The sequence below is a fragment of the Streptomyces sp. NBC_00683 genome, assembly GCF_036226745.1.
Lineage (GTDB): Bacteria > Actinomycetota > Actinomycetes > Streptomycetales > Streptomycetaceae > Streptomyces.
In genome coordinates this window covers 7,790,216-7,905,187 of record NZ_CP109013.1, presented here as the reverse complement: position 1 = coordinate 7,905,187, position 114,972 = coordinate 7,790,216, and the positions used below count along the sequence as shown (strand labels likewise).

Below are 114,972 nucleotides of genomic sequence, written 5' to 3'. Positions count from 1 at the left end.
TGCGCCGCACCCGCGAGACCTGCCTCGACGCCTACGCCCACCAGGACCTGCCGTTCGCGCAGCTGGTCAGCGAGCTCAAGGTGTCCCGGGACGTGTCGCGGCCGCCCGTCTTCCAGGCCGTCCTGGCCGTACAGAACTACGCCACCCAGCGCGACGCCGCGTCGGACGGCCCCGTGACGGCCGAACCGTTCGGGGTGCGGGCCAGCGGTACCCGCTTCGATCTCGAACTCTTCCTCCAGGAGTGGCCCGACGGGCTGCACGGCTCCTTCAACTTCAACACCGACCTGTTCGACGTTGCCGACATCGCGCGCCTCGCCGACCACCTCGGCAGGCTCCTCCAGGCTGTCGCAGCCGCCCCGGAGACCCCGCTGTCCGGCCTCGCCGGACGCACCACGGACGAACACGACTTCGAGACGCGCCGGTTCAACGACACCGCGCTGGACCGTGCGCCCACCACCCTCACCGCCCTCGTCGCCGAGCAGATCGCCCGCACTCCCGACGCGGTCGCCGTGGCCGTCGAAGGCAGGGCGGCCCTCACCTACCGGCAGCTCGACGCGCAGGCCGACCGGATCGCCGCGCGGCTGGCCGCCGAGGGGATCGGCCCGGGGAGCCTCGTGGCCATCTGCTCCGAACGCTCACCCGAACTCGTCGCCGGTCTGCTCGGCATCCTGCGCACCGGTGCGGGCTACACCCCGCTGGAACCCGGCTACCCCGCCGAACGCCTCGCCTTCCTCCTCGCCGACAGCGACGCGCCCGTCCTGCTCACCCAGCGCGGACTGCCCACACCGCACGGCTGTACCGCGCAGGTCATGCTGCTGGACGATCCCGCGGAGCCGCCCAGATCACGCCGCGGACCGGCGGGACCGGGCCCCGACGACACCGCGTACCTCATCTACACCTCCGGCTCCACCGGCCGCCCCAAGGGCGTCCCGAACACCCACCGGGCGATCGCCAACCGCATCCAGTGGATGCAGGACACCTACCGCCTCGGGCCCGACGACGCCGTCCTGCAGAAGACCCCCGTCGGCTTCGACGTATCGGTCTGGGAGTTCTTCTGGCCCCTGGCCGCCGGTGCGCGCATCGTTCTCGCCAAGCCCGGCGGCCAGAAGGACAGCGGCTATCTGCGCGACCTCATAGCCTCCGCCGGCGTCACCGTCGCCCACTTCGTGCCCGCCATGCTGACGGTCTTCCTCGCCGAGGAGGGCATCGAGCGGTGTACGGCCCTGCGCCGCGTGATCAGCAGCGGAGAGGCGCTGCCGCCCGACGCCGCCCGCGAGCTGACCGGCCGGCTGCCGCACTGCTCCGTCGCCAATCTGTACGGACCCACGGAGGCCGCCGTCGACGTCTCTTCGTGGGAGTGCTCCGGCCCCCTGGAGACGGTGCCGATCGGGCTCCCGATCGACAACACGCGGCTGTACGTTCTGGACGCCGCTCTGCGCCCCGTACCGCCCGGCGCCCCCGGCGAGCTGCACATCGGCGGCACCGCCGTCGCCCTCGGCTACCACCGCCGGCCGGGCCTGACCGCGGCCCGGTTCGTGCCCGACCCGTACGGCCCGCCGGGCTCCCGCCTCTACCGCACCGGAGACCTGGCCCGCCGCCGCCCGGACGGCGCTCTGCAACACCTCGGCCGCATCGACCAGCAGATCAAGCTGCGCGGGCTGCGGATCGAGCCCGGCGAGACGGAGGCCGCGCTGCGCGCCCAGCCCGGTGTCGCCGACGCCGCCGTCGTCCTGCGCGAGGACCGTCCCGGAGACAAGCGCCTCGTCGGGTACGTCGTGCCCGCCACCGGTTCCGACGAGCCCGACCCCGCACGGCTCCGTACCGCGCTCAAGAGGCTGCTTCCCGACCATCAGGTCCCCGCCGTGGTGGCCGTCGTCCCCTCCCTGCCGCTCACCCCCAACGGGAAGCTCGACCGCCGCGCCCTGCCCGCTCCCCAGATGCGGCGCGCGACCGGCGCGACCCGGCCGGCCACCGCGACCGAGCTCCTGCTCGCCGAGATCTGGAACGAGGTGCTCGGCCTGACGGAAGTCGGCACGGACGAGGACTTCTTCGACCTCGGCGGCCACTCGCTCCTCGCCACGCAGGTCGTCGCCAGGGCCCGCGGCCGGCTCACCGAGGCGGGCGCGCAGCCCGTCAGCGTCATGGACCTCTTCACCCACCGCACGATCCGCGACCTGGCCGCCGTCGCCGCGAGGGACGAGCACGACGACACTCCGCGGCCGCTGCTGCACCGGCTCACCCCGCCGGTGTCCGCCGCCCGCCGTACCCGCACCTTCGTCTGCGTTCCGTACGGCGGCGGCAGCCCTGTCGTCTACCAGCCCGTCGCCGACGCGCTGCCCTCCGACGTCGAACTGTGGGCCGTCGCCGTGCCGGGCCACGACGTCGGCGTCACCGAGGAGTCCGTCCCGTTCGACGAACTCGCCGAGCGCATCGCGGGCGAGGTGCGGGAACGGACGGAGGGACCCGTCGTCGTCTACGGCCACTGCGCCGTCGGTACGGCGCTGGCGATCGCCGTGTCCCGGCTGCTGGAGGCGACCGGCCATCCCCTGGAGGCCGTCTACGCCGGGGCCCAGTTCCCGTTCGCCCGGCCGCGCAGCCGTGTCCTCAACGCGCTCAGCCGCGTCGCCTCCCTCGAACCCCTGCTCGGCGACCGGGTGTACGCGAACTGGCTCATCGGGCTCGGCGTGAACACCTCCGACCTCGACAAGGAACAGGCCGCGTTCATCATCGGCAACATGCGCCGTGACACACAGGCCGCCGAGGACTACTTCACCCGCGCCATCGCCGACGTCGCCGCGGGCGCACCGCGGCTGCGCGCCCCGCTCGTCTGCCTGATCGGCGACCAGGACCCGGCCGCCGACTTCTACCAGGAGCGCTACCGCGAGTGGCTGCTGCTGGCCGAACGCTCCGCCGTGGCCGTTCTCGACCAGGGCGGTCACTTCTTCCTCAAGTACCGGGCCGTCGAGGTCGCCGACGCGGTCACCACGGTGCACCTCGCGGTCCGTGACGGGCTGACCGACGAGCTCCCCGCCCACGATCCGCTCCACTCGTGGTGGTTCCACGGGGACACCGGCCCGGTCGCGGAGGCCAATGGCACAGAGGCGGACGAACAGCCCTCGGCCCCGCCCCACGAGGGCACGGAGTCCGCCGCCGGGCCCGAACCCAGCATGCGCCGGTTCCTCCTGGTCGCGGTCGGGCAGCTCTTCTCGATCACCGGCTCGGCACTGACCGAGTTCGCCCTCCCGATCTGGATCCTCCTGAACACCGGCTCCCTCACCCGGTACGCGCTGTACGCGGTCGTCGCCATGGTTCCCGGCATCCTCGTCGGCCCGCTCGCGGGAGCCCTCGTCGACCGGATGAACCGGCGCACGGTGCTCCTCGCCGGCGATATCGCCGCGTGTACCACCCAGGCCGGTCTCCTCGCTCTGCTCGTCACCGGAAACCTGCACTCCTGGGAGGTGTACGTGCTGCTCGGCGTACTCTCCGTCGCCCTGACGTTCCAACGGCTCGCCTACGCTTCCGCGGTCCCGCAGCTCGTGCCCAAGCAGTACCTCGGTCATGCCAACGGGATCGTTCAACTCGCTTTCGGAACAGCCCAGTTCGTCGTCCCGCTGGTGGCTGTGGCGCTCATGGCCGCGATCGGTCTCGGCGGCATCCTCGTCATCGACGTGGTCAGTTACGTGCTGGCCATCGGCGTGCTGCTTGCGGTGAAGTTCCCCCGGACCCTGCCGTGGACGCGGCGCGAGTCCCTCGTGTCCGAGATCCGGCACGGCTTCACGCATTCATGGCGCAACCGGGGTTTCCGGGCCATGCTCCTGTGGTTCGCGGGGCTCAACATCTTCCTCTCGCCCCTCTTCCTGCTCATCACCCCGCTGGTCCTCGCCTTCGACGATCTCCAGGGCGCGGCGCGGGTCGCCGTCGCGGGTGGCGCCGGGGCGATCCTGGGAGGGATCGTCATGGGCTTCTGGGGCGGCCCGCGCCGGCACCGGCTGCGGGGCATGCTCGGCCTCGCGGCGCTCCTGGCCCTGGCCGGAGCCGTCACCGGGCTGCACGCCAGTCTCTGGGTGATCGCCGCCGGGGCGTTCGGCATGTCCTTCGCGCTGTCCCTCGTCAACGGCGTCTACTCCACGATCGTCCAGGTCAAGGTGCCCCAGCGTTTCCACGGCCGGGTCTTCGCCCTGAACACCCTGGTCGCCTGGTCCACCCTGCCGTTGGGCCACGGGGTCATCGCACCGCTGGGCTCCTCGCTGCTGGGGCCGCTGATGGAGTCCGGAGGGGCGCTCGCCCCCGTCTTCGGGCCCCTGATCGGCACCGGCCCGGGGCGCGGCATCGCCCTGATGTACGTCCTGTTCGGGTGCGCCATGCTCGGGATGGTCGCGCTCGGCCTGCGCCTTCCCGTGCTGGCCCGCTTCGACCGGGACGTCCCCGAGGCCGAACCCGACGACCTGGTCGGCCTGCGCGAGCGTGCCCGCATCGCCGCCGCCCGCCGTGCGAAGGAGAGCCGGACGTGACGGACCCGGTCGCCACCCTGCCCGCCCTGCTCGCCCACCGTGCCGCCGCGCACGGCGACCGCACGGCCCTCGTCACCGGTCGCGAGCGGCTCGACTTCGCGTCCTGGCAGGCCCGTTCGGGGGCGTACGCCTCCGCGTTGCGCTCCGCCGGGTTGCGGCCTGGGGACCGTGTCGTGCTGCACCACGGCACGAGCCGGTGGACGGAGTTCGCTGTCGCGTTCCTCGCGGTGCTGCGCGCCGGCGGGGTGGCGGTCCCGCTGTCCGACCGGTCGGCGCCCGCCGCCACGGAGTACGTACTCGCCGATGCGGAGGCCCGCTTCGTGCTGCACGGCGGGCCGGACCTCCCGGCCGGAATCCCGCCCGGGACGACCGTGTTGACCGAATCCGACGCCGAAGGCCATCCCTCGGTGCCGGACCTGCCCGACGGCCTTGGGGGTCCCGGCGACCTCGCCCAGATCCTCTACACCTCCGGTACCACGGGGACCCCCAAGGCCGTCGGCGCGCGCCACGCCAACCTGGCCCACGGATGCACACTGGACGAGCGCCGCCGGCCGCTGCGCCACTCCTCCGCCTTCCTGCACGCCTTCCCCGTCGGCACGAACGCCGGACAGACCATGCTGGTCAACGCGCTCAACGCGCACGCCACGTGTGTCACCGCTCCTCAGTTCACCCCGGCCCGCTTCCTCCGCCTCCTGTCCGAACACGACGCCGGGAGCGTCTTCCTCGTCCCCGCCATGGCGATCGAGCTGCTGGCGTCACCGGCCCTCGCGGACGCCACCGCCTCGGGCGCGCTCGACTCCGTGCGCCTCGTCGGATCCACGGCCGCAGCTCTGCCCCAGCCGGTCGCGCTCGGGCTCGGCCTGGCCTTCCCGAAAGCTCAGATCGTGAACTACTACACCTCCACCGAGGCCGCGCCCGCGCAGATCACCCTGCTGTTCGATCCGGCCCGTCCCACCTCGCCCGGCCGGCCCGCCTCCCTGGCCGATCTGCGCGTGACCACGCCCGAGGGCCTCCCGGTCCCGGCGGGCCGGCCGGGCGAGCTGTGGCTGCGTTCTCCCGCGGCTCCGCGGGCGTACATGGGGGAGACGGACGGCGAGGTCTTCCAGGGGCGCTGGGTACGCATGGGCGACCTCGGCCGCATCGACGAGGACGGCTTCCTCCACCTGCTCGACCGGGAGCGCGACGTCGTCAAGTCGGGTGCCCACAAGGTCTCCACCCTCCAGGTCGAGAACGCCCTGCACTCCCATCCGCAGGTGCGCGACGCCGCCGCCGTGGGAGTTCCGCATCCCGTGCTCGGCAGCGTCGTCGCCGCAGTGGTCGTGTCCGACGCCGGTCTGACGGCGGCCGCCCTGCGGATCTTCCTGCTCGATCACCTGGCCGTCCACGAACTGCCCGCCACCGTGCTGTTCCGCGACGCGCTGCCCCGTAACGAGGCCGGCAAGGTCCTCAAGCGCGATCTGCGCCGGCTCCTCGCCCAAGACCACCCCGAGGCCACCCTGTGAACGCGACCCTCAGCCCCGCCCAGCACGGCGTCTGGCTCACCGAGCGCACCCTGGACACCGCCGCCGCCTATCACCTGACACTGACCGTGGACCTCGACGGCCCCGTCGACGCCGACACCATGGTCCGGGCCTGCTCCGCCGTCGCGGCCCAGCACCCGGCCCTCACCACGGTGTTCGGTGCAGACGGAGCGCCCCGAGCCGGAACGGAACAGCCCCGTCCGCGCGTCGTCGACTGCTCCCCCGGTGAACTGGACACCCTCCTCGCCCGGGAGCGGGCCCTTCCCTTCGACCTCGCCCGGGGGCCGCTGTACCGCTTCGTCCTGTTCCGGCTGTCCCCGGTGCGGCACGCCCTGGTCCTGACCGTCCATCACCTCGCCTTCGACGGCGAGTCCAAGGACCGGCTGATCAGCGACCTGACCGACGCCTACCGGAGAGCTCCGCTCACTCCGGCCGCCCCGTGCCCTGCGGTGGAACCCTCCCGCGATGCCCTCGCGGGCGCGGAGGCGTACTGGGCCGCCCGTTGGCGCGAGCCGGCCGCGCCCACGCTGCCGGGCCTCGTGCCCTCCCGCACCCCCGGCACCGCTCCCGCGCCGGGCGCCGAGATCTCGCTGAGCCTCGGCCCCGGGAGGACCGCCCTCCTGGACACGACGGCGCGCCGGCTCGGTCTGACCCGCTTCGAACTCCTCACCGCGTCGTGGCACGCGCTGCTCGCCCGTTACGGCGACCCCGCCCCGGTCACGGCCGTCGAACTGTCGCTGCGCCCGCGGGGCGAGGCGGTCGGTGTGGGGCTGGCCGTCAACGAGCTGCCCCTCTTCAGCACCGCGGTCCCCGAAGTGCCGTTCGCCACCTGGTCCCAGACGGTCCGCGCCGAGCTGCGCGCCCTGTACCGGCACCGGGCCGTCCCGCTGGGCCGCTCCGTGCGCGGCCTGACCCCGCGCACCGCGCTCACCCCCCTCTCCCTCAGCTATCGGCGCCGTCCGGCCGGGGAGCTGCCCGCCTTCGGCGACGGGGTGCGCGCCGAGTTCCACTGGACCGGCTTCTGCGGCACCGCGCGCAACCTGCTCCACCTCCAGCTCGTCGACTCCGGGTCCGAGATCGACGCGAGCCTGCAGTACCGGTCCGACGCCCTCACCGCCGATGCGGCGCGGAGCATCGCCGGACACTGGACGACGCTCCTCGACGGTGTACTGGCCGATCCCGGCACACCGGTCGGCGACCTGCCCCTGCTGACGTCCCGTGAACGGTCGGACCAGCTCGCCGCACCGGCCCCCCGGCCCGAACTCGCCCTGTGCACCGTGCCCGCGCTGTTCGCCCGGGCGGTGGCGGCCCGCCCCGACGCGGTCGCCGTCGTCTGCGGCGAGGAAGCCCTGACCTACCGCGAGCTCTCCGGTCTCGTCGCGCACGCGGCCACCGCGCTGCGCCGCCACGGCGCGGGCCCGGGCACCCTCATCGGCATCGGCCTGCCCCGCGGGCGCGACCAGCTGGTCGCCGTCCTCGCCACCCTTGCCTGCGGGGCCGCCTATCTGCCCCTCGACCCCGACTACCCGGCCGAGCGGCTGGCCTTCATCCGGTCCGACTCCCGTCTCGCGCTCCGGATCACCGCGCGCCCGGACGGCCCGGGCGATCTCGTACCGGCCGATCTCGCGCCCGAAGGTACGGACACCCCGGCTCTGCCCCCCGGGCCGACGCACTCCCATCCCGCCTATGTGCTCTACACCTCCGGGTCCACCGGGCGTCCCAAGGGCGTGGAGGTGCCCCACTCCGCGCTCGCCAACGTCCTGGGCGCACTGCGCGACCATCTGGGCTCCGGCCCCGAGGACCGCTGGCTCGGTCTCACCTCGTTGTCCTTCGACATCTCCGCCGTCGAACTGCTTCTGCCCCTCGTCACCGGAGGACGCGTCGTCCTCGTACCTGAGGGCGGTCACCGCGACGGCCCCGCGCTCCTCGGCCTCATCCGCGGCGAGGAGATCACCCACGTCCAGGCCACTCCCAGCGGATGGCGCCTGCTCCTCGACGCCGGCCTCACCGGCGCGGCTGCCGGACTCACGGCGCTCACGGGCGGCGAGGCGCTGCCCCCGTCCCTCGCCGCGGACCTGGCCGCGGCGAGCAAGCGGCTCGTGAACGTCTACGGCCCGACCGAGACGACCATCTGGTCCTCCCTCGCGGAACCCGCCGTGGCCGACGACGGACAGGTCCTCATCGGCGAACCGCTCGCCAACACCCGCGCCTACGTCCTCGACGAGCGGCTGCGCCCCGTCCCGTACGGACTGCCGGGTGAACTCTGTCTCGGTGGCGCGGGGCTGGCCCACGGATACCGGCACCGCCCGGGCCTGACGGCCTCCCGATTCCTCCCCGACCCGTACGGCCCGCCGGGGTCACGCCTCTACCGCACCGGCGACCTCGTCCGGCGCCTGCCCGACGGTGGTCTCGTCTACCTCGGCCGCTCCGACACCCAGGTCAAACTGCGCGGCCACCGGATCGAGCTGGGCGAGATCGAGGCGCGGCTGGCCTCGCATCCCTCGGTGGCCCAGGCCGCCGCCGCTGTGCACGGCACGGACGGCGACCGCCGGCTGAGCGCCTATGTCGTCCCCGCCGGCCCGGCGCCCACCGCGCAGGAGCTGCACGCCCACCTGTCCGCCACGCTCCCGGCGGCTGCGGTGCCCGGCACGTACACCGTTCTGGACGCCTTCCCGCTCACGCCCAACGGAAAGCTTGACCGGGCCGCGCTCCCGGAGCCGGTCACCGACCGGAGCAGGCCCGCGGCCGCCGCCACGGACGGCGAACTCGACTCCACCACCGGCGCGGTGCTGGCCATCTGGCGCGAGGTCCTGGCCCTGGACGACCTCGGGCCGGACGAGGACCTCTTCGACCTCGGCGGCCATTCACTGACCATCACCGCCATCGCCGCCCGCATCCACCAGAACCTCGGCGTGGACGTCCCTCTCGACGTCTTCTTCGACACCCCTACCGTGCACGGCGTCACCGCCGCCGTCACCGCACTGTGCAAGGAGTAGCCCCCATGAGCGATCCGACCCGCTACCTCGTGGCCGTCAACGACGAGGAGCAGCACGCCCTCTGGCAGGACGGCACTCCACTGCCCGCAGGCTGGCGGGCCGAGGGTTTCAGCGGCACCGAGGAGGAGTGCGTCGCGCACGTCGACCAGGTGTGGCCGGACATCCGGCCGCTCAGCCTGCGCCGCCGCCTCGCCGACGAGGCCGCCCGGCAGGCGGGCGGCGCCCGGTGAACGCGCCCGCCCCGACCCGCGACCGCCTTGCCCAGCTCGTCGAACGGGCCACGGACGGCCAGGTCGCCGCCGCCGAGATCGTCGACTCCGCAGAGCCGCTCGCCGCGCTCGGCGTCAGTTCGCTGTCCCTGCTGCGGCTGGCCGACAGCCTGGAGACCGAGTACGGCGTGCTCCTGGACCTCGGCGACCGGGCGCTGTACACCGAGGGGCTCGCCGGGCTCACCGCCCGCGTACGGGCTCTGGCCGCGGAGGGCACCCCGTGACGGCGACGGCCCCGGACGCGTTGGTCCCCGTCACGGGGGCCTCGGACGCCGGCACGGCCGCGGTGACGGCACCGGATCCCCGCCGGGACCCGGCGGGCACGACGACGACGGTCACCTTCACGGGCGGCCGTTCCGGTGACGCCCCGCTCACCTGGGGCCAGCGCGCGATATGGCACGCGATCGGCCGCACCGCGCCCAACGATCACTACTTCAACATCGGCCGAGTCCTGCCTCTCGCCGACCGGGGCGCGCCCGTCGACCTGCCTCGGCTGGCCGGCGCGCTCACCGCGCTCCTCGTCCGCCACGAAGCGCTGCGCACCCGGATCGTGGCCGGTGACGACGGAGAACCCCGCCAACACCTGTGTGCCGAGGGGCTGGTGGAGGTCAGCGTCCACGACGAGCCCGACCCGGCCGGCTGCGGGGCCGCCGCCGAGAACCTGCTGTCGTCCCTCTCCTCGCGCCGTTTCGACTACGCGCGGGAGTGGCCCGTACGGTTCGGCGCCGTCCGCCACGAAGGCCGGGTCACCCACGTCGTACTGGCGCTGTGCCATCTGGCCACCGACGGGCACGGCGCCGAGGTCCTCGTCCGCGATCTGCGGCTGCTGGCCCGCCGCGGGTCGGCCGGTCCCGGCTGCGCCGAGACCCCGCTGGACCTGGCACGCCGTCAGGCCTCCCCGGCCGGCCGGCGCTCCGGCGGGGCCGCGCTCGCCCATTGGGAGAACGGCCTGCGGCAGGCCCCGCCGACGATGTTCCCCACTCCGGTCGCGACGCCGTGCACCCCCCGTTTCTGGACGGGCCGTCTGGTCTCCGCCGCACTCCCCCGGGCCGTCGAGGCGCTGGCCGCCGCCCATCGGGTCAGCGGCTCGACCGTGCTCCTCACCGCTTCGGCCGCTCTGGTCGCCGCCGACCAGGGGCACGCCGTGGCGGCGGTCATGCCGATCGCGGGCAATCGCGCGGCGCAGGGCCACCGCACCCTGGTCAGCACGCTGTCGCAGGACGCGCTGTTCGTTCTGCGCATGGATGATGTCCCGGGTCCGGACGCCGATTTCACCGGTCTGCTGGCGGGTGCCTGGCCGGCCGCGCTCGCCGGGTACCGTGCGGCCGCCTACGATCCCGCCGACTGGGACGCCCTGCTGGACCGGGCAGCCCACGAGCGGGGTGCCGAGGTGCACCCGTACTGCTGCTTCAACGACATGCGGCTGGCGGAGCGGCCCGCAGCACCCCGTCCGGCACCGCACGCCGACGAACTTGCCGCGCTCCGCGGCCGGAGCGTGCTCGACTTCCCCGCGACGCAGGACCGTGTCGCCTGCCGCTACTGCCTGCACGTGAGCGGGGACGACAGCGCGCTCACCGTCACCCTCACCGCCGACACGGCCTATCTGCCTCCGGCCGCCATCCACGCCCACCTTCGCGCCATCGAGGAGGTCGTCGTGTCCTCGTCGGCCGGAGACCCGCCCCGGCTGGCGGCGCTGCCCGGACTCCTAGCGGCGGAAGGCTCCGGCCGATGAGCGCGGGCCTCGTCGCGCGGCCGTCGGCCCGTTCGGAGAAGACCTCGTGCGTCCAGGGCGGGAGCATGCGCTTCGGCGTGAGCGCCGGCGACGGCGGCCCGCTGACCGGTCACGTCGTCGTCACCGACATCGTCGCCGAGCGGGCGATGACGCGCGTACCCGTTCACGGGACGGGGTGGACCCTCGACGTCCCGCCCGACTGGCCCAGTTCCCTCTACGTGGCCCGCTTCCACGACGACCGCCCCGAGACACCGGAGCCGGAGCGCGACGCCGAACACGAAGTGTGGTTCGTCGTCCGCGCCGCACGGCCCGCGGCGACCTCCTCCGTGCTCGTCTCCGTTCCCTTCGCCACCTGGCGCGCCTACCACCGTGCGGGGCAGCCGGGCCGCAGCATCTACTACGCGGAGGAGCCGGGCCGCGCCGCACGGGTGTCCCTCACCGAACCCGGGGGCGGGCCGCCGCCCGAGCGCTGGGAGGAGCCTCTGCTGCGCTGGCTCCCGCAAGCCGGGTACCCGGTCGAGTTCTGCTCCGGCTTCGACCTGCACGACGGCGACGAACTCCTGTCCTCCTACCGGCTGCTGGTCATCAACGGGCACGACGAGTACTGGTCGGCCGGGATGCGCGACAGCGTCGAGACCTTCGTCCGCAAGGGCGGCAATCTGGCGGTCTTCGCGGGCAACACCGCGTGGTGGCAGATGCGCCTGGAGGACGAGGGCCGCACGATGGTCTGTCACCGCGATGCCGCCGCCGACCCCGTCACCGCCGTGGACCCGCGCCTCGCCACCGTCGAGTGGTCCAGTTCGCCCGTCGACCGTCCCGAGAACTCCATGACGGGGGTCAGCTTCCGCAACGGCGCCGGCGCGTGGGGCGAGGGCATGGCCGTGATAGGCCGCGACTCGTATACGGTCCGGTTCGCCGGCCACTGGGTCTTCGAGGGAACCGGCCTCACCGACGGCGACGCGTTCGCCCGGGGCGCGCTCGGGTACGAGACGGACGCCGCCGAACTCGACTGGTCGGCCGGCGTGCCCCGGGCCACCGGGCGTGACGGCACCCCGCGCTCCTTCGCCGTCCTCGCCACCGCGGACCTGCGGCACTGGCGTGCGTACGGGCAGGGCGGCTGGGCCACCATGGGCGTCTTCCGCATGGGCGCCGGCACCGTCTTCAACACGGCCACGATCAACTGGGGCCGGGCTCTGTCCGATCCGGTCGTGGACCGGATCACCCGCAACGTCCTCGACCGTCTCGGCGGTACCTCTCCCCGTCCCTCCTGGCACACCGTCGGGCCGGCGCCGCGTCTGCGGGCGCTCGCCGCCTGCGAGGGCCTGCTCTTCGCCGTGGCCGAGGACGGCAGGACCCTGCTCCACCGCGAGCCGTCCGACCAGAACCTGCCGTGGGTCCCCTGTCCGCCCGCACCGGGGCCGACGCCGGAGATCCGGTGTCTGACGGCCCCGCGCGAGGCGTGCCGGCCCGTGCCGCTGGCCCTGCTCGCTGTCGGAACGGACGACCGACTGCTCGTGCGCGCCCCGGTGCCCGGGCCGGCTCCCTGGACCCCGGCGGGAAAGGTCCCTGCCGGGACGACCGCGCTGGCGATGTGCGACAACACGCTCTTCGCGGTGACCCCGCACGACGACACCCTGCACCATCGTCCTGCCCTGCACCCCGAGGCGCCGTGGACGGCGGTGGGACCGGCGGGCAAGGCAGTCCTGCTCACCGTGCTCAACGCCCGTCTGTACGGCGTCGGTCCGGACGGACTGCTCTCGCGTCCGCCGGTCACCACCGACGTTCCCTTCACCCTCGGCAGCCCCTTCCCCGCGGCCAGGGCTCTCGCCTCGTACGCGGGCCGGCTGCTGGCGGCGACCTCCGACGATCTCCTCGTCAGCCATCCGCCGGTGTGAACGGGGCCGCCGGTACTCAGGGGCACCGGCGGCCCGGGCGGGGCTGATGTGACGGTGCCGGCCGGGCACCGTCACCTGGGAAGTGAGTCGGAATGCGCGTTCCGCGCGGTCCGCTCCGAGGGAGCCTGAGCCCCTCGGGCGACGTGTGATTGACTGATCCGCATGGCCCTGTCTCCGCATCCGCCCGTTCGGCCGTGAGCGCCGATCCGGCCGCGGCCACTCGGCCCCGCAACCGCAAGCAGCTCATCGTCGAGGCAGCCGGCCGAGTCTTCAGCGAGCGCGGCTACCACGCGGCGTCCATGGAGCAGATCGCCGCCGGCGTCGGTATCAGCGCGGCCGCCCTGTACCGGCATTTCCCCAACAAGTACGCGCTGTTCGCGGAGTGCGCCGACCTCATGGCGGACCGGCTCGTCGCCTCGCTCGACGAGGTGCCGTCCGGGGCGGGCCTGGCGGATGTGCTCACCGCCGTCACCCGGGTCACCGTCGCCCATCGCGCATCGGGCGGCGTGTACCGATGGGAGGCCCGCTACCTCAACAGCGAGGACCGCTGCCGTCTCAGGGCGAAGTTCGGGCACGTCGTGGGGCGGGTCGACGAGGCGGTGCAGCGCGAGTACCCACTGCCCGACGAGCGCCTGCGGGCCGCGGCGGCCCTCGGTGCGATCGGGTCCATCGCGATGCATCACACCTCGATCGCTCAACGGCGGGCCGATGAACTGCTGCTGGCGTCCGCGCTGCGCGTGGCCGCGACCGATCCCGCAGCATCCCGGGGCGGCGCGCCCGCCGTCGAGCTGCCCGCCCGGCCGGTGCCGCGCACGCGACGCGCGGAGATCCTCGCGGCCGCCGTCCCGCTGTTCGCACGGGACGGGTTCCCCAGCGTCACGAACGGACAGATCGCCGAGGCGGTGGGGCTGGCCCCTTCGGCGCTCTACCGCCACTACCCCGGCAAGGTCGACATCCTGGCGGCGGCGTGCCTCCAGGCGGCGGGGCTTCTGGCCCAGGGCGTGGACCGGAGTCTTCACGAGGTGTCCGGGCCGCACGAAGCCATCGTCGCGCTGGCTGCGACGTACGTGGCCTACAGCTTCGAGTACACGGCGCTCAACAGCGTCGCCGAAGCCGAGGTCGCAGGCCTGCCGGCCGACCTGCGGCGGCCTGTGGTCCTCGCACAGCGGGAACACATCGCCGTCTGGGAGGAGCAGCTGCGGCTGGCCCGTCCGGAGCTGGACCCGCGCCAGGCCCGGGCGTTGGTGCACGCGGGGTTCGGTGTGGCGGTCGAGGCAGGACGCGCACTGCGGTGGCAGGACAGCCACGACCACCGTGAGGCCGTGACCGCTCTGGTCGTGGGCGCGCTGGGCCTGTGAACCTGCATCGCGACCAGGTACGCGACGGGGCGCCGCGCCGTCAGTCGGCTCTGCCGAGGTCGCCCGGGTGCCCGCCCCTCGGCGCGACGGCCGCGGGGCGGGCACCTGTGGGTTCGGGCCGGCGGCTCAGCCGGCCGGCCTGTTCCCGGTCGGGATCGTGATCGGGGTGGTGGTCCCGGAGCTGCCCTTGTTGAGGAACAGCATGGCTACGCCGCGAAGGAACTGGTCGAACATGTAGAAGGCGCCGGGCGCGACGGGCGACAGCCCCTCCCGGAAGAGGATGAAGGCCGGCCACACCGTGCGGATCAGAGCCGCCGCCGCGTAGTCGCGCGGCAGCCCCAGCCAGTCGCCGACCTCGTTGCTGAGGGCGTAGCGCACGAACTCGTTCAGGAACCCGCGCGTGACACCGAGATCGATCTCCGCGGTCAGACCGAGCAGCACCTCGGCCAGGTCGAGGCCCTCGGGCGTCGGGGCCAGGATCGGGGTGAGCACCTGCGCCGACTGGGCCTCCGCGGCCGCCCAGGTCTTCGGAATGAACTCGTCCGGCACGCCGAGCAGGTGAATGGCGACCTGCCACGAGTGCAGGAACGCCTCCTGGTCCGCGGCCGACATCGGGATCCTCCAGTCGAGCATCTTCCGGTGCACGAAGGTTCCCAGGCTGTGGAAGGTGACCAGGATGTCGGCGGCACTGATCGGGATGGCCTGGTCGGCGCCCGCCTTCCAGTGCGGCGACTGCGGCAGCAGGTGACGTACCGCGCCGTGCACCAGTCGCGTCTTGTTGGCGGTGACGACGAACTGCCCCGTCGGCTTGAAGGCGTCAAGCTGGGCCAGGTCGTAGCCGAACGTGAACGTCTTGGCCGCGCGGTCCTTCATGTCGGCGCCGCCGACGGACCAGTAGACGCTTCTGGCCTCCCGCGGGATCACGGTACTCATGATCCCGCTGCCGAGGCCGTAGAGCATGAACAGGTAGGTGTCCTTGCGCCGGTTGAAGTCGGCGGCGCGGGCCAGCTTGACGGGGTCGGCCCAGGACGGCAGCTTGTTGGCCGCCTCGAGATGCGCCCTGAGCTCGGCCGGCAGGCCGCCGGGCAGCGCGTCACCGTTGTCCACCCACCCCGCCATCGCGGTGTTGACCGACGGAACCTGGCCATTCGTGAGCAGCGAAACCATCAGAGGATCCACCGCACTGTCCCAGACGTACTCCGGGTCCGCGCCCGTGCCGGTTCCGGCCACCGAGTCCGCCGACGCCCATGCCTTGGCGGGGGCGGCCACGCCCACGAGACCGAGTGCGACACCGAGGGACAGGAATCGTCGCCTGTCGGGATTGTGCATTAACTTACCCACTTCCCTGCTCGACCAGATGGCGCTACATGTCCTTTCTCCATTGCCAGTTGCGTCACGACCATGTTTCAGATCATGCTGAGCAATGTGATTATCAATTAACATAGCGAGGTGTGCTGCCGTCGGCAATGGCCATGACGGAGGCGGTGCACACGACCATCCGGGCAAGGGCGACGAGGCCCCGGGCCCTTGCCGTACAGCAGGGCGGCGGCCGGGCGTTCCCCCGTTGCGGGGGACCGCCCGGCCGGACCGTGGTTACCGCACGTCGTAGGCGCGGGTGACGGTCTGCGTGACCGCGTTGCCGTGGGAGTCGGTGAGACCGACCCACAGCATGACCTGCTTGCCTGCGGCACCGGTGTGGTCGAGGACCGCCGACCACGTGCCGTTCCGCTGCGCGGTCGGCGCCTTCGTCCAGGTGGCGCCGCCGTCGTAGGAGTAGGACAGGGAGGCCGCCTCGATCGTGCCCGGGGTGTATCCGGCGTGCCCCTCGGCCGACAGTCCGACCTTGATGCCGCTGTCCGCGGGCAGGGTGTTCGTGCCGTCCACCGGCAGGTCGTACGCCGGGAAGAGGATCGGCAGGCCGCGGGAGTAGACGTCCGGCTCCAGGTGGGAGCGGAAGCTCCAGGTGGTGGAGACCGCGGTGGAGCGCAGCCAGTTCCGGTCCGAGGTGGGAATCTTCTCCAGATTCTGGGTGAGCTCGTACGCGGAGTCCTCGGCCGGCACCCTGAACGCGTCGTAGGGATAGGTGCTGGTGGCGATCTGCTCACCGTTGCGCTTCAGCACCAGGTTGCCGAGGTCGCCGAACGATCCGCCGTAGGACCAGTGGTCACCGGAGGCGTCGAGCCAGAGCGCGCTCTGGAAGCCGATGAGCTCGCCCTGCCGCTCGGCAGCGAGTGCCGGCTCTCCCGCGGTGTCGCGCGCCGCGGCCGGCCGCAGGAGCCCCCCGTACCACTCCTCCGAACGCCGGTCTCCGGGCCGGTAGGTGCGGTCCTTGTCGCCCATGAACGCGGCGAACGGGAAGCTGGTCATCGCGCCGTGCAGCCAGGCGTCGTCGCCGGTCGTGTAGTAGGCGGTACGGGTACCCGGCACATGGACCGTGCCGAACGGGCTGACCGGAATGGCGGTGTTGCGGTTCCAGGACGGGAGGAGGAACAGGGAGTCGATGTAGTCGGCCTCCTTGCCGAGGGCGTTCCACTTCTCCGTGACCTGGGCCAGCCTGTGGTCCCGCAGCTGGTAGGTCCGGTCGGACCGCAGCGGACCCTGGGTCGGGAACGAGAGGTTGTAGACGTAGGAGGAACCGCCCTGGGAACCTGTCGCCCGCCAGGTCGGCCGGAACTCGAAGAAGCCCTTCTCGGCGCGCCCGTCAACAGAGGCGTAGAACTTCTGCACGATGCTGCCGGCCATGAGCGACCCGCTCAGCTGCCAGGTGTCGTCCCACGTGCGGCCGTAGCTGAACGTGGTGTTGCTCACCGTCGAGGGGCGGTCGGTGCGCACGCTCAGCCGGTTGGCCTTGCGAGCGTCCAGAACGACGGTGGTGTCCCGGGTGACCCGAAGCTGCGGTCGCCCGAGGTAGCCGATGGACTCCGCCACGTTGTCCGCGCCGTAGGTGGCCGCGAACGCGGAGAGGGAGTAGTCGCCCGGGCGCACGCTGAACCTCTGCTCGGCCTCTCCCGCGTTGACGCGGCGCTCGCCCGTGTCGGTGTCGAGGCTGACCAGGTCCAGCGAGGAGGAGCCGGCCGCGGGCTTGCCGTTGCGGTCGATGACCTTGACCCGGAGGACGACCGTTTCCGGCTGGACATGGAGAGTGACGGGCACGGAGACGTGCGTCGTGCCGCCGGAGGCCATGATCCTGCCCGTCACGGCACCGTACTGGGCCGCCTTGAGGCGGGCCGCGGGGTCGATCCGGACCGGCACCTGGACCGTCGCCCCCGCGGGAACGGTCACCTTGCCCTGCTCCAGCCTGATGACATCGGAGTTGACGTCGCTGCCGTCGTTGCCGTGCACACCGCTGACCTTGAGACGCAGGTCGAGGTCGTCGGCGCCGGTGTTGGTGAAGGGCACCTGCACGGTGGTGCGGTCCGAGGTGTCCTGCGGCCAGTTGTAGTCACCGCCCTGGACAGCGGGCGCGGAGAGCACCTTCTGCTGCACGGCTGCGGACACGTCGAGCACGCCCGCCCCGGTCTGGTCGGCTCCGGCGACCTTTCCGCCGGTGCGGGCGGACGAGACCAGGGAGGACTTGATCTGCTGCGCGGTCCAGTCCGGGTGGGCCTGACGGACGATGGCCGCTGCGCCCGCGACGTGCGGGGTCGCCATGGAGGTGCCCGACATCTCCCGGTAGGCGTAGACGCCGCGGCCACCGGCCGCCGCTGCCGAGATGGCGACGCCGGGAGCGGCGATCTCGGGCTTGAGGGTGTGGGTGACGGCCACCGGACCGCGGCTGGAGAACCACGCGGTGGTGTCGTCGCGGTCGACAGCGCCGACGGTCAGCACGCCGGGCGCGCAGCCGGGCGAGGAGACGGTCTCGACGGCCGATCCGGCGTTGCCGGCGGCGACGACGAACAGGGTGTGGGTGCTCTGCGACAGTTGCTTCGCGGCCTCGGCCAGTGGATCGGAGCAGTCGCCGATCACCGGGTTGCCGAGGCTCATGGACACGACGTCGGCCTTCTGGTCGACGGCCCACTGCATACCCGCGATGATCCAGGAACTCGCTCCGGAACCCCAGTCGTTGAGGACCTTGCCGATGAGCAGGGACGTCCCGGGGGCAACGCCCTTCCTGCTGCCGTCACCGGCCGCTCCGGAGCCGCCGACCGTGGAGGCGGTGTGGGTTCCGTGGCCCTGCCGGTCGTCGGTGCTGCTGGAGTCCGTGAAGTTCTCGGACGCGGCGATCCGGTCCTTCAGGTCCGGGTGCTCGGCGTCCGCACCCGTGTCCAGTACGGCGACCTTGGTGCCCTTGCCGTCGTAGCCGGCCGCCCAGGCCTCCGGGGCGTGCACCTGCTTGGTGGACCGGTCGAGCGTGGCCTCGACCTTGCCGTCCAGCCACAGCTTCTTCAGCGTGGAGGTGGATCGTGAGCGGGCGTCGGTGACGTCCTGCCAGAAGGTGGTGACGGTGTCCTTGCGGGCCTTGAGGGCGACGCCGTTGACCGCGGGGAGGCTCAGCCCCCGCTCGGCCCCGCGGGGGGCGGCGAGCGCACTGGCGGCAACGTCCGCGCCCTTCTCGTAGGTGGCGATCAGCGGGAGCGTGTCGGAATCCGCGTCGTCGTATCCCTGGCGGATGAGCCCGGTGACGTTGAACAGCTGCTCGTCGACCTTGCCTTCGGCGATCGCCCGGGAAGCGTGCTCCGGGTAGACGTAGAGGTCCTTGCCCATCTGACGGGTCTGCACGAGCGGCTGCGTGCCGTCCTCGCGGGGCAGCACCGCAGCCGAACTGCGGCCCGACGGGTCCGTGGCCACGAGCACCTTGTCGCCGGTGACGAGCGTGACGGTGGTCTGCTTGCCGCCGGTCGCCGGTGCCTCGCTGCCGATGACGGGTCTCTTCCCCGAGGCGCCTTCGGACGACATATCCGCCGCCCCCGAAGGCGTGACCGCGGTGACTGCCAGGACGGCGGCGGTCGCCGCGCCCAAGGCCATGCGCGATATGGGATGCATGAGTCTCCCTCGTTGAAGCCGTGAACATGCCAGGTAGCGGCTGAATCCTGGCAGACACGTGGATCACTCAGGGGCACCGGAACGTGGCGGATATCCCACTTGGCGGTGTTCCGTCACTCGGGCACACCCATCGGTTCCAGCAGGTCCCGGGGTGGCTCGGACTCACTCCGTGACGCCGATTCCTACCGGTCCGGACGATGGGGAGGGGCTTCGGCTCCGGAGCCGAAGGAAGGTCAGAGCCAGCCCGACCGCGCGGCGTGCCATCCCAGCTGCAGGCGTGACTCCGCTCCGGCAAGGTCCATCAGGCGCCGGATCCGCCGCTCCACCGTGCGTATGGAGAGGCCGAGCTGGGATGCCACCCGCCGGTCGGAGACCCCCGCCAGCAACAGGGCCAGGACCTCCCGTTCCTCTCCGGTCGGCTGCTGATCGGCTGCCGTCCCCTCGCGCACGCCCGAGGCCGTGGTGTACATCGGCCGGGCCTGGTCCCATTCCCTCTCGAAGAGATGGACCAGGGCCGCCAGCAGGCCACTTCGGTGCACCACGATCGCGCTCGGCTCACCTCCGGAGTCCGATATGTCCAGTGGCACCATCGCGCGCTCCCGGTCCGCCACGACCATCTTCAGCGGCAGCGAGTCGACCACGCGGAGCCCGACACCCGCCATGACGGCGGCCCGCACGTCCTGGACGACATCGTGGCCGTCGAGATAGCCCTTGTCGGCCACGATCCGGAAGTCGACTCCACGCTCGATCGCGGAACTCTCCGACGAGTCGGTGTCCTCGCGGGGCACTGCGATGGGCGCGCCGACGAGGAAGACGAGCAGCTCGCGCTGGGCGCCGGACTGCAGTTGGTGAAACCGGTGAGCGACCTGCTCCACTCCGACGACCACCTCCACCACACCGCCCGCGGTGTGTGCGGCGGTACTGCGGTACTGCTCGGTCAGCATCGAGAACGCGGCCTCGGCCTTGTGCAGTGCGTTGCGCTGCTCGACGAGGAGCGGGGCCAGGGCCACCGAGGGCGGTGTGAGCCGGTAGCGCGCGGGCGGGCGTCCCGTCTCCCCGCCGGCCCGTCCCGGTGCCCCGCCTTCGGGCTCCACGGCCGCCAGGCCGCGCGCCGCCAGATCGGCCAGGATCCGGACACTGTCCGCGTGCTCGAGTCCGGTCCGCCGGGCGAGGTCCTGCGCGGACGCCGGCTGACGGGCCATCAGCGCCGTGTAGACGGCCTCCTCGGCCGGGCCCAGCCCGAGCGCCTCCAGCATCCGGCCCCCCTCGCGCGGCCCCGTGTCCGGCCCGGCACACCTCGTACGCGCCGAGCGGATCTTCCCCGCCGAAGCCTATCCCTCGGCCCTGCTGGCGCTACGGGCTGCCCGTTACGGGCAGGACGCCTCCGGCCGGGCCTCGTTCGGCGACCGCATCGTTTGAGCCACACGGCGCGGAAGTGGCGCAATCGAATGTTGCCCGCGCCGCCTCTCCGCGCGCAGTCTGGGGTCGCGGGAGCGCTCCCACGCGCCGAACGCCCTCGCCGGGAACCCTGTATCCCCCACCGGAAAGAAGACGACCATGAAGACGACCATGGATTGTCATGCGCATGGCATTTTGGGCGCCCCGGTCGACACCTCCGGGGGCAGCGACTTCCCGCAACCGGCCATGACACCGCAGGACCCGATGTGCCGGCAGGCGCGGCACCGGGTGCGAACCACTTGTGTGCGCATGCCACCGCCGTGCAAGCGTCCTCGACTCTGGAGCCGACATGTTAAGACGCCGCTGGACCGGGCAGCTCCTGCTGGCCCTTCTGCTGACCACCCTTGCTCCGTTGCCCGCCGCCGCGACCCAGTCCTTCGCGGCGGCCCGGAACGCGACGGCGGACACAGGGCCGACCGGCGCGGAGGCTGACCCCTCGTCGATCCCCCTGCCGTCGCTCCACGCGACCACGACCCAGGTCGCCTCCGGGCTGAGACGGCCCACCGCCCTTGCCGCCCCCGACGACGGCACGGACCGGTTGTTCATCACCGAGAAGTCCGGCACCGTACGCGTGTACCACCCTGATACCGGCCTGGCCCCGGCCCCGCTCCTCGACATCAAGTCGGCCGTGGACGAATCGGGCAACGAGCGCGGTCTGCTCGGCATCGCCGTCCCGCCCGACTTCGCTGACAGCCACTACCTGTACGTGGCGTACACGGCACTGCCCGACGGCGCGGTCACTCTCGCCCGCTACCAGCTCGACGAGTCCCGCCTGGAGGTCCTGCTCTCCCAGCCGCACGCCGAGTACAGCAACCACAACGGCGGCCAGCTCGCGTTCGGCCCCGACGGCCACCTGTACTGGAGCATCGGTGACGGCGGCGGCTCCGCGGACCCCTTCCGCTCCGGGCAGCGACTGGACACCTTGCTGGGCAAGGTCATGCGCATCGACGTGAGCCGTGGCTGCGGCCTGCTCCCTTACTGCATTCCGGGCGACAACCCCTTCGTGGGCACCCCCGGCGCCCGCGGGGAGATCTGGCTGTACGGTCTGCGCAACCCGTGGCGGTTCTCATTCGACCGCGCCGACGGCTCGATGTGGATCGGCGACGTCGGCCAGGGCCGGTGGGAGGAGGTCGACCACCTCACGCCCGGAGAGGGAGGGCTGAACCTCGGCTGGTCCTGTTACGAGGGCCTGGAGAAGTTCGACGGCGGCGACTGCGTGCCCGGCGAGAAGTACACCGAGCCGGTTTTCACCTACTCCCCCTACACAGGCGGCTGCTCGGTCATCGGCGGTCACGTCTACAGGGGCCAGAAGTACGCCGACCTCGTCGGCGGCACGTACATCGCCACCGACTACTGCTCGTCCACGGTCTGGGCGCTGCGCCCCGACGGCGAAGGCGGCTACGAGCAGGCCGAGATCGGGGAGATGCCCACCCAGGTGACGTCCATCGGGACCACCGTCGACGGCGAGTTCTACGTGGTCAACGACCTGCCCGGCGGCTTGCACCGTGTGTCCTTCGCACGGGAGGAACCCGCCTGCCGAGTGGACCTCACCGTGCAGACCTGGGGCACCGGCACGACGGTCGATCTCACCGTCACCAACACCGGCAGCACCCCGGTGAACGGCTGGAAGCTCGAGTTCCCGCTGGCCCTCGGGCAGACCGTCACCTCCGACTGGAACACGGACCTCACCCAGGGAGGTAACACTGTCACGGCCACCAACGCCTCGCACAACGCCACGATCGCTCCCGGCGCGAACATCACCCTCGGGTACCTCGCCACGCACACCGGTGATGCGTCGTCGCCGCCACGGTTCACCCTCAACGGGGACGCCTGCGCCGTCGGCCGCTGAGACGTCTGCACTGACGCCCTCCAGGCCACCGCGCCGGACCATTGCCGGCCGCTCGCCGTTCGGCGGAGAACCGCCCGTGCGCACTTCGGACGTGCGCACGGGCGGTTCCGTCCGCGGGGCGCTCCACTCACAGGCCCCGAGGGCCGTCACCCGCCACTGTGGACTCGGCAAGCTTCTGGAACTCGCCCAGGTCGTAGTTGGTGAGGGCCGAATCGAGGTTGGTCAGGGCACCCAGGTGCTCCACGAATCCGCTGGGGTCGTACTCGATCTGCAGGGCGACCCGGCTGGAGGTGTCGTCGAGCCGGTGGAAGGTGACCACGCCTGCGTGATGCACGCCCTCGATCGTCTTCCAGGCGATCCGGTCCTGCGGGACGACCTCGGTGAGCTCCGCGACGAAGCTCTTGTCTGCGCCCGGCAGGGACAACTGCCAGGAGAACCGGCGCTCGTCCATCGGATCGACCCGTCGCACATGGCTCAGGAACTTCGGCCACTGCGACACATCGCTCCACAGAGCCCAGGTGACGCTGACGGGCGCCTTGATGTCGACGGTCTCGACGAGGGAGGAGGACATGAGCAACAACCTTTCTTTCGCTCGGTTACGCCTTGCGCTGCCGACTACCCGACAGACGCCGGCGCACGCATGCCTCTCCGCCACCCGGTCGCGGCGGCAGGCGCCCGGCGGTAGTCACGGCCGGGAGCCCTCCCCCGGTCGACCCCCGCTTCCGCTCCGGCTTCGGGAGGTCGGCCGGGCCGCGCGCCGGGGCTGCCCTGGTGGGCCTCGAATGCGGGGGTAGACGAGAGGGGAGAGCCGAGCGAGGAGGGGCCGATGACGAAGGACATGTCCCTGCGTGCGGTGGGATGGGCTCAGTCGTTTCCCGTATCGCACGGGGTACGGGCCGGCCGCCGCTGGACGCGGGACCACCTGGCGTCCCTGGAATGGGCGAAAGACGCTCCCGAAACCGTGGACGCGATACTGCTCAGTGTTTCCGAACTGATCACCAACGCGCACGTGCACGCGCACAGCGACGCCCAGCTGGTCCTCACCTGGGACAGCCGCTGCCTGCATGTGAGCGTCCACGACTCCGATCCTGTGCCCCCCGCCCAGCAGCCCGAAGACCACACGACGACCAGTGGGCGCGGACTCGCCATCGTCGACGCGCTCGCCGACGGATGGGCCACGCACCCCCAGGCCTCGGGTAAGACGATCACCGCCTGCTTCGTTCCTCCCGGCGCGCCGAAGCCCCCGCACGGCGAGACCATCGACTGATCCCGTGCACTACCTCACTGCCGTGCGGGCGGGCTGGGGGGGGCTGCTCGCGGGTGTGCTCACCGGCGTCACGGCATCGGTGGGACGGCGGCACCGGGGGCACGCCCGACACCCCGCAGCCGGTCACGGCAGCCTCGCGCACACCTGGGCGAACCTCCGCGTGAACACCGACCACCCCGAGACCGCCGCGCCCTCGTCGGCCAGGGCCTCGGTGTGCAGCCGGTCCCTGTCGAAGCCCTGCCGGGCCAGCCGCTCCCGGTCCCAACCGCCGATCCGCCGGGCCTCGACCTCCGGGTGGAACTGCACACCCCAGGCCCGCGCCCCGACCCGGAACGCCTGGTGGGGGCATGCCGAGCTGGACGCCAACCAGGAAGCACCGGGCGGGAGTTCGGTGATCGCGTCGACGTGCCGCTCGATCGCGGGAACCGTCGCGCCGAGCCCGTACAGCAGCGGGTCGTCGGCGGCTTCGGGGCGCAGCCGGATCTGTGTGCTGCCGATTTCGGGCTGCCCGTGACGGGCCCGTACGCTGCCGCCCGCCACCTGCGCGAGCATCTGGCCACCGAGGCAGATGCCGAGGAAGGGCGTGCCGTCGTCCAGCGCCTGCGCGACGAGGCGGCGGGTGGCCGGGAGCCAGGGCGCGCGCTCGTCGTCGTCCGGCAGGAAGTCGCCGCCGAGCACGAGGAGCGGCCTGCTGCCGAGCGACCGGGGCAGGGCCTCACCCTCGTAGGGACGCAGTACTTCGAGGCCGAGGCCCGCCTCGCGCAGCCAGGCCCCGACCCGGCCGGGACCGCCGTTCCTGGTGTTCTGTACGACCACGGCGGTCGGTGGGTCCTGTGCGTGCGAGGGCGTCATCGCCTGGGCTCCCCTGCTCGGCATCTGCGTTCGCTGCGGTGGTCTCTTGCTGCTCCTCGTACCGTCCGTCCGTCCACATTCTCACCTGTTCGCTGCCGGAAGCGGCGCGTGTTCACGAAGGCCGAAGTGCGGGGATCAAGGGCCGACCGGGGCCGGCTGCCGCCGGCGCCTCACCTGAACCAGCGATACCGCCGCATCTGTTGTAGCGTCGACGAAACCGGCACTGAGCTGCACAAAGAGCCGCCGGCTCGCCTCGCATCTCCGTTCCTGTCCGAGCGGTTCGGCCGTCGTGCTGCTGGACGGCCGTGATGTCCGAACGGCGCGGGGCGGGCAGAATTGTCCTGACAGCCCCGTCCACCAGCGACTGAGTGCACACGGTCGGTCCGTGCGCGCCTGAAAAGAGGGCCCGGTGTCATCCGACCGGCCGGGGGAAGAACGTGCTCCTGGTCCGCTGTGGTCGGAGCCGGGCACCCTGCTGGAGCATGTGTCCGTGGCCGTGCTGGGCATCGACGACCACGACCGGATCTGCTACTGGGGGCCGGGCGCGCAGCAGCTCTTCGGCTACGCGGCCGCGGACGTCCTGTCCAGGCCTGCCGCCGCCCTCTTCCTCGAACCCCCGCAGGACGGTACGCGCGCGGCCGAGCGACTCACGGAGCGCGGCCGGGCCCTGGGCTACTGGCGGACGAGGATGCCGGCCCTGCACCGGGACGGAACCCTGTTCGACTGTGGCTTCCGGGTCTTTCCCGTGACGGGCGAGCACGGCCGTTCCGTCATCGTGGGCCTGGCCAGCAGGAGCGATGAACTCGACCGGGTGAAGACCAACCTCGCCTTCCTCGACGCACTCTTCGAGACGTGCCCCATCGGCCTCGTCATGCTCGACGAGGACCTGCGTTACGTCCACCTCAACCAGGCCCTCGCCGACATGGACGGCATCCCGATCCAGGACCACATCGGGCGGCCCATGACCGACATCATGATCACCTCGGACGGCGGTGAGTACCGGCGGCTGCTGCGCGCCGTCGCCGACGAGGGCCGGCCTGTCGTGAGCGCGCTGGTCGGTTTCCGCACGCCCGGACACCCCGACCGTGACCAGGTACGTTCCGTGAGCTTCTTCCCCCTGAGCCAGGCCGTAGGCACGCGGCCAGGACTGGGCGGCCTGCTCGTGGACGTCACCGACCGCGAGCGGGCGATCGTGGAGGCGACCGCCGCGCGGCAACGCCTGGCTCTCCTCGACCGGGCCTCCACGCGGATCGGCACCACCCTGGACGTGAACGTAACCGCCCGTGAGCTGGTCGATGCGGCTGTCCCGGACTTCTCCGACGCGTCGGTCATCGAGGTCGTGGAGTGGGCGGACGAGCGTGAGGTGTTCGACCCGGCTGCTCCGCTGAACACCCGCCGGATCGCCTCCGGAACCAGCCTGCCCCCTCCCGCCACCGAGCTCGTGAGCGGACTGGCGAGGGTCACGTACCCGCCGGGCTCCACGATCCACGAGATGATCCGCACCGGCGGCCCCGTGTGCGTCCCGGTCAACGACGAGTTCATGACGCGCAACGTCATCCACCAGGCCCGCATCCGACTGCTTCTCGACAGCGGCCTGACCAGCCTGCTCATCGCTCCCCTCATCGCGCGGGGCACGGTGCAGGGCATCGCCATGTTCGGCCGCTCCGCCGCCCGCCCCGCCTTCACCGAGCAGGACCTCAGCCTGGCCGGCGAGCTCGCCTCCCGCGCCGCGCTCTGTCTGGACAACGCCCGCCTCTACAGCCGCGTCCAGGACATCGCGCTCACACTCCAGCGCGCCCTGCTCCCCTCCGCCCTCACGGCCGGCCCGTATGTACGGACCGCACACAGGTACCTGCCCGGCAGCCACATCAGCGAGGTCGGAGGCGACTGGTACGACGCGATCGAGCTGCCGGGCGGCCAGGTGGCGCTCGTCGTGGGTGACGTGGTGGGACACGGGGTACCGGCGGCCGCGGCGATGGGCAGACTGCGCATCACCGCCAAGACTCTGGCCCGCCAGAACCTGGAACCGGACGCCGTTCTCAGAGAACTCGACGTGTGCGCGCAGGAAGCCGGGATCGAGCTGGCGACCTGCCTCTACATCCGCTACGACCCCACGACCGGCGAAGCCCGCATCGCGAACGCGGGCCACCCCCCACCGCTGGTCCGGCAGCCCGACGGCACGGTCGACATCATCGACGACGTCCTCGGGGTTCCCCTCGGCGTCGGCGGCTTCCCGTTCCGCACGACCGGGATCGAACTCCAGGAGGGCGCCACCCTGGCCCTGTACACCGACGGTCTCGTCGAGGCGGGTGGGGACATCGGCGAGGGCATCGAGGCGCTCCGGTCCCAACTCGCCTGTGCCGCAGGGGGACTGGAAGCGACGGCGGAGAGCATCCTCGCGAGCATGCTGCCGTCCGCGCCCACCGACGACACGGTGATCGTCCTCGCGCAGGTGAGCCGGTCATCGCCTCACCCGGCCGGAGCGAGCCCGGATCACGGTTAGAGTGCGCGATCGGCCGCTGGCCGTTGCAACGGCCAGCGGCCGCGTATTGACCCGGCATCAGGTTCGGGTGTCGACCGGATGCTTCACAGCCGCCGGACGCGCAGCACGCCGGTCAGCATCGGGAGGGTGAACTCGCCGCAGGCGGTCTCCGGCCGACCCGCGAGGAATGCGCGGATCCGTCCCAGCACGGCCTCTCGTTCCTGTTCCGGCATGACCAGGACCCCCGCGCGCGTCGCGATGGTCGCGACGAGGGAGTCGGCGGTGCGGCGCTGCCCGTGCGGGAACTCCGCCTGTTCCGGTGCGCCGAACCGGGCAGCCACTCCGGTCTTCGGGAGGTGCATGTCTGCCGTCTCGACGCGCCAGTTGGCGGGCGTGTCCCGCGGACCTGCGGCCGCGCTCCCGCTGACCTGCGCGAGCCCGGCAACCCACTCGATCCCGTCGTCCATGACGTTCCACAGACCGGCCAGAAAGCCGCCGGGCGCAAGAACCCTGGCGATCTCGGGTCCCGCGACGGCCATGTCGAACCAGTGCATGGCGTTGCCTGCCAGCACCGCGTCGACGGACGCGTCCGGCAGCGGTATCGCCTCGGCACCACCCGCCAGGGCACGGACAGCCGGCAGCGAACGGCGCAACTCGCCCAGCATCGCCCGGTCGGGCTCGACCGCAATGACTTCGGCCCCCAGCGCAACCAGCGTGGCGGTCAACTTGCCTGTCCCGGCGCCGAGGTCGAGCACACGCGGGCCGGGGGCGAGGCCGAGCGCCCAGCGCACCGCGGCCTGCGCGTAGTCGGGACGGTGCTCGGCGTACGTGGCCGCCGCCGCGCCGAACGACGAGGAATGAAGCAGCCGTTCGCCCTGATCCATCCGGCCACCCTATTGACGCTGCGGGCGGTGGGCCACAGCGCCACCACCCGGCGACCCGTGCACCGTACAGACACACACGCGCCGCCGTGTACATGCTCGATAGGTTGTATCCGTGCGCGAGCCGGGAGGATGGACCGGGCGGACCGTAAGGGGTCTGCTCTGCGCTTCGGCATGCCTGTTTCTGGGCGTGGTCAGCCATGCCTCGGCCGGTGGGCGGCTGCCTGGCGCAGGTCCGCTGGTCCTCATCCTCGCCACGCTGACCGTGCTCGGCTCGGTGTTCTTCGGTGACCGCCGGCGCCGCTTCGATGTCACGGTGCTGGCGCTGGCCGGAACACAGTTCGCCCTCCACCTCGGTTTCCACCGTCTCTCGATGCCCGAAGCCGGCCGTGCGGCCCATCAGATGACGGGCCGGCACATGGTGATGGGCCCGGCAGACATGGCCGAGCGCGGCATCGGGCACTCTCTGTCCTCCACCATGACCTCGGCCCATGCGGTCGCCACGGTCGGGACCGCGCTGTGCGTCATCTACGGAGAACGCGTCCTGCGGGGGCTGGCCGCCCTGGTTGTCCCGGCCTTCTCCTTTCGCGAGCCCCCGGTCCTCCCGGTCACCCCACGACTTCGGCCCGTACCCCTGTCGTCGGCGCATCCCCGATTCGGGGTACTGCTCGCCCGTTCCCGGACCCGGCGGGGTCCTCCCTCGGCGGCCCCGGCCTGACGGTCCCCCCTTCTGTGTTCCTGCGCACCGGCTGTTCGCCGGTGCGACGCATGCGTATGGGCGGAGCCGGGCCGGGGCGATCGCGCCGCACCGTCGCCCCAGGCGGAAACACCTCACCGACTTCGCGGCGTCCCCGGCTCGTCCGGCGGACCCGCCAACTTGAGGAATACGCATGTCTTTCGGAACCGAAGAACCACCACAAAACGACCGCCGCCGGACCGAGGCCCCGTCTGCAGCGACCGCAACGGTCGCCGTCGCCGAGCCCGCCGCCACCCCTGCCGACGTGCCCGGGCCCGGCCGCTCCTGGCAGGCCGTACGGGGCCTGCTCGTCCGGCTGCACTTCTTCGCCGGCATATTCGTCGCCCCTTTCCTGATGGTGGCCGCCCTGACCGGGCTGGCCTACACCTTCACGCCTCAGCTCGACCAACTCGTGTACGGCGACCAGTTGCGCGTCGAGACGGTCGGCGAGGCGCCGCGTCCGCTGGCGGAGCAGATAGCCGCCGCCAGGGCCGCCCACCCGGAGGGCAGCCTGGCCTCCGTCGTCACCCCGCCCGGACCGGAGGACACCACACGGGTGGTGCTGTCCCTGCCGGAGCTCGGTGACAAGCAGCGCACCGTGTTCGTCAATCCCTACACCGCCGAGGTGCAGGGCGACCTGACCACGTGGTTCGGCTCGACGCCGCTCACCACCTGGCTCGACGACCTCCACCGCAATCTGCACCTGGGCGAGACCGGCCGCGTCTACTCGGAAGTCGCCGCGAGCTGGCTCTGGGTGATCGTCGCGGGCGGTCTCGTCCTCTGGCTCGGACGCAGCCGTGGACAGCGGGCCAAGTCCGCACGGGGCGTTCTGCTGCCCGACCGTTCGGCCCGGGGCGTGCGCCGCACCCGCAGCTGGCACGCGGCCACGGGGGTGTGGCTGGCACTCGGCCTGTTCTTCCTGAGTGCCACCGGCCTGACGTGGTCGCACTATGCGGGCGATCGGTTCGGTCAGCTGCTGGACGCGGCCAGGGGCCATGCTCCCGAGTTGGACACCACGCTTCCCGGCGCTCAGCCGCCCGCAAAGGACGAGGGCGGGGAGCACGCCGGGCACGGCGCCGCGGAGGAGTCCGCCACGGCGGATCCGGCCGACTTCGACGCGGCCCTGGCCGCGGCCCGGGACGCCGGGCTGGGCGGCACGGTGGAGGTGACGCCTCCCGCCGACAGTTCGGGCGCGTGGGTCGTGGCCCAGGGCGACAACGTCTGGCCGGTGCACTACGACCAGGTCGCTGTCGACACCGAGAAGGGCGAGGTCACCTCCCACAGCCGGTGGGCGGACTATCCGCTCCTCGCCAAGCTCAGCAAGCTCGGGGTGCAGGGGCACATGGGCGTGCTGTTCGGCATCGTCAACCAGATCGTGCTGGCCGCGATCGCGCTCGGCCTCACCGCCGTGACCATCTGGGGCTACCGCATGTGGTGGCAGCGCCGCCCGACCCGCGACGATCGCAAGGCGGTACTCGGCACGGCGCCTGCCCGCGGAGCCTGGCGCCGGCTGCCGCTGCCCGTGCTCGTCCTGGGCATTCCCGCCGTCGCCGCTCTCGGCTGGGCTCTGCCGGTCCTGGGGGTGACCCTGGCCGCGTTCCTCGTCCTGGACGTGGTGACAGGACTGGTCCGGCACGCGCGGGCCGCGTAGGGGGCAGAGGGCCCGGAGGACGGGGCAACAGCCCCTGCCCTCCGGGCCCGGTGTCATCGGCCCGGGGTCAGCGCACCAGTTGATCCGTGAAGCCGTTGCCGAAGACCCGGTGCGGATCGAGCCGATCCAGGATGGAGACGGCTTCGGACCACTGTCCGGCGCCGTACGAAGCGGGCACCGCGGACTCGATGATCTGCTCGTCGGCCCAGGCCGCCGTATCCGTATAGCCCCAGCCTTTGGACCACTCGACGCGCGCGAGCGCGTAATCGCCGTCGAACGTGCTCATCAGGAAGCGTTCCAGTTCCCGGTAGAACGCGTGGGCTCCGGGTGAGGTCGGCTGGGTCAGTACGTCCACCCACACCACGCAGTCGTACTCCGGGTGGTCCGGGTGCGGGCGGACGACGGAGAGCAGCGGCGGGCGTGCGCCCGGCGCGGCGGAGTCATCGGGCTGGTCGAGGCCGCTGACCCTGATCTCCACCTGCCCGTTGATCGGGAATCTGCCCGCCGCGGCCCAGGCCGCCAGCCTTTGCCTGTAGTAACCGGCGAACTCGGAGACGACGCGCTGGACGTCGGCGCGGCGGGTGAGGATCCCGTACCCGTTGGCGGTCTCGCGGAGTGTCGTGGGGCGCAAGTAGAACTGGAGGGTGTGCGAGGGGCCCCACAGGTCCTTCGCGAGGGTGGCGGTCAGTCCGGTGGCCGCCACCGTGTACTGCGCGGCGCCGAGCAGCGGCGCGAGATGCCAGGAGCCTCCGACGAGGAGTCCGGCCAGCCGGGCGACCGGGGTCGGGACGACGTCGCTGAACGGGTAGTTGTACGGACTGTGCACCGGCCTGGAAGTGACCGGGCGCTCAGGGCTGAGGCTCCATACCTTGAGCCAGGGCCGGTCGGTGAAGGCGAACCAGATCGTCTCCACCCGCCCCGACTCGGCCATGAAGTCCGCGAAGGTGTTTCCCCGGGCGGCGAGGGCGCTGCCCGGGGCGGCGAACAGTTCGTCGGCGGTGAGGTCGACGCGGCTCCGGCAGCGCAGCGGTACGTCCTCGCCCGCCTGGATCTCGGCCTCCACGATGAGGCCGCGCCCGAGGTGGGTGGCCAGCGCCTCGCATTCCTCGTCGGTTCCCCGGTGGAAGGTCTTCACAGCGTAGGAACCTCGGTCCGAGTCCCAGACGACGGCGGTGAGGGACAGGACGAGGTTGCTGAGGCTGCCGTAGGTGTGGCCGGGGCGGGCGGACTCGCCGTCCGCGGGGACACTGGTGCCGTGGGCGTCGATGGCCAGCGTGCCGCCAAGGGTCAACTCCCCCGGTGCGGGTGTGTTGGTGACGCCCAGTCCGTGGTCGGCGAGGAAGGCCATCAGCGTTTCGAGGGTCACTCCGGCCTGCGCACGCACCGCGCCGGGGGCGCCGGCGGGCGGGGTCGTGAGTTCCATGTGCGTGAGATGCGCGGTGGTGTCCAGCAGGAGGACCTGCGCGTCGCGCTCGGTGGACGAGGTGATGGTCAGGGGCGACCAGTTGTGCGCCTTGCCCCGGGCACGCAGCCGCCAGCCGTTGGCATGGGCCCAGTTGGCGAGATCGGCGAGGTCCTGCCCGGTGCGTGGAGCGCACGCCCACAGCCCGCCGTGGGTGATCTCGCCGGCCCAGTTGATGTAGGGGGAGAGGTAAGGCACGAGACCGGCGGGCAGTTCCGGTGCGGCCGTCGGAACGATGACCGGCGCCGCCGCGGCCGGGGAGGCCCCGGCTATGGCGGCGCCGAGCGGGATACCCAACGCTCCGGCAGCCGCCGCGGCCCGCAGAACACCACGGCGGGAGAGGCCGGAGGGCTCGGAGGGACGGGAGGAGGCGACAGGACGCGAGGAGGACTCCGAGTGATCAGACATGAACTGAATGTAAGGGCTTCCAGTACGTCACCGACGCTCCATGCCAAAACTGCCGAGAACCCGCTCCGAAAGGTCGAACAACAGGCGGTCGAACCGCCTGCGAACAGTTCGCGGCTGCTCGGCCCTTCCAGTGCAGTTACCGAAAGTCCGCGCCCATCGATCGCTGACACCCTCCACTACTCGGTGATACGGTATAGCAGTACTCGGTAGCACGCAGTACCGAGAGCGCTGAGGAGGATTCGCAATGGACGACCTGACGGAGATGCTGAAGGGCACGCTCGAAGGGTGCGTGCTCGAAATCATCGGCAGCGAGGAAACCTACGGGTACGCCATCACCCGTCAGTTGAACGAGCTCGGCTTCGCCGATGTCATCGAGGGCACGGTGTACACCATCCTGCTGCGGCTGGAGAGGAACGGACTCGTCCAGGTGACGAAACGGCCTTCCGGGGTCGGTCCGCCGCGCAAGTTCTACGCACTCAACGACGCCGGACGCGAGGAACTCGCGAAGTTCTGGGCGAAATGGCAGTACGTCTCATCACGCATCGACAAGCTCAAGGAGGGCGGAAGATGAACTTCTGGGAGACCATCACAGGCAGCGATCTCACCAGGGAATGGAAGGCGTTCGAAGCCCGGGCCGAGGCCCTGCCGGACGACTACCGGGCGGCCTGGGAACAGATCAAGGTCCACCTCTTCCCCCACGGGGACTTCACCGGCCGCAACCTGATGCCGATCCTCGACGCCGCCCTGGCTCTGCTCGAAGAGACAGCGGCCGACGGGCAGAGCGTCCACGAGGTACTCGGCGACGACATCCGAGGCTTCTGCACGGCGCTGGCCGGCGGAGAAGGGTCTCGGACCTATCGCGACCGATGGCGCGAGCAGTTGAACAGGAACGTCGCGAGGAAACTGAGCCGGCTGGGAGGCTGACGTGAGCATCCAGGACATCATCGAGGGCAAGAAGCAGTGGCGGGCGCACATGGCTCGGGTCAAGGCGCTCCCGCCGGACTACCAGATCGTCTACAAGGAGATGCAGAGGTACCTGTTCAAGGTCGGACCGATCGACCTGCCCGACGGTCCCCTGCTCCCCGGGATCGTCGACTTCTTCGAGGAGGGCGCCGCCGCGGGCAAGGGAGTCCTGCAGGTCGTCGGCACCGATGTCGCCGCGTTCTGTGACGACTTGGTCAAGGACTCACGCACCTACGCGGACGTCTACCAGGAGTCCATCGGCGGGGAACCCGGCACGGCCGAGAAGTAGCACACCCCTTCGCCCATGCCGGTGGGCGCAGCACACGCGCACGCGCGGTTCGCCCGCCTCGGCGCAGCGCGAACATGCGCAAGCAGACCCGCCGCCGGAGACCTGTCCGCCGAGGTGGTCGAGCAGGCCGACGAGATCCGGCCCTGCCCTGCCGACGCCCCCGGCAAGCAGGTCTCCGGCGGCGGGCCGCTCGACACCATTCCCCAAAACAACACGACTGACGTCCAGTCACGGTCAGCCCCCCGATCCGGGTTGCGAAACAGCTGCCACTCCCCCAGCGTCTCAGCCTTCATAAGGAAGTCACCATGCCTCTATCTGTCATGCCCACATCCAGGCACCGGGACGGTCACCCGTCGCCGATCGCCGTCTCCGCAGTCGGGCTACGCAAGTCGTACGGCGACAAGCTCGTCCTCGACGGCATCGATCTGCACATCCCGGCCGGCTCCGTGTTCGCGCTGCTCGGCCCGAACGGCGCCGGCAAGACCACCGCCGTGAAGATCCTCTCCACTCTCATCACCGCGGACGCCGGTGAACTGCACGTCGGTGGCCACGACTTGGCCGCCGGCCCGCAGGCGGTACGTGCCGCGATCGGCGTCACCGGGCAGTTCTCCGCCGTCGACGGGCTGATCACCGGTGAGGAGAACATGCTCCTCATGGCGGACCTGCACCACCTGCCCAGGAGCGAGGGGCGGCGGGTCGCCGTCGAACTCCTGGAGCGCTTCGACCTGACGGAGGCCGCCAGGAAGCCCGCCTCGACCTATTCCGGCGGCATGAAGCGCCGCCTCGACCTGGCGATGACGCTGGTCGGAAGCCCGCGGATCATCTTCCTCGACGAGCCGACGACAGGGCTCGACCCGCGCTCCCGCCACAACATGTGGGGCATCATCCGCGGCCTCGTCACGGACGGCGTCACCGTCCTCCTCACCACCCAGTACCTGGAGGAGGCCGACGAACTCGCCGACCGCATCGCCGTGCTCAACGACGGCAGGATCGCGGCCGAGGGCACCGCCGAGGAGCTCAAGCGACTCGTCCCGGGCGGGCACGTCCGGCTCCGCTTCACCGACCCGGTCGCGTACCGGTCCGCCGCTGACGCCCTGCGCGAGGTCACCAGGGACGACGAGGCGCTGTCGCTGTCCATCCCCGGCGACGGCAGCCAACGCGAACTGCGCTCCATCCTCGACCGGCTCGACTCCGCCGGCATCGAGGCGGACGAGCTGACCGTCCATACCCCCGACCTCGACGACGTGTTCTTCGCCCTGACCAGCGGCACCGACGTACCCGACCAGCCCAAGGAGACCGTACGATGAGCGCCCTCTCCCTCGCCGTACGCGACTCGAACACGATGCTGCGCCGCAACCTGCTGCACGCCCGGCGCTACCCGTCAGGGACCCTGAACCTGCTGCTCACGCCGATCATGATGCTGCTGCTCTTCGTCTACATCTTCGGCGACGTGATGAGCGCGGGCATCGGTGGAGGCGGCGCGGACCGCTCCGACTACGTCGCCTACATCGTGCCGGGCCTGCTGCTCATGACTATCGGCAGCACCGTGATCGGAGCCGCGGTGTACGTCTCCATGGATATGACCGAAGGCCTCATCGCCCGCTTCCGCACGATGGCGGTCTACCGCCCCTCGGTACTCATCGGGCACGTCGTCGGCAGCGTGCTGCAATCCGTCATGAGTGTGGTCCTCGTCGGCGCCGTCGGCGTGGCCATCGGCTTCCGCTCCACGGACGCGACCGCCCTGGAGTGGCTGGCGGCATTCGGGCTCGTCGTGCTCTTCGCCCTTGCACTGACCTGGATCGCGGTCGGCATGGGCCTGGCGAGCCCCAACCCCGAGGCGGCCAGCAACATGGCCATGCCGCTGATCCTCCTCCCCCTCGTCTCCAGCGCCTTCATCCCTGCTGACACCATGCCCGGCTGGTTCCGGCCCATCGCCGAGTACCAGCCGTTCACCCCAGCCATCGAAACCCTCCGCGGCCTTCTCCTCGGCACGGAGATCGGCAACAACGGCTGGATCGCGATCGCCTGGTGCGTCGCCCTGATCGCCCTCGGATTCCGCTGGTCGACGACGCAGTTCAACCGCGACCCGAAGTAGCTGACGCACGCGGCAGTCGGCGCCCCCTCAACGGCATCTGCCCTCTCGAACTTGCGAGGGCGAGGGGGTCAGCGGGTGGGTGGGACGAACTCGGGCTGGTCGAGCAGGCGCAGCCAACTTCCGTCGGACTGGAGCCTGACGACCTGCGCCCGCGCGCCGGCACCGTCCTTCGGCGGGGTCGAGGTGAGGGCGATGTCGCCGCTGATCAACGTCGGAAGTGGCTGTTCCAGCTCGAAGCGGGGACCGTTGGCCAGCACCTTCTCCCACAGCGCGCGGATCGCATCCCGCCCCACCGTCAGCTCGCCGGGCGGGTAGGCCATCACCGCATCCTTTTCGTAGAGCGCGGCGACCCCGGCCGCGTCACCGGCGTTGGACCGCTCGACGAACAAGCGGGTGATGTCCTCGGGCCGCATGGCCTTCTCGTACTCCTGCATGGGTTCCTCCTATGTAAGGCTCCGGCGTTTCTCAGCCTGGTCGCCCGCTGACCAGAAGTCCAACAGATGGATCTTCTGCAAACTAGAATCTGTGGTCATGGAGCTGAGGCAGCTGGAATACCTCGTCGCAGTCGCCGAGGAGCGGAACTTCACCCGTGCGGCCGAGCGTGTGCACATCAGTCAGTCGGGCATCAGTGCCCAGATCCGCCAGCTCGAACGGGAACTCGGTGCCGAGCTGTTCGACCGTTCGGCCCGAACCGTCACGCTCACCGTCGCAGGGGAGGCCGCGCTCGGACACGCCCGTGCCGCACTCGCCGCGGCTGGGGCAGTCGGCCAGGCAGTGGGCGAGGTGACCGAGCTGATCCGGGGTCGCCTCACCGTCGGAATGGTCATCGGCTGCACCGTCACCCCGTTGTTCGACGCTCTCGCCGCATTCCACGAGGCGCACCCCGGTGTGGAGATCTCGCTGCTGGAGGACAGCTCCGACCGGCTCGCCGACGGGGTGCGCACCGGCGCCGTCGACCTGGCACTCATCGGGGCCGCAACAGCCACCCCCGACGGGCTGGAGGCGCTGACAATCATCAGCGAACGGCTCGTCGCGGCGGTCCCGGCCGGGCACCCCTTGGCGAAACAGCGGCGGGTCACTCTGCGCGACCTGATTGCCCACCCCATCGTGTGCATGCCACCGGGCACCGGCCTGCGCACAGTTTTCGACCAGGCTTGCGCCGCACAGAGCCTCCAACCGTCGATCGCCCTGCAAGCCAGCGCTGCGGATGCCATCGCCGGCCTCGCCGCCCGCGGTCTCGGCGTCGCCGTCCTCAGCAACTCGATGGCCGCGAGCTACCGCGACCGGCTCACCGCCCGCACCATCGACGACGTCGACACACCGGCATTGCTCGCCCTGATCTGGAAGAGCGCACACAACCCCTCGGTACGCGAACTGCTCGTGCACAGCCGACAAGCATTCACGGACCTTCTCGGGCTGCACCGGTAGGGGTTGGCCAGCGGCTTCCCTACGAACCCACGGGGCCGTCCCCCAGCCGCCCGAAGTGGCGATCACTCTGCCGTTCCGGGGAGGATGCGGTCCAGGACCTCCGCCGACAGGGGCGCCGTCCGGGCCTCGCCGTCGTCCTCGGACTTCCTCGTCGTTGATCACCGCCCCGCATCTGCTTCTCGGCGCGGGTGAGCCGCCGTGATCCGTTCATCGCCCTGGTTCCCGCGTTATGTACGGCACGGACCATGTCCTGCGACGTACCGATGCGAGTTCGGCTTCGAGCGGGTTCGGGGGAACCGCGAGCACGGGGCACGGTGCATGTGCCAGGCAATGCCGGGCCACCGGCGCCCGTAGCCCTGGGAGCCACCTGCCGCGTGGGCCCGTGCCGACGACCAAGAGGTCGTCGGCGGACCGGACGGCATCGACGAGTACCGCCCCGGGCTCGCCGCGCACGGTCAACCCGGTCAGTGTGACTCCCGGCCTTCCGGCGGCGAACGCTGCGTCCAGAACCGTGCGCAGGTCTTCCACGGCCGCTTCCCGGCACTCCCTCAGCACAGCGGCGCCGTACGTGGCACGGCTGCCCAGCCCTCCGCCGGGCAGCTGCCAGGCCAGGACCGCGCACAGTTCCGCGTTGCGCTCCTGGGCCTCGGCGGTGGCCCGGTGCAGGGCCGCGAGGCTCCCCAGGGAACCGCTCACACCGACCACAATCCTCCGTCGCACCGCATGTCCTCCTGTTCGTCCTGTCCCGGAGTTCCATTGAAGGGCGGTACGAGGGCTCCGGGCGTCAGTGATCCGTATGAACCGGACGACAGCCGTCAAAGTTGCGTCAGGTGATGGACCACTGCGGACGGGGGCGGGCATAGCTTCGACGTCACGCGCCGGGCAACAGCCTCGCGCAGATCCTTCGGAGAAAACCATGTGCCTCTTCCAGTACGACGATGACCCCGACCCCGAAGAACAGGCCCCGGCCGGGCTCCTGTTCGTGCCCGTCCGGCCCGGAACAGCGGGGCCCGCGCTGCGGATGTTCCGCACTCCCCTGGGGGAGCGGACCGCGGTCGGCTTCACCCGCCAGGACCTGCTGACCGCGACCCTCGGAGCCGGTCAGTCCTCGATCAGGCTCTCCGAGCCCGCACTTCGCTCGCTCGCTGCTCCTCTCGGCATCGAACGGCTCATCCTCGACCCCGTCCTTTCGGCTCCTGCTGTCACGGCGGAGCCGGTACGCGCAGCCGACGAGCCCGTCCGCGCACTGTGACCCACGTTTCGATACCCGTCTCCCGAGGAGATGCCACCATGTCCGCTCCCGTTCTCACCGAGCTCCCGACCGGACTGGACGACCTGTCCGTGTGGCCGGCCTCCACCGCCCGTCTCCCGGACGGAGATCTGAGTGTCGGCGGGGTCTCGCTCGCCGATATGGCCGACCGGTTCGACACCCCCACGTATGTGTTGGACGAGGACGAGGTGCGGGCACGGTGCCGGACGTACCGGGCCACCTTCCCCGACGCCGATGTGCTGTACGCCGCCAAGGCGTTCTTGTCCCGGGCGATGGTTCGGTGGATCGACGAGGAGGGTCTGGGGCTCGACGTCTGCTCCGCCGGTGAACTCGAACTCGCCGTCCTGGCCGGGTTTCCGGCGGAGCGGATGGTGCTGCACGGAAACGCGAAGAGCCCGCGCGACATCGAGACCGCGCTGCGGCTCGGGGTCGGGCGGATCATCCTCGACAGCCCCTCGGAGATCGCTCGAATCGCCGCGCTGGTCGGCTCCGACGGTCGGCAGAAGGTCATGGTGCGGGTGGTGCCGGGGGTCTCCGCCGGCGGGCACGAGAAGATCCGTACCGGTACGGACGGGCAGAAGTTCGGCCTCTCCCTCACCGACGGGTCCGCCCAGCACGCCGTCGCCCGGGTCCTCGGCCAGCCGCAACTCGAACTCAGCGGCCTGCACTGCCACATAGGCTCCCAGATCACCGACGTCAGGCCCTACCTGGTGGCCGTGCGCCGGATGGTCGGGCTGATGGCCCGGGTCAAGGAAAGCCATGGCGTGACGTTCCCGGAACTCGACATGGGCGGCGGGCACGGCGTGGCCTACCGGCCGGGGGAAACCGCCCTGGACCTGACCTCGCTCGCACGCCGCCTGAGCAGGGAGCTCTCCTCGAGCTGCGCGGCAGCGGGCCTGCCCGTGCCCAGACTCGCCATCGAACCCGGGCGGGCGATCGCGGCCCCGGCCGGAGTGGCGCTGTACCGCGTACTTGCCGTCAAGCACACCGGGTCGGCGGTGTTCGTTGCCGTCGACGGCGGCATGAGCGACAACCCCCGGCCGGCACTGTACGGGGCACGCTACGCGCCACGCCTGATCGGCCGCTCCTCGACTGCCGAGCCGGTCGCGGCCACGGTCGTGGGCCGGCACTGCGAGGCGGGCGACGTCCTCGCGGCCGATGTCCTGCTGCCCGGCGACGTCCGCCCCGGCGATCTGCTCGCGGTGCCGGTGTCCGGCGCGTACCAGCTGTCCATGGCTTCCGCCTACAACCTGGTCGGCCGGCCTCCGGTCGTCGCGGTGCACGACGGTTCGGCGCGCCTGCTGGTACGACGCGAGACCCAGGAAGACTTCCGACGGCGCGATATCGGCGCCTGATCGCGAGGGTTCGCGCGGCCCGCCGAGCCGTAGGGGGCTCGACACGGAGATGACCGCGGTGGTCGGGGGGGAGCAGCTCCCCCTGACCCAGGGCAGGCGCGACGTGGGTCCGCGCCGAGGCGATCGAGCGGAACGCCCCTGGTGGAGCCCTGATGGACGCGGAACGTCGTGCGGCCGGTCATCGGCCCGCACCCGCTCGGCCGTCTGGTGGCGGCCTTGATCAAGTGGGACGGGTTCGGACCGGTGCTGTCGGCATCGATGCGGTCCGAGAGCGCGGCCGGCCACCTGACGTGGCTGCTTTCCGCGGTCGGGGTTCTGGTACGACCCGGAGCACAGCCGGTTTCCCGCCGCGCAACGGAGGACAACGCTCCGTAGCCGGTGGGGTCGACCGCATCAGGTTGGCGTCAAGGGAGCCCCCGTCCTCGTATGGACCCCGTCAAGGCGGCTTATCACCGGTCTTGAGCCGAGGTTTCCTCATCTTGGCCGCACGGCCGATTCCATTCCTCACGTCAATCAGGAGCTCACGATGGCCGACCTGGCCTTCGTCGTCACCACAGTCGCGGTGTTCGCGCTGGTGGCTCTCATCGCCCGGGGGGTGACCAAGCTGTGACCGCCGAGAACATCGTCGGCCTCGTCGTGGCCGTCTCCCTGCTGGGCTACCTCGTGCTCGCCCTTCTTTACCCGGAGAGGTTCTGAGCGCCGCCATGAGTCCCCAGACCGCTGGTGTGCTCCAGCTGCTCGCCCTGATCGCCGCCCTCGCGCTCGCGTACCGTCCGCTGGGCGACTACATGGCCAGGGTCTACTCCTCCGAGAAGCACTACAGGCCGGAGAAGTGGATATACAAGGCCATCGGCGCCAACCCTGCCGCCGAAATGAGGTGGCCCGCCTACCTGCGGGGCGTGCTCGCCTTCTCGGCGGTGAGTGTTCTCTTCCTGTACCTCATGCAACGGGTACAGAGCTCGCTGCCCGGCTCGCTCGGCTTCTCCTCCATCGACCCGGACCAGGCGTTCAACACGGCCGCTTCGTTCGTGGCCAACACCAACTGGCAGTCGTACTACGGCGAGCAGGCCATGGGCCACGTCGTGCAGACCGGCGGCCTCGCGGTGCAGAACTTCCTCTCCGCCGCCGTCGGCATGGCCGTCGCGGTGGCACTCGTCCGGGGCTTCGCACGGGCACGTACGGGTGAGCTCGGCAACTTCTGGGCCGACCTGGTGCGCGGCACCGTCCGCATCCTGGTGCCGATCTCGGTGATCGGTGCGCTCGTCCTGGTCGCCTGCGGTGCCATCCAGAACTTCTCCGGCATCCACGAGGTGGGCCAGTTCATGGGCGGCACGCAGGAGTGGAACGGTGGCGCGGTCGCGTCCCAGGAGGCCATCAAGGAACTGGGCACCAACGGCGGCGGCTACTTCAACGCCAACTCCTCCCACCCCTTCGAGAACCCCGACCCGCTCTCCAACCTGTTCGAGATCTTCCTCATCCTGCTGATCCCGTTCGCGCTGACCCGCACCTTCGGCCGCATGGTCGGCTCGCTCAGGCAGGGGTACGCGATCCTCGGCACGATGGCCACCATCTGGCTCGGCTTCACCGCGCTGATGATGTGGACCGAATTTGCCCACCACGGACCTGCGTTCGACATCGCGGGCGGGGCGATGGAGGGCAAGGAGACCCGCTTCGGGATCGCCGGCTCGTCGATCTTCGCGGTCGCCACCACGCTGACCTCGACCGGTGCCGTGAACTCGTTCCACTCCTCGTACACCGGCTTCGGCGGTGGCATCACGATGCTGGGCATGCAGTTGGGCGAGATCGCACCCGGTGGTGTCGGATCCGGCCTGTACGGCATGCTGATCATGGCGGTCATCGCGGTGTTCATCGCGGGGCTCATGGTCGGGCGGACCCCGGAGTACCTGGGCAAGAAGATCGGCACGCGCCAGATCAAGCTCGCGGCCTGCTACATCCTCATCACCCCGGCACTCGTGCTCGGTTTCACCGCCGTGGCGATGGCTCTGCCCACTCCGGGCAACTCGATGACGAACTCCGGCGCGCACGGCTTCTCCGAGATCCTGTACGCCTACACCTCCGGGGCGAACAACAACGGCTCAGCCTTCGCAGGACTGAACGCGGACACCCAGTGGTTCAACAGCACCATCGGCATCGCGATGCTGCTCGGCCGCTTCCTCCCGATCGTCTTCGTCCTGGCCCTCGCAGGGTCGCTGGCCGAACAGAAGCCGGTGCCCGAGACCGCGGGCACACTGCGCACCGACAAACCCCTCTACGCGGGTCTTCTCGTCGGCACCATCCTGATCATCACCGGTCTGACCTACTTCCCCGCCCTTGCGCTGGGTCCGCTCGCCGAAGGGCTCGCCTCATGAGCACCGTCATCCCCACTCACGCTCCGCACGGAGACCCGCCGCCCTCCGGCAACCATGCGGTCACCGACCGCGTCGGCAGCGGCCTCTTCGACCCGAAGCAACTGCTGAAGTCCTTCCCGGACGCGGTTCGCAAGCTCGACCCGCGCGTGATGATCAAGTCGCCCATCATGTTCGTCGTCCTGGTCGGCTCGGTGGTCACCACCGTGCTCGCGGTGCTGGACCCGACCGACTGGTTCGGCTGGGCCATCGCCGGCTGGCTCTGGCTGACCACCGTCTTCGCGAACCTCGCGGAAGCGGTCGCCGAGGGCCGGGGCAAGGCCCAGGCCGACACCTTGCGCAAGGCCAAGACCGGAACCGTCGCCCGCCGAGTGGTCGGTTCCGACGAGGAGCGGGTCGCAGGGACGGAGCTGCGCATCGGGGACCTGGTGGTCTGCGAGGCCGGCGACACCGTTCCCGGTGACGGCGATGTCGTGGAAGGTGTCGCCTCCGTCGATGAATCCGCGATCACCGGAGAATCGGCCCCGGTCATCCGTGAATCGGGCGGCGACCGCAGCGCGGTGACCGGCGGTACGAAGGTGCTGTCCGACCGCATCGTCATCAGGATCACGACGAAGCCGGGCGAGACATTCATCGACCGGATGATCAGCCTGGTGGAGGGCGCGGCCCGGCAGAAGACCCCCAATGAGATCGCCCTGAACATCCTTCTGGCGTCCCTCACCATCGTCTTCCTGCTGGCCGTGGTCACTTTGAAGCCGTTCGCCATCTACGCGGGCGCCGACGACCAGACCTCGATGATCGTGCTCGCCGCGCTCCTGGTCTGCCTGATCCCGACCACCATCGGCGCGCTGCTCTCCGCGATCGGCATCGCCGGTATGGACCGCCTGGTCCAGCGCAACGTCCTGGCCATGTCGGGGCGCGCTGTGGAAGCGGCGGGCGACGTGTCGACCCTGCTCCTCGACAAGACGGGGACCATCACCCTGGGCAACCGGCAGGCGGCCGAATTCCTGGCGGTCGAAGGCGTGACGGAGGGTGAACTCGCGGATGCCGCGCAGCTGTCCTCGCTCGCCGACGAGACCCCCGAAGGCCGGTCGATCGTCGTCCTGGCCAAGGAGACGTACGGGCTGCGGGAACGGGACCAGGGCGAGCTGGCCGATGCCGAATGGGTCGCGTTCACCGCGCAGACCCGCATGTCGGGCGTCGACCTGGAGGGGCGCAAGGTCCGCAAGGGGGCGACCGGCTCCGTCGTCGCCTGGGTGAAGGAGCGGGGCGGGGTTGTCGCCGAGGACGCACAAGTACTCACGGACGGGATCTCCCAGGCCGGTGGCACGCCGCTGCTGGTGGCTGTGGAAGACGCTCATGGTCCGCTGATCCTCGGAGTCATCCATCTCAAGGACGTGGTGAAGGAGGGCATGCGCGAGCGGTTCGACGAACTGCGCCGCATGGGCATCCGTACGGTCATGATCACCGGCGACAACCCGCTGACCGCGAAGGCGATCGCCGAGGAGGCGGGGGTCGACGACTTCCTGGCCGAGGCGACGCCCGAGGACAAGATGGCCCTCATCAAGCGGGAGCAGGCCGGCGGCAAGCTCGTCGCCATGACGGGTGACGGCACCAACGACGCCCCGGCCCTCGCCCAGGCGGACGTCGGTGTCGCGATGAACACCGGTACCTCGGCCGCCAAGGAGGCCGGGAACATGGTGGACCTGGACTCGAACCCCACCAAGCTCATCGAGATCGTCGGGATCGGCAAACAGCTCCTCATCACCCGCGGCGCCCTCACCACGTTCTCCATCGCCAACGACGTCGCGAAGTACTTCGCGATCATCCCCGCCATGTTCGCCGTGGCGTACCCGTCGCTGGACAAGCTGAACGTCATGGGCCTGGCCTCGCCGGAGTCGGCGATCCTGTCCGCGGTCATCTTCAACGCTCTGATCATCGTCGCCCTGGTACCGCTGGCCCTCAAGGGAGTGCGCTACCGGCCCGCCAGTGCTGACCGGATGCTGCGCCGCAACCTCGGCATCTACGGCCTCGGCGGCCTGGTCGCCCCGTTCATCGGCATCAAGATCATCGACCTGCTCATCTCCCTCATCCCCGGAATCGGCTGATCCGCCATGACCAACACCTCCGTCAGCAACACCGTTCGCCTGTTCGGGGCCGGGCTGAGGGCCCTGCTCGTCCTCACTCTGGTGTGCGGGGTGATCTACCCGCTCGCCGTCACCGCCGTCGCCCAGGCCCTGTTCCACGACCGGGCCAACGGCTCCGAGATCAAGGACAGGAGCGGCAGCGTGGTCGGCTCCTCCCTCATCGGCCAGACGTACAACCTGCCGAAGCGGAACCCCGACGATGCCGAGGAGGCCGCACGACCGGACCTGAAGTGGTTCCAGCCGCGCCCCTCCAACGGCCTGGGCAGCAACAGCGTCAACACGAAGTACTCCCTGATCCTCTCCGGCGCCACCAACCGCTCCGGCGACAACGAGGACCTGATCACGTGGGTGACGGACGCCAAGGCGGCCGTGGTCAAGGACAACTCCACGGCCTCGTACAAGGTGAAGCCCGCTGACGTACCGGCAGACGCCGTCACCTCCTCCGGCTCCGGTCTGGACCCGGACGTCTCTCCCGCGTACGCGAAACTCCAGGTCCACCGGGTCGCGGAGAAGAACGACCTTCCCGTCAAGGAGGTCGAGGGCCTCGTCGCCGATCACACGACGGGCCGGCTCCTGGGCTTCATGGGCGAGCCCCGGGTGAACGTACTCGAACTGAACACCGCGCTCCGGGACCTGATCCAGGGCTGACGGACCTGAGGCGGGGACCGATGACCGGTGGGGTGCGAAGGCTCCGCACCCCACCGGTCAACACTCCCAGCGACACCTGGCACGACAGACCCGCCACCTGACAGGCCCTCGAGCACCTCCAAGGAACACCTTCGGGAGCGCTCCCAAAAGGGACCTTCCGAGGGGTCCGCCGCTTCTGTCAGCCGTCCCCGACCTGCCTCTTCAGAATCCGTGCGAAGCATTTTGTTCCGATGGGTTGCCAGGGACACGCGACGCTCCTACATTCCTACACACCAGCGGGTGGGAGCGCTCCCATTCTTGGTGCTCGTGCGCTCCCGGTTCCCTGATCGCCCATCCGGTCATTCCTCCCAGAGAGGCCCCGCATGCGAGCGTTGCCGCATGGCCCCGAGTACCGCGCGCAGTTCGCCGCTCCCGCCACCGTAGGGGCCGCGACCCCTGACGCGTGGAGGGCACCCTCAGGCCATCTCCGGCGCCGTGACGGCGACCGGCCCCGGACCCGACGGCACCGGATGCGCCGGAACTGATCCGCACACGCTCCGACGCACGGCCGAGTCCGTCCGGTCCGCCTCCGGCGAGGCCGACGCCTACAGCCGTACAACAACTGCGGCCCACAACCACGTGCCGTGGACGCCCCCACCCAACTCCCCGCCGAGCTCGCCCGGGCACCCCGTCCGTCTGATCCCCGCACTCCCCCAGACCCCTCGCCCGTCAGGAAAGCGCCTCACCCGGACGGCGAGGGTTCCACCACCGGACGGTGACCGCACGGGACAAGCCCAACCGGAAGAAATTCCCCACACAGGCACAGGAGACACCATGACTCGACGCAGGAAACAACTTGCCTCCCTGGCAACGGTGCTCGCGACGCTGCTCAGCGGGTTAGCCCTGACGCTCCTCGGCCAGGGCGACGCGCAGGCGCACGGCGTGACGATGACGCCGGGGTCGCGTACCTACCTCTGCATGCTGGACGCCAAGACCAGCACCGGCGCCCTGGACCCGACCAACCCGGCGTGCAGGGCCGCGCTCAACGAGAGCGGTGCGACCGCGCTGTACAACTGGTTCGCCGTGCTCGACTCCAACGCCGGTGGGCGAGGAGCGGGTTACGTCCCGGACGGAAAGCTGTGCAGCGCCGGCGACCGGTCGCCGTACAACTTCACCGGATACAACGCCCCCCGCGGCGACTGGCCTCGGACGCACCTGACGTCCGGGAACACGATCCAGGTCAAGCACAGCAACTGGGCAGCGCACCCGGGCTCGTTCCGGGTGTACCTGTCCAAGCCCGGCTACTCACCCACCACCGAACTGGGCTGGGACGACCTGGAGCTGATCGATGCCGTCACCAACCCGCCGCAGACCGGCTCGCCGGGCGCGGACGGCGGCCACTACTACTGGGACCTGAACCTGCCCTCGGGCCGCTCGGGCGACGCGGTGATGTTCATCCAGTGGGTTCGCTCGGACAGCCAGGAGAACTTCTTCTCCTGCTCCGACATCGTCTTCGACGGTGGCAACGGCGAAGTCACCGGCATCCGCGGCTCAGGCACCACGCCGACGCCTACTCCGACTCCGACTCCGACTCCGACGCCGACGCCGACACCGACTCCGGACCCCACGCCCACACCTACGCCTACTCCTACACCCACCGACCCGCACTCCGGCTGCATGGCCGTCTACAGCGTGACCAACTCGTGGAGCGGCGGATTCCAGGGTTCCGTCGAGGTCATGAACCACGGCACGACGCCGCGTGAGGGCTGGGCGGTGAAGTGGACACCGGGCGCGGGCGCCAAGGTCAGCAGCGTGTGGAACGGTGCGCTGACCACGGGGTCCGATGGTTCGCTCACGGTCAAGAATCTCGACTACAACCGGACCATCCCGCCGGACGGCAGCGTCACCTTCGGGTTCACGGCGACATCGACCGGCAACGACTTCCCGATCGGCTCGATCGTCTGCGTCAACCCGTAGCCGCTGAGTGAAGCAGTGCCGGTTCCCGCACCGTGCGGGAACCGGCACCACCGTCCCTCCGTGCTCAGGACGGCACAGGACCTCGACGCACCGCGCCGACCCGCGAGTCCACGAACGTCGCACCCCCGTTCCCCTGATCACGGAGAGAAGCGTCCTGCCGCCGCGGCGGCGCCCGCCCGCCCGTCCGGTCGTACGGCCTGCCCGGCACCCGCCGGCCAGGCCGTGTCGACGGCACCCCAGGAAGGACCCCCCATGGCCTTACCGCAGAGACCCGTCGGGCCGGCCCGCGCCGGTCGCCCCCGTCACCTCGCACGCACCGCCGCCGCTCTGGCGGCCACGCTCGCCCTGCTGTCCCCGTTCGGCGCCGCCGGTGCCGCGTCCGCCACCGAGCAGGATGCGCCGACCGCGGACGTCGATGTCCGGGTCAACACGCAGGCGTCGCTCGGCCGGCTGTCCGACACCGCCCGTGGCGTCAACGCCGCTGTCTGGGACTCGCACATGAACGACCCGGAAGTGGCCGCCCTCATGAAGACGGCCGACGTCGGGGCGATGCGCTACCCGGGAGGTTCGTACTCCGACATCTACCACTGGGAGACGCACACCGCGCCCGGCGGGTACGTCGCCCCCGGCACCGGCTTCGACGCCTTCATGGGCACGGTCCGGGCCACCGGGGCGCAGCCGATCCTGACCGCCAACTACGGCTCCGGCACGCCCGAGGAGGCGGCCGGCTGGGTCCGGTACGCGAACGTCACCAAGGACTACGACGCGAAGTACTGGGAGATCGGCAACGAGATCTACGGCAACGGCCACTACGGCAGCGGCTGGGAGCACGACGATCACGCGGACAAGAGCCCCCGGGAGTACGCCCGTCAGGTCCGCGCCTACGCCACCGCCATGAAGGCCGTCGACCCGACCATCAAGATCGGCGCCGTCCTCACCACCCCGGGCAACTGGCCTGACGGCGTCGTCGGCGACGGCGATCCGGGCGACTGGAACCGCACCGTGCTCTCCGAAGTCACCGACGTCATCGACTTCGTGAGCGTCCACTGGTACGCGGGTGGTTCCGACACCACCGCCGACGCCGCCCTGACGCGGCTGACCCGGCTGCCCGGCGAACTGCGGGAGGTGCGCAACCAGATCGACCGGTACGCGGGCGCCGACTCCCCGAGCATCGGCATCGCCCTCACCGAGGTCAACACCAACACCGGCGGAGCCAGGCTCACCGCCCGTCCCAACGGTCTGTTCGCCGCCGATGCCTTCATGACGGCTCTGGAGAACGGCGTGTTCAACGTCGACTGGTGGAACACCCACAACGGCCCGGGCGAGATCACCACCGTCGACGGCGAAACCGACTACGGCGACATGGGCATGCTGTCCGGCGGTTCCTGCACGGGTGACGTCTGCCAACCGGCGGCGAACACGCCGTTCCACCCCTACTACGGCATGAAGATGACCAGCGAACTGGGCACCGCCGGCGACGCCATGGTCGCCGCCTCGTCCTCCGCGCAGGAAGTCTCCGCGCACGCCGTGCGCCGTCGCGACGGGCGCCTGAGCGTCCTGCTCATCAACAAGAACCCCGACGCAGCACGGACGGTGGACCTCGAATACGCGGGCTTCATCCCGTCCGCCGCCACACCCGAGGTCAGCCGCTACGCCCGTGGCGACAGCGACATCACCGATGTCACCGGCAGTGGGGCGTCCGCCTCCCAGGTCACCGTGCCGCCGTACGCGATGCTCACCGTCACCGTCACCCCGCAGCCGGGCACCGGGCCCGGGGCCTCGGCCGCCGGTGCTCCGGGCACCCCGAAGCTGGAGGCGGTGACCGACTCCACCGCGCGCCTGTCGTGGGAGGGGGCGGCCGGTGCGACCCGCTACCTGGTCCAGGAGCGGGACGGCGCGCACACCCGGCTGGTCGGGGAGACCACCGGCACGTCCGTGACCCTGCGGAATCTGCCGCCGGGCAGCACCCACACGGTCAACGTGCTGGCGGCCGACGCCGCGGGACGGATATCCGCCCCGTCCGATCCGCTGACCTTCACCACCGGCACCCCACCGGACGCCGCCTGCGCGCTGACCTTCCACCGCGACACGAGCTGGGGCAACGGCTTCGTGACCACGGTCAGCGTTCAGAACCTCTCGGACACCCCGATCACCGGCTGGACCGTGGACTGGGACTGGCCGACCGACGGCCAGTCGGTGTCCTCCGGCTGGAGCGCCACGTTCCAGCAGACCGGTCGGCACGTACGTGTGACCGCGCCCGAGGGCGCCGGGCCGCTGGCCCCGGACGGCGCGTCGACTGCCTCCTTCGGCTTCGTCGGCGCCAACGACGGCCCCAACCCCGATCCGACGAGCTTCCGGCTCAACGGCACTGTCTGCTCAGGCGGTTGAGATCCGGTCCGCCCGGGAGCAGCGGCAGGACGACCTGCCCCGGGCGGACCGGTCACCGATCCGGCTCAAGAACGTGCTGATCGCAACTGGTCGAGCATACGAGCCAGGCCGTCCCACGGCTGTGACGCCACAGCCCTCCTTGTACGCAAGGCGCCACTCCACAGCGCAAGCGGACCGCGACGTCCCCCGCCCAGCACCGGCGCAGCCCCGCCGCCGACCGGCCGTAGCTCGCGCTCAGGGGCGGAGCCGGACCGGCGGGTGCCTGCGCTCAGGAGGCCAGGAAGGCGCGCACGCCCTGCGAGACACCGTCGTCGCCGAGCAGTTCGTTGTGGTCCAGACAGCCGGCCGCGTTGTTGGTCGCGCCGCTGAGGAGCACGCTGCTGTCCGGGTTGATGACCTCGTCGCAGTTCGACCACCAAGTCGCGTAGTCGACCGAGCCGGGCGTCTCGTCACCGTCGGCGAGTTCGTCCTGTACGTACGATCCCGGGCTCATGTCACGGCATGCCTGGTCCCAGATCACACAGGCCCAGGAGATGTACGTGCCGTGGTTCGGACCGCCGAGCGAGACCCAGTCGTCGACCGTCGAGGTGCCGCCGCGGAACTTCACGTACCAGCGGGTGACCAGGCTGCCGAAGGAGTGGGCGACCACGTCGACCTTCGTGGCACCCGACTGCGCGAGGACCTCGTCGACGTACGAGTCGAACTCGCCGGCGAGGACCTCGTTCACCGAGTTGCTGCTGTCGTAACCCCAGGAGAACAGCTCGGCATCGGTGTATCCGTCGGCCTTGAATTCGTCGCGCAGGCCGCCCCACACGCCAGGGTCGGCGTTGTAGCCGTGGACGAAGATCACCGGGTTCCGGGCGGCTGCGGCATGCTCCGGTGGCGCTGCCGAGGCGGTGGGCGGGATGAGGAGCGCGGCCGCCAGGGCGAGCAGTACGGCGGAAATGAGCGGAGCGATTCTGGTGCGGACCGTCGGCACGGATTCCCCTCACTCTTGTTACCCACGAGTGTTCAACACGAGCAGTGAGAAGAATGGTGAGCCCTTGAGGTACAGATGAACAGCCTTGCGCAGCAGAGTTGTTACCCGCGGTCACGCCGGCCCGGGAGCTGACGACGGCCGCTGATCGCTGCGGCCCGCCACGGCGGTTCGTGTACCGGGCCGCGGCCCCAATCGGGATCAGGGCGACCGCCTCCGAGGCTTGGCCGCGGGCCAGGTGCACCGAGACCATCGTCGCCTGGAAGTCGGCCATCGGAAGCTGACCGGTCACTCCGAATCCACCGCGTGCGTTCACTCTCTGGACAGCGCCGATCACCAGCGCCAAGGTAACGGTCTTGGTCCGAGGCCCAGTTGGGTCGCGGACCGGGCCCATCGCCACGACCCCCATGGAGGCGCTCGTGCCCATATCTCTGCCCGGACACCGCCGTCGTACCCTCATGGTGTCCGCCATCGCGGTCGCACTGCTCGCAGCATCCACCCAGCTTTCCGCCCCCGCCATGGCAGCGGCGAGCCCCGACAAAGTCCTTGTCATCGGGCTCGACGGAGTCAATCTCGACCGGGTGAAGGCGGCCGACGCGCCCCACCTGAAGCGGCTGATGGCCGAGGGCCTGACGGCGGAGAGCAAGCTCTACGCCCCTCCGATGGCCGCCACCTCTTCGGGACCCGGCTGGTCGACGATCGCCACGGGTGTCTGGCCCGACAAGCACGGAGTGAAGGACAACTCCTTCACGGGCAAGCAGTTCGGCACGTACCCCGACTTCCTGACGCGCATGGAGAACGCCGACCCGGCGCTCAACACCTATGCGGCCGCTGACTGGGAGCCCATCACCTCCACCGACCAGAACGGCCCGATCTTCTCCGCCAAGGTCGACAAGCGGCTGAGCCTCAAGGGCGACGCCAACGGGTACCGCAACGAGGACCCGAAGATCGCCTCCGCAGCAGCCGCGGAGCTGAAGAACGGCAACCCGGACGCGGCGTTCGTCTACCTGGGCGAGATCGACGCGACCGGCCACGGCTCCGGCGCCGCGAGCCAGGCGTACTTGGACACCATCGCCAGGGTCGACGCGCTCGTCGGTCAGGTGCTCACCGGAGTCACATCCCGGCCGACGTACTCCCAGGAGAACTGGAAGATCCTGGTCACCACTGACCACGGCCACACCGACGGCGGCGGCCACGGCGGCTCCAGCATCAAGGAGCGCGGCACCTTCGTCATCGCCAAGGGCGCGGGCATCGCGCCCGGTTCTGTTCGCCATGACGTACGACTGGTGGATGTTGCCGCCACCGCCCTGAAGCAGCTCGGGGTCTCCACGAGCGCGGTGGACGGCACCCCTCTGGACGCCCCGGACAACGACGCCTTCGACGCGCTGCGGCCGCAGCTCCAGGCGCGTGTCGACGAGACCGGCAGCCCGGCCGGCGTGAAGGGCTTCACGCACACCGCGCCGAGCGGCTGGTCGGTCGACAACTCGAAGATGGGCACCGGCGGGGTCACCGAGTGGCGCGGCTGGGCATTCGCCACCGACGAGTTCTGGAGCCAGGCCGAGCGCGACCAGTGGCGTGAGCTGGGCGTCCGCTCGCGTGACGTCTTCGCGGTGGCCGACTCCGACGAGTGGGCCGACAAGTCCTTCACCGGCTCGTACGACTCGACGCTCGTCAGCCCCAAGTGGACAGTCGGGGGCGGCACTTCACGGTCCCTGCGATTCCAGACGCACTACCGCCAGGAGACGGGCCAGAAGGCCGAGGTGCTTGTCTCCTACAACGGCGGAACGCCCACCGTGGTGAAGAGCTTCAGCGCCGACAGCGTCGCCCAGTGGCAGAACATCCCGCTGCAGGTCCCGGCGGGTGCCACCGACGTCCAGATCCGCTTTCGCTATTCGGGCAGCAACAACTGGTACTGGACCGTCGACAACGTCTGGGTCGCCTGACAGTCCGCTCCGTCCGCCCACTCGGACCGGGGCGTGCCGCGCAGGCCCGCCCCGGTCGGTGTCACGCGCCAGGAGTGGCGGATCGAGACTCAGTGGTCGAGTCGCCGTGCGGCCAGGGCGGCCACCTAGAGCCGGCCACCGCGGGCAACCAACCACAAGCCATCTGCCCTCGGCTTAATCAGCGGTCAGCGGATCCTCAAGGGGACCTTAAGGAACCCGGATGGGCGTCTGACCAGCCTCTTTTCCCTGGTCCTGCGCCTTTAGTCTCGCCGGGTGACGATCGAGGCTACTGACAATCCCCGGCTTGCTGAATCCCCGGCACTGGCGGCGTATCTGGCGACGCAGCAACCGAAGGGACGGGTTCAAGCGCGCACCCGTGTACCGGAACCCGCGCCGCCCCCGCGTGTGTCGCCACACGGTCTGAAGGCGGCGCTCGGCGGCGGTGCCGCAGGCGTCGTCGCTCTCTGGGCCGCCCAAGTAGAGCCCTCGGCGCGGCTCGACGCGCTCTTGGCGACCGCCGCCCATCTGACCGGTCTGCTCGCCGGTTACGGCGTGCTCGTCATGCTGCTGCTCATGGCGCGCGTGCCCGCGATCGAACACGGCGTCGGAGCCGACCGGCTCGCGCGGTACCACGGGCGCGGCGGACGGCATGTCCTCACACTGTGCCTGGCGCACATGGTCCTCGCGCTGTGCGGATACGCCGCCCACACCGGCACCGACCTCTTCTCCGCCGTGAGGGACCTGCTCGGATACGACGGGATCGCTGCCGCCGCTCTCGGCACCGCGCTCCTGGCCGTCATCGGCGTCACCTCCGCGCGTGCCGTACGCGGGCGCATCTCGCACGAGACCTGGCGGGCCGTGCATCTGCTCACCTATCTGGTGGCCGCTCTTGCCTTCGCCCATCAGCTCGTGGGGCCCGACATCGCGGGCAGTGTCCTTGCTGTCTGGGTGTGGTCGATGCTGCACGCCACCGTCGCGGTGCTGCTGCTCTGGTACCGGGGCGTCGTGCCCGCGCTCCAGGCGCTGCGCCACAGCCTGCGCGTCCTCGAGGTTCGCCGTGAGGGCCCGGATGTCGTCTCCGTCGTCATGCAGGGCATCGGCCTGGACGAACTCCAGGCCGAATCCGGCCAGTTCTTCCGCTGGCGCTTCCTCCAGCGCAGGCTCTGGCGCACCGCGCTGCCCTTCTCACTCTCCGCGCCCGTCCGCGACGACACCCTGCGGATCACAGTCAAGGCGATCGGCGACCACACCCGGCGGATACGGCGGCTGAAGCCGGGCACCCGGGTGCTGGCCACCGGTCCGTTCGGGGCGATGACCGCCCACCGCCGTACGCGGCACAAGGTGCTGCTCATCGCGGGCGGTGTAGGCATCACGCCGATGCGGGCACTGTTCGAGACGCTGCCGGGCGGCCCCGGCGACATCACGCTCCTCTACCGTGCGAACAACGCAGCCCAACTGGTCCTGCGCGAGGAGCTGGAGGCCATCGCCCGCACCCGGCAGGCCGGGCTCCACTATCTGCTCGGGCCCTCCGACGCCTCCTTCGACCCGCTCGCGCCGCAGGCGCTGCGCACTCTGTTCCCCGACCTCGCCGAATACGACGTGTATGTGTGCGGGCCGCCGGGCATGGCGGACGCCGCGACCGCCGCGCTCACCAGGGCGGGCGTTCCCGCCGAGCGCATCCACTCCGAGAACTTCATCTACTAGGGGCAGGGAACCTCATGGCACGTCACCGCAGACCCCGCAAGGCCGGCCCCGGCGCCACCCGCCGATCCCGCCGGCAGCTCGCCGCCGGGCTGGTCGGAGCGAGCGCGCTCGCCGCAACGCTGCTGACCCTCACCGTCAACCCGTCCGCCCCACCCGCCCCGGACCGCTCACCCGCCGCAGGAACCTCAGACGTCGCTCAGTAATCCCGCAATTGATGGCGGACCTCTACGCCTGACGAAGCTATACGGAATGGCCCCGCCAGTAGTGGTCGGAACGCCTTGGCAAGCCGCACTGAGGCTCGTACTGGATGCCGGCGTCGGGACGCAGGCCGCATTCGACCCAGCGTCACATTCCCACGTGCGGACGGGTAGCGGAGGCATGATGGAGCGTGATTCTCCTCCATTCCTGTGAGAACTCGATGTCCGTGAGAGCAAGCAGTCGTTTGTTCTGGTCCGACAGCCGGCGGCGGACGGCCACGGTCAGCGCTTGGCGCTCGGGTTCGTGCGGTTCAGGCCGTGTGAAGGTGATCGACTCGTTGACCGCCACGGCGAGACCCGCCTCCTCCATCCAGTGACGGAGCAGCCTGAGGTCGGGGTTGGCGACAGGTATGCGCGAAACATAGCGGGCCAGTTGAGGGACCTCCGCAACTGTCGCTGGAGTGAAGTAGGTGGTGGTGTCCCATCCACGATCTCCGCAGCCGCTCGTGGACAGGGACCGGTAGACGAGCACCGGGCTTCTGGGCTCCAGCCCGAGGACTGGAACCACGGACTGCGGAATCGGGACGACGTGGAGCAACCCCCGGGCCAGTTCGACTCCAGGGAACGCAGCCTCAACCAATTCGGGCTCCATCGACTCTCCGCCGGTGGCAGATCCGTGCTGCTCCCGAGCTGCCACACGGGTGCCGCGGGAGTCGGTCACGACCAGGCGCTGCTGACGCAGATGATGCAGCGCGGCGCGTACTGTTCCGCGGTTGACTCCATACTGCCCGGCCAGGGCACGCTCTGGACCGATCTTCTCTCCTTGCGGCAATCGACCGGCCCCTATCTCTTGGGCGAGGTGGGACGCGATGCGTAAGTAGGCGGGCAACGCCTGCACGGCGGGAGCATGGGACTGGGACACAACTGACCTCACATCACGGAATGTGTATACGTCACGCGGGACACGCGATGAAAAGTATCAGTGGTCTAGACCTCGCGAAAGCGCTTGCTCAACACTTCCCCGGATAGGCATATGACGCCCGCCCTGTCCGGCTGCCGCACTTCGGAGCGCGCCCGAATCGCGCTTCATGACGGGGAGAGGCTCCACGGCCACCCGTAGGCGCCGAACAGTGCAACCCGGACAGCCCTCTCCCGCCGACCCCGCAACGCGGAGAAGTGGTCCGCAGCACCTCCCCGTAGCGGCAGCCCGCACACCGCCCACCCGAACTATGGTGTCCCGCCACATACGCCCCTGACCTGCCCCTTCCTACGGTATGGCGACACGGAAACGTCCCCGCCAACCGTCCGGAAGTGGTATCCATGGCCGCCCCAGCAACCGCTCCCCCACCCCCCTCGAACCTCCGCCGCGTCGTCGCGGCGAGCCTCGTCGGGACCACTGTGGAGTGGTACGACAACTCATCCGGACGGGGCTAGGACCTGCGGTTTTGCCTCATCAGCAGTCCGGAAGTCAGCACGGAACCAGCACCGGAACTGAACGGTGCGGTTGACCAGGCAGACAAGACCTCGACACGAAACAAGAAGGACGATGCAATGGCAAGCAGAAGTCACAGACCGTAGTCAATCTCCGGACTTCGCAGGCAACCTCGCGCGCCTACATCTACCTCGGCACCGTCACACTCGCAGCCCTTGTCATCTGGCTCAGAACGTGATCCGAGAAACAGTGCCTAGGTTAGTCATCTCTCAACCGTCTCGGCCTATCTGGTCCTGCCGACGGCGGAGCGGGAGCAAGCGTTCCGCCAGATCATGCGGGTCCTGCCGGACAGGTTCGAGATGGCCGCCGACATCACCGTCCACCTGGCGCGACGAGGATTGACCAGGACACCTGGCCATGTCGGCCCGTCGGGCGCCGCGGTCGGTTCGAGGGCCGGGGCCGGTTCGAAGCCGCGGCGACGCCTGACCGCCGGCGCAGGTGAGGGCGACGTACACACCGCCCTCCTCCGCTCGGACCGCCCGCTCTCTCAGTCGCCCGGCCGGTACCTGCGTTCGGCGTGTCCCCTCAGCTCGTCGGGATAGAAGTAGACCCGCCGCAGGTCACCGCTCGCGTAGCGCCCGACCTGGTCGGCGAAGTGCGGCGAGTCGGGGTGGCCGCTGACGCCACCCGCCGTCACCGCCCAGGCGCGCACACGCGGCCCGAACTCCACCACAGCGACGAAGCTGTTACCGCTGGTGCCGTAGTACCGCTTCGTACCCGGGTAGCTCTTGGCCCCGAACGAAGCCAGCGAGCCCCAGCGCGACGAGGCGAAGGGGACCGGGACGCTCGGTTTGTCGTCGCTGAACTCCTGGACGATGGCGCCGTCGTTGCGCTGGTAGCGGTTGATGTCGCCCCAGGGCACCTCCTGGCTGCCGAAGTCCCGCTCAAGTCGGGCCACTGCCGTGCCCAGGGCATCGAGGCGCTGGGTGTCCGAGGCGCGGTCGGCCATGTAGTCCCAGCCGGAGAGCCCGGCGTCCGCCGCCGCCTGGGCCGTCATGGCCCACAGGTCCTCGCCCCAGAACACGGCCACCGACATGGCGGTCGACTTGGCGGACCAACGGGTGTCCCAGCCACGCAGCAGGGCGATCGGGGCGGACAGCCGCTTCCTGCGCCCGCTACTCCGGGGCAGGGCGCCCCAGGCGGCGACGAGGCCGGGGATCAGCCGGGCGAACGCGGTGAGGTACGGGTCGAAGGCGGCGTCGATCAGCGTCCGGGGGGTGAAGTCCTTGCGCGCGCTCAGCACACGGATCGCCTGCGGCCCGCGAGGGTTCTCGCCGAACCGGTCGAAGTAGCGCGGGTAGTCGGCCGCGTCGGGGCTGTCGTCCCCCGCAGCGGTCCAGGGCCAGTTGTTGGTGTTGAACGCCCAGCCCGTCTTCGGGTTCACGGCCTGGGGCATGCTCGCCAGGCTGTGCAGGCCGTTCCAATCGGTCGCCGGGTCACTGCCGTCAACGGCCTTCAGGTAGTCGAAGCGCCCGTCACGCTTCGGCATGAACTGCGGCATCAGGAAGGCGATGTCGCCCTTGGAATCGGCGAAGAGAGTGTTGTTGGAGCTGTTCGCCTTCAGCTCCGCGACACCCATGTACTCGTCGTAGTCCCTCGTCTTGGTGCGCAGATAGCTCTGCTTCAGCGCGTCGACCGGTTTGTTCATGAGCGCGCACGCGATCCACTTGCCGTCCTCCTCGCGGACGATTGGGCCGTGGTGCGTGGCGTAGGTAGTGAACCGGCGCTCCTCCTGGCCGCCGTCCTCGGTGCGTACCGAGAGGATGACCTGCTTCGTCGTCACGGGGCGCAGCTCGTCGCCGTACCGGTAGGAGTACTTGCCGTCGTCGCCGGTCACGATCGTCTCGGCGAAGTTGTCGATGTTGTCGACGCCGCTGGAGGTATGCATCCAGCCGGTGTCGGCGTTGAAGCCCTGGTAGATGAAGAACTGGCCCCAGGTGGCGGCGCCGTAGGCGTTGAGGCCTTGCTTGCTCGTCACATGCTGCTCGGCGCGGAAGAAGAAGCTGGTGTGCGGGTTTATGAGGAGCAGCGCGTGACCGTCACGGGTGTGGCTCGGTGCGATCGCCATGCCGTTCGAGCCGGTGGGTTCCCGGAACGTCAGACCGAGTTCCTCTTCGGTCATCGGCAGGGTCCGCCTGCTGTAGAAGGCTTCGAACTGGCTGAGAGGGATGGACTCGATGTCGCCGCCGATACTGCCCTCGGAGAAGCTCAGCGGCATCCAGGGTTCGAAATGGCGGATGACCCGCGGGCGCACCTCGGGATGAGTGGCGAGGTAGTAGTTCAGTCCGTCCGCCCACGCCTGCGTCAGCGCCCGCAACCAGGCCGGGCAGCGCGCGTGTGCCTTCTGCAGCTCCTCGTGGTCGAGATAGAGCCGCTGGCGCAGGTCCTTCCATATCGCGCTTTCCCCCTCGGCTTCGGCGAGGCGGCCAAGAGCGACCAGGTAGTTGGTCTCGACTCGGTTGAAGTCGTCCTCGGCCTGGGTGTACATCATTCCGAAGACGGCGTCGGCGTCGCTCTCGCCCATCACGTGCGCGACGCCCCAGTCGTCCCGGGTGATCGTCACGCGTCCCACGTGTCTGCGCCAACGGGCGGCGGTAGGAGCGGAGTCCGCCGCGACCGCCGTCGTGGTAGGCAGGACCGCCGCGCCGACGGCCAGCCCGGCCGCCGTGCCGAGGACGCGACGTCGGCCCACCCCGGTGAACTGCGCGTCATGCATGAGTTGCCCCATTTCCCTACAAGCCTCAACGGTCCGTGACCCGAGGGAAGACGTCGACCTGAGGCACCGCGTATCCGGCGGCCGTGACGCCATGGCATCGGCCGACCTCACGGCACCGCCCTCTCCGCGCACACGGCATCGCCGAGCAGGCGACATGTACAGGTGTCACCGCCCGATGATCAGTTACAAGAACAGTCCTATCTGGTTGACCGCCCACAGACAAGACCTCGCTCTTCACCCGACGCGCCCCGCTCCCGACACGTCACCACTCTCAGAGCAGACGCAGGACGGGCGACGGGGCTGGCTGCCGAAGAGCGGCGGTGATTGAGGCCGCAGAGCAGTTCGCATCACCAGCAGTACCAGCAGTTCCCAGTCCCCCACTGGTAGACAGTTGGTCACCGTGCAAAGACCGGAGGAACCGAGCGCCATCAGGATCGCCCAGACGGACGCCTGAGTCCGGGTTCCGCAGGACATCGATAGTGAGGTGGTCTCCGGTCAAGCAACCGCGATCCCCGCACCCCCGACCCAGCTCAGGTCGGGACGGCGGACACAGAAGGTCGGCGCAGTACCAGGGCCGGCAGATGGTGTAGCAGTTCCTTCGGGCCCTGGTGCCATAGGCACCAGGGCCCCTCACGTGTACCAGAAAGAGGTGCGATGACCGCAGACGACCCGTTCGGCCGTCTCGACGACGACTACCCCGCCCACACCATGGGCCGGGCCGCCGACATGCTCGGCACCACCCAGAGCTTCCTCCGCGCCATCGGCGAAGCCCGCCTCATCACCCCGCTCCGCTCCGCCGGCGGACACCGCCGCTACTCCCGCTACCAGCTGCGCATCGCCACCCGCGCCCGCGAACTCGTCGACCACGGCACTCCCATCGAGGCCGCCTGCCGCATCGTCATCCTCGAAGAAGCACAGCGCATCAACGCCGAACACCACCGCATGGCCGAATCGGGGAACCCACCGACCGCAGTCTGAGACGGCCAGGGCCTCTCGCCAGAGCTCTGCCGCCACCGCCCAGCGTGTGGCCTCAGGACCAAGAGCGGTCGCCCACTGCTCGAATCGGGGCCCTGACTTCGGCCAGTCCGCGTAGGCGGCGGGGCCTGCCGCCACAGGCGCGCTCAGTCCGTGAGGAAGGTGCCCTCGGAGCAGGGGCGGCAGACGAAGACGTAGCCCAACTGGCCGCCGAGCTTCATCGCGGTCTGCTGGTCGATCCCTTCCTCCAAGTGTGCAGCGAATTCCGTCGTGCCGGAGCAGGAGGGGCACCCGGGCAACCGGTCGTCGTCCAGGTAGGAGGGGCTGCCGCCGAGCGATCCGAGCACCTCGCGTTGCTTCCCGAACCTCTCGCCGGGTTCCCGCTTCCACCCTGAACGGGCGAGGTCGTATGTGCCGCGCGGGAGATCGTCGCCGTCATCCTCCTCGGGTTCGAGCGTCACAACTCGGGTCGTGATCGCCGACACTGCGGGCAGCAGTGTCACACCCTTCTCGGGTACGGCCACCGGTACCAGTCCCGTGGGCGGGAAAAGAAGGACCCGATTCGCCCCGGAGGTCGCGTCCCACATCTCGCAGGCGCCCGGATCGTTCTGGCACACGAACACGGACAGGACGCCGTACTCGACCGGCAGATGCGCGAAGAACTGCATCGGGCCTCCGCAGTGGTCGCCGCACACCGGCCAGGTGAACCCCTCGGGGGCCAGCGGCACACCCCCGGTACGTGGCACGTCTGCATCGGGCGCGGCCGTGCCGTCGTAGATCATCAAAGTTGCCTGCATGGAGGAAGGCTACGGGCAGTCGGCGGCTCTGGATCCATCATGCACTGGGCGCCGTCGCGGATCATCCCGATGTATCCCGAGGAGGAAGCACTCCACGAGCCTTCGGTCGGAATCGACATGACGATGACCGCGGGCATCGTGGACGCCCCGCCGCTGCTCATCCTCCGTACGGTCATGACGCCGCCCACCAACGCCGACCCCCACGAAGCCGAGCCGCGCAACCTCTTCATACAGACCGTGCTGCAGAACGGCTTCCGCCTGGTCACGGCCGAACTCGACGACGCCGGACCGCTGCAGGAATGGACAGCTGTCGCGGTGTTCCAGCCCCTTGAAGGCCGTCTGCTGCAGCCTCGTCTGCTGCTCGAGGTGCTGACCCGGCCGTGGAGTTGTTCTACCGCGGCACACTCCCGCGGCCGCCCGCCGGCTGAGTCAAGGCCGTACTCAAGCACCGCCAGGTCCTGCTGCTCGCCGGGGACATCCCAGGCCGCCAGAAAGACAAGGCAGACCAACTGCGTGAGACGCTGGCCCTGGCCGCCACCACCGGCCAGCTGACCGGTGCCCAAATCGCATACGGCCACCCCGACGACTTCGGTTACGGCACCGCCAACGCGTCATAACTGTTCAACACCGAGATAACGACCTGATGGTTGGTCGAATACCAGTAGTTCTTCGGCTTGAAGTCATCGCCGGGTTTGTTCGCCCTCTACGGGCAGAAATAGGAAACGGAGCAGACGTCGTGAGTGATACAACCGGGTCGGTGCGCATGTACTGCCTCTTTCACGGCAAGCGGCTCGCGATGGAACTCAAGGGCGAACCGGGGGTGCTCGTAAGCACCTCAACCCCGCCGCCGCTGCCAGGGGAAGCACCGGTCACGCATCCGTTCGCCACCGCAACGTTCCACGTGGCCAAATGCGAGGGCGAGCTCGGAGCGCTCCTGCGCGAGGCATCCGATCTCCATGCATTCCTCGACGCTGCCGAGCGTTCCGGCTACGCGGTCGAGACGGTCGAGGACCGCACGGCACCACTGCCAACTCCCGCAGGCGGAAGCGACGCGGCATCCGAGGGCGTCGACCGGCTCATAGTGGTGGGCAGAGCGCACTTCGCTCAGCTCAGGACCGACCCGGTACTGAACGTCATCGAGCTGCCGGACGGGCTCGGCGTCTGCCTCGTGCACGCCGTACGCGGCGGAGGCAAGATCTACGTTGCACCCGACGAATCGACGCTGTTCGCGGGGTCCGCGGTCGACTTCGAGACGGGCCTCGACGCGTTCCGCGACGGCGCCCGCACGCCGCTCGAAACGTTCGACATCGACCACGGCGGAGCGAACGCCTGACGGCCGCCCCGGCTCGAAGAGCTGCTCCTGCGCCAAACCATCACGCGGCCGGGCAGACGTTGTCGGGCGGCCAGGGTGCGTCGCCGGACCAGTCCCAGCGACGCCTGCGGTGGTCCCTGATGCCCGGCACGTGACACGCCTGACACCAGGCACGACACCTGACGGCGTTCCGCCAACGAACCCGCCGGACATCACGCAACCACCTGGAGTACTACTTGTCCCGCTCGGGCACCGCGAAGCCAGCGGCGGTAAACGGGCCAAGGACCGCGCGATACTGATCCTCGGTCAGTTCTCCGCGCCTGTGCCGGCCCGTGAGGCGATGGCGCAGGCGGCCTTGCTCTGCGTGAGAAGACCTGAATGAAGCAGGCGGTCGTGGGATCCACGGAACGTACCTCCTGTGTCGTGCGGACAGCGGTCAGGCTACGGTCCGGGTCGGACAGCGCTCGGCGGCTGGGGCAGCCCGCGCGACACGGACGTCACGGTGCCGTTGGACTGCACTCCCCCGAACCGGGCCCGTCCTCCTCGATCAGGAATCCGGGTGGTGGCGGCGGAGGCAACCGCGGTCCCCGCTCCAGAACTCGGCGGATGTGCGGTGGCACCGGAGCTTTGACAGACGGGCTTGCCGGACCACGCTCCGGAAAACAGGCCGTCATACCGCTGCTGACGTGCACCAACCCTATCTCCGGTGAGCCCCCGATGCCGGGCTGGCGTTCATACTCCGTCTCTTGTCCACAGTTGACGCAACGCATTTCTCACTCCTGCTCCTGGGCCGGCCACCGCAAAAATCGTGGCACCTTGGTCCACCAGCGGCTCTTGATGTTCCTGGGGCTCGCGCAGCCCCACTACTTGGTCGTCGACGTTCCCCGCGCGGTTCCACGGGCGGCGTCGCCGCCACCAGTGAACTGCACGCTGACGCCCCCGGTGGCGGCGTCCTCCCAGCGTTCAGCCCTCGTCGACGTACTCCCAGAAGACCGGCCAGTTCGGTGCCCAGCCGCCCTGCTTGCGCAGCTTCCGGTGCGCTTGGCGCGCTTGTGCCACGCCGTGACGAGTGTCCGCGGCGGGCGGAGTGGCCGTCGAGCCGCACGCCTCCGGCTTCGAGAGGACCGCCTCCTCCACGAGGCCGAGGCCACCGATGGCGGCCCCCGCCGCATCTGCGACCTGTTCGGACTGGCCGTAGGGGCGGCTCTGCGCTACGCCGGCACCACCGACCAACCCGCCTCGTCGAACACAGCCTCCGCAGCGCGGGAGACGCACTGAGCCTCCGTCAGCCTGAAGTCGCAGGTCAAAGGGCTGGTGTGACCGATGCTCTGTGAGCTCGTGCCGGTCCTGGGCGAGAGTCCGCTGAGAAGATCGTCTGTCAACGGTTGACTTCGAGGTTTGTCAGAACGAGCAGGGCGCGCAGAAGCTCGGTGGCGCGGGCGGGGTCGGTGCGGAGTTTGGTGAGGGTCCGCCAGTTCTTGAGGTGCGCGAAGCCGTGCTCGACCGGTGCGCGTCCGTTGGCGAGGACGCGGTTGGCGGTCTTCTGGCCCGGAGTGAGCTTGTGGGTGCGGCTGGCGGTGTAGCCGGTGACGACCACGGGGTCGAGGATGTCGTTGTCCAGGCCGCGGAAGCCGAGGTCGGCCACTGCCCCGAGGCCGGCGGCGCGCAGGTGGGCCAAGATGCGGTCGCGGCGGGCGGCGGTGTTGTCGTGGGTGCAGCCGGGCCGGGCGGCGGATATCCAGATCAGGCGGCCGCTTTCGTCGGTGAGGGCGAGGAAGTGCAGGCCGTGGCAGTGGTGCTTGCCGGAGTAGTTCCGCCAGTCGGCCTTCCCGGTGCGGCGCTGGGTGCGGATGAGGGTGCCGTCGATCAGGACCGCCTCCCCGCCCTGCTTAACGACCCTTCTCAGGGCGCGGCCCAGGCGCGGCGCTTGGGCGGCGAGCAGTCCGATCAGCTCGTCTCGCCAGCGGCGGACGGTGGACTCGGACACGTTGTTGCCGCCGGCCAAGTCGGCCAGGCGCTGGTCGTGGCGCAGTACTGCCAGGACGATCACTGCGATCTTCCCCGGCGGCAGGATCCGCCATCGGGACCAAATCACCTTCAGATGGCGCCGCAGCAGACCGGCGAGGTGGTTGACGGTGCGCGTGGACAGCGACAGACGGCACTGATAGGTAAGCGGGCAGGTGTCCTCGGCGCGCTCTTTAGTATTCGTCACACAATTCCAACGGCTGGCGAGGGCAACCTGGTTACGACTGCGCAGCACCGCCTTGTGTCGGCCTTCCTGATCACAGGCGGGTGGTGAACCGGCCGTCGGGCAGTTTCCGCAGCCAGCCGCGATCGACGAGTCGGACCAGCTTCCCGCGCAGCGGTTCCAGCTTGGCACGCACGCTGACGTCGAGCATGGGCCCGACGCACTCCTGGTCGAGGGCGCCCAGAGCCTACGGGCGGCAACGGCCACCGTGCGGGGTCCGCCGGAGGAAACCTTCACCGTACGGAGTCAACCGACCAGTTCCCCCTCGGCGGCCCGCTGCGCGTACTCCCGGGCGATCGCCCCGTTCGGGGCGATCACCTCCGCCGCCCGGTACGCCTCCGCGGCCTCGCGGGTGCGACCGAGGCGGTGCAGCGCGTCCGCGCGGACAGCGGGCACGGCGTGGTTCCCGGCCAGCGCCTTGGGTGAGCCGAGGGCGTCGACAGCGTTCAACTGCGCCTGAGGTCCGTCGCGCATCCCGAGGGCGACGGCGCGGTTGAGCGCCACGACCGGGTTCGCGCGCAGGGCGAGGAGACGATCGTACAACGCCACGATCGCCGCCCAGTCGGTCGCTGCCGCGACCGGGGCGAGGGCGTGCTGCGCGGCGATCGCCGCCTGGAGCGCGTACGGGCCGTCCGCCGCGACGGCCTCGCGGCCCAGGGCCACGCCCTCGGCGATGAGCGTCCGGTCCCACCGGGTCCGGTCCTGGCTTTCCAGCGTGACCGGCCCGCCGTCGGCATCGAGCCGGGCGGCGCGTCTTGAGTGCTGGAGCAGCAGCAGCGCGAGGAGCCCCCGCGTCTCCGGCTCGTCGGGTGCCTCGGCCGCGACGAGCCGGGCGAGCCGGACGGCCTCCTCGGCGAGGTTGTCGCGGACGGTGCTGCCGTCGCTCGGTGCGTAGCCCTCGGTGAACACGAGGTAGATGACGGCGAGTACCCCGTCCAGCCGTTCAGCGCGCGCCCCGGGTGGTGGCACTCTGTACGGGATTCCGGCCGCCGCGATCTTGCGTTTCGCCCGCAGGATCCGCTGCGACACGGTGTCCTCGCCGACCAGGAAGGCGCGGGCGATCTCGCGCGTGGTCAGGCCGCTGACCGCCCGCAGCGTCAGCGCGACCCGGGATTCGAGGGGGAGCGCCGGGTGGCAGCAGGTGAACACCAGCCGCAGCCGCTCGTCCCCGGGCGGCCGCGGTTCGCGGACCGCCTCGTGCGCAGCGACCTCGGAGAGCTTGCCGCGCTCGGTCGCCCGGCGACGCAGCACGTCAAGAGCGCGGTGCCGCGCGGCGGTCACCAGCCATGCCCCCGGCCTGCGCGGCACCCCCTCCTGTTCCCAGGCCGGCAGGGCGCGGGCGAACGCCTCCTGCGCGCAGTCCTCGGCGAGCTCCCAGTCGCCGGTCATGCGCACGATCGTGCCGAACACGACGCCCCACTCGCCGCGGTATGCCTCGGCGAGCGCCGCCCGCACCTGTGCCGGCCCGGCCCTCACGAGAGGTCCGTGCAGAACTCGCGCAGCTCGAGGATCCCGGACCGCGCCATGGGGCAGCGGGAAAGGTAGTCGATCGCCTCCTGCCAGTCGCCGTCGACGAACACGATCCCGGACACCCATTCCGGCACGTCTGTGTACGCGCCGTGGGTGACCAGCAGTTCCCCTCCCCGTCGGCGCACGAGCGTGGCGTCCTCCACGGGACGCAGGTGCTCGCCGCCGAGACAGCGGCCGGAGGCGAGACCGTCGCGGACCCAGTCGGCCACCGCGGCGGGCTCGGGAGTGAAGGGCGGTGCGCCCGGGTCCGTCCGGAAGATCCCGAGGAAGCGGGAGGCGGGCGCGTCACCCTCGTGCGAGACGTTCCCGGTGCCCGGTCCGAGGTCGATCGGTTCGACCGGCCGGATCTCGATGCGTCCGCCGCTCGCCATCGGGTGCGACGCGGCCACCTCGATCGCCTCGTCGAGGTCGGCGGCCTCGATGAGGTCGTATCCGGCGATCCACTCGGTCGTCTCGGCGAACGGGCCGTCGGTGACCAGCACCCGGTCGCCGCGGACGCGCACCGTCCTGGTCTCGGCGGCCGGCCTGAGCGGCATTCCCTCGACCCGGACGCCGCGGTCGTTCCACTTATCGACCCATGCTTGTGGGTTCTCGTCGGTCGGTTCCCCGGCGGGGTCGGTGGCAACGAACAACACGTACTTCATGACCGTTCTCCTTTCGAGTGTTTCATGAAGACGACGAAGAGCCTTCGCGGAATCCGACAACTCGGCGAAGATTCCGACGACCGTATCCGCGTCGGACGACGAGAGCGCGGCCGAGGCGGTCCGGGTCACGCGTGGCCGCGGGCGACGGCCCCTTCCTGCCCCGGCGACCGGGGCGAAGTGCACCCCTTCGCCGCCCGGTTGCTGGCACACCGCGGGGACGGTGCCCTGGAGAGCTCGGGACGAGCCCGCGCCTGGAGGCCGGATCACGCGGGTAGACCTCGCCGTGACCCGGGGCGCTAGGGCCGGTGCGCGGCGAACGGCACGTGGAACGCGTTCTACGGTGCGTATCCCTCCAGCCGGGCGGCCAGTTCCTGAGGACGGCTGAGGAGAACGTAGTGACCGCCGTCGATCTCGTCGGCGGTGATCCCCAGACGCTCTTGTACCACCCGGCGCATGAACGGGGCCGGGAAGAACCGGTCCTCCCGGCACAGCAGGAACGTCGTGGGTACGTCGGGCCACGACGTCAGAGGCCACGGCTCCTCGAAGGGCGTGCCCGACTGGCGGCGCTGTCGACCGAGCGCCGCCGCCGCGAGAACGGCTGGTACGTCCCCGTAGAACAGACCGGTCTCGTCTGGTGCGCGGCCCTCGTCGTGCGCGTCCCGCTCGCGCCGGGCCTGCTCGTAACCGGTGTTGGTCCACCAGTCCGCAGGTGTCTCACCGGTTGCCGGGACCATCGCCGTTACCAGCACCAGCCGGTCGACCCGCACCCGCTCGCACACCAGCGGTGCCGTGAATCCCGCGAAGGAGTGCGCCACCAGCACTACACCGCCGCCATCACGGCCCCGAGCGCCGACGGCGTCGACGACCGCGTCGGCGTACTCCAACAGTCCAGCTGAGTCGTCGTCGTTCGGCAGATCAACCACAATCACGTGGTGGCCCCGGTCCCGCAGCGCGGCCTCCACCAGGTGCCAGTGCCACGGGGTGCCGGCGGCGCCGGGGATCAGGACGTAGGTCGCCATCGTCAGCAGTCCTCCTCGTGTCCTCTGCGTCCGGCGTGGGGTGCGGGATGAGCATCACCGCTCGTCCGCCCACCTGTCCGGGCGTCGGCGCCGCCGCGGCGCGTTCATCAGCGAGCTGTTCGCTCATCCGCTCAAGGACCCGTTCGGTGACGGCGAGTTCATCCCGCTCGGCTCGTACCTCCGTCAGCTGCTTGGCCAGCTGTTCCTCGAGTTCGTCCAGCTCCGCCGGCCACGCGATGATCCGTTCCAGCAGCTCGGGATCCATGTACCGGATCGTAGAAGGCCGCCCGGCCCCAGCGAGCAGGAATCAACGAACCGTCCGGCTCCGTCAGACGATCTACTCCTCAGACAGCAGCCCCAAGCCGCGCTGTTCTCTAACGTCAAAGTCGGGGTCACTGCGGGCAAATGATCTCTACCGAAGGCAGCCCACGACCAGCACAAGCACCTGGAACAGTGTCACTGGGCCGGGATCGGCTGGGTCAGATTCACCGGGTTACCGTCGGGGTCCTGAATGTGGGCAACGCGCTGTCCCCACGGCATGTCCTTGGGGCCGCTGCGGACCGAGCCGCCCAGAGCAACCACGCGGCCGAGCGTCTCATCGACGTCGTCGACACCGATACTGAGCAGCATCCGCGGTGCCGCCGCCCCGGCCCCGAGGTCCGGCTTGGCCACCAGCCCGAGATCGGTGTCGCCGATGCGCAAGCCGCGGTAGAAGGCCGGACCTTCCTCCGGTACCCGGAAGATCTCCTCGGCGCCGAACAGCTTCGTATAGAAGCCGAGTAGGACGTCCTGCTCGGCTGTAAGGATCACTGGCTGAATGGTGGACATGGCACTCCTATCGAGAACGGTCGTGTCACTGGGTAGACCGTTCACGGACGCTGAACTCATCGGCAAAGCCGCCCTGCCAGACGATCTACGCCCCAGACTGCCGCCCACGACCAGCGTGAGCACCCCGAGAACCGGTCACACCAGCCCCTTGACCTGGGGTTTCAAGTTGGCGGAGGCTCACTGCTCCCCGCGCACGCGGGGATGGTCGATCGTGCAGTCGTCGCGGATGTCCTGGTGCAGGCCGCCCTCGGCTTCCTCGCCCGACAGCAGGCCGCCAGCCTGAGCTGCCAAAGGTCTCAGCGCGAAGTCCTTGGCGACCCCAATCGCACCGGCCGCGCCCAGGACGACATGCTCGGCGTTGACCAGGCCCACCCCGCCTCCGCGGCACCCACTCCACAACAACGCTGACTCGGCAAGCAATCAAAGCTCCATCGACCGCTTCTGCTCCAGCCGCTCCGAGCAGCGCCGGCGTCCGATTCGCTCGCGCGTTGTGCCGCCCCTCTTGCCAGCCCTTCTTCAGCCGCCGCAAACCGGCCTTCGCAGTCTCCATTCCGAGGACGCCACCCGCCCGCCACCGGGATGGGTCCATACCTGCGGCAGCGTCGGCCCCGCCGTCCTCACAGCCCCCTTCGAGACTGAGACACGCGCCTCACGGGTCTGCAGAACGGACGCGCCCAAACAGAACCTCCAGCCGTCCGCTCCGCACCGAATTGCCCGACTCCAACGCAGCGTAGTCAGCACCAAGTCAGCACGGGAGAGGTGAAGACGGGTGATGACGTGGGCTTTTAGTCAGCACCGAACCAGCACGGGAGTCAGCACCGCCCTCGCAAAACATGCCGAACAGTGCAACTTGAACAGCCGCCTCCCGCCCACCCCCACAAGGCAAAACCAGGTCCGCAGCACCTCCCCGTAGCGGCAGCCCGCACACTGCCCACCCGAACTATGGTGTCCCGCCACATACGCCCCTGACCTGCCCCTTCCTACGGTATGGCGACACGGAAACGTCCCCGCCAACCGTCCGGAAGTGGTATCCATGGCCGCCCCAGCAACCGCTCCCCCACCCCCCTCGAACCTCCGCCGCGTCGTCGCGGCGAGCCTCGTCGGGACCACTGTGGAGTGGTACGACTTCTTCCTCTACGGATCGGCTGCCGCGCTGGTCTTCAACAAGCTGTTCTTCCCCGGGTCCGAACCGCTCGTCGGAACCCTCCTCGCCTTCCTCACCTACGCGGTCGGCTTCGCCGCCCGGCCCCTCGGGGCCCTGGTGTTCGGGCACTACGGTGACCGGCTCGGCCGCAAGAAGCTGCTGGTGCTGAGCCTCCTGCTGATGGGCGGCGCGACCTTCGCCATCGGGCTCCTGCCGACACACGCCACCATCGGGCTGGCCGCCCCTGTCCTGCTCACCGTTCTGCGGCTGGTGCAGGGCTTCGCCCTGGGCGGCGAATGGGGCGGGGCCGTACTGCTCGTCTCGGAGCACGGTGATGCCAAGAGGCGTGGGTTCTGGGCGTCATGGCCCCAGACCGGAGCACCCGCGGGGCAGTTGCTGGCGACCGGGGTGCTCTCCGCGCTCACCGCGCTGATGTCCGACTCCGCCTTCGAGGCGTGGGGCTGGCGCATCCCCTTCCTGCTCTCCGGGGTCCTCGTGATTCTCGGCTTGTGGATTCGTCTCTCTGTCGATGAATCACCCGTGTTCAAGGCCGCCCTGGCCCAGGCCGAGCAGCGCAGGACCGCGGCTGCGACGGCCGAGAAGATGCCTCTCGTCGCCGTGCTCCGTGATCACTGGCGGGATGTGCTGATCGCCATGGGCGCCCGGATGGCCGAGAACATCAGCTACTACGTGATCACCGCGTTCATCCTCGTGTACGCGACCACGTCCGCGGACCTGAGCAAGCAGACGGCGCTCAACGCCGTGCTCATCGCGTCCGCCGTGCACTTCGCCGTGATCCCGGCCTGGGGCGCGCTGTCCGACCGCATCGGGCGCAGGCCGGTCTATCTGGTCGGCGCGATCGGCGTGGGGCTGTGGATGTTCCCGTTCTTCGCGCTGATCGACAGCAGGAGCTTCGGGAGCCTGCTGCTCGCCGTCACCGTGGGGCTGGTCTTCCACGGCGCGATGTACGCACCCCAGGCGGCGTTCTTCTCGGAGATGTTCTCGACGCGCATGCGCTACTCGGGTGCGTCGATCGGAGCCCAGTTCTCGTCGGTCGCCGCGGGCGCCCCGGCACCGCTCATCGCCACGGCCCTGCTCGCGGACTTCGGCACGTCGACGCCCATCTCCCTGTACGTCATCGCGGCCGCGCTGATCACGGTGCTGGCGATCGTCTGCGCCAAGGAGACGCGGAACAGGGACCTCAGCGACATCGACGCGGATGCCGGAAAGGGTGCCGGAGACGTCCCGGGTGCCCGGACCGCACTGCCCGCCGACTCCCGCACCTCCTGAGCCGTTCACGCCGAGGGGCCGGCCACCACCTGTCGGGTGGTGGCCGGCCCCTCGGCGTCGTGCCGCGTCAGAGGCCGGGCTCGGGCGTGGGTTCGAACCAGGTGGGGCCGTCGGTGAGGGCCTGCTTGATACGGAACAGGGAGAACTCGTTCAACGGCGGCAGGGAGTCGACGGGGAACCACGCCACTTCCAGCGACTCGTCGTCGTTCACCCGTGCCTCGCCGCCGGTGGCCCGGCAGCGGAAGGTGATGTCGAGGTACTGGCACCGGTCGCCGTTGTCGTACTGCACGGGCTGCAGCGCCTGGGTGAGCACCACCCGCTCCGCGACGCAGTGCACGGCGGTCTCCTCGTACACCTCCCGCTCCGCGGTCGCCGCGGGCTCCTCACCGGGCTCGGAGATGCCGCCGATGACGGCCCACTTACCGGTGTCGGACCGCCGGCCGAGCAGCACTCGGCCCTCGTCGTCGAAGACGATCGCCGTGATGCCGGGCAGCAGCAGCAACTGGTGCCCGGCGGTGGCGCGGATCTCGCGGATGAAGTCGGGAGTAGCCATGCGGCGAGCCTACGTGGCCGCGGGGGCGTTCCCGGGGCGTGCCCTCCGGTCGTTCCTGGCACGCGCGGACCGGATCGCCACCCAGCCGAGGCCGGCCACCGCGAGCAGCGCCAGGATGCCTTCGGGAAGGGGACCCATCCGCGTGGCGGGCGTGAGCGAGGACCGCAGCGGCACCTCGTCGACCAGGGCGTCCGCGGTGAACATCCCGGTCTTCTGCACGATGGTGCCGTCCGGCCGGATCACCGCGCTGACGCCGCTGGTGACGGGCACGACGACCGCCCGGCCGTGTTCGACCGCACGCACCTGGGACATCGCCAGCTGCTGGTAGGTCATCTCGCTGCGCCCGAAGGTCGCGTTGTTGCTCGGCACGGCGATCAGCTGGCCGCCGTTCTTGACGGTGTCACGCACGGCGTCGTCGAAGGCCGCCTCGTAGCAGGTGACGAGCCCCACCTTGGTGCCCGCCAGATCGAATACGCCGACCTTGCTGCCGGATCCGAAGTCGCGCTGGACCCGGTCGACGTCCTTGCTGAAGATCCGCACGAAGGACCGCATGGGCATGTACTCGCCGAACGGCTGGATGTGCCGCTTGTCGTAGGTGTCCACGGGGCCGCTGTCCGGGTCCCACTCGATCAGGGTGTTGCGGAGGTTTCCCGTGTCGGGCGCAAGCACGGCACCGATGACGGTGGGGACACCGATGGCCTTGACCGCCTTGTCGATCACGTCGCGGGCGTCGGCGTTGCGGTACGGGTCGAGGTCGGAGGAGTTCTCCGGCCACAGGACGAAGTCCGGCTGGGGCACCTTCCCCGCCTTCACGTCCTGGGCCAGCTGTTCCGTGCGCTTCGCGTGGTTGTCCAGGACCTGCCGGCGCTGGGAGTTGAAGTCGAGGCCCAGGCGCGGCACGTTGCCCTGGACGGCGGCGACCGTCGCGGTGCCGTCCTCGGCGGAGTCGTCGACGAGCGGCAGGGCCGCGAGGGCGGCGACGACGGGGACCGCGACGGCTGCGGCCGCCGCCGCGACGGCGATACGGGGTACCGCGCCGGTGGCGCGGTACCTGCGGAACTGTCGCAGGGCCTCGAAGAGTCCGAAGCCGCACAGCACCACGGCGAAGGAGAGAAGCGGGGTTCCGCCCAGCGCGGCGAGCGGCAGGAACACACTGTCCGCCTGGCCGAAGGCGATCCTCCCCCAGGGGAAGCCGCCGAACGGCACGCGGGCGCGGACCGCTTCGTCGAGTGCCCAGACCGCGGCAGCCCAGAAGGGCCAGTACGCGAGCCGGGAGACCGCGGCGATCCCGACGCAGCCCACCGCGATGAACACCGCTTCGGCGAGCGCCAGGGCGAGCCACGGGACGGGGCCGACCTCTTCGCCCGTCCAGTGCAGCAGCGGGAGCATGAAGCCGAGACCGGCCAGGAGGCCGAGGCCCAGCGCGGCGCGCAGCCTGCGCGCGAACAGGACCCATCCCAGCAGCGCGAACCCTGGCAGGACCAGCCACCACAGGGGCCGGGGCGGGAAGCTCGCATAGAGCAGTGCACCGGACAGGACGGCTGCGGCAGGCCGGACGAGCCGCGGCCACAGCTTCCTGCTGCGGGACACGGGTGCGGACGGCGGTTCGACTGTGGTGATGGTGGCGCTCACCTGGCGGAGTCTACGGTGGGCGGCTGTGGGAGCGGCATCCCGCTCCGGCCGTCACGACTCCGCGGACTTCCCGGTGGTGCTCAGGTGCAGCCGGTCGCGGATGAACCGTACCGCCGCTTCGGCGTTGTCCACCGTGACGGTGAAGGTCCTGCCGTCGCCGAGTCTCAGCACCAGCCCCTCGCCCCGGCGCACCACCACGGCGGTTCCCTGCTCGGGGCGCCAGCGGTAGCCCCAGCCACCCCACTGGCGCGGGGTGACCTGGGGGGCGAAGTCCGCGCCGACCACATGGGTGAGCAGGATCCGGCGCCTGGGCAGTCCGACGTGGCCGCAGCGCACCTCGAGGGCGTCACCGTCGACCTTGACGGCCACGTGGACGAAGGCGAGGGTCCCGAACAGGATCAGCAGTCCGGCGGCGAGGCAGCCGATGACGGACATGAGCAGGGGAGCGATTCCGGCACTCCAGGCCGAATCGACAGCGAGTTCGATGCCGAGCGCCAGGCATCCGGCTCCGGCGGCCGCGAGCAGCCACTGGAAGCGGTTGCGGGCCCTTCCCGTCCAGATGGTGGCCGGGGCCTGGCTCGAACCGTGCCTCGCACTGCCGGGGTGGTCCGTCATGCCAAGCAGCGTACCCACGTTCCGCGTCCCGAGGAGGGGGTCCGCGGGCCAGGCATGCCGCGCTGGACGGTCAGATCGCGGGGCTGACGGCCTTGAGGAGCAGGCCCTCCGCGTAGGCCAGAGCGGGTTCCGGCAGGTCGGCGGAGTGTCCGCCGAGGAGGACCGTGAGGGTGCCGACCGGTTCGGCCGACGGAGCGGGTTCGGAGCCGATACGGCGCAGCGCCTGTGTGGCGACGGCCTCGGCGGAGCCGTGCAGGACGACCCGCGGCAGGCCGGGCTGCTGCACGGCGGCGCGGATGCGCTCGGCCACCAGCTCGTAATGGGTACAGCCGAGGACCACGTCCGTCACGCCGGGCGGGGTGAGGGCGGCGGCAGCGGCCACCGCACGGTCGATCCCCGCCTCGTCCGCGTGCTGGACGGCGTCGGCGAGTCCGGGGCAGGGGACTTCGGTCACGTCCACCGATCGGGCGAAGTCGCGGATCAGCCCGCGCTGGTAGGGGCTCCCGGTGGTGGCCGGGGTGGCCCAGATGGCGACGTGGCCGCCGCCCGCCGCGGCGGGCTTGATCGCGGGGACCGTGCCGATGACCGGCAGTCCGGGTTCCAGTTCGGCCCGCAGGGCAGGCAGCGCATGGACGGAGGCGGTGTTGCAGGCGACGATCAGAGCGTCCGGCCGGTGCGCCGCGGCTGCGCGTGCCACAGCGAGCGCGCAGGCGGTCACGTCCTCGGGAGTACGGGGGCCCCAGGGCATCGAGCCGGGGTCCGAGGACAGCACCAGATCGGCGTCGGGCCGTATCCGGCGCACCACGGCAGCGGCGGCGAGCAGGCCGATTCCCGAGTCCATCAGTGCGATCTTCACCCGGTCACCATAGTCGACAGCCCTTGCGGCACCGCCGATGTGGGGCAGACTTCGGCGGATGAGCGCCGTTGCCTGGATCGCCGTGGGTTCGCTGGTCGTGTGGGTGTGGCTGCTGCTGGGGCAGGGGTTCTTCTGGCGGACCGACCAGCGGCTCCCCAGGCGTGCCGACCCGGTGCGCTGGCCGTCGGTCGCCGTGGTCGTGCCCGCCAGGGACGAGGCCGAGATGCTGCCGGTCAGCCTCCCCTCGCTGCTCGCCCAGGACTATCCGGGGGACGCGGAGATCTTCCTGGTCGACGACTGCAGCGAGGACGGCACCGGCGAGCTCGCACGGGTGCTGTCGGTGAGGCACGGGGGACTGCCGCTGACGGTGGTGTCGCCGGGTGAGCCGGAGTCCGGCTGGACGGGCAAGCTCTGGGCCCTGCGGCACGGAATCGCGCTGGCCAGACAGCGGAAGCCGGAGTTCCTGCTGCTGACCGACGCGGACATCGCGCATGAGCCGGACAGCTTGAGGGAACTGGTCGCCGCCGCCGGGGACGAGGGGGCGGGCGGCTTCGATCTGGTCTCGCAGATGGCCCAGCTGCGGGTGACGAGCACCTGGGAACGGCTTGTCGTGCCGGCCTTCGTCTACTTCTTCGGGCAGCTCTACCCCTTCCGCCGGGTCAACAGGGCGGGCAGCCGGACGGCGGCCGCTGCGGGCGGCTGCGTGCTGCTGCGCACCGGGGCCGCCGAACGGGCACGCATCCCGGAGTCCATCCGGCAGGCGGTGATCGACGACGTGTCACTGGCGCGCGCGGTGCAGCGCAGCGGGGGCCGGATCTGGCTGGGGCTCGCGGAGCGGGTGGACAGTGCGCGGCCCTATCCGCGGCTCGCGGATCTGTGGCAGATGGTCTCGCGCAGTGCGTACGCGCAGTTGCGGCACAGCCCGCTGCTGCTGGCCGGGACCGTTCTCGGCCTGGGTCTCGTCTACGTCGCCCCGCCGGCGACGCTCGCCGCCGGACTGCTGACGGGCGATGCGGTGGCCGCGTGGGCGGGCGCGGCAGCGTGGGCCGTGATGGCGGGGACGTACATGCCGATGCTCGGCTACTACCGTCAGTCGCTGTGGCTGGCACCGCTCCTGCCGTTCACCGCCGTCCTCTACCTCCTGATGACGGTGGACTCGGCGGTGCAGCACTACCGCGGCCGCGGTGCGGCCTGGAAGGGGCGTACGTACGCCCGTCCCGAGGCCGCACCGGAACCCTGAGCCCGGCCGGGGTCACTTGCGGCCGGGGGTCCAGTTCATTCCCCAGCCGTAGGCGGCGTCTATGGTCCTCTGGGGACTCACCCCGCGCTGCGGGACGAGATAGCGTGCCTCCCGCTGCACCGTGAGGTCTCCCCCGTTGTTGGTGATCAGCGCGAGAGCGCAAACGGTGGAGGGCACGGTGCATTCATCGAGAGAGAAGTCGATCGCCGCTCCGTTCTGTGGCTGCAGAGTGACGGTGGCATGCAGATCGGCGAAACTCCGGGCGCCTTCGTAGATGGTTACGAAGATCAGAACGCGGCGCAGCCGGTCCTTGTGGTCGAGGTTGACCGTGAGGTTCTCGCCGGTGGAGAGCGCGCCGGTGCGGTCGTCTCCGTCGAGGTGGATATAGGGGGGCCGCCGGAGATCGCCGAAGGCGTTTCCGAGGGCCTGCACAACTCCCTTGCTTCCATCGGTGAGTTCGTACAGCGCGCAGAGATCGAGATCGAGGTCGGCGTGCATGGCGACGGCCCTGCCGAGTTTCGCGCCCCAGCCCTTGAACTGCTTGCGCACTTCCCAGTTGAGATTGACGCGCAGGGCCCCGGAGGTACCGCCCTGTTTCGACAGGGAGACGGACGGCGCCTCCTTCGTCAGGGTGACCTTGGTCAGCCTCACCGGCTGCGTGACAGGGGGTGCGGCGGGAGGCGCGACCGGGGGCGCGACCTGCGGGACGGGGGCGGCCTGGGGTGCGCGGTAGGGCGCCGGGGGCGCCTGCGCCGGCTGCGGGCGGGGGACCTGCTGAGGTGGTGCAGGCTGCTGAGGTTCGTCGACGGAGATACCGAAGTCCGTCGCCAGTCCCCCGAGTCCGGTGTCGTACCCCTGCCCGACGGCCCGGAACTTCCACGCGCCCTGCCGCAGGTACAGCTCACCGAGAATGAACGCGGTCTCGACCGTCGCGTCCGCGCTCTCGAAGCGAGCGATCTCGGAACCGCTCGCGGAGTCCACGATCCGTACGTAGAGGCCTGTCACCCGGCCGAAGGTGCCGCCGTCGGCCGAGGCCACCACGACCACGCGGTCGATCGCGGGCTCCACTGCCGCGAAGTCGACCACGAGGCTGTCGGTGACCGCGTCACCGGCCGTCCGCTTGCCCTCGTGGCGCACCGCGCCGGATGCGTGTGCCGGCTGGTTGTAAAAGACGAAGTCCGCGTCGCTGCGTACCTTTCCCGACACGAGAAGTAGCGCCGAGGCATCCACGTCCGGCGCCCCGGGGGAGGTCCGCCAGCCCAATTCGACCTGTACGACCTGAGCAGGCACAGGAACATTGGTTCCCTTTTGCATGGTCATGCTCGCCCCCATCACGAGTCCGGCTGCCCGGAGAGTTTCACGCCAACCTAATCCCCGGCCCGCCGAGGAGCCCACAGTACGGCGGAGACTGCTCCCGGCGATCCGCCGGTAACCCCCCGTGAACTCGCTCTTTACACGATCACAACGCGGCTCGGTGCCCCTTTTTGCCAAGTTCGCTCGCATTGGGGAACGCGGTTCACTCACAACGCGTAAAACAACCCTCTTATCGGACTCCCCAACCAGCACATCGTGGGCTTAACTTATGTGTCATGACCTCCCCCCGCTCCACCTACGGCGGCGGCTACTACGCCGCGCCGTCGTTCCCCGACACCCCGATCTACGACTCCCTGGTCGCCGAGCGGGGCACTCCTCAGATCGCGCCGATCCGAGTCCCCGCCGCGTACGACACGGGCAACAGCTATCTGCCGGCCCTGCCGTCGTCGCTTCCCGCCCTGCCCGCGGCCCCGTCCAACGGGTCCTACGGCTACCCGCAGCAGGCGCCGCAGCCGCAGTACCAGAACGCGGGCATGCAGCACGCGCAGATGCAGCCCGCACACCTGCAGCACGCGCCCGCCCCGTACATCCCGCAGCAGCCCTCGGCGCCCCGCGGCTACCAGCAGCAGCCGCAGCGCCCCGGCACGGGTTACGAGTCGATGCGCCCGGCTTCGCCCCGGCCCGCCCCGACTCCGTCCCCGTACGAGGACCCGTACAACCGTCCGTACCAGGGCCGGGGGTACTGAGCAGGCGTTATTGCCCGCTGTCGCGGATTCGGCTGGCAAAATGGATGCATGGTCTCTCCCGTACTCAGGGCTGTCCACATCCACCCGGTCAAATCGCTGGCGGCGTGCGCGGCCGAGCAGGCCGTCGTCGAGCCATGGGGACTCGGCGGCGACCGTCGCTGGATGCTGATCGACGTCCGGGGCAAGGTGGTCACCCAGCGTCAGCAGCCGGGCATGGCCCAGCTGTCCGCGATGCCCCTGCCCGGTGGCGGGGTGACCGTCTCGGCGCCGGGGAGTGCCCCGCTGACCGTGGACGTGCCGGAGCCGGTCTGCACCGTCGGCGCGGAGCTCTTCAGGGACAAGGTCGAGGTGGTGGAGGCGGCCGAGGCCGCGCACGCCTGGTTCAGCGCGCGCCTCGGTGCGGAGGTCCGGCTCGTCCATCTCGACGCGCCGTCGCACCGCAGGCCTGTCGACCCGGCGTTCGGGCGCCCGGGCGAGACCGTCTCCTTCGCCGACGGTTACCCCCTTCTTCTCACTTCGTCAGCCTCGCTGGATGCGCTCAACGCACTCGTGGCACGCGGTGACCACCCGGAGGAGGGCCCGCTGCCCATGAACCGCTTCCGGCCGAATGCGGTCGTGGACGGGACGGCCCCGTGGGCCGAGGACGACTGGGACCGGATCGCGATCGGGGAGGTCGCCTTCCGCGTGGCGAAGCCGTGCGGCCGCTGCATCGTGACCACGACCGACCAGCGGACGTCGAAGCGCGGCAAGGAGCCCCTGCGTACGCTCGCCCGCCATCGTCTGGTCGGAAGGGATCTCCTGTTCGGCCAGAATCTGATCCCGGAAGGCACCGGGGTGATCCGGGTCGGGGACCCGGTGCGGATCCTCGGCTGAACGCCGGGCCACCCGGCTCCGGACGGGAACCGGCCGGAGTGTCCCGGACGTTGGACGGCGTGAGGTTGCTCTCTCTTCGCCGCCCCAGCAGGTGATCAACGCCGTACCGGGCTATGACGGATACGGAAGGGGGTGCATGACTGTGCGAGCAGTCCTGGGAATCCGGCGGTGGCGGCACAATCCCCTGTGCAGGCCCACCGACCGCCATGAGGCATGGGGGGCACTGGCAGCGCTGCTGCTGATGCTGATCGCCGCCCCGGTGCTCGGCTGGCTGTGCGGTTCAGTCACCGACGAGGCCCTCCAGCAGGCAGTGCGCGCGCAGCACGCGCAGCGGCACCTCATCACGGCTGTCGTCGTGCGCGGACCCTCCGGCGTCTCGCGCTTCGCCCAGGACCCCGAGGCCGCCGTCGCGGAGAGCACCGCGCGGTCCTCCGCTGTGGCCCGGTGGCAGGCCCCGGACGGGACGGCCCGCACCGGCAGAGTGTCCACGGCGTCCGAAGTCACCGCCCCCGGGGCGCGGATACGGATCTGGACGGATGACCAGGGCCGCCCGGTGATACGCCCGATGGACACATCGACGGCGCGCACCCATGCGGTACTGGCCGGAATCGGTGCGACCCTGCTCGTTGCGGGTCTGGTGGAATCCGCACGCCGACTTGCCGTATGGCGCATGATGCAACAGCGGTACGGTCGGCTCGACCGGGCCTGGGCCGAAACCGGTCCCGACTGGGGCCGGACCGGGACGGGCAGCTGAACCCACCGGTGCACGACGTCGAGTGCCGGGCCGCTCCATCGGTGTCACCGACCTCATGAGCAGCCGACTCGTCAACTCGCCACCGCCGCGCGCGCTACGGTGGACCGGCCCGCCCGACTCCTCGGCAGGCGGGCCCGGAGCTGCGTAGAACCGGTGGCACGGGTATGCGGACAGGCACGAGGCAGCGCACACGGCACGAGGTGGGGGCACAGCAGCACCATGGCACAGGGCACGGTCCAGGTGACGCACACCGGCACATCGCGATGGCGCCGCCGCACGGGCGAATACGCTTCCCTCACCGCAGCCCTGGAGGCCGCAGCGGACGGTGACGTCCTCACCATCGCACCCGGCACCTACCGGGAGAATCTCGTCGTCCACCGCGCGGTGACCCTGCGCGGCCCCGAAGGATCCGTCGGTTCCGTGCGCATCGCGCCGGTCGACGGCGTACCTCTGACCGTGCGCGCCTCGGCGGTGATCCAGGATCTTCATGTGGAGGGCCAGGATTCCGCCGCCCCTGCGCTGCTCGTCGAGGAGGGCGCTCCCGAGCTTTCGGATCTGCGCGTCGTGACCCGGTCGGCCGCCGGGATAGAGGTGCGGGGCGCGGCCCGGCCCACCGTGCGCCGCTGTACCGTCGACAACCCGGCCGGCGTCGGCATTGCCGTACTCGACGGCGCCGGGGGCGTGTTCGAGGAGTGCGAGATCGTGTCGGCCGGGCAGTCCGGCGTCTCGGTCCGCGACGGGGCGCACCCGAGGCTCGAGCGGTGCCGTGTCCACCACGCCTCCGGGGCGGGGCTGAGCGTGACCGGCGAGGGCAGCGGTCTGGAAGCGGTCGGCTGCGAGGTGTACGAGATCAAGGGCAGCGGGGTGCAGGTCACGGCCCGCGGTGCCGCGCATCTCACCGACTGCACCGTGCACCGCACCTCCGCGGACGGGGTCACGCTGGACACCGACGCGGTCCTCACGCTCGCCGACTGCGACATTCACGACATCCCGGAGAACGCGGTCGACCTGCGGTCCCGCTCCGTTCTCACACTCACCCGCTCGACCGTGCGCAGGTTCGGCCGCAACGGCCTGTCGGTCTGGGACCCGGGCACCCGTGTCGATGCCAACCAGTGCGAGATCCACGACAGTACGGGCGACTACCCCGCGGTGTGGGTCAGCGACGGCGCCACCGTGATACTCGATTCGTGCCGCGTCCACGACGTGCCCGATGCCCTCTTCGTCCTGGACCGCGGTTCGCGCGCCGACGTGGTGGACAGCGACCTGTCCCAGATCCGCAACACGGCGGTGTCGGTGAGCGACGGCGCCACCGCGCAGCTCGACGACTGCCGGATCCGCGAAGCGTCGACCGGAGCGTGGTTCCGCGACCACGGCAGCGGCGGAACCCTGAACAACTGCACCATCGACGCCGCCCAGACCGGTGTCATCGTGACCAAGGGCGCCGACCCGACGATCGAGCGCTGCACGGTCACCTCGCCCGCGGAGGCGGGCTTCTACGTCTCCGCCGAGGGCCGCGGCACCTTCGACACCTGTCGTGTCACCGGGAGCGAGGGCTACGGCTTCCATGTCATGGACGGCTGCCGCTCCACGCTCACCCGCTGCCGCACCGAGCGGTGCGCCCGCGGCGGGTACGAGTTCGCGGAGGGATCGGGCTTCCCGGGCGACGGACTCAGCGGCGGTCCGGTGGTGAAGGACTGCACCAGCGACGAGAGCGGACTGCGCGGTGCCACTCCCCCGGCCCCGCCGGTCCTGACGGCGACCCAGTCGACGCCCGGACTGCTCGGTGCGATGCCGGGTCAACGCGCCGCCGAGCCCGCCGTCCCGCCCGCTCCGGCGGAGCCGGTGCGCGATTCGGGCGCCGTCCTCGGGGAGTTGGACGCGCTGGTGGGTCTGGACAGCGTCAAGCGCGAGGTGCGTGCGCTGACCGACATGATCGAGGTCGGCCGGCGCCGCAGGCTCGCGGGCCTCAAGGCAGCGTCGGTGCGCAGACACCTCGTGTTCACCGGCTCCCCCGGTACGGGCAAGACGACGGTGGCCCGCCTGTACGGCGAGATCCTGGCCTCGCTCGGTGTGCTGGAGCACGGTCATCTCGTGGAGGTGTCCCGGGTCGACCTGGTCGGCGAGCACATCGGTTCGACCGCGATCCGCACCCAGGAGGCGTTCGAACGGGCCCGTGGCGGAGTCCTGTTCGTCGATGAGGCGTACGCGCTGTCGCCCGAGGACTCCGGCCGGGACTTCGGGCGGGAGGCCATCGACACGCTGGTGAAGCTGATGGAGGACCACCGGGACGCCGTCGTCGTGATCGTGGCGGGGTACACGCACGAGATGGAGCGCTTCCTCACCGTCAACCCCGGGGTGGCGTCGCGTTTCTCACGGACCATCACCTTCAGTGACTATGTTCCCGAGGAGCTGCTGCGGATCGTCGAGCAGCAGACCGAGGAGCATGAGTACAGCCTCGCGGACGGGGCCGGGGAAGCGCTGCTCAAGTACTTCACAGCGCTTCCCAAGGGCCCCGCCTTCGGTAACGGCCGCACGGCCCGCCAGACCTTCGAGTCGATGGTCGAGCGGCATGCGGGCCGGGTCGCCCAGCTCGCCGAGCCGAGTACGGACGACCTCACCCTGCTCTATCCGGAGGACCTTCCCGAACTCCCCTGAGTCTCCCCGCCGGTCTGGTGGGGCACGACCGGTCCGAGCCGTTCCAGGAGTGCGGCCCGCTCCACGGCGAAGACCGGGTCGGCCTGGTAGTCGGAGTGCCCCAGGATCGGTTCGGGCAGCGGGTGTTCAGGGGTGCGGCCGTAGACCAGCGGGTCCTTCAGCGGGCCCCGGTCCACCTCGGGTCCCTGGCTCTCGTCGATGCGGACGGGACCTCCGATCGGGTCGGTCGCCCGCCAGAGGTTGCGCCAGCAGTGCACGGACCGGTGCAGCCCGTCCAGGGGTACCGGTCCGAAGTAGGCGGGGAACCAGCGCCCGTAGAGCCGCTCGATCGGTGAGCCGTAGGTGAGCAGGGCGACCCGGCGCCGTGTCGCGTCGGGCAGTTGCCAGACCGCGGACGCGGCAAGGACGCTGCCCTGGGAGTGGCCCGAGATGACGAGCCGGCCCCGGGTGCGGGCCGTCCAGGCGGACATCCGGGACGACAGGTCGGGCACGGCGCGCTCCGCGTAGCAGGGCGGCGCGAAGGGATGGGCGGCGCGCGGCCAGAACGTACCGACGTCCCAGAGGATGCCGATCGTGCGCCGGGCGGACACGTCACGGTAGGCGCGGCGGCCCCAGGTGACGAACAGGACGAATCCGAAGCCGATCATCCAGGAGCCGGTCGACTGGGCCGTCTCGGCGAGCGACTCGACGAGGGGAACCGCACCGTCCATCGCCCGGCCGGGCACCTCGCCGGTGAGCCAGGACCCGGCGACCGCTCCGGCGCCGAGGAGCAGGGTGGCACCCGAGACCAGGGCGACGAGCCAGGGTGCGGAGTCGGTGAGGGCCGCCGTGGCCCTGGTGCCCGCGATGGCCCGGGTGCGGGCGCGGTCGGGCCGCGCCTGTTCGTACTCCGCCTCGACCACGGGTCCCAGCCGGCGGGCGCGCAGCCCGGTGCGGACGGCCAGCCAGGCGAGGGGGGCGAGCAGGAACAGCAGCAGGACCGGGATGACGGAAGCCTGCCAGCTGAGGAGTACGGGCGGCCCCTCTATGGTCGAGCCGGCGCCCATGCCGGGTGTACCGGAACCGTCGAGCCAGTCGGCGACGCGCTGGGCGACCCCGCCGGTCATCACACCGCCGAGCGCACAGGCGAGCATCGCCACGGCGGGCCCGCCGAGGCCGTGGAGTGTCGTGCGCGGCTCGGGGACGCGGAGGTACAGGCTCAGCGCCACCACCGCGAGCAGGACGACGAGTGCGCCCTGTCCGACGGCGAGGACGCGGAAGGCGGTCTCTCCGGGGAGGGTGCCCGAGGACGCCCAGGCGGGACGGGACCAGGCGGCGTACACCGTGCCGACGAGCAGCAGGGCGAGCGCCGTCCCCGGCAGGAGGGTGATGACGGCACGGTCGAGGGTGTTGTCGAGGCGTCGCTCGCTGCGGCCCCGGCGGCAGACGACCGCGACCACCACCAGAGCGCACACGGCGAGCGCCGTCTCGAACAGGCCGCCGATCACAGCGGGCACGGGACCGTCGGTGACCCTGTCGTGCCGGGCGGCGGCTCCCCCCACCGCGGCCGCGACGGTGAGGAATCCGGCGGCGGTGTGGGCGGCCCGCAGCCGGGCGACCAGTCGGCGTCCGTACCAGAACCCGGGCCGGCCGAGGGCGGGACGGACGGGCGGCGCGGCGGACGTGGAGGTCTCCGGGGTGTGTGCCGTGTCCTCCTCGTGTTCGTCCCCGCTCAGCGGGCGCTGCGACTCGTACGCGCTCCAGGTGCGGTTGGACAGGTACCAGAGCAGTCCGACCAGGGCCGTGGGCACGAGTGCGGCGACCGCGAGCCGGCGTCCGGGCTGGGACCACCAGCCGCCCTGCTCCGTCGACAGGAAGCCGAGCCAGGACCGCCGGCCGGAGCACTCGGGTGCGCCCGCGCACTGCCAGGCCACCAGGTCGAGGGCGACCTCGCAGACCGCGGCGGTCAGCAGCACGGTCAGGCTGAGCGCGATGAGCCGCACCACCATGCCGTACAGCCGCACCGACGCGGTGCGGCCCCGCGCCGTGGGCCGCATCCAGTGGGCGAGGTTGACCACCATGAAGGGGAGCAGCAGCAGCCACAGGGCGCGGGAGCCGTTTCCCGAGGTGAGGTTGGACCAGCAGTAGGCCTCGGCGACGGGTCCGTCCCGGTGGCGTTCGGGGTGCTGCTCGGCCTCGATGTCTTCGGTACGCCGGTAGATGGCGGCCGTCGCGTCACCGGTGATCCTGGTCGTACGGGGGTCGCCGAGCATCTCCTGGGGAGTGGCTCCGCCGACGCCGTGGACGAGCAGTTCCAGCGCTGCCCCGGTGCTCTGCGGGGCCTGGGTGGCAGGGGGCAATGTCGTCTGCTCGCTCTCTGGTCCTGCCGGCTGTCGGCCGACGGGGAAGGGACGGGGGCACGGCGCGGAGCTACGGACTGACGCGCAGTCACCACCTTCTCCGACGGAGGGTGCCTGCCGCATCGCTCTCACCGAATCTCCCCAGTGACGCCGCCGGGAGGGCTGCGTGGCAGGATGAGGGCGTCCCGCAGGCCGGTGTCGGACCTGTGGCCAGAGGGAAGGACCGGACCCGGCGTTGAGCGAGAACCAGAACCTGCTCGCGGAACAGCGGCGCGCGCTCATCCTCGACGAGGTGCGCAAGCGTGGCGGGGTCCGGGTCAACGAGCTGACCCGCAGGCTGAATGTCTCCGACATGACCATTCGCCGGGACCTGGACGCGCTGGCCCGCCAGGGCGTCATCGAGAAGGTGCACGGCGGGGCCGTTCCGCTGGTCGAGGCGAGTACGCACGAGCCCGGGTTCGAGGCCAAGTCGACGCTGGAGCTCAGCGCCAAGGAGGACATCGCGCGGGCGGCGGCGGCAATGGCCGTGCCGGGCAGCGCGATCGCCCTGTCCGGCGGCACGACCACGTTCGCGCTGGCCCGGCATCTCCTGGACGTTCCGGCCCTGACCGTGGTGACGAATTCGGTGCGGGTCGCCGACGTGTTCCACGAGGCCCAGCGGCCGACGGCCGGTGGTGGCCCCCGTGCCGGAGCGGCCACCGTGGTGCTGACCGGCGGGGTGCGCACGCCTTCGGACTCGCTCGTCGGGCCCGTCGCGGACCGTGCGATCGGCTCGCTCCACTTCGATGTGCTGTTTCTCGGGGTGCACGGGATCTCTGTCGAGGCCGGTCTCTCGACACCGAACCTCGCGGAGGCCGAGACGAACCGCCGCTTCGTGCGCGCCGCGCGACGCGTCGTGGTGGTGGCCGACCACACCAAGTGGGGCACGGTCGGCCTGAGCTCGTTCGCGACGCTGGACGAGGTGGACTCCTTCGTCACGGACTCGGGGCTGCCGGACGCCGCCCGGCAGGAGATCGAGGAGCAGCTGCCGGGGCTGGTCGTGGCGGGCGATTCCGCACCCCGGTAGCGGCACTCCGGGGGGCGCGCGTTCCGCTCCGCCTCCGACGGGCCGCGGACGTCCTAGGATCGGGCCGTGGCCGTCTTCCGGATCGAGCGTTTCACTCCCCTCCCCGCCGCCGAGGCCTGGCGTCGGGTGACCGACTGGGAGGCCCACGCCGGACCTGTGCCGATGACGTCCGTCACCGTCCCGACAGGTCTGCCGACGCGGGTGGGGACGGTCTTCGTGGCTCGTACGGGTCTCGGGCCGTTCGGGTTCGACGATCCGATGGAAGTGGTGCGGTGGACGCCGCCGGTGGCCGGCCGTGCCGGGATCTGCCGGCTGGAGAAGCGCGGCCGGGTGGTGCTGGGCAGGGCGTCGATCGATGTCCGGCCGACCGGCGAGGGGTCGCACGTGGTGTGGGTCGAGGAGCTGCGCGTACGGCTGCTGCCCGGGTGGGGCGATCCGCTGCTCTCGGGTGCGGGCCGCCGGGTCTTCGGGCGGGTGCTCGACGCCCTGCTCGAAGGATCCTGACCTCAGGCGGGCCAGCTGCCGGTGGCCAGGAAGTTGTCGATGGTCCGCGTGTACGGGTCGATGTCCAGGCCCTGCTCGCTCAGCCAGCTGTCGGAGTAGTACTTGTCGAGGTAGCGCTCGCCCGGGTCGCAGAACAGCGTGACGATGCTCCCGGTGCTGCCCTGGCCGACCATCTCCGCGACGAGCTTGAACGCGCTCCACAGTCCGGTGCCGGTGGAACCGCCGGCCTTGCGGCCGATGGCCCGCTCCAGTGCGCGCACGGCCGCGATGCTCGCCGCGTCCGGCACCTTCATCATCCGGTCGATGGCGCCGGGCACGAAGCTCGGCTCCATGCGGGGCCTGCCGATGCCCTCGATGCGTGAGCCGCAGTCGCTGGTCGCCGACGGGTCCTGCCGGGTCCACCCGTCGAAGAAACAGGAGTTCTCCGGGTCGGGTACGCAGATCTTCGTGTCGTGCTGCATGTAGCGGACGTAGCGTCCGATGGTCGCCGAGGTACCGCCGGTTCCGGCCATGGCGACGATCCAGGCGGGCTCCGGGTACCGCTCCAGCCTGAGCTGCTGGTAGATGGACTCCGCGATGTTGTTGTTGCCGCGCCAGTCCGTGGCCCGCTCGGCGTAGGTGAACTGGTCCATGTAGTGGCCGCCGGTGCGGGCGGCGAGTGCCGCGGACTCCTCGTACAGCTTCCGCGAGTCGTCGACGAAGTGGCACTGTCCGCCGTGGAATTCGATCAGCCGGCACTTCTCGGGACTGGTGGTGCGGGGCATCACCGCGATGAACGGGACACCGATCAGCTTCGCGAAGTACGCCTCGGAGACGGCTGTCGAGCCGCTGGACGCCTCGATGACCGGCTTGCCGCGGCGGATCCAGCCGTTGCAGAGCCCGTAGAGGAAGAGCGAACGTGCAAGCCGGTGCTTGAGGCTGCCCGTGGGATGTGTCGACTCGTCCTTGAGGTAGAGGTCGATGCCCCACTGCTCGGGCAGGGGGAAGCGCAGGAGGTGGGTGTCCGCGGAACGGTTGGCGTCCGCCTGGACCTTGCGCACGGCTTCCTTGAGCCAGGCGCGGTAGTCGGGATCGCTGCGGTCGATGTCCGTGGTGGTCGCGATCTCACCGTCACGTCTGTGCTCACTGGTGTCCATCAGCGATCTCCTCCTCGTGCCACCGGTACCCGACACCACCACGATATTCCCCCCACCTGCACAAACGATTGCTTTGATACCCCATAGCCCTTCCTTGGCCCCCGCGTGGCCGCAGGGGCCCGTGGTGTTGGAGATCCGCTCCCGAAACGCACTTTTCCGGCCTGATGCGACCTGGTGCAAAGGCCCCGATGCGGGCAGACTTCCCAGCAGAAGCCAGCACAAGGGGGGCGAATTCACCATGTCCGAGGCAGAGTTCAGTGCGAGTGGGGTCAGGATCGAGCGGTGGACCCGTTCCCTGACCCGGGCCGGTCAAGTCGTCGTCAAGGACGGCCGGCTGGCGCTGCTGACCAGTAACGGCCGGGAGATCGACAGCGCCCCGGTGACCACGGTGAGCGCGGGCAAACGATGGTTCCTGGCGGCGGACTCCGCGGTCGCGCGGGTCAACGGAGTGCGCTACCGGCTGACCATGGGGCAGCGCAACCGCAGGCCCGGCGGGGCCGCTCCGGTGCGTAGGTTCCTGGAGGCGCTGCGCCGCGCGGGCGGGCGGCGGACCTGACGCAACGGTTCCGTACGGACACCGCGAGTTGCGGACCCCAACCCCCTGGGTCACGCTGGTAACACGTCACTGATGGTGTACCGGCGGTGACCGCGCAAGCCGCTCCGCCGGGTGCCGCAGGGCGGACCACGCACGACCAGACCAGAAACAGCAGCGCGCCACACTGCTGGATCCGTTCCTTCGTCTTCTTCCGGACCTATTTCGGGGAGTCGCAGCCGTGATCAGCGAGCCAAGCAGGCACTGCGCGGTGGAGCTCCAGGCCCTGCCGTCGCGGATCGGTCAGGTCCGCAGAATCATTTCGGCGCAACTGCGCTACTGGCATCTCGATCCTCTGATCGACCCGGCAGCGCTCGGCGTCACCGAACTGCTGACCAATGTCCACCGGCATGCACAGCCGGACAAATCGTGCACCGTCGAGATCGAGCTGCTGCTCGACCGTCTCACGGTTTCCGTCCACGACCACGACCCACGGCTGCCGACCGTGTGCGACGCCGATTCGTCCGCCACTTCGGGGCGCGGACTGGCGATGATCGCCGCGGTCAGCGAGAGCTGGGGAGTACGACCGACCGACGACACGGGCAAGGTCGTCTGGTTCACCCTTCCGGCCCCGTCCTTCGCCATCGCACTGTCTCCTCTCCCGGTGTACGGGTCGACGACCGACGGTCCCTTCGGCTCCGGACGGGACACCCTCGTGGAGCACGCGGCACAGACCCGGGCCCGGTCGGCCGTCGTCGGCTGACCGGGCAGGGGGCGAGCGCGCCACTTCCTCGGCGCGATCGTGCGCGCTACTCCGTGGCGATCGCGCGGAGCACGTCGAGTCGTGCGGCGCGCCGCGCCGGCCGCCATCCGGCCAGCGCCCCCGCGGCCAGCCCGACCAGGGCCACGACCAGCAGCCTCAGTGGCGGCAGTGCGAAGACGAACGCCGTGTCGCCGGTACCCTCCGACGCCTTGACGAGTACCCAGCCCAGGAGAGCACCGAGCAGCAGGCCGCCTGCCGTACCGAACGCGGAGACCAGGACCGATTCCCAGCGCACCATGCTCCGGAGCTGGCTCCTGGTCTGTCCGACCGCCCTCAACAGGCCCAGTTCCCTGGTGCGTTCATGGACGGCCAGGGTGAGGGTGTTGGCGATGCCCAGCAGAGCGATCAGCACGGCGAGTGCCAGCAGCGCGTAGACGAGCGTGAGCATCATGTCGATGCCGCCCGCCGAGGACTCCGCGTACTCCTGACGCGTCTGCACGTCCGGGTCCCCGTAGGCGGCGGCGGTCTTCTCGACCGCGCGCTTCCCTTCCTCGGCCGGGACGCCGTCCCTGAACGAGACGGCGACCAGGGTGTCGGAGTCCTGGCCCCTGTGCGGCGCCCAGGCCTCGCGGCTGATGACGTAGTCGCCCGCCAGCTCGGACTGTTCGAAGACGGCACGGACGGTGAAGTCCGCTTGCGTGCCGTCGGTGAAGGTGAGCCGGGCGGTGGATCCGGTGTCCAGGTGGCGCTTGCCGGCCTCGGAGCCCGAGAGTGCGATGCCGTTCGTGCCGAGTGAGTCCAGCGAACCCTCGACCGCTCCGAGAGCGAACACGTCGGCGAGGCGGGCCGGGTCGGTGACGGTCAGCGCCCGGCCGGAGCCGTTGACCTCGGCAACGCCCTTGCCGAGCCCGACCGCGGATTCGACCTCGGGCTGCCGCTGTACGGCAGGGGCGAGACCGGGGCTCAGTCCGCTGCCACCGGCGCCGAACGCGGGTGCGCTGATGGCCACATCGCCCGCGAAGGACCTGTCGACCGTCCGGTCCGTCGTCGCCTTCAGTGAGGCGCCGAAGACCGTGAAGAGGGAGACGACGGCGACACCGATCATCAGCGCGGTGGCGGTGGCTGCGGTCCGCCCGGGGCTGCGCAGCGCGTTGCGCCTGGCGAGTCCGCCGGTGACGCCCCGCAGCCGGTCGAGCGGTGCGCCGAGGATGCGTACGGCGTACGTGGAGGCGACCGGGCCGAGCACCACGAACGCGGCCAGGGCGAGAACCGAGCCGGCTGCCGGGAGCCAGAGGGAGGGGGCGGCCAGGACTCCGGTCAGGATGACGCCGACGGCCGCCGCCAGGAGCACGCCTCCGGTGAGGGTCCGGCTCCGTGAGACCGCGGAGTCGTCGACGGTGCTCTCGCGCAGGGCCGCAAGGGGGGCGGTACGTCCTGCCCGTACCGCCGGCACGAGTGCGGAGCCCAGGCAGACGAGAATGCCGACGCCCAGGGGCAGGAGCATCGAGAGACCGCTGATCACCAGCGCGCCCTCGGGGAACGGGAATCCGATGGCCGGGAACAGTGCCTGCAGGCCGGCGGCGATACCGATGCCACCTGCCAGGCCGGCGACGGAGGCGGCCGTCCCGACGGCGAAGGCCTCGACGAGGGTGGCTCCGACGACCTGGCGCCGGGCGGCGCCGAGCGCCCTCAGCAGGGCGTTCTCCCGCGTCCGCTGGGCGACGACGATCGCGAAGGTGTTGTGGATGGAGAAGGTGGCGACCAGCAGCACGATGCCGGAGAACACCAGCAGCAGCGTGGTGAACAGGCTCAGGAACGCGCCGGAGATCATGTCCTGGTTCTCGGCGGCCGAGGCGTCGCCGGTGATGGCTTCGGTGCCTTCCGGGAGCTCGGGCGTGAGCGCGTCCACCAGTTCCTGCTGACCGGTGCCGGGCCCCGCCCGCACCTGGATGCTCGCCGCCTCACCGGGCTTCGGGGTGAGGTACTTCTCGGCGTCGGCCCGGGTCAGGCCCGTGTAGGTGACCTGGGCCATGCCGTCCTCCCCGCCGAAGGTGGCCAGGCCTACGACGGTGACGCGGACCGGGTCGGGGGTGCGCAGGACGGTGGTGTCGCCGATCTTCAGGCCGCCCCGCTCGGCGGTGCCGCGGTTGACGACGACCTCGCCGGGTGCGGACGGTGCCCGTCCGTCGGCGAGACGGTACGGGTTGAGCTCGGGATCGGCGATCCAGTTCCCGGCGAGGGTGGGCGGGCCCTGGCCGCCGATGGGTTCGCCGTCGGCGCCCAGGAGCTGCCCCGCCCCCTCGATCTTCGGAGCGGCCGCGGCGACACCCGGTACCTGTTCGATCCTGCGGACCAGATCGGCGGCGACGGGCTGCCGGGTGCCCTGGGCCTCGCCGGGGACGGTGACCACGTCGGTGCTGCGGACGACCACGTCCGTGCCCTGTGCGGCGTTGCCGAACATGGTGTCGAAGCCTGCCCGCAGGGTGTCGCCCATGACGAGGGTTCCGGCGAGGAAGGCGACACCGAGCAGTACGGCGGTGAAGGTGCCCATGAAGCGCCGCTTGTGGGCGCGCAGGGAGGAGAGGCTGAGGCGCAGCGAGGCGCGGGTGCTGGTCATGGCGCCACCGCCGGTGTGCGGGCCGCGGTGTCGAAGGCCTTGAGGCGGTCGAGGACGCGTTCCGCCGTCGGGCTCTGCATCCGGTCGACGAGCCTGCCGTCCGCGAGGAAGACGACCTCGTCGGCGTGCGCGGCCGCGACCGGATCGTGGGTGACCATCACGACGGTACGGCCGGTCCGGCGTACGGTGCCGCCGAGGAGCCGCAGCACCTCTTCGCCCGCCCGGGAGTCGAGGTTGCCGGTCGGTTCGTCGGCGAACACGACATCGGGGCTGCCCGCGAAGGCGCGGGCCACGGCGACGCGTTGCTGCTGACCGCCGGAGAGCTCGCTCGGCCGGTGGCGCAGCCGGTCCCGCAGCCCGACGGTGTCGACGAGTGCGTCGATCCACTCACGGTCGCCGCGCTCCCCCGCCAGGTCGAGGGGGAGCGTGATGTTCTCGGCGACGGTGAGCGTCGGGATGAGGTTGAAGGCCTGGAAGACGAATCCGATGCGCCTGCGGCGCAGCAGGGTGAGCCTGCGGTCGTCGAGTGCCCCCAGCTCGGTGTCGCCGATGAAGGCGGATCCGGAGGTCAGGGTGTCGAGACCGGCGGCGCAGTGCATCAGGGTCGATTTGCCGGAGCCGGAGGGCCCCATGATCGCGGTGAAGCGGCCGGCCGGGAAGCCGACGCTCACTCCGTCCAGGGCCCTGACCTCGGTGTCGCCTGTGCCGTAGACCTTCACGGCGTCGGCGACCCGGGCGGCTGCGGTGCTGCCGGTGGTGGTGTCGGCGGTGGTCATGCCGGTCCGTCCTTGTCGAAGCGTCCGAAGGGCTCGTCCAGGACGGAGAGCCGGCGCCAGTACTCGTCCTCGTCGATCTCACCTGCGGCGAACCGCCTGCCGAGGAGGTCGATCGGCGAGTGCTCGCCGGTGCTGCCCCGGCGGACGCCGCGGGACTGCCACGGGCCGCGGCGGCCACGCCAGACGGTGCGGCGCAGCAGGGTGACGACGCCGACGACGACGGCCGCCCAGATGATCGGGAAGAGGAGGATCCAGGGTCCGGGTCCGCCGGAGTGGGCCAGGGTGTTCATCTCGGTCAGCTCCCTCGGGTCAAGGGTTCGTTCGCGTTCTTCTGTCGCTTACGAGCCTGTCTCCGGGAGGGGGTCCGGGGCGTCGTACGGCCAGCGGCAGTGCGCGTACCCCCGTGGGAGTACGTGGCGCCCGCGCGTCTGCTCCCGGCATCGGTCCGGGCCGCGCGGGATTCTGTACCTACTGGTATGTACAGTGGAGGGATGAGCACTCCGGACCGTCTGATCGAGGCCACCCAGGAGCTCCTCTGGGAGCGCGGCTACGTGGGCACGAGCCCCAAGGCCATCCAGCAGAGGGCGGGTGCGGGCCAGGGCAGCATGTACCACCACTTCGCCGGCAAGCCGGATCTGGCGCTCGCGGCCATCGACCGCACCTCGGCGCAGATGCGGGAGGCCGCTGGGCGCGTGCTGGACGGGCCCGGACCGGCGTACGAGCGGATCTCCGGCTATCTGCTGCGCGAGCGCGAGGTGCTGCGGGGCTGCCCGGTGGGGCGGCTGACGATGGATCCGGATGTCGTGGCGAGCGACGAGCTGCGCGCGCCGGTGGACAAGACGCTGGCATGGCTGCGGGGCCGGCTCACCGAGGTCGTACAGGAGGGCCTGGACAAGGGCGAGTTCGCACCGGGTCTCGTTGCGGGCGAGATCGCGGCGGCCATCGTGGCGACCGTCCAGGGCGGCTACGTCCTGGCTCGCGCCTCCGGGTCGGGCGCCGCCTTCGACTCGGCGGTCACGGGGCTGCTCTCCCTGCTCGCCGCACGCACCCCGTCGGCCTGAACCGCGAAGTCGGTTCCCTGCTCGAGGAGTTACCCATGCACGCCATGCAGTACGAGATCACCCTGCCCGCGGACTACAACATGGAGATCATCCGCAGTCGCGTCGCGACGAGGGGGCACCTCCTCGACGCGTTCCCCGGCCTCGGCCTCAAGGCGTATCTGATCCGGGAACGCGGCGGGGCGTCACCGGTCAACCAGTACGCCCCGCTGTACCTGTGGTCGGCCCCCGAGGGGATGAACGCCTTTCTCTGGGGCCCCGGATTCCAGGGCATCGTCGATGACTTCGGCCGCCCCGAGGTGCAGCACTGGACGGGGCTCGCGTACCTGGACGGGCCTGCCGCGGGCGCCCCCGCCCGGGCGGCGGTCCGCCGCCGAGTGCCGGTAGCGGACACGGAGCGGCCCGCCGGGGCGGTCGACGCCGCGCTGGAGGAAGCCCGCCTGCGGGCCGCGTCTCCCGGGGTCGTCGCCACGGCACTGGCAGTGGATCCGCGCCGCTGGCAGCTGCTCCACTTCACCCTCTGGGAGCAGGAGCCCGCCGCGGCCCCCGGTGACCATTTCGAGGTGCTGCACGTGTCGGCGCCGGAACGCGACCGGTTGGGGCGGGACAGGCAGTGGTGACCCGGGTCCGCACCGTCCTCGGCGACATCCCCGCCGAGGACCTGGGTGTCTGCGACGCACACGACCATCTCTTCCTCCGCACCCCGCTGCTGCCCGGCCAGGAGCTGGACGATCCCGGACGGGCCCAGGAGCTGCTGCGCGGCTTCCACGGGCTCGGGGGCCGGTCGGTGGTGCAGTGGACTCCGTACGGGATGGGCAGGAGGCCCGGGGACCTCGTTGCCCTGTCCTGCTCGACCGGGGTCGAGGTGGTCGCGGCCACCGGGCTCCATCAAGCCGCCCATTACCCCGAGGAGTTGCTCGGCCGGATTCTGCCGGAGCTGGAGGCCCTGTTCGTCCGGGAACTCACCGAGGGCATCGGCGGTACGGGCGTGCGGGCGGGGCTGATCAAGGTGGCCGGATCGTTCCACGGCATCGACGCCCACGCCCGGCTCACCATGGCAGCTGCGGCAGGGGCCCATCACCGGACCGGCGCGCCGATCGCCGTGCATCTGGAGCTGGGGACGGGTGCGCTGGATGTACTGGACCTGCTGTGCGGGGAGTTGGGGGTGGATCCGGGGTGTGTGGTCCTCGGCCACCTGGGCCGGTTCCCCGACGGTGTGGTGCAGCGCGAGGCCGCGCGGGCGGGTGCGTTCCTGGCGTTCGACGGCCCTTCACGAGCCAACCACGCCACGGACTGGCGGCTGCCGGAGCAGCTCGCGGAGCTCGCCGATGCCGGCTTCGGCGGCCGGTTGCTGCTCGGTGGCGACACCACCGTGCCCGGGACGCCGGGGATGCCCCACCTCCTGCGAAGGCTGCGTCCCCGGCTGGAACAGGCCCTCGGGAAGGACCTGTTGCACTCCGTCCTCGTCACCGCACCGGCGCGCGCCTTCGCCTTCGCCGCCCCGCGGGAGGGCCCCCGCCCCTGATCAGGCGAGGGCGGCGAGCGGGTCGTCGAGCACGGGCTGCCAGGCCAGCTCGGCGGCGCCCACCAGGCTGTTGTGGGCCAGAGTGCAGGACAGGATCGGCACGCTGCCGCTGCGCCCCCACAGGCTGCGGTCGGCGACGACCGCCCGGAGCCGTTCGGGGTCGGCCTCGAGGAGGTCGCGGTGCAGGCCGCCGAGGATGATGCGGTCGGGGTTGAGGATGTTGACGAGCCCCGCCAGGCCCAGGCCGAGACGGTCGATCAGTTCCTCGGCGGCTGTCCGTACGCAGGGGTCGGCGTACTCCGTGCGCAGCAGGTCGCCGGCCTGCTTGAGGAGCGACTCCTCGGGGCCGGGTTCCCGGCGCGCCGCGGTGAGGAAGGCGAGGGGGTCCGTCTCGACGTCCAGACAGCCGCGTCCGCCGCAGTGGCAGGGCCGCCCCTCGGGGTTCACCGTGAGATGCCCCACCTCCAGGGCGAGTCCCGAACTCCCGCTGTGCAGGCGCCCGTCCAGGACGAGCGCACCGCCCACGCCACGGTGTCCGGTGGCCACGCAGAGCAGGTGCTGGGCGCCGCGTCCGGCTCCGTGCCGGTGCTCGGCGAGGGCGGTGAGGTTGACGTCGTTGCCGGTGAACGCCGGTCCGGTGATGCCGGCCGCGCGCACGCATGCGGTGAAGATCTCCCGGACGGGGGCACCCGCGGGCCAGGCGATGTGCAGCGGATTGAGGGCGGTGCCCTCGGGTTCGGCGACGGCGGAGGGGACGGCGAGCCCGGCTCCGACGCAGCGCAGTCCGCTGTCCCGCAGCAGCCGGGCACCGGCTTCGACGACCTCGCCGAGGACCTGGGCCGGATCGGCCATGACCGCGACGCAGCCGGGTGCGGTGGCGACGATCCTGCCGCCGAGCCCGACGAGCGCGGCCCGGAAGCCGTCGGAGTGGACCTGCGCGGCGAGTGCGACCGGCCCGCTGTCCCTGACGGCCAGCCGGTGCGAGGGGCGGCCCTGCGAACCGGCCGCGGAGCCGGGGCTGGAGTCGACCCGGATGAGCCCGAGCGCCTCCAGCTCCGCGGCCACCGCTCCCGCGGTGGCACGGGTGACGCCGAGTTCGGACGTCAGCACGGCACGCGTGGGCGCGCGGCCTGTGTGGACCAGCTCCAGCGCGGGTCCCAGGGCGCTGCGGCCTCTCTCCAACTTCTGCCGGGTGGTGGTCGACTTCCCGTTCATGGGGGCGAGTCTCCCATGATCCGGAGCCGTCGCCGACGCCCGTACGCCCCACATCGTTCACCGGACCGTCATGGGGTCCGCCATGTTGCGTGCGGCGTCCGCGCGGCCCTATGCTGAGTTTGTGCCGCAACTAAACAAACTGCGGACGGCCCTACCGGGGGGACTTGGCGGAGACACCGCCCCACCCCCGTCGGCCCGCCTCCGTACCGCGCTGACCGTGTTCTTCGCCCTCGACGGGTTCCTCTTCGCCGGCTGGGTGGTCCGTATCCCGGCCATCAAGCACCAGACCGGAGCCTCCCCCTCCACCCTCGGACTCGCCCTGCTGGGCGTCTCGGCGGGTGCGGTGATCACCATGATGCTCACCGGCCGGCTCTGCCGGCGCTACGGGAGCCATGCCGTCACCGTGGCCTGCGGTGTACTGCTGTCGCTGAGCATCGCCCTTCCCGCGCAGACGCATTCGGTCCTCGCCCTCGGGCTGGTCCTGTTGCTGTTCGGAGCCGCCTACGGCGGCATGAACGTGGCGGCGAACAGCGCGGCCGTCGATCTCGTCACCGCCATACGCCGCCCGGTGATGCCGAGCTTCCACGCCGCGTTCAGCCTCGGCGGCATGGCCGGCGCCGGGCTCGGCGGACTTGTCGCGGGCAGCCTGTCGCCCTCGACGCATCTGTTCGCCCTCACCGGAATCGGGCTGCTGGTCACTGCCGTCACCGGCCCGGTACTGCTGCGCCACCGGCCGGCCACCGCCGTCACCACCCCGATGCAGCGGGCCTCCGGCACGCGGGAGCGCCCGCAGCGCATGGACGGCCGCGCCCGCCGGATCGTCATCCTTTTCGGCGTGATCGCGCTCTGCACGGCGTACGGCGAGGGCGCGCTGGCCGAGTGGGGCGCGCTGCACCTCACGCAGGACCTGCACGCCGACCCGGGGCCCGCGGCAGCCGGATACTCCCTGTTCGCCCTGACGATGGCCATCGGCCGGCTCACCGGCACCACGCTCCTCGAACGGTTCGGGCAGACCCGCACCCTGGTGGTCGGCGGAACGACGGCGGCGGCGGGGATGCTGCTCGGGGCCCTTGCCCCCACGCTCTGGCTCGCCCTGCTCGGATTCGCCGTGACCGGCCTCGGCCTGGCCAACATCTTCCCCGTCGCGGTCGGCCGGGCGGGCGCGCTGGCCGGTCCGAGCGGAGTGGCCGCAGCGTCGACGCTCGGCTACGGCGGGATGCTGCTGGGACCGCCGGTGATCGGCTTCCTGGCCGACTGGTTCTCCCTGCCCGTGGCGCTCACGACGGTGACGCTGCTCGCCGCGACCGCGGCGCTGCTGGGATACGGCGCACGCCGCGCAACGCACACATGAGCGATATTGAGTAGGCGTACTCAGGCACGGACGTCTTCCCCGGCGCACGATGGAGACATCAACCGAGAACGGGGAGCGGACATGAGCCACCAGCTGATGAGCAAGCGGCAGCTGCGCGCACTGGCACGACTGACCTTCGGCAACACGACGTCACGGATCTACCTCGGCCTCGTCCTCGCGGCCACGGTCTTCGTCACGGTGGACACACTGTTCGTGGCCCATGAGGACGCTTCGTTCGCCGGGGTCTGGGTGTTCTTCCTCGCAGCGCCGACGATCTTCGTCTTCCTCGTCGGCAGCTCCGTGGCAGGCCCCGACACGGGTGGTCCGGCCTGGTTCGTCTACCTTGCCCTGATCGTGTCCGTCCTCGTGCAGGCCTGCGCCCTCGGCTGGTTCGCACGGCTGGTGCGCCGCGGTGGCCGGAGCCGCTCCGCCCACCCCCAGGGCGCCTGACCGACCTGCCACAATCTCAGCCGTGGAGACAACCGAGCACATAGCATCCCTCGCCGGGGAAGGCCGCCTGCTGGCCGTGGCAGCCGGCGAGGCAGGCCCGGACGCACCGGTTCCGACCTGCCCGGGCTGGCAGGTGCGCGATCTGCTGAGGCACACCGGCATGGTGCACCGCTGGGCGACCGCGTTCGTGACCGAGGGCCACCGGACGTACGTCCCGGACGGTGGCGAGCCCGATCTGGACGGCGACGAGCTGCTCGACTGGTTCACGGACGGGCACGCGCTGCTGGTGGAAGCACTGCGGACCGCTCCGGCCGACCTCGACTGCTGGACCTTCCTGCCCGCACCGTCCCCGCTGGCGTTCTGGGCGCGCAGGCAGGCGCACGAGACCAGGATCCACCGGGTGGACGCCGAATCGGCGCGCGGCGGAGCACTGACACCGGTGGCGGCGCCCTGCGCCGTCGACGGCATCGACGAACTGCTGACCGGCTTCCACGCCCGCCCCAGGAGCCGGGTGCGCAGCGGCACACCCCGCACCCTGCGGCTGCGCGCGCTGGACGCGGACGAGGTGTGGACCGTACGGCTGTCCGCCGAACCGCCGCAGACAGTGCGTGGCGCGGCCGCGGAAGCGGAGCGGGCCGACTGCGAGGTGAGCGGAACCGCCTCGGAGCTCTGCCTGGCCCTGTGGAACCGGCTGCCGCTCTCATCCCTCGTGGTGGGCGGGGACCAGGAGGTCGCCGCGCTGTGGACGGGGAACTCCGGAGTCACCTGGTCGTGAACGGCCGGGCCGCCCCGGACCGGACGGTCCCGCTCAGCCCCGGTGCTCGCCCAGCATCCGGGCGAGCACCGCGCGTTGCAGCGGCCTGACCTCCGTGTGGCGGGTCCGACCCTTCTCCGTCAGCTCGACCCGTACGCCGCGACGGTCCTCGCTGCACATCCCGCGGCAGACCAGCCCGTCCCGCTCCAGCCGGGCGACCAGCCGGGACAGCGCACTCTGGCTGAGATGGACCCGGGAGGCGAGCTCCTGTACGCGGTAGGCGCCACCGCCGTCGTCGGCCGCGCCCTCCGCGAGGACGTCCAGCACCTCGAAGTCGCTGGCCCCCAGGCCGTGCTGATGGAGCGCACGATCGAGCTCGGAGAGGGTCCTGGCGTGCAGCGCGAGAAGGGCCCGCCACTCGTCGACGAGCACCCGGTCGGACGTGTTCGCTGCCATGTCCGCACGCTAGCAGAGCACCGGGGGGTCGTTGCGTCGGAATTATATGCACGCGCATGGAAGGGGTGGAGCGGTGGCCGCAGGGGGCTCCTTGCCGCCGGCCACCGCTCCTGTGACACTTCGGACATGGGGCGACGCACTCAGGCTGACCGGGACGCCATGACGGTCGAGATCGGCTACGCACTGGTGAGCGGAGCCCTGGTGGCCGCGGCCACGTTCGCCGGGATCTTCCTCCCTGCCCTGTTCCTCGATCTGACGGCTACGGGTGAGCGCGTCCTCTTCCGCATCGGCGCCGTGCTCGGTTCCCTGACGTTCGTCGTCCGCGTGGTGCACGTGCTGTGGCGTTTTCCGCGGGCGCCGCACGAGCAGCGCGTCCCGTCCGCTCAGCCGAGCCAGCCGGGCCGCACGAGCCCCGACTCGTAGGCGAGCACGACGAGCTGGGCCCTGTCCCGGGCTCCCAGCTTCACCATCGCGCGGCTCACATGCGTCTTGGCGGTCAGCGGACTGACGACGAGCCTGCGGGCGATCTCCTCGTTGGAGAGCCCGATCCCGACGAGGGCCATCACCTCCCGTTCCCGCTCCGTCAGTTCGTCCAGGGCCGTCGCCGCGGCGGGCTCCTTGGACCGGGCGGCGAACTCGGCGATCAGGCGGCGCGTCACTCCGGGCGAGAGCAGGGCGTCGCCGCCGACCACCGCCCGCACCGCGCGCAGCAGCTCATCGGGTTCGGTGTCCTTGACCAGAAAGCCGGAGGCGCCGGAGCGGATCGCCTCGAACACGTACTCGTCCAGCTCGAAGGTGGTGAGCATGACCACCTTCACCTCGTTCAGCTCGGGGTCGCCGGTGATGGCGCGGGTCGCCGCGAGGCCGTCCAGGTGCGGCATGCGGATGTCCATGAGCACCGTGTCGGGCCGTAGTTCGCGTACGAGGCGCACCGCTTCCGCGCCGTCGGCGGCCTCCCCCGCCACCTCGATGTCGGGCTGGGCGTCCAACAGGGCACGGAAGCCTGCCCGTACGAGCAGCTGGTCGTCGGCGAGCAGTACGCGGATCACGATGTCTCCTCCGTGGGCCGGGCCGGATCCCGTGAGCCGGACGGCAGCGGGAGCTGGGCCCGCACGCGGAAGCCGCCGCCGGGCCGTGGCCCCGCGTCGATCGTGCCACCCAGGGCGGCGGCCCGCTCCCGCATACCGACAAGACCGTTGCCGCTGCCCCCGGCGTCGCCGCCGGTCGCGGGCCCCTCGTCGTCGATGCGGAGCCTGATGCCCTCGCTCCCGTACGCGATCCGGACCTCGGCGCTGCGCGACCCGGAGTGCCGAACGACGTTCGTGAGCGCCTCCTGCACGATGCGGAAGGCCGCGAGATCGGTGCCGGGCGGGACCGCGCCCGGCGCCCCGTCCGTCTCGACCGTGACGGTGAGGCCCGCAGCGGCTGCCTGGTCGACGAGTTCGGGGAGCCGGTCCAGTCCCGGGGCGGGGGCGCGGGGGGCGTCGCCCGGGGCGCGGAGGTTGTCGAGGACCTGGCGGACCTCGCCCAGTGCCTCCTTGCTCGCGGACTTGATGGTGGTGAGAGCGGTGCGGGCCTGTTCCGGATCCGTGTCGAGCAGCGCCAGTCCGACGCCGGCCTGGACGTTGATGACGGAAATGCTGTGGGCGAGGACGTCGTGGAGTTCTCGGGCCATGCGCAGCCTCTCCTCGTCGGCCCGCCGCTTCTCGGCCGCCTCGCGCTCCGCCCTGGCCGCGGCCCACTGCTCACGGCGTACCCGCAGCAGCTCCGCGGCGGCGACGATCGCCACCACCCAGGCGGTGACGAACGCCTCCTGCCCCCAGGGCGCGGACTCGTCCCCGTCCGGCGGCAGCCACCGGTACAGCCAGTGCGACATCAGCACATGACCTGCCCACAGCGCACCGAGCGACCACCAGGCGGCCTTGCGGTGTCCCGAGACGATCGCGCTGAAACAGCCCACGGCAACGGCGAGGAACACCGGGCCGTAGGGATACCCCAGCCCGAGGTAGACGAGGGTCGCCGCCGACGTTCCGGCGACGGCCACCACCGGATGCCGGTGCCGCACGAGGAGAACGGCGACGGCGGCGAACAGCAGCAGCCGCGCGAGGAGGTCGACCGGCTGACGGTCCTGGCCCTGCGCCGCGAAGTTGGTGCCCACCATCACGAACACGCCGAGCGCCACGGTCGACGGCCACGGCAGCCGTGCGGCGTACCGTTCCCTCACTCCGGACAGCCACCGGGGCGGCCCCTCGCCCCAGGGGCCGCCCGGTCCCCTGTGGGGTGCCGCGCTTCTGTGCGCTTGCTGCTCGTCCATACCGGCAACGCTAGACGGGCGACCCCCTGCCGGGCGTCAGCCGGGCGTGGTGATCGCACGTACTCCCTGGGGAGTACCTCGTCCGGGCGGGCCGGCGCCTGCGGAGCCCGCCCCAGTGCAGGACCTGTGCCGGCGGGGGCCGCGTCAGGACCGCGCGCCGCCCGCCCGGTCGGCGGCGGAGGCCCGACCGTCCAGGAGGCCCACCGAGCGGGCGAGGTCGTGGGCGCCGCGGCGGAACAGCGGCTCCCGCGCCTCGACGACCCGGTTGAACTGGCCGAAGACCTCGAAGGAGATCAGGCCGAAGAGCTGCGCCCACGCCGGGACGAGCGCGGCGACGACGCCGGGCGGGAGGTCGGGGGCGAGGTCGGCAGCCATGCGTTCGGCCTCGGGGCGCAGCTCACCGGCCAGCGGCGGGACGGCCAGACCGTCGCTGAGGAACGCTTCGCGGACGAGCCCGATGAGGACGAGCCCCACGCGCGACGCGGGACCGATGGTGTCCTGCGGGGCGGTGTAGCCGGGAACGGGCGAGCCGTAGATCAGTGCGTACTCATGGGGATGTTCAAGGGCCCACTCCCGTACGGCACAGGCGACGGTGGTCCAGCGGGCGGTGTGCGGTCCGGTGGAGCCGCCGGGCGTCGCGCGAGCCGCCTCGGCTGCCTCGCCGACGGCGCCGTACGCGTCGACGATGAGGGCGGTGAGGAGGTCGTCGCGGCTCGGGAAGTAGCGGTAGAGCGCGGAGGAGACCATGCCCAGTTCGCGTGCGACGGCGCGCAGGGAGAGCTTCGCCGCGCCGTCCGCGGCAAGCTGTCTCCTCGCCTCGTCCTTGATGGCGGCGGTGACCTCGACGCGAGCTCGTTCCCTGGCTCCTCGGATGGTGCTCATGGGTTCATTCTGACACGGAACGGATCACTGACCAATAATGAGAGCAGTGCTCTTGCTTTTGAGCACCCATTACGTGCACACTGATCTCAAGAGAGAGCAGTGCTCACACTTGAAGGGGATCTCATGTCCGCACATGTTCAGAAGCCCGGCTGGTTCACGGTGAACATCCTCAACCGGACGGTCGCCTGGATCACCCGGCGCGGCATCAGTGTCTGGGGATCCCGCGTTCTGGCGGTCCGTGGCCGCAAGAGCGGCGAGTGGCGCCGCACTCCGGTCAACCTCCTGACCGTGGACGGGCAGCAGTACCTCGTGGCGCCCCGCGGCCACGTCCAGTGGACGCACAACATGCGGGCAGCGGGCGGCGGCGAGCTCCACCTCGGGAAGAAGAGCACGGCCTTCACCGCCACCGAGGTCCCCGACGACGAGAAGCCCGATCTGCTGCGCGCCTATCTCAAGCGCTGGAAGGCGGAGGTCGGGGTGTTCTTCAACGGCGTCGGCCCGGACTCGTCCGCCGAGGAGCTGCGCCGCATCGCCCCCGACCACCCGGTCTTCCGGATCACGGTCGAGGGCTGAGCGTCTGAGGCGGCTGAGCGGCTGAGCGGCTGAGCGGCTGAGGCACCCTCAGCGAGCCGAGGCACCCCTGCGAACGGAAGCCCTCAGCGAACCTCTGAATCCTCGGACACCGACGCTGCCCGCTCCCGGAGCGCCGCCTGTTCCCGGAGCTCGCGGCGGTCCATCACCGACAGCGCCCGCTGGGCCATCGGGTGCGAGCGCACCAGCTCGGCGAGCGACGTCGTCCCCCGGGTGACCCCGGCGAACGCGGTCCAGGCCGGGCGGAATCCCGTCAGCACCGCGTGGAGGATTCCCGGGCGCCGCTCGAACAGCTTGAGCATGCGCCGGCCGACGCCCATCTCGACGCCCAGCCCCGCCTTGATCGCGAACGCGTAATTGAGGGCCTGCCGCCGGGCATCGACCGCATCGTGCGCCTCGGCGATCCGCACCGCCCACTCACCGGCGAGCCGTCCGGACCGCAGGGCGAACGAAATGCCCTCCCTGGTCCACGGTTCGAGCAGCCCGGCCGCGTCACCGCAGACCACCACCCTGCCGCGGGAGAGCGGCGAGTCGTCACTGCGACAGCGGGTCAGGTGACCGGAGGAGATCTTCGGCTCGAACCCGGCAAGCCCGAGCCGCCCGATGAAGTCCTCCAGATACCGCTTGGTCCCGGCGCCGTCGCCGCGCGCCGAAATCACCCCGACCGTCAGCGTGTCGCCCTTCGGGAAGACCCAGCCGTAACTTCCGGGCATCGGGCCCCAGTCGATGAGCACCCGTCCCGCCCAGTCCTCCGCGACCGTCTCCGGAACCGGGATCTCCGCCTCGAGGCCGAGGTCCACCTGGTCGAGCTTCACCCCGACGTGCGCTCCTATGCGGCCCGCGCTGCCGTCGGCACCGACGACCGCCCGGGCAAGAACCGTCTCCCCGTCGGACAGCACCACGGCGACCGTGCGCCGGTCGGGCACCGCGGGGCCATGCTGCTCCACCCGCGTCACCGCCGTACCGGTGCGCAGCTCGGCGCCCGCCTTCTGCGCCTCCTCCACCAGACCGGCATCGAACTCCGGACGGTTGATCAGCCCGAAGAGCATGCGCTTTGACCTGCGGGTACGCGACAGCTTCCCGTTGAGCGAGAAGGTGACCGCGTGCACACGGTCCCTCAGGGGCAGTTCGAACCCCGGAGGCAGGGAATCCCGCGAGAATCCGATGATTCCGCCGCCGCACGTCTTGTAGCGGGGAATCTCCGCCTTCTCCAGCAACAGCACCCGACGGCCTGCGACGGCTGCCGCATACGCCGCGGAAGCTCCCGCCGGACCTGCACCGACCACGACGACGTCCCATACGGACGACGACTCTTCCGGCTCACGTCCGGCGTCTGCGTTCTCGCTGCTCACGATGTGCTTCTGCTCCTGATCCCGACCAGTGGCCCCAGCTGCTCACGGCATCCTACGGCGCGTTGCGGCCGAGCCCCGCTGTGGGAGGATCAGCCATGATTTCGTCGTACACGCAACGTCGCACCCACGGCGTCGCCCACCGTGGCGCACACACCGCGCCATAGACCTAACGTCGTACCCACCAGGAGCGTGCCCATGACCGCCCGTCCGATTTCCGAGACCGTTGCCTCGCTGATGCCCCGCGCGAAGGCGGAGCTGACCGAGCTGGTGGCTTTCCGGTCGGTGGCGGATCCCGCGCAGTTCCCGAAGAGTGAGTGCGACGCGGCGGCCGACTGGGTCGCCGACGCGCTGCGGGCCGAGGACTTCCAGGACGTCGCCCTGCTCGACACCCCGGACGGAACCCGCTCCGTGTACGGCTTCCTGCCCGGGCCGGCCGGCGCGCCGACCGTGCTGCTCTACGCGCACTACGACGTCCAGCCGCCGCTGGACGAGTCCGCCTGGATCTCCCCGCCGTTCGAGCTGACCGAACGCGACGGCCGCTGGTTCGGCCGGGGCGCCGCGGACTGCAAGGGCGGCTTCATCATGCACCTGCTCGCGCTGCGCGCCCTCAAGGCGAACGGGGGCGTGCCCGTCTCCGTCAAGGTGATCGCGGAGGGCTCGGAGGAGCAGGGGACGGGCGGCCTCGAACAGTACGCCGAGGCACACCCGGAACTGCTCGCCGCCGACACGATCGTCATCGGTGACACCGGGAACTTCCGCGTCGGTCTGCCCACCGTCACCTCGACGCTGCGGGGTATGACCATGCTGCGGGTGCAGTTGGACACCCTCGAAGGGAACCTGCACTCCGGCCAGTTCGGCGGTGCGGCCCCCGACGCGCTGGCCGCGATGATCCAGCTGCTGGCCTCGCTGCGCGCCGAGGACGGTACGACGACGGTCGACGGGCTGACGTCGGACGCCGAGTGGGACGGACTGCAGTACTCGGAGGGCGAGTTCCGAAAGGACGCCAAGGTGCTCGACGGCGTGGAACTGATCGGCACCGGCTCGGTCGCCGACCGGATCTGGGCGCGGCCCGCGGTGACCGTCATCGGCATCGACTGCCCGCCGGTGGTGGGTGCCACCCCGTCGCTGCAGGCGAGCGCCCGGGCCCAGGTCAGCCTGCGGGTGCCCCCGGGCCAGGACGCCGCGGAGGCGACGAAGCTGCTGACCGCCCACCTCGAGTCGCACGCCCCGTGGGGCGCGCGGGTCTCGGTCGAACTGGTCGGCCAGGGCCAGGCGTTCCGCGCCGACATCACCAGCCCGGCGTACACCTCCATGGCGGAGGCCATGCGGGTCGCCTACCCCGGCGAGGAGATGCAGTCGTCCGGCATGGGCGGCTCGATCCCGCTCTGCAACACCCTGGCGGGGCTGTACCCCGAGGCGGAGATCCTGCTGATCGGGCTGAGCGAACCCGAGGCCCAGATCCACGCGGTGAACGAGAGCGTGTCCCCTCAGGAGCTCGAGCGCCTCTCCGTCGCCGAGGCGCTGTTCCTGCACAACTACGCCGAGTCGAAGAAGGCCTGAGGGAGCGCCTCCGGGAATCCGCCGCCCGCGGCGGATCCCCGGGCGACGGGCTCCCGACCGGTGACGCGCCCGGTGAGCCGGGAGGCTGCCGGCCTCTCAGCCCACCGGCACACCGGCCTCCAGGTTGAGCACGGTGGACCGTTCGCGGGCCCTCAGCGCCCAGCGCAGCCGCTCGAAGCGGGTGGGCGGGAGCATGACGGCCGCTTCCTCCTCGGTGACGAAGCGCCAGCCGCGCAGCTCCGAACCGGGCAGCAGGAGCTGTGCGGCGTCCTCACCGCTCAGGCGCCCGCCGTCGAACAGGAAGCGCAGTCCTCCGTATCCAGGCGGTCTGGGCGCCTCCCAGTCCACCAACAGGAGCTTCGGTACGGTGCCGAGGCGGAGCCCGAGCTCCTCGGCGACTTCCCGTATCCCGGCTTCCGCCGGAGCCTCGCCCGCCTCCACCACCCCGCCGGGGAACTCCCAGCCCGGCTTGTAGGTCGGGTCGACGAGCAGGAAGCGGTCCTGCTCGTCGAAGAGCAGGACCCCGGAGGCGACGGTTTCCGCACGCGGCTCGGGTGTCTGCACGATCTCGCACTCACGGGCATCCCCGGTGCGTACGGCCTCGGCTATCCGCTCGGCCGTCTCGTAGGGGGTGAGGGCGCTGGTGTCGATCGTGTGGGCGTCCGCGGTGATCCACTCGAGCGCCGCCCGGTAGGGCTCGATGTGCTCGTAGGCCCACTGCCGGATCCGCTCGCTGTGCTCGGGATCGTCCGCGAATTCCTCCCGGTCGGCGATCCGTCTCCGCAGGATCGTTTCCTCAGGTGAGAGCAGTACATGACGCACCGGAATGCGCCGCGCGGCGAGTCCGCCGAAGATCTCGTCGCGGTACTCCTGCCTCAGCAGCGTCATGGGCACCACGAGCACCCCGGACAGCTCGCCGAGCAGAGCGGCGGCCGTGTCGACCACCAGCCGGCGCCAGATCGCCAGGTCCTGGAAATCGGTCACTTCGGCGAGCTTCTTCTGGGGCAGCAGGTGGCGCAGTCCCCCGCCGATCAGTTCGGGGTCGTAGAAGGTGCTGTTCGGGATCAGATCGATCAGTTCGCACGCGGCGCTCGTTTTGCCCGCACTGAACGCACCGTTGATCCAGACGATCACGGTTCCCCCTCTTCCGTAGCCCTCTGTGGCTTGCCCGCAACACCCCGCTGCGGAAACCCGCCCGGGCGACGCTGTTGCACGGAGTCGGCAACCGGCGCGTCTCGGAGGGCGTCCCACTGTACGAGCCCGGCCGCCGGCGCGACCGTAACGGTGGGCGGCCGGACGTCGTTGGAGCGATCAGCACAGCAACGACGAGGGGGTGCGCGGTGCGCCGTACGGTACTTGAGCAGTTCCCCGCGGGGGGACCGCGGGGCAGCTTGCCCGCGGAGGAGTTCGCGGCCGCCCGACGCTGCGAGGGCACGGCCGCCGAGGTCGTGATGGACCTGGAGCAGGACGCGTTCCTGGTGGTCGTGCCGCAGCAGGCGACGGACGGGGGCCGTTGAGCCGGGCGCGAGGCGCCCGGTCCGGCAGGCCGCTACTGGGCGGCGACGGCCCGTACCCCGTTCACCCCGCCGGGGCGGACCGCCGATGCGGCGGCTGCCGCGCCCACCAGTCCCGCGTCGGTGCCCATCACCGCGGGGGCGACCGTCAGCTGCTGGACGAAGGACAGGGTGGCGTAGTCGCGCAGGTACCGGCGCAGCGGGGCGAAGAGCACCTCACCCGCGCCGGCCACTCCCCCGCCGATCACCGCGATGTCGATCTCGGCCAGCGTGGCGGTGGCGGCGATTCCGGCGGCCAGCGCCTGGGCGGCCCGCTCGTACGAGGCGACGGCGACAGGGTCGCCGGCCCGCGCGGCGGCTGCCACCGCGGCTGCCGTGGCGTCGCCGTCCGGGCCGGGGAGCCAGCCGTTCTCCAGGGCGCGGCGCGCGATGTTCGGACCGCTGGCGAGGCGTTCGACACAGCCGCGCGCACCGCACGGGCAGAGATCGCCGTCCAGGTCGACGCTGATGTGACCGATGTGTCCGGCGTTGCCCGAGGGACCCGGGTGCAGTTTGCCGCCGAGCACGAGGCCACCGCCGACGCCCGTGGAGACGACCATGCAGAGCGCGTTGTCGTAGCCGCGGGCCGCGCCCAGCCAGTGCTCGGCCGCCGTCATCGCGACGCCGTCGCCGACCAGCGCGACGGCGAGTCCACCCGTCGCCTCACTGACCCGCTCCACCAGCGGGAAGCCCCGCCAGCCCGGGACGTTGACGGGGCTGACCGTGCCGTTCGACGCGTCGACCGGCCCTGCGCTGCCGATGCCGACCGCGCTCACCCTGTTCCACAGCGTGGAGGCCGTGAGCTCGGCGAGGACCTCGCTCACCGCCCCCATGACCGTCTCGGCGTCCTCACGTGCGGGTGTCGGCCGCTGCGCCCGCAGGAGAAGGGTTCCGCCGCCGTCCACCAACGCGCCGGCGATCTTGGTGCCGCCGATGTCGAGCGCTGCGACGAGGTCGGTATGCATCGGTGTGGTCTCTCCGGATGGGTGAGGAGGGGGCGAAGGTGCGGACCTGCGACTTCCGTACGTGGTCTGCATAGTCTCCATTCTGTTGACAACGTTGTCCAGGGCCTATGCTCGACGCCACAGGCTCCGAGCCCTCCCCAGCACCGCCTGCGGGGCGCCGCCGGAACCTCCCGCACCCGACGACAGGACAGCGCACCGTGGCCGAGACCACCCGTCATTCCGAGTCCCGCTACGGCAACCGGCCCACGATGAAGGATGTGGCGGCCCGTGCCGGAGTGGGCCTCAAGACGGTATCCCGGGTGGTGAACAGCGAACCCGGCGTCACCCCGGACACGGAGCGCCGCGTCCAGGAGGCGATCGAAGCCCTCGGCTTCCGGCGCAACGACAGTGCGCGTGTACTGCGCAAGGGCCGCACGGCCTCCATCGGGCTCGTCCTGGAGGATCTCGCCGACCCGTTCTACGGCCCGCTGAGCCGCGCGGTGGAGGAAGTGGCGCGCGCCCACGGTGCGCTGCTGATCAACGGCTCCAGCGCCGAGGACCCGGAGCGCGAGCAGGAGCTCGTGCTCGCCCTCTGCGCCCGCCGCGTCGACGGCCTCATCGTGATTCCGGCAGGGGACGACCACCGCTACCTGGAGCCCGAGATACAGGCGGGTATCGCCACCGTGTTCGTGGACCGCCCGGCTGGCCGGGTCGACGCCGACATGGTCCTCTCGGACAGCTTCGGCGGCGCACGCGAAGGCGTCGACCATCTGCTCGCGCACGGCCACCGCAGGATCGGCTTCATCGGCGACCAGCCGCGCATCCACACCGCGACGGAACGTCTGCGCGGTTACCACGCGGCCATGACCGACGCCGGGATCACGGTCGAGGACTCCTGGGTCTCCCTCGGATCCACCGATCCGGAGCGGGTCGGGGCAGCCGCCCGGGCCATGCTCTCGGGTCCCGAGCCGGTCACCGCCCTCTTCGCGGGCAACAACCGTGTGACGGTCACCGCCGTGCGCGTCCTCGCGGAGTACGAACGCCGGATCGCCCTGGTCGGCTTCGACGACATCGAGCTGGCCGACCTGCTCGGCATCACGGTGATCTCCCAGGACGCCGCGGCGGTCGGCCGCACCGCCGCGGAGCACCTCTTCCGCCGCCTCGACGGAGCCGACCACCCTCCGGTGAGGGTGGAGCTCCCGACGAGGCTCATCCCCCGCGGCTCGGGCGAGCTGCCGCCCGCCTGAAGCCTCCGTGCGGGGCCCCGTGTCCCGTGTCATCGAAGTTGGAGCAGGCACTCGGCGAGCAGGTCGACGACGTCGCGCCAGGCTCGCTGCGCGTGCTGTGGGTGGTGGCCGACGCCGGGGACCGTGGGGTGGTCGACCGGCGGGTGGTGGAAGGCGTGCAAGGCGCCACCGTAGACCGTGAGGCGCCAGTCGACGCCCGCGGCCTGCATCTCAGCGGTGAACGCGTTCCGTTGGGCGGGCGGCATGATCGGGTCTTCCGACCCGACCCCGGCCCACACCGGGCAGCGAATGCGCGCCGCCTCGCCCGGTCGGCCAGTGGTGAGTGCGTTGACTGTCCCGATCGCGCGCAGGTTGACGCCGCCGCGCCCGAGTTCCAGCGCGACGGCGCCCCCGGTGCCGTAGCCGACGGCGGCGATTCGGTCGGGGTCGGTCCGCGGTTCGGTACGCAACACGTCGAGCGCCGCATGACCGATGCCCCGCATCCGGTCGGGATCAGAGAGCAGCGGCATGCAACGGGCCAGCATCTCCTCGGGGTCGCCCAGATAGCGCCCGCCGTGAAGGTCGAAGGCCAGCGCCACATATCCCAGCTCGGCGAGAGCATCGGCCCGACGGCGCTCGACGTCGCTGAGCCCCATGCCCTCCGGTCCGAGCAGCACCGCAGGCCGGCGGTCGACACCGGCCGGGAGCGCGAGGTGCCCGATCATCGTCAAACCGTCCGCCTGGTACTCGACCGTACGCGTCGTAATCGTCGTCATGAGACCGGACGGTAGTGATCGTCGACCCCGGTCCGGCCGCTGTTCTGCCGCTGGCAGAACAGCGCCTCCGAAAAGGTGACAACGCTCAAGGTTCGATGACTCGGGACACCCCGGCTACGGCGTCGTCACCGTCAGCCCCCCGCGCCGGGGCGAGGCGAAGGCGTCCAGGTCCGCGCGGGTGAGGCCGGTGAGCCGGGCCACCTCCGCGGTGTCCAGGGCGCCGCAGTCGATGCCGCGCAGCAGATAGCCGCTGAGTGCCTTCGCGGTGGCCGGCTCGTCCATGACGTCGCCGCCCGCCTTGGCGACATACGCGGCGAGGCGGGAGGCGGCCTGCTCGAGGCCCTCCCGGTAGAAGGCGTAGACGGCCGCGTAACGGGTCGGCAGGTGCCCCGGGTGCATGTCCCAGCCCTGGTAGTAGGCGCGGGCCAGAGCGCGGCGGGTGAGGCCGTAGTGGAGGCGCCAGGCCTCGTGGACCTGGTGGGCGGGGCCGACGGGGAGCACATTGGTGGACCCGTCGCACACGCGCACGCCGGTGCCCGCGGCGGCCACCTGCATGACAGCCTTGGCGTGATCGGCGGCCGGGTGGTCGCTGGCCTGGTAGGCGGGGCTGACCCCGACGCAGGCGCTGTAGTCGAAGGTGCCGTAGTGCAGGCCGGTCGCACGGCCCCGAGCGGCGTCGATCATGCGGGCCACGGCCGCGGTGCCGTCCGCGGCGAGGATGGACTGGCTCGTCTCGATCTGGATCTCGAACCCGAGGCGGCCCGCGGGCAGCCCGTGAGCCTGCTCGAAGGCCTCGAGAAGTCGGACGAAGGCGGTGACCTGTTCGGGGTACGTCACCTTGGGCAGCGTCAGTACGAGCCCGTCGGGGAGGCCTCCGGCTCGCATCAGGCCGGTGAGGAAGATGTCCGTCGTGCGGATGCCGCGGTCGCGCACCCCGGCTTCCATGCACTTCATGCGGATGCCCATGTACGGGGCGGCGGTCCCGTCCCTGTACGCCTCGGACACCAGCCGGGCCACGCGGGCGGCGGCCTCGTCCTCCTCCGGGTCCGGGCGGGGCCCGTAGCCGTCCTCGAAGTCGATGCGCAGGTCCTCCACGGGCTCGCGCTCCAGCTTGGCGCGTACGCGGTCGTGGACGGGCCCGGCGAGCTCCTGCGGGATGCCCAGGACTCCGGCGAGCGCGGCGGCGTCGGGAGCGTGTTCGTCGAGGGCCTTCAGCGCCTGGTCGCCCCAGGAACGGATGGTGCCGGCGGTGAACGTGTCGGCGGGGACGTACACGGTGTGGACCGGCTGGCGCGTGCCCGGGTCCCCCGGGTAGCGGCGGGCGAGTTCGGCGTCCACCGCCGCGAGGGAGGCGCTGATCTCCTCGCCCACCGCACCGGCGAGGCTCGTTGCCACCTTCTCCTGCTGGCCCATGACCGTACCCTCCACACTCATCGCAGTTTCCGCTTCCCGGAAACACTCATCCGCATAGTGAAGTTATAAGTCCGTCTGCCCTTGCGTCAATGGTGATCGGAAACGGTCCGGGGCCGCGCGGTGAAGAACACCGCGCGGCCCCGGACCGTCGAACAGGCACTGCTCCTGGCGGGTCAGCCCTTGCGGGTCTTGACCTCGTCGGTGAGCTGGGGGACGACGTTGAAGAGGTCGCCGACGACGCCGTAGTCGACGAGGTCGAAGATCGGGGCTTCGGCGTCCTTGTTGATCGCGATGATGGTCTTCGAGGTCTGCATGCCGGCCCGGTGCTGGATCGCGCCGGAGATGCCCGAGGCGATGTAGAGCTGCGGGGAGACGGACTTGCCGGTCTGGCCGACCTGGTTGGTGTGCGGGTACCAGCCGGCGTCGACCGCGGCGCGGGAGGCACCGACGGCCGCACCGAGGGAGTCGGCGAGCGCCTCGATGATCGCGAAGTTCTCGGCGCCGTTGACGCCACGGCCGCCGGAGACGACGATCGCGGCCTCGGTCAGCTCCGGGCGGCCGGTCGACTCGCGCGGGGTGCGGGAGAGGACCTTGGTGCCGGTGGCCGTCGCGGAGAAGGAGACGGTGAGCGCCTCGACGGTGCCCGCACCGGCGGCCGGCTCGACGGGGGCCGAGTTCGGCTTGACCGTGATGACCGGGGTGCCCTTGGAGACACGGGACTTGGTGGTGTACGAGGCGGCGAACGCGGACTGGGTGGCGACCGGACCGGAGTCGCCGGACTCCAGATCGACGGCGTCGGTGATGATGCCGGAACCGATACGGACCGCGAGGCGGGCCGCGATCTCCTTGGTCTCCGCGGAGGAGGGCAGCAGCACGGCGGCCGGGGAGACCGCGTCGTAGGCGGCCTGCAGCGCGTCCACCTTCGGAACGACGAGGTAGTCGGCGAACTCCGGCGCGTCGGCGGTCAGGACCTTGACCGCACCGTGCTCGGCGAGCACACCGGCGGTGTCCGCGGCACCGTTGCCCAGCGCGACGGCGACGGGCTCACCGATACGGCGGGCGAGCGTCAGCAGCTCCAGGGTGGGCTTGCGGACGGCACCGTCCACGTGGTCGACATAGACGAGAACTTCAGCCATGGGACTTCAATCTCCTGCGTGCGAAAAAGGGCGGGGGCGGTGACGGGAAAACAGCCGGGGCTCAGATGAACTTCTGGCCCGCAAGGAACTCGGCCAGCTGCTTGCCGCCCTCGCCCTCGTCCTTGACGATCGTGCCCGCGGTGCGCGCCGGACGCTCGGCCGCGGAGTCCACCGCGCTCCAGGAACCACCCAGACCGACCTCGTCCGCCTCGATGTCCAGGTCCCCCAGGTCCAGGGACTGAACCGGCTTCTTCTTCGCCGCCATGATGCCCTTGAACGACGGGTAGCGGGCCTCACCCGACTGGTCGGTCACCGAGACCACGGCCGGCAGCGAAGCCTCCAGCTGCTCGGACGCGGTGTCACCGTCGCGGCGGCCCTTGACCGTGCCGTCCTGGACGGAGACCTCGGACAGCAGCGTGACCTGCGGGACGGAGAGCCGCTCCGCGAGCAGCGCCGGAAGCACACCCATGGTGCCGTCCGTGGACGCCATGCCGCAGATGACCAGGTCGTAACCGGTCTTCTCGATCGCCTTGGCGAGCACCAGCGAGGTACCGATGACGTCGGTGCCGTGCAGGTCGTCGTCCTCGACGTGGACGGCCTTGTCCGCACCCATCGACAGCGCCTTGCGCAGCGCGTCCTTGGCATCCTCGGGACCCACCGTCAGCACGGTGATCTCCGCGTCGTCCGCCTCGTCGGCGATCTGCAGCGCCTGCTCGACCGCGTACTCGTCCAGCTCCGACAGCAGACCGTCGACGTCGTCACGGTCCAGGGTCAGGTCATCGGCGAAGTGCCGGTCACCGGTGGCGTCGGGCACGTACTTCACACAGACAACGATCCTCAAGCTCACGCCGGCTCTCCTACTGCATCGTCTTTTCTGGGCTGCCTTGTTGCACGCAGCATAGGCGCCTTATGGGGCGGTTTCCGGTCGGGGCGACCGATGCTCCGGTGGAAATATTACTCGCCAGTACACCCATAGGTTTACCCATAAGCAAGCGCTTGGAACTGTGACGTTGCCAACGCGGTCCGCCCATGTGCCGCATGCGTGTTGTCAGTCTCGCAGAGAGGTGAATCGGCCCTGGTGGTAGACCAGCGGACGGCCGCCCCCGGACGGATCTCCGAGCACCACCTGAGCGATCACAATGCGATGATCCCCGGCCGGGATCCGGGCCACCACTCGGCACACGAGCCAGGCGACCACACCGTCGAGCAGGGGTACGCCTTCCGGCCCGCTGCGCCAGCCGGTGGACGGGCCGAACCGGTCGGCGCCGCTGCGCGCGAACGTGGCGGCCAGCTCCTGCTGTTGCTCGCCGAGTATGTGCACACCGATGTGTTCGGCCTCGGCCACCACGGGCCAGCTGGAGGACCCGGTGCCCACACCGAAGGAGATGAGCGGGGGCTCGGCGGCAACGGAGTTGAGCGAGGTGGCCGTGAAACCGACCGGGCGCTCTCCGGCCGCGGTGATCACGGCGACACCGGCGGCGTGCTGCCGGAAGACCGAACGGAGGAGTTCGGGCGAGGCCGTCCGGGGGGTGGCGAGATCGGGCGAGGCCGTCATGGGATGTCCTTCTGCGAGGGGATGTACGGGGGCCGTGGGTTCTCAGGCACCCGGACAGCGCGCACTGGCATGGCGTACGAGGTCCACATGGACCCGGCCGTAGAGAAGGAGTGCTGGCGGCATGACGTCAGACTGACGATACGTGGTGTGTGCAGTCAAGCGCGTCCCGCTATGTGGGAGATGCATCACGGTCCGTCACATCGCCTGCCCCAGCGCCGCGACGACGTCGGCCGTCCTCGGCTGCCCCGCAGCCCGTCGGACGATCGTGCCCGCCGCGTCGAGCACCAGGACGGTGGGCGTGCGCGCGATGTCGAGCCTGCGTACGAGCGTGAGATGCGCCTCGGCGTCGATCTCGATGTGTGCCACGCCGTCGACCATCCCCGCCACCTCGGCCAGCGTGCGCCGAGTGGCCCGGCAGGGCTGACAGAACGCGCTGGAGAACTGCACGAGCGTCGCCCGATCCCCCAGTTCCGCGCCGAGTTGGGCGGCGTCCAGGGTCTCGGCAGCCGTCTGCCCGTCCATCCACGTCCTCCTTCTCAGAGCTCTGCGCAAAGGGTCAGCACCGTATGGCCCCATTACATTCCCGGAGGTTTCACGTGACGAGAATCTCGCGCGCCGGGGCCTTTGGGGCTGGCCACGGCGTCGCACATGGGGCACGATCGCCACAATGCCGATTACCTACGGCTGCGTAACTTCCGCCGGGAGAACCCACCCCAGGCACTGAAGAAGGGTCTTCATCCAGATGGCAGAACTCGTCTATCGGCCGGTCGTCGGCGCCGCTCGTACGCTGTTCAAGGCGCTCGACCTGAAGATCGACACACAGGGTTCGGAGCACATCCCGAAGACCGGTGGCGCCGTACTGGTCAGCAACCACATCAGCTATCTGGACTTCATCTTCACCGGACTCGGCGCCCTCCCGCAGAAGCGGCTCGTCCGCTTCATGGCGAAGGAATCGGTCTTCCGGCACAAGGTCTCCGGCCCTCTGATGCGCGGCATGAAGCACATCCCCGTCGACCGCAACCAGGGCGAGGACGCCTACGCGCACGCGCTCGCCTCGCTGCGGTCCGGCGAGATCGTCGGCGTGTTCCCCGAGGCGACGATCTCCCAGTCCTTCACCCTGAAGAGCTTCAAGTCGGGTGCCGCGCGGCTGGCCCAGGAGGCCGGCGTGCCGCTGATCCCGATGGCGCTGTGGGGTACGCAGCGGCTGTGGACCAAGGGCCGCCCGCGCAACTTCCGGCGCAGCCACATCCCGGTCACCATCCGGGTGGGCGAGCCCCTGGAGGCGCCCACCGACCAGTACGCGGGCGCGATCACCCGCCGGCTGCGGGAGCGCGTGCAGGAGCTCCTGGAGGCGGCGCAGCGCGCCTATCCGGTGCGCCCCAAGGACGCGAGCGACACCTGGTGGGTTCCGGCGCACCTCGGCGGTACGGCTCCGACGCCCGCCGAGGTCCGCGAGCTCGGCTGAACCGGCCGCACGGCAGCAAGAAGTCACGCCGGTTCGTGGAGGGTGATCCGTACCCCGGGGCTCAGTTTCTCGAGGGACTCGGCGAGTTCGGTGGCTGCGGCCCCGAGCTCGCCGGGCGTAACGGGGGCAAGACCCTCCAGCAGGAAGAGGGCGTTCACCGATTCCTCGGTGAGACGCGTGCGCACGCCCTGCCGCCAGTTCCAGCGGCGGCAGGTGACGGCCTCGTCGTCGCACCAGACCACCTCGCCGGGCTCGGGGTGCTCCACGGCGTCCTCGCCGCCGACGACGGTGGGGAAGGGCTCCTGCCCCGTGGCGCGCACGAGCCGCATGGCACCGCTGATGCGGTCCAGGTCCTCGCCGCCGACAGGGATCAGGTGGGCGACGCTGATCGCGTT

The 114,972-nt window shown here is 70.8% G+C and carries 102 protein-coding genes (2 of these 102 only partly in view); 57 read left to right on the top strand and 45 right to left on the bottom strand.

The genetic code is table 11. The annotated features are described in order from the left end of the window. From OG257_RS34430 to OG257_RS34395, 8 genes are all read left to right on the top strand, one after another. Window positions 1-4,511: the 3' portion of a non-ribosomal peptide synthetase/MFS transporter gene (locus OG257_RS34430; protein WP_329213900.1), read on the top strand. Its footprint begins 1,045 nt before the window's first position; the window shows 4,511 of its 5,556 coding nt (coding positions 1,046-5,556); its start codon lies off the left edge, out of view; its stop codon occupies window positions 4,509-4,511. Continuing rightward, window positions 4,508-6,013 carry a class I adenylate-forming enzyme family protein gene (locus OG257_RS34425; RefSeq protein WP_329213898.1) on the top strand — a complete coding sequence of 502 codons (1,506 nt, stop codon included), beginning with the start codon at window positions 4,508-4,510 and terminating at the stop codon, window positions 6,011-6,013. Before OG257_RS34430 ends, OG257_RS34425 begins: the two co-directional genes overlap by 4 nt. Further along, on the top strand, window positions 6,010-9,027 hold the full coding sequence (locus tag OG257_RS34420; RefSeq protein WP_329213896.1) for a non-ribosomal peptide synthetase: 3,018 nt from the start codon (window positions 6,010-6,012) through the stop codon (window positions 9,025-9,027). Before OG257_RS34425 ends, OG257_RS34420 begins: the two co-directional genes overlap by 4 nt. Window positions 9,028-9,032: 5 nt before the next feature. Next, window positions 9,033-9,257: an MbtH family protein gene (locus OG257_RS34415; RefSeq protein WP_329213894.1), complete on the top strand. Its 225-nt coding sequence runs from the start codon at window positions 9,033-9,035 to the stop codon at window positions 9,255-9,257. Continuing rightward, window positions 9,254-9,520 (top strand): acyl carrier protein, encoded by a 267-nt coding sequence (locus OG257_RS34410; RefSeq protein WP_329213892.1) that lies wholly within the window; start codon window positions 9,254-9,256, stop codon window positions 9,518-9,520. The genes OG257_RS34415 and OG257_RS34410 overlap by 4 nt, the downstream gene beginning before the upstream one ends. 62 nt (window positions 9,521-9,582) lie before the next feature. Further along, on the top strand, window positions 9,583-11,028 hold the full coding sequence (locus OG257_RS34405; RefSeq protein ID WP_329215499.1) for a condensation domain-containing protein: 1,446 nt from the start codon (window positions 9,583-9,585) through the stop codon (window positions 11,026-11,028). A 65-nt stretch (window positions 11,029-11,093) separates the two neighbouring features. Beyond that, window positions 11,094-12,923 (top strand): N,N-dimethylformamidase beta subunit family domain-containing protein, encoded by a 1,830-nt coding sequence (locus OG257_RS34400; protein WP_329215498.1) that lies wholly within the window; start codon window positions 11,094-11,096, stop codon window positions 12,921-12,923. A gap of 194 nt (window positions 12,924-13,117) precedes the next feature. Continuing rightward, on the top strand, window positions 13,118-14,281 hold the full coding sequence (locus OG257_RS34395) for a TetR/AcrR family transcriptional regulator (protein WP_329213890.1): 1,164 nt from the start codon (window positions 13,118-13,120) through the stop codon (window positions 14,279-14,281). Window positions 14,282-14,407: 126 nt separating this feature from the next. Here the strand turns inward: OG257_RS34395 and OG257_RS34390 are convergent, their stop codons facing one another. From OG257_RS34390 to OG257_RS34380, 3 genes are all read right to left on the bottom strand, one after another. Beyond that, the gene (locus OG257_RS34390; protein ID WP_329213888.1) at window positions 14,408-15,610 is read right to left on the bottom strand and encodes an oxygenase MpaB family protein; all 1,203 of its coding nucleotides are present in this window, start codon (window positions 15,608-15,610) and stop codon (window positions 14,408-14,410) included. Between the two features lie 264 nt (window positions 15,611-15,874). Next, window positions 15,875-19,264: a S8 family peptidase gene (locus OG257_RS34385; protein WP_329213886.1), complete on the bottom strand. Its 3,390-nt coding sequence runs from the start codon at window positions 19,262-19,264 to the stop codon at window positions 15,875-15,877. A gap of 233 nt (window positions 19,265-19,497) precedes the next feature. Further along, window positions 19,498-20,520 carry a helix-turn-helix domain-containing protein gene (locus OG257_RS34380; RefSeq protein ID WP_329213884.1) on the bottom strand — a complete coding sequence of 341 codons (1,023 nt, stop codon included), beginning with the start codon at window positions 20,518-20,520 and terminating at the stop codon, window positions 19,498-19,500. Between the two features lie 22 nt (window positions 20,521-20,542). Here OG257_RS34380 and OG257_RS34375 point away from each other — a divergent pair, with 22 nt between their 5' ends. Together OG257_RS34375 and OG257_RS34370 are read left to right on the top strand one after the other, a co-directional pair. Next, window positions 20,543-20,683 carry a hypothetical protein gene (locus OG257_RS34375; protein ID WP_329213882.1) on the top strand — a complete coding sequence of 47 codons (141 nt, stop codon included), beginning with the start codon at window positions 20,543-20,545 and terminating at the stop codon, window positions 20,681-20,683. 328 nt (window positions 20,684-21,011) lie between these two features. Then, on the top strand, window positions 21,012-22,571 hold the full coding sequence (locus OG257_RS34370) for a PQQ-dependent sugar dehydrogenase (RefSeq protein ID WP_329213880.1): 1,560 nt from the start codon (window positions 21,012-21,014) through the stop codon (window positions 22,569-22,571). A 127-nt stretch (window positions 22,572-22,698) separates the two neighbouring features. On the opposite strand, the gene OG257_RS34365 is transcribed toward OG257_RS34370, so the two are convergent. After that, window positions 22,699-23,142 carry an SRPBCC family protein gene (locus OG257_RS34365; protein ID WP_329213877.1) on the bottom strand — a complete coding sequence of 148 codons (444 nt, stop codon included), beginning with the start codon at window positions 23,140-23,142 and terminating at the stop codon, window positions 22,699-22,701. A 255-nt stretch (window positions 23,143-23,397) separates the two neighbouring features. Here OG257_RS34365 and OG257_RS34360 point away from each other — a divergent pair, with 255 nt between their 5' ends. After that, on the top strand, window positions 23,398-23,838 hold the full coding sequence (locus OG257_RS34360; protein ID WP_329213875.1) for an ATP-binding protein: 441 nt from the start codon (window positions 23,398-23,400) through the stop codon (window positions 23,836-23,838). Window positions 23,839-23,961: 123 nt separating this feature from the next. On the opposite strand, the gene OG257_RS34355 is transcribed toward OG257_RS34360, so the two are convergent. Next, on the bottom strand, window positions 23,962-24,690 hold the full coding sequence (locus tag OG257_RS34355) for a type 1 glutamine amidotransferase (protein WP_329213873.1): 729 nt from the start codon (window positions 24,688-24,690) through the stop codon (window positions 23,962-23,964). Between the two features lie 409 nt (window positions 24,691-25,099). Here OG257_RS34355 and OG257_RS34350 point away from each other — a divergent pair, with 409 nt between their 5' ends. Next, window positions 25,100-27,193: a SpoIIE family protein phosphatase gene (locus OG257_RS34350; protein WP_329213871.1), complete on the top strand. Its 2,094-nt coding sequence runs from the start codon at window positions 25,100-25,102 to the stop codon at window positions 27,191-27,193. Window positions 27,194-27,276: 83 nt separating this feature from the next. Here OG257_RS34350 and OG257_RS34345 read toward each other — a convergent pair whose 3' ends face one another. Further along, window positions 27,277-28,056, bottom strand: coding sequence for a class I SAM-dependent methyltransferase (locus OG257_RS34345; protein ID WP_329213869.1), 780 nt, complete (start codon window positions 28,054-28,056; stop codon window positions 27,277-27,279). A 112-nt stretch (window positions 28,057-28,168) separates the two neighbouring features. Here OG257_RS34345 and OG257_RS34340 point away from each other — a divergent pair, with 112 nt between their 5' ends. Together OG257_RS34340 and OG257_RS34335 are read left to right on the top strand one after the other, a co-directional pair. Further along, window positions 28,169-28,771 carry a hypothetical protein gene (locus OG257_RS34340; protein WP_329213867.1) on the top strand — a complete coding sequence of 201 codons (603 nt, stop codon included), beginning with the start codon at window positions 28,169-28,171 and terminating at the stop codon, window positions 28,769-28,771. 172 nt (window positions 28,772-28,943) lie between these two features. Further along, entirely contained in the window at window positions 28,944-30,440 is a 1,497-nt protein-coding gene (locus OG257_RS34335) for a PepSY-associated TM helix domain-containing protein (protein WP_329213865.1), read from the top strand. Between the two features lie 67 nt (window positions 30,441-30,507). On the opposite strand, the gene OG257_RS34330 is transcribed toward OG257_RS34335, so the two are convergent. Beyond that, window positions 30,508-32,310 carry a cholesterol oxidase substrate-binding domain-containing protein gene (locus tag OG257_RS34330; protein WP_329213863.1) on the bottom strand — a complete coding sequence of 601 codons (1,803 nt, stop codon included), beginning with the start codon at window positions 32,308-32,310 and terminating at the stop codon, window positions 30,508-30,510. A 244-nt stretch (window positions 32,311-32,554) separates the two neighbouring features. Here OG257_RS34330 and OG257_RS34325 point away from each other — a divergent pair, with 244 nt between their 5' ends. From OG257_RS34325 to OG257_RS34305, 5 genes are all read left to right on the top strand, one after another. After that, a complete protein-coding gene (locus tag OG257_RS34325) occupies window positions 32,555-32,881 on the top strand; it encodes a PadR family transcriptional regulator (protein ID WP_329213861.1) in 327 nt (108 codons plus the stop codon). Further along, window positions 32,878-33,234, top strand: coding sequence for a DUF1048 domain-containing protein (locus OG257_RS34320; protein ID WP_329213859.1), 357 nt, complete (start codon window positions 32,878-32,880; stop codon window positions 33,232-33,234). Before OG257_RS34325 ends, OG257_RS34320 begins: the two co-directional genes overlap by 4 nt. A 1-nt stretch (window position 33,235) precedes the next feature. Further along, complete coding sequence (locus OG257_RS34315) at window positions 33,236-33,562, top strand: DUF1048 domain-containing protein (protein ID WP_329213857.1); 327 nt, start codon at window positions 33,236-33,238, stop codon at window positions 33,560-33,562. A 320-nt stretch (window positions 33,563-33,882) separates the two neighbouring features. Next, window positions 33,883-34,869, top strand: coding sequence for an ATP-binding cassette domain-containing protein (locus OG257_RS34310; protein WP_329215496.1), 987 nt, complete (start codon window positions 33,883-33,885; stop codon window positions 34,867-34,869). Then, entirely contained in the window at window positions 34,866-35,657 is a 792-nt protein-coding gene (locus OG257_RS34305) for an ABC transporter permease (protein ID WP_329213855.1), read from the top strand. The genes OG257_RS34310 and OG257_RS34305 overlap by 4 nt, the downstream gene beginning before the upstream one ends. A 68-nt stretch (window positions 35,658-35,725) precedes the next feature. Here the strand turns inward: OG257_RS34305 and OG257_RS34300 are convergent, their stop codons facing one another. Further along, window positions 35,726-36,091, bottom strand: a complete 366-nt coding sequence (locus OG257_RS34300; RefSeq protein ID WP_329213853.1) for a YybH family protein — start codon at window positions 36,089-36,091, stop codon at window positions 35,726-35,728. 97 nt (window positions 36,092-36,188) lie between these two features. On the opposite strand from OG257_RS34300, the gene OG257_RS34295 reads away from it, so the two are divergent. Further along, on the top strand, window positions 36,189-37,085 hold the full coding sequence (locus tag OG257_RS34295; protein WP_329213851.1) for a LysR family transcriptional regulator: 897 nt from the start codon (window positions 36,189-36,191) through the stop codon (window positions 37,083-37,085). Window positions 37,086-37,292: 207 nt separating this feature from the next. Here OG257_RS34295 and OG257_RS34290 read toward each other — a convergent pair whose 3' ends face one another. Beyond that, complete coding sequence (locus tag OG257_RS34290; protein WP_329213849.1) at window positions 37,293-37,805, bottom strand: universal stress protein; 513 nt, start codon at window positions 37,803-37,805, stop codon at window positions 37,293-37,295. 196 nt (window positions 37,806-38,001) lie between these two features. Between OG257_RS34290 and OG257_RS34285 the strand changes: the two genes are divergently transcribed. The 8 genes from OG257_RS34285 to OG257_RS34250 all read left to right on the top strand — a co-directional run bounded on the left by OG257_RS34285 (window position 38,002) and on the right by OG257_RS34250 (window position 49,215). Beyond that, window positions 38,002-38,337, top strand: a complete 336-nt coding sequence (locus tag OG257_RS34285) for an SAV_915 family protein (protein WP_329213847.1) — start codon at window positions 38,002-38,004, stop codon at window positions 38,335-38,337. Window positions 38,338-38,375: 38 nt separating this feature from the next. Further along, window positions 38,376-39,710 (top strand): diaminopimelate decarboxylase, encoded by a 1,335-nt coding sequence (lysA, locus tag OG257_RS34280; RefSeq protein WP_329213845.1) that lies wholly within the window; start codon window positions 38,376-38,378, stop codon window positions 39,708-39,710. A gap of 606 nt (window positions 39,711-40,316) precedes the next feature. Next, window positions 40,317-40,406: a K(+)-transporting ATPase subunit F gene (gene kdpF / locus OG257_RS34275; protein ID WP_010058599.1), complete on the top strand. Its 90-nt coding sequence runs from the start codon at window positions 40,317-40,319 to the stop codon at window positions 40,404-40,406. 8 nt (window positions 40,407-40,414) lie between these two features. Further along, entirely contained in the window at window positions 40,415-42,079 is a 1,665-nt protein-coding gene (kdpA, locus tag OG257_RS34270; RefSeq protein WP_329213841.1) for a potassium-transporting ATPase subunit KdpA, read from the top strand. Next, window positions 42,076-44,184 carry a potassium-transporting ATPase subunit KdpB gene (kdpB, locus tag OG257_RS34265; RefSeq protein WP_329213839.1) on the top strand — a complete coding sequence of 703 codons (2,109 nt, stop codon included), beginning with the start codon at window positions 42,076-42,078 and terminating at the stop codon, window positions 44,182-44,184. The genes kdpA and kdpB overlap by 4 nt, the downstream gene beginning before the upstream one ends. A 6-nt stretch (window positions 44,185-44,190) precedes the next feature. Further along, entirely contained in the window at window positions 44,191-44,871 is a 681-nt protein-coding gene (locus OG257_RS34260) for a potassium-transporting ATPase subunit C (protein ID WP_329213837.1), read from the top strand. An 813-nt stretch (window positions 44,872-45,684) separates the two neighbouring features. Beyond that, a complete protein-coding gene (locus tag OG257_RS34255; protein WP_329213835.1) occupies window positions 45,685-46,827 on the top strand; it encodes a lytic polysaccharide monooxygenase auxiliary activity family 9 protein in 1,143 nt (380 codons plus the stop codon). 252 nt (window positions 46,828-47,079) lie between these two features. Continuing rightward, the gene (locus tag OG257_RS34250) at window positions 47,080-49,215 is read left to right on the top strand and encodes a cellulose binding domain-containing protein (protein WP_329213833.1); all 2,136 of its coding nucleotides are present in this window, start codon (window positions 47,080-47,082) and stop codon (window positions 49,213-49,215) included. Window positions 49,216-49,483: 268 nt separating this feature from the next. Here the strand turns inward: OG257_RS34250 and OG257_RS34245 are convergent, their stop codons facing one another. Then, complete coding sequence (locus tag OG257_RS34245) at window positions 49,484-50,161, bottom strand: esterase/lipase family protein (RefSeq protein WP_443054592.1); 678 nt, start codon at window positions 50,159-50,161, stop codon at window positions 49,484-49,486. 488 nt (window positions 50,162-50,649) lie between these two features. On the opposite strand from OG257_RS34245, the gene OG257_RS34240 reads away from it, so the two are divergent. The 3 genes from OG257_RS34240 (at window position 50,650) to OG257_RS34230 (ending at window position 54,041) form a co-directional block, all read left to right on the top strand. Next, window positions 50,650-52,134 (top strand): alkaline phosphatase family protein, encoded by a 1,485-nt coding sequence (locus OG257_RS34240; RefSeq protein ID WP_443054591.1) that lies wholly within the window; start codon window positions 50,650-50,652, stop codon window positions 52,132-52,134. Between the two features lie 405 nt (window positions 52,135-52,539). Further along, a complete protein-coding gene (locus tag OG257_RS34235) occupies window positions 52,540-53,838 on the top strand; it encodes a ferredoxin reductase family protein (protein ID WP_329213827.1) in 1,299 nt (432 codons plus the stop codon). Window positions 53,839-53,852: 14 nt separating this feature from the next. After that, window positions 53,853-54,041: a hypothetical protein gene (locus OG257_RS34230; protein WP_329213825.1), complete on the top strand. Its 189-nt coding sequence runs from the start codon at window positions 53,853-53,855 to the stop codon at window positions 54,039-54,041. Between the two features lie 142 nt (window positions 54,042-54,183). Here OG257_RS34230 and OG257_RS34225 read toward each other — a convergent pair whose 3' ends face one another. Together OG257_RS34225 and OG257_RS34220 are read right to left on the bottom strand one after the other, a co-directional pair. Then, window positions 54,184-54,933: a winged helix-turn-helix domain-containing protein gene (locus tag OG257_RS34225; protein WP_329213823.1), complete on the bottom strand. Its 750-nt coding sequence runs from the start codon at window positions 54,931-54,933 to the stop codon at window positions 54,184-54,186. A gap of 1,081 nt (window positions 54,934-56,014) precedes the next feature. Further along, window positions 56,015-58,243, bottom strand: coding sequence for a penicillin acylase family protein (locus OG257_RS34220; RefSeq protein WP_329213821.1), 2,229 nt, complete (start codon window positions 58,241-58,243; stop codon window positions 56,015-56,017). 654 nt (window positions 58,244-58,897) lie between these two features. Here OG257_RS34220 and OG257_RS34215 point away from each other — a divergent pair. Further along, complete coding sequence (locus tag OG257_RS34215; protein ID WP_329213819.1) at window positions 58,898-59,221, top strand: helix-turn-helix domain-containing protein; 324 nt, start codon at window positions 58,898-58,900, stop codon at window positions 59,219-59,221. Window positions 59,222-59,364: 143 nt separating this feature from the next. Here the strand turns inward: OG257_RS34215 and OG257_RS34210 are convergent, their stop codons facing one another. Further along, window positions 59,365-60,015 carry a hypothetical protein gene (locus OG257_RS34210; protein ID WP_329213817.1) on the bottom strand — a complete coding sequence of 217 codons (651 nt, stop codon included), beginning with the start codon at window positions 60,013-60,015 and terminating at the stop codon, window positions 59,365-59,367. Between the two features lie 39 nt (window positions 60,016-60,054). Between OG257_RS34210 and OG257_RS34205 the strand changes: the two genes are divergently transcribed. Together OG257_RS34205 and OG257_RS34200 are read left to right on the top strand one after the other, a co-directional pair. Beyond that, window positions 60,055-60,567: a hypothetical protein gene (locus tag OG257_RS34205; protein ID WP_329213815.1), complete on the top strand. Its 513-nt coding sequence runs from the start codon at window positions 60,055-60,057 to the stop codon at window positions 60,565-60,567. Between the two features lie 184 nt (window positions 60,568-60,751). Beyond that, window positions 60,752-61,348 (top strand): hypothetical protein, encoded by a 597-nt coding sequence (locus OG257_RS34200; protein WP_329213814.1) that lies wholly within the window; start codon window positions 60,752-60,754, stop codon window positions 61,346-61,348. Between the two features lie 942 nt (window positions 61,349-62,290). Here the strand turns inward: OG257_RS34200 and OG257_RS34195 are convergent. From OG257_RS34195 to OG257_RS34175, 5 genes are all read right to left on the bottom strand, one after another. Beyond that, the gene (locus OG257_RS34195; RefSeq protein ID WP_329213812.1) at window positions 62,291-62,560 is read right to left on the bottom strand and encodes a hypothetical protein; all 270 of its coding nucleotides are present in this window, start codon (window positions 62,558-62,560) and stop codon (window positions 62,291-62,293) included. Window positions 62,561-62,705: 145 nt separating this feature from the next. After that, window positions 62,706-63,539, bottom strand: coding sequence for a transposase family protein (locus OG257_RS34190; protein WP_329213810.1), 834 nt, complete (start codon window positions 63,537-63,539; stop codon window positions 62,706-62,708). A 282-nt stretch (window positions 63,540-63,821) separates the two neighbouring features. Continuing rightward, window positions 63,822-65,051: an RNA polymerase sigma factor gene (locus OG257_RS34185; protein WP_329213808.1), complete on the bottom strand. Its 1,230-nt coding sequence runs from the start codon at window positions 65,049-65,051 to the stop codon at window positions 63,822-63,824. Continuing rightward, a complete protein-coding gene (locus OG257_RS34180; protein WP_329213806.1) occupies window positions 65,048-65,749 on the bottom strand; it encodes a YciI family protein in 702 nt (233 codons plus the stop codon). Before OG257_RS34180 ends, OG257_RS34185 begins: the two co-directional genes overlap by 4 nt. A 335-nt stretch (window positions 65,750-66,084) precedes the next feature. After that, window positions 66,085-66,768 (bottom strand): alpha/beta fold hydrolase, encoded by a 684-nt coding sequence (locus OG257_RS34175; RefSeq protein ID WP_329213804.1) that lies wholly within the window; start codon window positions 66,766-66,768, stop codon window positions 66,085-66,087. Window positions 66,769-66,808: 40 nt separating this feature from the next. On the opposite strand from OG257_RS34175, the gene OG257_RS34170 reads away from it, so the two are divergent. After that, window positions 66,809-67,177, top strand: a complete 369-nt coding sequence (locus OG257_RS34170) for a hypothetical protein (RefSeq protein WP_329213802.1) — start codon at window positions 66,809-66,811, stop codon at window positions 67,175-67,177. Window positions 67,178-67,224: 47 nt separating this feature from the next. Here OG257_RS34170 and OG257_RS34165 read toward each other — a convergent pair whose 3' ends face one another. Together OG257_RS34165 and OG257_RS34160 are read right to left on the bottom strand one after the other, a co-directional pair. Beyond that, on the bottom strand, window positions 67,225-67,596 hold the full coding sequence (locus tag OG257_RS34165) for a VOC family protein (RefSeq protein ID WP_329213800.1): 372 nt from the start codon (window positions 67,594-67,596) through the stop codon (window positions 67,225-67,227). A gap of 177 nt (window positions 67,597-67,773) precedes the next feature. Beyond that, window positions 67,774-67,968 carry a hypothetical protein gene (locus tag OG257_RS34160; protein ID WP_329213799.1) on the bottom strand — a complete coding sequence of 65 codons (195 nt, stop codon included), beginning with the start codon at window positions 67,966-67,968 and terminating at the stop codon, window positions 67,774-67,776. 661 nt (window positions 67,969-68,629) lie between these two features. On the opposite strand from OG257_RS34160, the gene OG257_RS34155 reads away from it, so the two are divergent. Then, entirely contained in the window at window positions 68,630-70,030 is a 1,401-nt protein-coding gene (locus OG257_RS34155; RefSeq protein ID WP_329213797.1) for an MFS transporter, read from the top strand. A gap of 67 nt (window positions 70,031-70,097) precedes the next feature. On the opposite strand, the gene OG257_RS34150 is transcribed toward OG257_RS34155, so the two are convergent. From OG257_RS34150 to OG257_RS34135, 4 genes are all read right to left on the bottom strand, one after another. Beyond that, a complete protein-coding gene (locus OG257_RS34150) occupies window positions 70,098-70,583 on the bottom strand; it encodes an NUDIX hydrolase (RefSeq protein WP_329213795.1) in 486 nt (161 codons plus the stop codon). A 9-nt stretch (window positions 70,584-70,592) separates the two neighbouring features. Then, a complete protein-coding gene (lnt, locus tag OG257_RS34145) occupies window positions 70,593-72,215 on the bottom strand; it encodes an apolipoprotein N-acyltransferase (RefSeq protein WP_329213793.1) in 1,623 nt (540 codons plus the stop codon). 51 nt (window positions 72,216-72,266) lie between these two features. Then, the gene (locus OG257_RS34140) at window positions 72,267-72,830 is read right to left on the bottom strand and encodes a hypothetical protein (RefSeq protein WP_329213791.1); all 564 of its coding nucleotides are present in this window, start codon (window positions 72,828-72,830) and stop codon (window positions 72,267-72,269) included. A 70-nt stretch (window positions 72,831-72,900) separates the two neighbouring features. Further along, entirely contained in the window at window positions 72,901-73,686 is a 786-nt protein-coding gene (locus tag OG257_RS34135) for a glutamate racemase (RefSeq protein WP_329213789.1), read from the bottom strand. Between the two features lie 58 nt (window positions 73,687-73,744). On the opposite strand from OG257_RS34135, the gene OG257_RS34130 reads away from it, so the two are divergent. Continuing rightward, entirely contained in the window at window positions 73,745-74,926 is a 1,182-nt protein-coding gene (locus OG257_RS34130; RefSeq protein ID WP_329213787.1) for a glycosyltransferase, read from the top strand. Between the two features lie 12 nt (window positions 74,927-74,938). On the opposite strand, the gene OG257_RS34125 is transcribed toward OG257_RS34130, so the two are convergent. Then, on the bottom strand, window positions 74,939-76,258 hold the full coding sequence (locus OG257_RS34125; protein ID WP_329213785.1) for a TerD family protein: 1,320 nt from the start codon (window positions 76,256-76,258) through the stop codon (window positions 74,939-74,941). 257 nt (window positions 76,259-76,515) lie between these two features. Here OG257_RS34125 and OG257_RS34120 point away from each other — a divergent pair, with 257 nt between their 5' ends. The 4 genes from OG257_RS34120 (at window position 76,516) to OG257_RS34105 (ending at window position 81,268) form a co-directional block, all read left to right on the top strand. Beyond that, entirely contained in the window at window positions 76,516-76,986 is a 471-nt protein-coding gene (locus tag OG257_RS34120) for a DUF6643 family protein (RefSeq protein ID WP_329213783.1), read from the top strand. A 48-nt stretch (window positions 76,987-77,034) separates the two neighbouring features. Next, on the top strand, window positions 77,035-77,859 hold the full coding sequence (locus tag OG257_RS34115) for an MOSC domain-containing protein (RefSeq protein ID WP_329213781.1): 825 nt from the start codon (window positions 77,035-77,037) through the stop codon (window positions 77,857-77,859). Between the two features lie 136 nt (window positions 77,860-77,995). Then, window positions 77,996-78,613 carry an Rv1733c family protein gene (locus tag OG257_RS34110; RefSeq protein WP_329213779.1) on the top strand — a complete coding sequence of 206 codons (618 nt, stop codon included), beginning with the start codon at window positions 77,996-77,998 and terminating at the stop codon, window positions 78,611-78,613. A 219-nt stretch (window positions 78,614-78,832) separates the two neighbouring features. Further along, window positions 78,833-81,268, top strand: coding sequence for a right-handed parallel beta-helix repeat-containing protein (locus OG257_RS34105; RefSeq protein ID WP_329213777.1), 2,436 nt, complete (start codon window positions 78,833-78,835; stop codon window positions 81,266-81,268). Here OG257_RS34105 and OG257_RS34100 read toward each other — a convergent pair. Beyond that, complete coding sequence (locus tag OG257_RS34100; RefSeq protein WP_329213776.1) at window positions 81,238-83,607, bottom strand: hypothetical protein; 2,370 nt, start codon at window positions 83,605-83,607, stop codon at window positions 81,238-81,240. The two genes, OG257_RS34105 and OG257_RS34100, sit on opposite strands and share 31 nt — an antisense overlap. A 235-nt stretch (window positions 83,608-83,842) precedes the next feature. Here OG257_RS34100 and OG257_RS34095 point away from each other — a divergent pair, with 235 nt between their 5' ends. Both OG257_RS34095 and OG257_RS34090 read left to right on the top strand, forming a co-directional pair. Beyond that, a complete protein-coding gene (locus tag OG257_RS34095) occupies window positions 83,843-84,673 on the top strand; it encodes a DeoR/GlpR family DNA-binding transcription regulator (protein WP_329213774.1) in 831 nt (276 codons plus the stop codon). Window positions 84,674-84,739: 66 nt separating this feature from the next. Beyond that, a complete protein-coding gene (locus OG257_RS34090; protein WP_329213772.1) occupies window positions 84,740-85,177 on the top strand; it encodes an SRPBCC family protein in 438 nt (145 codons plus the stop codon). A 2-nt stretch (window positions 85,178-85,179) separates the two neighbouring features. Here the strand turns inward: OG257_RS34090 and OG257_RS34085 are convergent, their stop codons facing one another. After that, window positions 85,180-86,313 (bottom strand): PLP-dependent cysteine synthase family protein, encoded by a 1,134-nt coding sequence (locus OG257_RS34085; protein WP_329213770.1) that lies wholly within the window; start codon window positions 86,311-86,313, stop codon window positions 85,180-85,182. Between the two features lie 238 nt (window positions 86,314-86,551). Between OG257_RS34085 and OG257_RS34080 the strand changes: the two genes are divergently transcribed. Continuing rightward, window positions 86,552-86,869, top strand: a complete 318-nt coding sequence (locus OG257_RS34080) for a hypothetical protein (RefSeq protein WP_329213767.1) — start codon at window positions 86,552-86,554, stop codon at window positions 86,867-86,869. 217 nt (window positions 86,870-87,086) lie between these two features. Then, a complete protein-coding gene (locus tag OG257_RS34075) occupies window positions 87,087-87,608 on the top strand; it encodes an ATP-binding protein (protein ID WP_329213765.1) in 522 nt (173 codons plus the stop codon). Between the two features lie 46 nt (window positions 87,609-87,654). Here OG257_RS34075 and OG257_RS34070 read toward each other — a convergent pair whose 3' ends face one another. From OG257_RS34070 to OG257_RS34060, 3 genes are read right to left on the bottom strand one after another with little or no spacing between them, the layout of a single operon-like run. Continuing rightward, the gene (locus tag OG257_RS34070; protein ID WP_329213763.1) at window positions 87,655-90,225 is read right to left on the bottom strand and encodes an ABC transporter permease; all 2,571 of its coding nucleotides are present in this window, start codon (window positions 90,223-90,225) and stop codon (window positions 87,655-87,657) included. After that, the gene (locus OG257_RS34065) at window positions 90,222-91,001 is read right to left on the bottom strand and encodes an ABC transporter ATP-binding protein (RefSeq protein ID WP_329213761.1); all 780 of its coding nucleotides are present in this window, start codon (window positions 90,999-91,001) and stop codon (window positions 90,222-90,224) included. The genes OG257_RS34070 and OG257_RS34065 overlap by 4 nt, the downstream gene beginning before the upstream one ends. Next, window positions 90,998-91,291: an SHOCT domain-containing protein gene (locus OG257_RS34060; RefSeq protein WP_329213759.1), complete on the bottom strand. Its 294-nt coding sequence runs from the start codon at window positions 91,289-91,291 to the stop codon at window positions 90,998-91,000. Before OG257_RS34060 ends, OG257_RS34065 begins: the two co-directional genes overlap by 4 nt. A gap of 201 nt (window positions 91,292-91,492) precedes the next feature. Here OG257_RS34060 and OG257_RS34055 point away from each other — a divergent pair, with 201 nt between their 5' ends. The 3 genes from OG257_RS34055 to OG257_RS34045 are packed head-to-tail and all read left to right on the top strand — an operon-like array spanning window position 91,493 to window position 93,584. After that, window positions 91,493-92,062, top strand: coding sequence for a TetR/AcrR family transcriptional regulator (locus tag OG257_RS34055; protein ID WP_329213757.1), 570 nt, complete (start codon window positions 91,493-91,495; stop codon window positions 92,060-92,062). A gap of 35 nt (window positions 92,063-92,097) precedes the next feature. After that, window positions 92,098-92,679, top strand: a complete 582-nt coding sequence (locus OG257_RS34050) for a DUF4865 family protein (protein WP_329213755.1) — start codon at window positions 92,098-92,100, stop codon at window positions 92,677-92,679. Next, on the top strand, window positions 92,673-93,584 hold the full coding sequence (locus tag OG257_RS34045; protein WP_329213753.1) for a phosphotriesterase family protein: 912 nt from the start codon (window positions 92,673-92,675) through the stop codon (window positions 93,582-93,584). The genes OG257_RS34050 and OG257_RS34045 overlap by 7 nt, the downstream gene beginning before the upstream one ends. Here the strand turns inward: OG257_RS34045 and OG257_RS34040 are convergent, their stop codons facing one another. Beyond that, window positions 93,585-94,799, bottom strand: a complete 1,215-nt coding sequence (locus OG257_RS34040; RefSeq protein WP_329213751.1) for an ROK family protein — start codon at window positions 94,797-94,799, stop codon at window positions 93,585-93,587. Window positions 94,800-94,920: 121 nt separating this feature from the next. Between OG257_RS34040 and OG257_RS34035 the strand changes: the two genes are divergently transcribed. From OG257_RS34035 to OG257_RS34025, 3 genes are all read left to right on the top strand, one after another. Further along, window positions 94,921-96,150, top strand: a complete 1,230-nt coding sequence (locus OG257_RS34035; RefSeq protein WP_329213749.1) for an MFS transporter — start codon at window positions 94,921-94,923, stop codon at window positions 96,148-96,150. Window positions 96,151-96,231: 81 nt separating this feature from the next. Beyond that, the gene (locus tag OG257_RS34030; protein ID WP_329213747.1) at window positions 96,232-96,600 is read left to right on the top strand and encodes an SCO4225 family membrane protein; all 369 of its coding nucleotides are present in this window, start codon (window positions 96,232-96,234) and stop codon (window positions 96,598-96,600) included. A 22-nt stretch (window positions 96,601-96,622) separates the two neighbouring features. Further along, a complete protein-coding gene (locus OG257_RS34025) occupies window positions 96,623-97,375 on the top strand; it encodes a maleylpyruvate isomerase family mycothiol-dependent enzyme (protein WP_329213745.1) in 753 nt (250 codons plus the stop codon). Window positions 97,376-97,408: 33 nt separating this feature from the next. Here OG257_RS34025 and OG257_RS34020 read toward each other — a convergent pair whose 3' ends face one another. Further along, window positions 97,409-97,810 carry a MarR family winged helix-turn-helix transcriptional regulator gene (locus tag OG257_RS34020; RefSeq protein WP_329213743.1) on the bottom strand — a complete coding sequence of 134 codons (402 nt, stop codon included), beginning with the start codon at window positions 97,808-97,810 and terminating at the stop codon, window positions 97,409-97,411. Window positions 97,811-97,936: 126 nt separating this feature from the next. On the opposite strand from OG257_RS34020, the gene OG257_RS34015 reads away from it, so the two are divergent. Then, the gene (locus OG257_RS34015) at window positions 97,937-98,233 is read left to right on the top strand and encodes a DUF6332 family protein (protein ID WP_329213741.1); all 297 of its coding nucleotides are present in this window, start codon (window positions 97,937-97,939) and stop codon (window positions 98,231-98,233) included. Here OG257_RS34015 and OG257_RS34010 read toward each other — a convergent pair. The 3 genes from OG257_RS34010 to OG257_RS34000 all read right to left on the bottom strand — a co-directional run bounded on the left by OG257_RS34010 (window position 98,194) and on the right by OG257_RS34000 (window position 101,006). Then, complete coding sequence (locus OG257_RS34010) at window positions 98,194-98,859, bottom strand: response regulator transcription factor (protein WP_329213739.1); 666 nt, start codon at window positions 98,857-98,859, stop codon at window positions 98,194-98,196. The genes OG257_RS34015 and OG257_RS34010 overlap by 40 nt on opposite strands. After that, the gene (locus tag OG257_RS34005; RefSeq protein WP_329213737.1) at window positions 98,856-100,124 is read right to left on the bottom strand and encodes a sensor histidine kinase; all 1,269 of its coding nucleotides are present in this window, start codon (window positions 100,122-100,124) and stop codon (window positions 98,856-98,858) included. Before OG257_RS34005 ends, OG257_RS34010 begins: the two co-directional genes overlap by 4 nt. A 144-nt stretch (window positions 100,125-100,268) precedes the next feature. Further along, window positions 100,269-101,006, bottom strand: coding sequence for a TetR/AcrR family transcriptional regulator (locus OG257_RS34000; RefSeq protein ID WP_329213735.1), 738 nt, complete (start codon window positions 101,004-101,006; stop codon window positions 100,269-100,271). A gap of 123 nt (window positions 101,007-101,129) precedes the next feature. Here OG257_RS34000 and OG257_RS33995 point away from each other — a divergent pair, with 123 nt between their 5' ends. Continuing rightward, window positions 101,130-101,579, top strand: a complete 450-nt coding sequence (locus OG257_RS33995; RefSeq protein WP_329213733.1) for a nitroreductase family deazaflavin-dependent oxidoreductase — start codon at window positions 101,130-101,132, stop codon at window positions 101,577-101,579. A gap of 83 nt (window positions 101,580-101,662) precedes the next feature. Here the strand turns inward: OG257_RS33995 and OG257_RS33990 are convergent, their stop codons facing one another. Beyond that, the gene (locus OG257_RS33990; RefSeq protein WP_329213731.1) at window positions 101,663-102,949 is read right to left on the bottom strand and encodes a geranylgeranyl reductase family protein; all 1,287 of its coding nucleotides are present in this window, start codon (window positions 102,947-102,949) and stop codon (window positions 101,663-101,665) included. A 195-nt stretch (window positions 102,950-103,144) separates the two neighbouring features. Here OG257_RS33990 and OG257_RS33985 point away from each other — a divergent pair, with 195 nt between their 5' ends. Beyond that, window positions 103,145-104,509, top strand: a complete 1,365-nt coding sequence (locus OG257_RS33985) for a dipeptidase (RefSeq protein ID WP_329213729.1) — start codon at window positions 103,145-103,147, stop codon at window positions 104,507-104,509. A 96-nt stretch (window positions 104,510-104,605) separates the two neighbouring features. On the opposite strand, the gene OG257_RS33980 is transcribed toward OG257_RS33985, so the two are convergent. Continuing rightward, on the bottom strand, window positions 104,606-105,643 hold the full coding sequence (locus tag OG257_RS33980) for an NUDIX hydrolase (RefSeq protein WP_329213727.1): 1,038 nt from the start codon (window positions 105,641-105,643) through the stop codon (window positions 104,606-104,608). 206 nt (window positions 105,644-105,849) lie between these two features. Here OG257_RS33980 and OG257_RS33975 point away from each other — a divergent pair, with 206 nt between their 5' ends. Continuing rightward, on the top strand, window positions 105,850-106,026 hold the full coding sequence (locus OG257_RS33975) for a hypothetical protein (RefSeq protein WP_329213725.1): 177 nt from the start codon (window positions 105,850-105,852) through the stop codon (window positions 106,024-106,026). Window positions 106,027-106,058: 32 nt separating this feature from the next. Here the strand turns inward: OG257_RS33975 and OG257_RS33970 are convergent, their stop codons facing one another. Next, window positions 106,059-107,027 (bottom strand): ROK family protein, encoded by a 969-nt coding sequence (locus tag OG257_RS33970; protein WP_329213723.1) that lies wholly within the window; start codon window positions 107,025-107,027, stop codon window positions 106,059-106,061. 197 nt (window positions 107,028-107,224) lie between these two features. Here OG257_RS33970 and OG257_RS33965 point away from each other — a divergent pair, with 197 nt between their 5' ends. After that, a complete protein-coding gene (locus OG257_RS33965; RefSeq protein ID WP_329213721.1) occupies window positions 107,225-108,253 on the top strand; it encodes a LacI family DNA-binding transcriptional regulator in 1,029 nt (342 codons plus the stop codon). A gap of 29 nt (window positions 108,254-108,282) precedes the next feature. Here the strand turns inward: OG257_RS33965 and OG257_RS33960 are convergent, their stop codons facing one another. From OG257_RS33960 to OG257_RS33935, 6 genes are all read right to left on the bottom strand, one after another. Continuing rightward, window positions 108,283-109,008: a dienelactone hydrolase family protein gene (locus OG257_RS33960; protein ID WP_329213719.1), complete on the bottom strand. Its 726-nt coding sequence runs from the start codon at window positions 109,006-109,008 to the stop codon at window positions 108,283-108,285. A 114-nt stretch (window positions 109,009-109,122) separates the two neighbouring features. Continuing rightward, on the bottom strand, window positions 109,123-110,421 hold the full coding sequence (locus OG257_RS33955) for a DUF6986 family protein (protein ID WP_329215494.1): 1,299 nt from the start codon (window positions 110,419-110,421) through the stop codon (window positions 109,123-109,125). A 173-nt stretch (window positions 110,422-110,594) separates the two neighbouring features. Then, a complete protein-coding gene (locus OG257_RS33950; protein WP_329204732.1) occupies window positions 110,595-111,557 on the bottom strand; it encodes an electron transfer flavoprotein subunit alpha/FixB family protein in 963 nt (320 codons plus the stop codon). 61 nt (window positions 111,558-111,618) lie between these two features. Continuing rightward, window positions 111,619-112,404, bottom strand: coding sequence for an electron transfer flavoprotein subunit beta/FixA family protein (locus OG257_RS33945; RefSeq protein WP_329213717.1), 786 nt, complete (start codon window positions 112,402-112,404; stop codon window positions 111,619-111,621). A 201-nt stretch (window positions 112,405-112,605) separates the two neighbouring features. Then, window positions 112,606-113,112, bottom strand: a complete 507-nt coding sequence (locus tag OG257_RS33940) for a flavin reductase family protein (protein ID WP_329213715.1) — start codon at window positions 113,110-113,112, stop codon at window positions 112,606-112,608. Window positions 113,113-113,307: 195 nt separating this feature from the next. Further along, window positions 113,308-113,634, bottom strand: a complete 327-nt coding sequence (locus OG257_RS33935) for a TlpA family protein disulfide reductase (protein WP_329213713.1) — start codon at window positions 113,632-113,634, stop codon at window positions 113,308-113,310. Window positions 113,635-113,854: 220 nt separating this feature from the next. Between OG257_RS33935 and OG257_RS33930 the strand changes: the two genes are divergently transcribed. Continuing rightward, the gene (locus OG257_RS33930; protein ID WP_329213712.1) at window positions 113,855-114,577 is read left to right on the top strand and encodes a lysophospholipid acyltransferase family protein; all 723 of its coding nucleotides are present in this window, start codon (window positions 113,855-113,857) and stop codon (window positions 114,575-114,577) included. Between the two features lie 23 nt (window positions 114,578-114,600). Here the strand turns inward: OG257_RS33930 and OG257_RS33925 are convergent, their stop codons facing one another. Then, window positions 114,601-114,972, bottom strand: partial view of a B3/B4 domain-containing protein gene (locus OG257_RS33925; protein WP_329213710.1) — the 3' portion only. 321 nt of this gene lie beyond the right edge of the window; only the last 372 of its 693 coding nucleotides appear in the window; the start codon falls outside the window, past its right edge; it ends in the stop codon at window positions 114,601-114,603.

Excerpts from the sequence above, each read along its gene's own strand:
- OG257_RS34415 (WP_329213894.1), top strand. The coding sequence starts at position 9,033 with ATGAGCGATCCGACCCGCTACCTCGTGGCCGTCAACGACGAGGAGCAG.
- OG257_RS34400 (WP_329215498.1), top strand. The coding sequence starts at position 11,094 with ATGCGCTTCGGCGTGAGCGCCGGCGACGGCGGCCCGCTGACCGGTCAC.
- OG257_RS34390 (WP_329213888.1), bottom strand. The coding sequence starts at position 15,610 with ATGCACAATCCCGACAGGCGACGATTCCTGTCCCTCGGTGTCGCACTC.
- OG257_RS34385 (WP_329213886.1), bottom strand. The coding sequence starts at position 19,264 with ATGCATCCCATATCGCGCATGGCCTTGGGCGCGGCGACCGCCGCCGTC.
- OG257_RS34380 (WP_329213884.1), bottom strand. The coding sequence starts at position 20,520 with ATGCTGGAGGCGCTCGGGCTGGGCCCGGCCGAGGAGGCCGTCTACACG.
- OG257_RS34370 (WP_329213880.1), top strand. The coding sequence starts at position 21,012 with ATGTTAAGACGCCGCTGGACCGGGCAGCTCCTGCTGGCCCTTCTGCTG.
- OG257_RS34365 (WP_329213877.1), bottom strand. The coding sequence starts at position 23,142 with ATGTCCTCCTCCCTCGTCGAGACCGTCGACATCAAGGCGCCCGTCAGC.
- OG257_RS34360 (WP_329213875.1), top strand. The coding sequence starts at position 23,398 with ATGACGAAGGACATGTCCCTGCGTGCGGTGGGATGGGCTCAGTCGTTT.
- OG257_RS34355 (WP_329213873.1), bottom strand. The coding sequence starts at position 24,690 with ATGACGCCCTCGCACGCACAGGACCCACCGACCGCCGTGGTCGTACAG.
- OG257_RS34345 (WP_329213869.1), bottom strand. The coding sequence starts at position 28,056 with ATGGATCAGGGCGAACGGCTGCTTCATTCCTCGTCGTTCGGCGCGGCG.
- OG257_RS34335 (WP_329213865.1), top strand. The coding sequence starts at position 28,944 with ATGTCTTTCGGAACCGAAGAACCACCACAAAACGACCGCCGCCGGACC.
- OG257_RS34330 (WP_329213863.1), bottom strand. The coding sequence starts at position 32,310 with ATGTCTGATCACTCGGAGTCCTCCTCGCGTCCTGTCGCCTCCTCCCGT.
- OG257_RS34325 (WP_329213861.1), top strand. The coding sequence starts at position 32,555 with ATGGACGACCTGACGGAGATGCTGAAGGGCACGCTCGAAGGGTGCGTG.
- OG257_RS34320 (WP_329213859.1), top strand. The coding sequence starts at position 32,878 with ATGAACTTCTGGGAGACCATCACAGGCAGCGATCTCACCAGGGAATGG.
- OG257_RS34310 (WP_329215496.1), top strand. The coding sequence starts at position 33,883 with ATGCCCACATCCAGGCACCGGGACGGTCACCCGTCGCCGATCGCCGTC.
- OG257_RS34305 (WP_329213855.1), top strand. The coding sequence starts at position 34,866 with ATGAGCGCCCTCTCCCTCGCCGTACGCGACTCGAACACGATGCTGCGC.
- OG257_RS34300 (WP_329213853.1), bottom strand. The coding sequence starts at position 36,091 with ATGCAGGAGTACGAGAAGGCCATGCGGCCCGAGGACATCACCCGCTTG.
- OG257_RS34295 (WP_329213851.1), top strand. The coding sequence starts at position 36,189 with ATGGAGCTGAGGCAGCTGGAATACCTCGTCGCAGTCGCCGAGGAGCGG.
- OG257_RS34285 (WP_329213847.1), top strand. The coding sequence starts at position 38,002 with ATGTGCCTCTTCCAGTACGACGATGACCCCGACCCCGAAGAACAGGCC.
- lysA (WP_329213845.1), top strand. The coding sequence starts at position 38,376 with ATGTCCGCTCCCGTTCTCACCGAGCTCCCGACCGGACTGGACGACCTG.
- kdpA (WP_329213841.1), top strand. The coding sequence starts at position 40,415 with ATGAGTCCCCAGACCGCTGGTGTGCTCCAGCTGCTCGCCCTGATCGCC.
- kdpB (WP_329213839.1), top strand. The coding sequence starts at position 42,076 with ATGAGCACCGTCATCCCCACTCACGCTCCGCACGGAGACCCGCCGCCC.
- OG257_RS34260 (WP_329213837.1), top strand. The coding sequence starts at position 44,191 with ATGACCAACACCTCCGTCAGCAACACCGTTCGCCTGTTCGGGGCCGGG.
- OG257_RS34255 (WP_329213835.1), top strand. The coding sequence starts at position 45,685 with ATGACTCGACGCAGGAAACAACTTGCCTCCCTGGCAACGGTGCTCGCG.
- OG257_RS34250 (WP_329213833.1), top strand. The coding sequence starts at position 47,080 with ATGGCCTTACCGCAGAGACCCGTCGGGCCGGCCCGCGCCGGTCGCCCC.
- OG257_RS34240 (WP_443054591.1), top strand. The coding sequence starts at position 50,650 with ATGGTGTCCGCCATCGCGGTCGCACTGCTCGCAGCATCCACCCAGCTT.
- OG257_RS34230 (WP_329213825.1), top strand. The coding sequence starts at position 53,853 with ATGGCACGTCACCGCAGACCCCGCAAGGCCGGCCCCGGCGCCACCCGC.
- OG257_RS34220 (WP_329213821.1), bottom strand. The coding sequence starts at position 58,243 with ATGCATGACGCGCAGTTCACCGGGGTGGGCCGACGTCGCGTCCTCGGC.
- OG257_RS34215 (WP_329213819.1), top strand. The coding sequence starts at position 58,898 with ATGACCGCAGACGACCCGTTCGGCCGTCTCGACGACGACTACCCCGCC.
- OG257_RS34210 (WP_329213817.1), bottom strand. The coding sequence starts at position 60,015 with ATGCAGGCAACTTTGATGATCTACGACGGCACGGCCGCGCCCGATGCA.
- OG257_RS34205 (WP_329213815.1), top strand. The coding sequence starts at position 60,055 with ATGCACTGGGCGCCGTCGCGGATCATCCCGATGTATCCCGAGGAGGAA.
- OG257_RS34180 (WP_329213806.1), bottom strand. The coding sequence starts at position 65,749 with ATGAAGTACGTGTTGTTCGTTGCCACCGACCCCGCCGGGGAACCGACC.
- OG257_RS34175 (WP_329213804.1), bottom strand. The coding sequence starts at position 66,768 with ATGGCGACCTACGTCCTGATCCCCGGCGCCGCCGGCACCCCGTGGCAC.
- OG257_RS34165 (WP_329213800.1), bottom strand. The coding sequence starts at position 67,596 with ATGTCCACCATTCAGCCAGTGATCCTTACAGCCGAGCAGGACGTCCTA.
- OG257_RS34155 (WP_329213797.1), top strand. The coding sequence starts at position 68,630 with ATGGCCGCCCCAGCAACCGCTCCCCCACCCCCCTCGAACCTCCGCCGC.
- OG257_RS34150 (WP_329213795.1), bottom strand. The coding sequence starts at position 70,583 with ATGGCTACTCCCGACTTCATCCGCGAGATCCGCGCCACCGCCGGGCAC.
- OG257_RS34140 (WP_329213791.1), bottom strand. The coding sequence starts at position 72,830 with ATGACGGACCACCCCGGCAGTGCGAGGCACGGTTCGAGCCAGGCCCCG.
- OG257_RS34130 (WP_329213787.1), top strand. The coding sequence starts at position 73,745 with ATGAGCGCCGTTGCCTGGATCGCCGTGGGTTCGCTGGTCGTGTGGGTG.
- OG257_RS34125 (WP_329213785.1), bottom strand. The coding sequence starts at position 76,258 with ATGGGGGCGAGCATGACCATGCAAAAGGGAACCAATGTTCCTGTGCCT.
- OG257_RS34120 (WP_329213783.1), top strand. The coding sequence starts at position 76,516 with ATGACCTCCCCCCGCTCCACCTACGGCGGCGGCTACTACGCCGCGCCG.
- OG257_RS34115 (WP_329213781.1), top strand. The coding sequence starts at position 77,035 with ATGGTCTCTCCCGTACTCAGGGCTGTCCACATCCACCCGGTCAAATCG.
- OG257_RS34110 (WP_329213779.1), top strand. The coding sequence starts at position 77,996 with ATGACTGTGCGAGCAGTCCTGGGAATCCGGCGGTGGCGGCACAATCCC.
- OG257_RS34105 (WP_329213777.1), top strand. The coding sequence starts at position 78,833 with ATGGCACAGGGCACGGTCCAGGTGACGCACACCGGCACATCGCGATGG.
- OG257_RS34085 (WP_329213770.1), bottom strand. The coding sequence starts at position 86,313 with ATGGACACCAGTGAGCACAGACGTGACGGTGAGATCGCGACCACCACG.
- OG257_RS34080 (WP_329213767.1), top strand. The coding sequence starts at position 86,552 with ATGTCCGAGGCAGAGTTCAGTGCGAGTGGGGTCAGGATCGAGCGGTGG.
- OG257_RS34070 (WP_329213763.1), bottom strand. The coding sequence starts at position 90,225 with ATGACCAGCACCCGCGCCTCGCTGCGCCTCAGCCTCTCCTCCCTGCGC.
- OG257_RS34065 (WP_329213761.1), bottom strand. The coding sequence starts at position 91,001 with ATGACCACCGCCGACACCACCACCGGCAGCACCGCAGCCGCCCGGGTC.
- OG257_RS34060 (WP_329213759.1), bottom strand. The coding sequence starts at position 91,291 with ATGAACACCCTGGCCCACTCCGGCGGACCCGGACCCTGGATCCTCCTC.
- OG257_RS34055 (WP_329213757.1), top strand. The coding sequence starts at position 91,493 with ATGAGCACTCCGGACCGTCTGATCGAGGCCACCCAGGAGCTCCTCTGG.
- OG257_RS34050 (WP_329213755.1), top strand. The coding sequence starts at position 92,098 with ATGCACGCCATGCAGTACGAGATCACCCTGCCCGCGGACTACAACATG.
- OG257_RS34040 (WP_329213751.1), bottom strand. The coding sequence starts at position 94,799 with ATGAACGGGAAGTCGACCACCACCCGGCAGAAGTTGGAGAGAGGCCGC.
- OG257_RS34030 (WP_329213747.1), top strand. The coding sequence starts at position 96,232 with ATGAGCCACCAGCTGATGAGCAAGCGGCAGCTGCGCGCACTGGCACGA.
- OG257_RS34020 (WP_329213743.1), bottom strand. The coding sequence starts at position 97,810 with ATGGCAGCGAACACGTCCGACCGGGTGCTCGTCGACGAGTGGCGGGCC.
- OG257_RS34015 (WP_329213741.1), top strand. The coding sequence starts at position 97,937 with ATGGGGCGACGCACTCAGGCTGACCGGGACGCCATGACGGTCGAGATC.
- OG257_RS34005 (WP_329213737.1), bottom strand. The coding sequence starts at position 100,124 with ATGGACGAGCAGCAAGCGCACAGAAGCGCGGCACCCCACAGGGGACCG.
- OG257_RS34000 (WP_329213735.1), bottom strand. The coding sequence starts at position 101,006 with ATGAGCACCATCCGAGGAGCCAGGGAACGAGCTCGCGTCGAGGTCACC.
- OG257_RS33995 (WP_329213733.1), top strand. The coding sequence starts at position 101,130 with ATGTCCGCACATGTTCAGAAGCCCGGCTGGTTCACGGTGAACATCCTC.
- OG257_RS33985 (WP_329213729.1), top strand. The coding sequence starts at position 103,145 with ATGACCGCCCGTCCGATTTCCGAGACCGTTGCCTCGCTGATGCCCCGC.
- OG257_RS33970 (WP_329213723.1), bottom strand. The coding sequence starts at position 107,027 with ATGCATACCGACCTCGTCGCAGCGCTCGACATCGGCGGCACCAAGATC.
- OG257_RS33960 (WP_329213719.1), bottom strand. The coding sequence starts at position 109,008 with ATGACGACGATTACGACGCGTACGGTCGAGTACCAGGCGGACGGTTTG.
- OG257_RS33955 (WP_329215494.1), bottom strand. The coding sequence starts at position 110,421 with ATGGGCCAGCAGGAGAAGGTGGCAACGAGCCTCGCCGGTGCGGTGGGC.
- OG257_RS33950 (WP_329204732.1), bottom strand. The coding sequence starts at position 111,557 with ATGGCTGAAGTTCTCGTCTATGTCGACCACGTGGACGGTGCCGTCCGC.
- OG257_RS33940 (WP_329213715.1), bottom strand. The coding sequence starts at position 113,112 with ATGACGGCCTCGCCCGATCTCGCCACCCCCCGGACGGCCTCGCCCGAA.
- OG257_RS33935 (WP_329213713.1), bottom strand. The coding sequence starts at position 113,634 with ATGGACGGGCAGACGGCTGCCGAGACCCTGGACGCCGCCCAACTCGGC.
- OG257_RS33930 (WP_329213712.1), top strand. The coding sequence starts at position 113,855 with ATGGCAGAACTCGTCTATCGGCCGGTCGTCGGCGCCGCTCGTACGCTG.